Here is a 115,343-nt window from a genome sequence, read left to right on the forward strand (position 1 = left end):
CAAGTTGCTAAAAAAGGTGCAACACCATTGGTTGTCGCAAATCAACATCATGTATTAGGCGTGATTGAACTCTCTGATGTAATTAAACACGGCATTAAAGAACGTTTCGCACGTTTAAGAGAAATGGGCATCAAAACCGTTATGGTTACGGGTGATAACCCATTAACTGCGGCCGCGATTGCTGCTGAAGCTGGGGTAGATGATTATATTGCCGAAGCAAAACCAGAAGACAAATTGGCTTGTATTCGCACCGAACAACAACAAGGCCGTTTAGTTGCGATGGTCGGTGACGGAACCAACGATGCACCAGCACTAGCACAAGCTGATATTGGTCTAGCCATGAACTCGGGTACACAAGCTGCAAAAGAAGCTGGCAATATGGTTGATTTAGACTCAGATCCAACCAAACTTCTTGCTGTGGTTGAGATTGGGAAGCAGCAGCTGATTACGCGTGGTGCTTTAACAACATTTTCGTTAGCAAACGACGTCTCTAAATACTTTGCCATCTTGCCTGCATTGTTCGCTGCTGCAATTCCACAAATGCAAGTATTGAATGTAATGCACTTAGCAAGTCCAAGCAGCGCGATTTTATCTGCATTAATTTTTAACGCGATTATTATCCCGCTATTAATTCCAATCGCACTCCGAGGCGTGAAATTTAAACCGTCAACTGCAACTCAGTTACTACGTCGAAATATGTTGATTTATGGGGTGGGCGGTGTGGTTCTACCATTCATTGCCATTAAAGCGATTGATGTAGTGATTGTTCAATTATTTGGTTTGTAATCTGGAGTTTGAAATGAAAACTTATGTACAAAATTCAGAAGCAAATTTGGGTCAGACCTTAAGAGCATCTTTGGGATTATTAATTTTTACCTTAGTTGGCTGTGGTGCTGTTTATAGTGCGTTTGCTACAGGTGCGGGACAGGTGCTATTTAACAATCAAGCCAATGGCAGTTTGATTGAAATAGATCATAAAGTTTTAGGGTCAAAATTAGTCGCTCAGCCATTTGTGGGAGAGGCTTATTTTCATCCACGTCCTTCGGCAGTCGCTTATGACCCGATGGCTATGGCAGGTACAAACTTAGCTCGTACTAACCCTGAGCTAAAAAAGCAAATCGATGCTCAGATTCTTGAAGTGAAAAAACAAGATCATACGGGCAATACACCGATTCCAAGTGATTTGGTGACTAAATCTGGTAGTGGTATTGATCCGCATATTAGTCCTGAATCTGCTCAGTTACAGGTTGCTCGAGTGGCTCAAGCTCGTCATTTAGACCCTAAGGTTGTGGAAGAGCTTTTGCAAAAGCATATTGAACCGATGCAGTTTGGTGTATTGGGGCAAGCTCGTGTTAATGTATTAGAACTCAATATTGCTTTAGATCAATTACAATCTACACATTAACTTAAAAATAAAATTGTTAGTTTACCGGATGATATCAAGTGCAAAGCAATCGCGAAAATCAGGCTGAAGCCTTATTAAATCATGTCAACAGATATCAAGCCGGTCGACTAACGGTCTTTTTAGGGGCGGCACCGGGTGTTGGAAAAACCTATGCCATGCTCTCCCGCGCCAAAGAGTTATTTCAACAGGGTACAGATGTTGTTGTGGGTATTGTTGAAACTCATGGACGAATAGAAACCCTAAAAATCTTGGAAGGATTACCTGATATTGCTAGAAAGGAAATGCAATATCAGGGGCATACTTTAGAAGAAATGGACCTAGATGCTATTCTGCTTCGGCATCCAGAAATTGTTTTGGTTGATGAGTTGGCTCATCGCAATATACCAAATAGTCGCCATGAAAGACGGTGGCAAGATGTCAATGAATTGCTAGATGCAGGTATTGATGTATTTACGACCATAAATATTCAGCATTTAGAAAGCCTAAATGATGTGGTCTACCAGATTACGGGGATTCGAGTAAATGAAACGGTACCAGATCGGGTGTTTGATCGTATTCGAGACATTCGCTTAATTGATTTACCAGTGAGTGAACTCATTGAAAGGCTCCACCAAGGAAAAGTCTATGTGCCAGAGCAAGCAAATCTGGCATTACAAGGCTTTTTTAGCATTTCAAATTTAACAGCATTACGTGAACTCGCAATGCAATGCGTTGCTGAGCATGTTGATTCAGATTTAAAAGAGAGCTATGCCTCTAAAGGTTTAAAGTCTATCTCGCTGCAAAATGAATTAATGATTGCGATAGACGGACAAGGTTCTTCTGAATATTTAGTACGGGCAGGTTGCCGTTTAGCTGAGCGTAATGGTGCTACATGGACTGTAGTGAATGTTGCTAAAAGTCTGGACTTTGGACAGAGTTCGGAGAGTACTTATAAAAAAGAATATATCGAGGTTGATCGGGCGTTTGAGCTAGCTCGGCAACTCGGTGGTCGAACAGAAGTTTTATATGGACATCGAGTTGCATCTGTTTTAATGGATGCTGCTGTTGATCGAGGAATTTCCAATCTGGTCATTGGCAAAAGTATTTCGCCGTGGTGGTTAAAGTTATTTAAGAAAAATTTAGCTCAGCAATTATTAAATCAAGAAAACTCGATTGCTTTAACCATTTTGCACCCAGAACAGGGCACTAAAAAAACAACTCAAATTGAAAAGCCATCATTTTTATCATTAAAAGAAAGTATTTTTGTTCTAGCTGTTACATGTGCCAGTATTTTTATAGCTCACTTTGCTGAAGTTTTATTTGGTATTGAAGATTTTTCTGTCATTTTCATTATTTCAGTTTTAATTGTAGCAACCAAAACTAGAATGCTCGCTGCTGTAGTCGCAGCCTTAATCTGTTTCTTGGCCTATAACTTTTTCTTTATTGCACCACGTTTTACCTTACAAATTTCAGCACACCAAGGTGTAGTTACTGTTGTTGCTTTTTTTGCGGCAGCTTTAATTGCTGGGCGTTTGGCCTCTCAATTACGTCAGCAGGTTTTATCCTTAAAAGCAGCAAATGCCTACACTACGGTAATGCAAGACTTAGCGCGTAAACTTTCTAGTGCGGTAAACCTTGAAGAAGTCATGCAAACAGGTCGTATGACTTTAGAAACTCAACTTCAAACTAAGGTGTGGATTTCTATTCAAGATAGAGTCATTTCATCTGATATAGAGCTAAATGATAAAGAAAAAGTTGCGGCAGATTGGTGCTTGAAACATCAACAACCCTGTGGACGTTTTACCGATACACTCAGCCAGTCAAACTGGTGGTTTTTACCTCTGTTAGAACAGAAAAATAGCCTAGGTATTGTGGGAATTTACTTTAAAGATGAAGTAGTTTCTCTAAATTTTGAACAAAAAAAACTGACGGAAAGTGTAATTGAGTATATTGCACAAGCAGCTCTTCGCACCCAATTGGTCAATGAACTTGAACAAGCAAAAGTCACCAGTGAAACAGAGCGATTACGTTCGGCTTTATTATCTTCCGTATCGCACGATTTACGCTCACCACTTGCTTCTATTATTGGTGCAGCTGACACACTTGCCCATTTTAAAGCTGATATGTCAGAGCAAGACCAGCAAGATTTACTTGAAACTATTCATTTAGAAGGCGAACGCTTAGATCGTTATATTCAAAATCTACTTGATATGACACGTTTGGGGCATGAAGGCCTATCTTTAAAAAGAGACTGGATTGGTGTAGATGAATTAATTGGCTCTGCAACCCGCCGTTTAAAGCGCTATAAATCAGATACTCAAGTATCGGTTGAATTACCTGAACAAGCGATTAGTTTATATGTACACCCAGCACTGGTAGAGCAAGCCATTTTTAATATTTTAGAAAATGCGGCAAACTTTTCACCTCCAGATGAACCAGTCATGATTCGTGCTCATCTTTCATCAGAAGATGAAGTAAAAATAGAAATTGAAGATAGGGGCGCAGGAATTCCTGAAGATGAAAGAAACCGTATTTTTGATATGTTTTACACCATGGAGCGCGGAGACCGTGGAAAATTTGGTACAGGTTTAGGGCTTACGATCGTAAAAGCAATTATTGGTGCTCATATGGGTACAATAGAAGCATTTTCAGGACGCCAAAATAAAGGTACTTTAATTCAAATCAGATTACCCATTCATCCAGTAAAAGAATAAGTTGTAAAGTCATGATAACTTCAGAAACATCGCCTGTAGAAACACGTATTGTGATTATTGATGATGAGCCTCAAATCCGTAAATTTTTAGATATTGCCTTAAGAACACAAAAATATAAGACCACGCTCTGTGAGACAGGTTACAAAGGCCTTGAAACTTTGGCGACCCAAGGTGCCGATTTGGTTATTCTTGACTTAGGCTTACCCGATTTAGATGGGAAAGAAGTGCTTCAAGAGTTACGTAGCTGGTCGAATGTGCCTGTTATTGTGTTATCTGTACGTGCCGATGAATACGAAAAAGTTGCTTTGCTCGATGCTGGCGCAAATGATTACATGACCAAGCCTTTTAGTGTGCAAGAGCTTTTGGCGCGCATTCGTGTCATCTTAAGAAATCAACCGATTCAGCAAGAAGCACATGTGTATGACGATGGCTATCTTAAAGTCGATGTCACACAACGTTTAGTTTGGGTTGAGCAACAGCCAATTACTTTAACTCGAAAAGAATTTCAACTTTTGACGTTATTAATGCGCTATCAAGGACAGCTTTTAACACAGCCACAACTTTTAAAAGAACTTTGGGGACCAACTCATCAGGAAGATACTCATTATTTACGTATTTTAGTGGGGAAGTTACGTAGTAAGTTGGGGGATAACGCGATTCAACCACGCTATATTGCTACTGAACCTGGTGTTGGATTACGTTTTTTAGCTCAACAGAAAAATCATTAATTTGATATAAAAAAACCTTAGGGTATTTCTCCCTAAGGGTTTGCAAAGTGATTTATAGTTTTTTTGCTTTTTTTATTTATATATCCCAATGTTGTTCTGCTTCAGTCATTTGGCTGTAAATATTTTGATATTCAGCCTGTTTCACTGTGTACCAATGCTCTACAAAGTCGGCCCCTAAATATCCTTTTAAAATAAGACTTCCTTTAAATATTTTTAACGCTTCTGGTTGGTTGTTGGCTAATAAAATATGCTCATCTTGAAACTTTAAAAGATGTGCAGGTTTTTGCAGAGGTAACTTATGAGATAAGCCATAAAACACGCCAGCTAAAATAGTCGCTGTAACCAGATAGGGGTTACAGTCGGCTCCAGCAACGCGATATTCTAAGCGTTGATTTTTTACATCTGAGCATGGAATTCGGATTGCGACATTACGGTTATTGGTATCCCAATTGGCTTCTAATGGCACATGATGACCAATTTTAAAACGTCTATAAGAATTAATATTAGGCGCTAAAATTGCCATGGATGCAGGCATTAACTCAATGAGTCCGCTAATCGCATTTAATAATTTGACGGAAAGCTCATCTTTTTCTTCTTCTGAGCTAAATACATTTTTATGATACTGATTGAGTAGACTCATATGAAAATGCATGCCACTTCCGGCTTTTGCCAAGTTTGGTTTCGCCATGAAACAAGCGGTTAAGTCATGCTTTCTTGCGACTTGCTTTACAATTCTTTTTAAAGCATTAATTTGATCGCAGAGCTTTAAAATATCATGGCTGTGTTGGAGGTTTAATTCATATTGTCCAGGTGACGACTCCGCAACAATAGCGGTAATTTCAATAGATTGAAGTAGGGCTGCTTTCTCAACTTCATCTAGGACTTGCTGATAGTTATTCGGTGCATCTATATCGAAACATTGGTTTTCTATGCAGGTTTCAGACTGATGCTGAGGTGAGAAAAGATAAAACTCTAGTTCGGCAGCCATGACAGGAAAATAATTGGTAGCCTGTAACTGATTTAGTAATTTTTTTAATATATTGCGTGGTTCATAACGACAGTCTGAACCATCTTCTTCTTGCATGGATAGGTAAAGCTGAGCATTCAATTCAGGAGATAATGCACTGGGTTGTAAGCTGCCTAAAATGGGTAGGCAAAGCCTGTCTGGTTCACCAATATATTTTCCTAAACCTGTCTCTTCAATCACTTTTCCATCAAGGCTCATAGCGTAAACAGAAAGTGGAAAATAACATCCATTAGAGAGGTTCTTTAAACTTTTAACATCAATCCGTTTGCCACGAATATGTCCGTTTAAGTCGTGCAGACAAATATCAACGTGCTGTGTGTGAGGATATAAACTTAAATATTCATCAACCTCTTTTAAAAAAAGCTCGGAATTGAAAATGTGAGTTTGTGTTGGAGGAATAAAATCATCTGATATTTTAAATGCCTTAAAGTGAGGATTTTGTAAGTTTAAACTTGGGTAAATATGCGTACTCATTATAAAAACCTTGGTGGTTATTTAACTAAAATCCTACCGTAGCCTTTGAAGTTAATCCCGTAAAAAAAGAGTAAAAAGATTAAACAGTAATTTATGAGTAATTTTTGTTTTTTATTTTAATAATCAAATAATTGTAATCATTTTTTAAGGTAATTTTTTTAAGTAAAATTAGTGTATAAAGGTAGTTTAAGAGTGAGAAAATTTCAGTGAATTTGATTTTTTTAATTAAACAATATTAAGAATTATGACCTTTCAATTTGGTGAGATAGTCAAACTGATTTAAACTTAAGACTTATCCAGTGAATCACTTATTTTTGAAGTCTTGAATAGAGCAGGACCTTTTAGGGTGTTTACTGGAATTTTATTTTTGCGTTTTTTTTTAATTTATTTTTTGAGTTCTCTTAATATGAAAAATATCATTTTAGCCATTCTAGCAATAAGCCTTTCTAGTTGTGCTGCAATGAGCGTAGAAGAATGTAAGACTGCGAATTGGTCATTAGTGGGTGAGAAAGATGGTTCAAAAGGTTCGTCGCTACGTTTAGATCAATATTACAAAGCATGTGGAAAAGCCAATATTGTTCCAGATCAAAAGTCATATGAGCGTGGGTATAAAGAAGGTCTAGGGTATTATTGCCAGCCAACAAATATTTTTTATAGTGCTTTAGAGGGTAGTGGCAATATCAATGTGTGTCCAGTTGAGCAGCGTAATCGTTTAAGACCTTATTATCAAGCAGCTTCAGATTACTACAATGCAAAAAATGAATATGACCGTTATGACGAAAAGTTTAAGCAATATTCTGACAGTGCTTATAACGAAAAATTAAAGCCAGAAGACCGTGAACGTTATCATAAGCTTTTAAGAGAATTACAAAATGATCGTGACCGTATTAATCGAAACTATTGGAACTCAATTCGAGATATTGAACGTTTCAAATATGATCATGGCTTAAAATAATATTTTAAAAGGATTGATCCGAATGAGATCAATCCTTTGTTTTTTTAAAGATAATAACTCGTTTTTGTCATTAGCTTTGAAATAGCAGTCATCGTAATTTTTACTGCATATGGTAATTCAACACCACCTGCTTCGAGTGCAGTATGACGATGATGTAACTCATCTTCATTCATTTGCTCTAAAATTTTACGAGAACGATCATCTTGAGCGGGTAACTGATTTAGATGGTCTTGCAAGTGCATGCTTACTTGACGTTCGGTTTCTGCAACAAAACCTAAGCTATATTTGTCACCAGCAATGCCAGCAAGTGCGCCCATGCCATACGAAAGTCCATACCAAATTGGGTTTAATAAACTGGTATGACTATTTAGCTCTTTTAAACGAACTTCACACCACGCTAAATGATCTTGTTCTTCAATTGCCGCTTGCTGCATTTCTTTGCGTACATTTGGCAATTTCGCCGTTAATGCTTGTCCATGATAAAGAGCTTGTGCACACACTTCACCGCTATGGTTAACACGCATTAAGCCTGCGACATGGCGAGCATCTTCTACGCCTAGTTTTGCTTCAACTGATTCAGCTGGATTTTGGCGCTGTGCTGCGGTTGCACCCGGAACAAGACTACGTAATGCTTGATCAAAAGAGTTAATAAGCTGATCAATTCCAGTATAGTGGCGCATAAATTAGTCCTCCAAAGAAAGATGTGCTGTGGCAAGCATTGGTTTTAGACGAGCTAGAAGCCAAATACTAAAGATTGCACTAAGTACAGCTGTAATAATAAATAGTATTTTAATATCAATTTTTAAAACACTTAAGATTAAGATTGAAAAAATTGCAGATGAAACCATAAAAACGGCATTTAAAATATTGTTTGCTGCTACAACACGAGCACGATGTGAACGGGGTGAATAAGCCTGCATCATTGCATATAAAGGAACAATATAAAAACCGCCGCTAATCCCAAGTAAAGTCACCGCTAACATGACGTGATAGTAAACCCAACCTTGGGTAAAAATATCTTTTAATGTAAGTAATGCACCAGTTCTTTCGGGTACAAAAGCTAAACTCGCGGCAAGGTAGAGCGCAAAAACGGTAAGGCCAATCGCACCAATTGGTACCATTTTAATATTAATTTCTGAGCCACCAATTTTACGGCAAAGAAGAGAGCCGACACCAATACCGACTGAAAAGAAAGTAAGCAAAAGGCTAACGACATTTTCTGATGCATGAAGGTTTTGTTGGGTGAGCTGCGGAATTTGCGTTAAATAAGTCGCCCCATAAAACCAGTACCATGAGTTACCTAACAAAATGGTGAACACTAAAGGTAAGCTTTTGGCATATCTAATGGTTTGAAAACTTGTACGAATGAAATTCCAGTCAATCTTTAAATCGGGAGCAGCAACTTTCTGTGGCAAAATGAAGCGGCTACATACATAGCCAATGCAAGCAATAATTACAACAGTAAGACTAATCCACAATAAGTTCCCATGTGAGGATGCAATTACAGCACCACCTAAAATCATCCCGAATAAAATTGCCATTGACGTGCCCGACTGAAACAGAGCATTACCTGACATTAATTCTTGCGGTTTTAAAATTTCAGGCAAAATTGCGTACTTGATGGGACCAAAGAATGTTGAATGTGTCCCCATCAAAAATAAGGCAAAAAGAAGCAACCATAAGTGTCCCAACAGGAAACCAGCAGTACCGATGAGCATAATAATAATTTCTAAAATTTTTATGCCGCGGACGAGTTGTGAGCGCTCATATTTATCTGCAATTTGTCCGGCAGTTGCCGAAAAAAAGAAATAGGGCAAAATAAACAAGAGAGCTGCTAAATTATTGAGGGTACTTACTGGAGCAGATTGCTGCTGAATCAAACCATAAGTAATCACTAATAATAAAGCTTGCTTAAAAACGTTATCATTTAATGCGCCAAAAAACTGGGTAAAAAACATCGGTACGAACCGACGTGATGTCATCAGGTGCTCATCTTGTTTCATCATGTGCAAACTTCATTGTGTTTTATAAAAAAATGTGACCGAGTGTTAATTTGCATCTAAAACCATGTATGATATTTTTAACGCTTGATTAAATGAAAAATCAATGGTTTTGAGTGAGTTTTACACTCACCTTGGTGCGTTTTATTAAAAAATAAGTCTAGAGTTTTCTATGCCTTCTAAAATTAAGTTTAAACAGTCAACTCTCTCTCATTCTATGCATTTAATTTTAAAAATGCAGGGGATTCCTAAACTTATTTGTAGCAGCTTGTTGTTTACAGTTTGTGTAACGCCAAGTTTTGCTCAAACTTCTGTTGAAAGTAACTCTTCAACTTTAAATCAGACGGTGTCTGATGCGTCAACTGAACAATTAGTTCCAGTGAGTCAGCAAACTACTGCTCCAATAACAGATATTGCTACCCTTGTGACTCAAGCGCAGCAACAACAAGATAGCTTGGCTATATTGCAACAACAAGAACAATTTCCAAATCAAATTGACGAATTTAAGCCAATTACGCTTGATAATCTTGATGATTTACCCGACATGCCTGTTGATCAAAGCATGGCAAATGAAATTTATAAAGTCGCTGAAGAAGCTAAAAGTGAAGCGCAAAACTTCCAAAATGGCACTCAGAAGCTACCTGAAGTTACAGTCAGTGATGCAACTCAGTCTGAACTCAATCAGATTAATCAAGCACCTGTGAATATTGACCAGCTTATGCAAGAGATCAAATCTGATAGCCAGATTGTAGTCGAAGCTAATGAAACTGGGAAAACCTTACCTGAATTAACGCCAGAGGCCGAAGCTCCGCCTGAGCAGGCAGGTTTCTTTAAACGTATTTTAAATAAAGTGCGCCCACCACGTGTAATTCCGATGGAGCAAGTACCGCGTATTAGTGCAGATGTGGAAGGTGCTTCAGATGTGCTGGCTAAAAATATTAAAGGTAAGTTATCAACATTTACCCAAGAATCATTCGAAGATTTTAATGCAGCGTTACCTCAACTCAGAACGCTAAGTAATCAGGCTGCTCAAGCAGTTGGTTATTATAATGCTGAGTTTAAATTTGAAAAATTAAGTTCGAGCCGAGTTCGCGTTAAGGTTACCCCAAATGAACCAGTACGGATTAATGAACAAAATATCGAATTTACTGGTGCTGGTGAAAAACAACCCCAGTTTCAGGTTATTCGCTTAGTTCCTGATCAGGATGTAGGTGATATCTTTAACCATGGTTTATATGAAACCACGAAAACTCGAATAGTCAACGCAGCCACTGATAACGGTTATTTTGATGCTTTTTGGCGACTACACGATGTGAAAGTGAGTCAGCCAGAAAACAAGGCTGATATTAATTTACGCTATGAAACAGGTGAGCGTTATAAATTAGATAAGGTTGAGTTTCGTATGAGTGATCCATCGAAACCCTTGCCTTTGAACCAAAATATTTTAGAAAGTATGGCCCCTTGGAAAGAAGGTGATGACTATGCATTTTGGCGAGTAAATACTTTAGCAAATAACCTAACCAACTCGCGTTATTTTAATTACACCTTAGTTGATAGCATCAAACCTGATCCAATTGAAAAACCACTTGAGCTACCGCCAGATTTGCAAGCTTTAGTCGATGAGCAAAATATTGATGTTGATGAGTCTAATTTACTTTCACCTGAACAACGCCAACTTGCTCAAGCACGTCAATTAGCCACGTCTAATAAAGAAGTTACTCAAAACGTAGTAGACGAAAAACAGTTTGCAGGAACACAAAAGACAAAAGAGGCAGAACCTCAAACAGCAATGTTGCAAAGTGCGTCAGTTCAGCAGGCTGAACAAGAAACTGAACAAGATCGTTTACAGGCTCAAGCACGTGAAACGAAAAGAATTCCAGTGATTGTGACTTTAAATGCAGATAAGCTAAATAGTTTAGAAACGGGTGTGGGTTACGGGACAGATACAGGCGCACGTTTACGTAGTCAGTATCGCCGTTCTATTGTTAACAAATACGGTCATTCTTTTGATGCCAACTTAGAAGTCTCACAAATTCGTCAATCTATTGATGGACGATATAGTATTCCCTACAAACACCCATTAAATGACTATTTTAACATTGTGGGCGGATATGAGCGTGAAACTCGTGATGATATTGGTCCAGATGTAAGTTTACTTACTGAATCTGCTGTTGTTGGTGGTGAGCGAATAATTAAACGTCCACTAGGAAACTGGCAACATACTTTTGGTGTCCGCTATCGTTTAGACCGTTTGACCCAACAGGGTAATGTTGATATTTCTGAGTTGCCAGATGCTTTTAAAACTGCGGCATCACAGCAAGAAGCATTATTATTTAGTTATGAAACCTCTAAAACTTCAAGTAATACACGTTTAAACCCAACGAAAGCTTTTAAACAAACCTATAAACTAGAATTAGGTAGCGAGAGTTTACTGTCCGATGCCAATATGGCCATTGCAAGTGCAGGTTGGAGATTTATTTATTCTCTTGGTGAAAATGATGATCATCAATTCGTTGGAAGATCTGACCTGAGCTACATTTTTACCGATGATTTTGACAAAGTTCCCTACAATCTTCGATTCTTTACTGGTGGTGACCAAACAATTCGTGGTTTTGACTATAAGAGTCTTTCCCCAGAAGTAGATGGATATAAAATTGGGGGACAAGCTTTGGCTGTAGGTTCTTTAGAATATAACTATCAGTTTAAGGATGGTTGGCGAGCCGCTGTTTTCTCGGACTTTGGTAATGCCTATGATAAAGACTTTAATAATCCGGCAGCTTATAGCGTTGGGGTTGGAATTCGCTGGAAGTCTCCAATCGGACCAATCCGTTTAGATGTCGCATCGGGTATTTCAGATGAAAACCATCCGATTCGTTTACATTTCTTTATAGGCCCACAACTTTAAAAATAAAATTTTATTAGGTTTATTTTATGGCGGATGTAGAACAGCAGCCAACTTCGGCACCTCGCTCACCTAAGAAGCGGCGCATTTTGCGTAGTTTCCTGCTGACGATATTGATCATATTTTTATTATTAGCGTCTTCGTTAGTCATCATGATGTCAACAGATCGCGGAAGTCGTTTTTTATTAGATCGGGTTTTAGAAGCTCAGAAAATAATTAAATATGAATACGAAGGCGGAAATTTACTGCGCGGAATTATTCTTAAGAATGTTTTGGTGCAATTAACAGACGTTGAAGTTTCATTAGACAGAGCTGACGTAGGTTTAGGATGGCGCTCTTTATTATTAGAAAAAGAAGTGCATTTGAGCCATGCGGATGTGCGTAATTTACGTATTATTAATAAAACCCCGCCGTCTGGTAAAGCATTCGAATTTAAGCCTATTAAGTTGCCATTTGTTCTGCGTGTTGATGAAGCGGATGTTGATCATTTAGAAATTAAGCTAGCGACCTCAGATGTAAATTTTCATGACGTCCATTTGCAAGATGCACTTTGGTCAGAGACTAAACTAGAATTTGAAAAATCCAGTATGGATATGGGCTATCTTTCAGTCCACAATGCCACAGGAAAAATGGATTTCAGTGGTAAATATCCATTAGATGCTACAGCAGATTTAAGAATCCCATCTTTAAAAAGTTTAAATATTCAAAATATTAAAGTCGTAGCACGTGGAAGTTTAGATACTTTAAAAGCTGGCGTTGCCACAACAACTCCCGATTTGTTAACGGGTTGGGTGGTGTTGCATCCTGTTCGTGATGAAGTTCCAATGCAAGGTGAGTTACTACTAAAAAATTATCACTTACCTTTATTGGTTGAACAAAAATTATTTGCAAAAAATGGTGTGGTCAAGTTTCAAGGCGATATTAAACAACTTAATTTGGCAGTTGATACAGATTTAAAAGGTGAGAATTTACCTGAAGGCCAATATAACGCTTTAATGAATACTGACTTGGTTCATCAGTTGAATATCACTGATTTTAATGGTCAAGTCATGAAAGGCGCTGTTAACCTGAAAGGTTTAGTCAGCTGGAAAGATCATGTGACTTGGGATATTAAAGGCCGTTTAGACCATATTAATCCGAAAGACAAAGCCATTCCTCAAGTTGTACAAGACTTTTTACCGCCAAGTTTAGATGCTGCTGTTGCTTCAACTGGTTCTTTGGAAAAAGGTACTGAGGTCTTTGCTAATGTTGATTTCGACCGTTACGAGTCTTGGAAGCTTAAGTTTAATCAGGCTCCTGAAAAAAATAATAAATCTCAACCAATGCTCATGAATGTAGCTTGGACGAAAATAGATCGTGCAATGCCTTATATTGGGTGGTTAAGCAGTGACAATGGTCAGGTTGATTTAACGTTACGTGATGGTCAGCAAGATATTAAAGTTGCTACAAAAGTATATCAGCATGAAAAAACTTTATTACCGGCAGGACAATATCTAGCCAATTTGAATGTTAAAGATAATGTTTTAAATGTTCCCAATTTTAGTTTTGCTGCTGAAAAAGGTAGCTTAACTGGCCAGGCTAAAGTGTTACTTCCGACTGAAAAACGTCAGTTGGTTTGGAATGCATTATTAAATGCAAAAGATTTTAATCCACAAAGTATTCATGCGGCAGCACCTGTTAATCTTTTAAATGGTTCGATTAAAGCGAATGGTTTTGCTAAACCAAATCAGCAAATCATTCAATTTGAGAAAATTGATTTAACGGGTCGACTGGCTCAAGCTGGGCAAGAAACTGTAAGTTTGGGTGGGAAAAGTACCGCAGCATTATTATTCCATGATGTAAAAGCTGGTGGTGGCTTTAAAGGTTTTGCCGTTAATTATGATGGATCTTTAAAAGCCCTAAAACAGGCAAATGGTTTATTGAAGTTTTCTATAGCGGGTACACCAGATTTTATTCGAATTAACCAGTTACAACATGATGGTGTCGCTGGGAAAATCTATGCAACAGGTTCTGTAAATCTCAAAGATCGCATTGCATGGGATATTAATAGTTCGTTGGTACGCTTTAAACCTCAATATTTTACCTCAGCGGTAAAAGGTGAAATTTCAGGTAATCTGAAAACCCAAGGGGTTTGGTCAGATCATTTGAAACGAATTAATATTCAACAACTGAATCTTGCTGGCTTTATAAATAATAAACCTGTTCGGGGTAAGGGTAATCTATCTTTATTGATGGACTCTAACCAAAACGGCTTTTTACCTCAGCAATTTGAAGCAAATAATTTATTTTTAGTCTATGGGCAGAATCAGCTACAAGCGACAGGTAATGCTCAAAGTCTAAAAATCAAGCTCAATGCACCAGCACTCTACGAGTTATATCCGGGTTTACGTGGTCGAGCTTACGGTAACCTGAATGTACAATCACAGCCACGTTTAAAAGCCACAGCAAATATTGCCGTAGATGATTTTGCTTTTAATACTTTAGTGAGCGTGAAGAGATTGAGTATTCAGGGTGAACTTCCAACATCGGAAACAACACCAACTCAATTAACGGCAAAATTAGATAATTTGCGCAGTGGAAATAGACAAATTCAGTCTGCTGAAGTGAATTTGACAGGAACAAGAAAAGCGCATTTATTGAAAATACTCGGCAATAATAGTGTTTCTAAGTTCTATGTTCAGTTGGCAGGCGGGTTTAACCAGAACAATGATTGGTTAGGTCAAATTCAAAAAGGAAGTTTTGATTCAAGACGTATTCGTCTTGCACAAAATCAAAATGCTCCAGTGATTTATTCTTCTGCAAGATCTGAGCTATATGTAGGCCAACATTGTTGGCAAAGTGCGAATAGCCAGCTCTGTTTTGATCAGCCAGTACGCGTAAGTAAAGCACGCGGTAATATTTCGTTTGTAACTCAAAATATGGATTTAAGTGACTTCGCGGCATTTATGCCAGAAGGCTTAGCGATGACTGGGCAACTAAATGGTTATGCCAAGGCAGCGTGGGTAAATGGTGGACATCCAAAACTTGATGCACGTTTAATTACGCGTAAAGGTGAAATTGGTTTAGCTGCTGAAGATCCACAAGACCCTCCAACCACTCTGGCTTATGATGAGCTGGGTGTTATTGCAAAAAGTGTATCTGAAGGGCTGTTATTCCGTGTTGATGTGAAAACACCTGATATTGGTACGGGTTATGCGAACGTCATTATCAATCCATTCCAGCCATCAATGCCAATGCATGGGGAAGTCGCTTTTAATGATGTTCAATTAAAAGTCTTAAAACCATTTATTCAAGATGTGCGTAAACTGAGTGGGACCTTAGCCTTGGCTGGTAAAGTCAATGGTACATTAACTCAGCCACAATTTACTGGTGAAATGCGTTTGAAAAATGGCGCAATCAGTATGATTTCGCTGCCAGTTAATTTAACCAATGTTCAGGTTTACTCATCAATTCGTCAGGATATGGCAACAATTGATGGCGCGTTTAACAGCGGTCAAGGTGTAGGGCTTTTAAAAGGTAGTTTTGAATGGAAAGATTCGCCGCGTCTTCAATTAAACCTCAAAGGTGATAATTTACTTGTGCGTCAGGCTCCATTAATTACTGCAATTGCCAATCCAAACCTTACACTTGATATGTATCCTTTCGATAAGCGTTTAAGCTTAAAAGGATCGGTAGATGTTCCTCGTGCACGTATTTCAATGCCAGAAACAACTGCTCCAGTCATTAACACCTCATCAGATGTCCGTATAGTTCGACAAGGCCAAGATCCGCTTGCAATTTTACGAGCTGCTAAACCTTGGGATATACGAGCTGATATTGCTGTTAATATTGGAAACCAAGTGATATTCCAAGGTTTCAACAGTAATATTCCATTAGTTGGTCGTTTAAATTTAAGTCAACGTGGCTACGAGACTGCAATGCGAGCTAACGGAGCAATTGGTGTCAGTCAAAAAGTGAAAATTGAAGCCTACGGACAAAGTCTAGATTTGAATCGAGCAATTGCGCGTTTTAATGGTCCATTGGCTAATCCAACTTTAGATATCGATGCAAACAAAAATGTTCAGGGTAGTATGGTTGGGGTCCGTGTTACAGGTACTGCAACATCGCCAAACATTCAGGTTTACAATGATGCCGGATTATCAGAGCAAGAAGCACTGAACGCACTCGTTACAGGACGTATTAATGAAGGTTCAAGTGGTTTAAGCAATGCAGAAGGATTTAAGTCCGATGTAAATAATACCATTGCTGCCGCAGGGATTAGTATGGGCTTGGGTGGTACACGTGCTTTAACGAATCAGATTGGACGTACTTTCGGTTTGAGTGGCTTAGCTCTAGATGCACAAGGTACGGGTGAAGATACGCAGGTGAGCTTAACGGGCTATATCACACCTGATCTATTTATTCGTTATGGTGTTGGCGTATTTACTCCAGTGAACAAGCTGACTTTACGTTATCAAATGAATCGACGTTTATATCTAGAAGCAAGTCAGTCTTTAGAAAGAGCGATCGATTTATTTTATAACTGGCGCTTCTAGTAGATGGAAATTAAACATTAGAAAAGTAGCCTAGTACCTATAATGACTTGATTAGTATCAAGTAATAACGAAATAAAAGCCCACTTCATTAGTGGGCTTTTATTTTAAGCACTTCTATAGAATTTAAAAAAGTTGAATATTTATTATATAAAACATCGATTCTCTTAAAGGGAACTAAAGCTTGAACAGGCTTTTAATTAAAGAAAACTCACTTGAAAATTACTATTTTATAAATTAGTTTTCAGAATCATTAAATGAAACTAAATTGCTAATACCTTGTTGATAAGTGCAAATAAGGTGGTTTTTTCCAAGGATATACCAGTGAAAATAGATACTTCTGTTGAAATTAAATATGACAAGGAAAACGATAAAAATATTAAATATCGTGGGTTAATTCAAAAGTTAACAGCAACATTGTCGATGACGCTTTTGTCGTTTGGATGGGGCTCTACCGTAAATGCCGCACAACAACAAATTGCTTTAGTAGGAACATGGACATCGGTCCCTAATGCATCACTTGCGCAAAAACCAAAACAAGCCAGTGAAGGTTTGTACCAGCTTAAAGTGAACAGCGATGGAACCTTAACTCCTGTTAAAGTCTTGAAAATGAAAAGTCCTTCTTGGATTGTGAAATCGAAAGATGGCCGTTTTGCCTATACCACTAATGAAGAAAATGAAGGAGCGGTGACTGCATTATCAATTCAAAATGGAAATGTGGATGTGTTGAACACAGTGGATAGTCATGGTGGACATCCAACACACGCATCAATCAGTTTAGATGGCAAATTCCTATTTGTGTCAAACTATTCGGCATTTGATAAAGGTCGTGGTGGGGTAGCTGTTTTCCCAATTTTGCCAAACGGCCATTTAGGTGAAAAAGTACAAAATATTGTTTTTAGCGAAGGTTCTGGTCACGTCAAAGGTCGGCAGGACAGTGGTCATGCGCATTCGACCACATTTAGCCCAGATGGTAAGTATCTATATGCAAGCGATCTTGGAAATGACAAAGTCTATACTTTTCGTTATAACCCAAATAAGCCTCAACCACTTGAAGCGGACAGCAGCCGAGATGTGACTTTTAGGCATGGTTCTGGCCCGCGTCATATGGTCTTTTCATTAAATGGCAAACATGCGTACGTTACCGCAGAAATGCGAAGCAAAATTGTGACATTTAATGTGCAAGATGGTCATTTGAAAAAAGTGGCTGAGCTAAAACTAATTCACGAAGACAAAACACCTGAATTTAAGAGTGCGAGTGGAATTATCCTCAGTCCAAATGGCAAATATGTGATTGCTGCCAATCGGGGTGCAGACAACAAAATTTTAGTATTTAAAATTCAACAAAATGGATTGCTGGGTAAACCAGTAGTTTATAAAGCCAATGGAATTGAACCACGCGCTTTCTCATTCGATGCATCGGGTAAATATCTGTATGTAACCAATGTTTATAGTAATAACATTAGTTTGTTTCGCTTCGATGATAACAAAGGCACCTTAAAACCCGCTGGCGATGCGGCAAAAATATCAACACCGACTGATATTAAATTTTTTAACTAACCCAAATGAAGAAACTAGCATTACTAATGCTTAATATAAAAAGACCGAGAGGGAAACTATCTCGGTTTTTTTCTAGCTGTTTTTGCAAAAATGATGATTTTCCGTATGATATGAGCAGCAATAATTAGTGTAGTGAAATGATGAAAAAGATTTTATTGATTGCAGTGAGTTTGTTCTTTGTCGGTTGTTCAGAAAAGAAACCATTAACACCAGAAGAGCAGTGGCATGGTTTTTGTACTAGCGTAGGAAATGCGGCTAGAAGCATTGTTTTTGATCGTCAGCAAGCAATTGAAAAAGCTCAGGCCGTTGAGCATGCTAATAAAATTGAAGATGACATTACCAAAAAGTTCATTCTTAATATTATTGAAAAAGTTTATGCAATTCCAAAAGAAGAACTGAGTAAAGATTCTCAAGCACTCCAAGAAAAAGTTAGAAAGCAAGCGATGGACGAATGTTTGGCAACACCTCATGACAAAATGCCAAAATATAAATCGTTCTAATTGAGTACGGTTATTGAATTTCCTCTCATCTGAGGCTTTTTTGCTTAAAAATAGCCCAGATTTGGCTGATTTACTCATTATTTGAACATGGGTATTTAGATACAAAATAATGGGCATCACGGAGAAACACCCCGTTTTCATTAACTTTTACCTTGAACTCTAGTAAACTTTTATAGTCCATATTACTTGTGAAGCTTTTTAAGAAAGCTGGAATTTGCAAGTAATTTTTCAAAAAAAGAGGAATGAACACCGTGCTAGAAGCTTACCGCCAACACGTTGAAGAACGTGCCGCACTCGGAGTCCCACCGAAGCCACTTGATGATGCTCAAACAGCTCAGCTTGTTGAACTATTAAAAAATCCACCAGCAGGCGAAGAAGCGTTTTTGGTTGATTTGCTTGAAAACCGTGTTCCTGCAGGTGTTGACCAAGCAGCTTATGTAAAGGCAGCGTTCTTGGCAGCGATTGCAAAAGGCGAAGCAACTTCACCACTCGTTTCTAAAGAACGTGCAGTTTACTTACTTGGCACGATGCTTGGTGGTTATAACGTAGCACCACTTGTTGAGCTTCTTGATAATGCTGAACTTGCAAGCTTAGCTGCTGAAGCGTTAAAGAAAACACTTCTTGTATTTGATGCATTCCATGACGTAGCAGATAAAGCAAAAGCGGGTAATGCCAATGCTAAAGCTGTTTTACAATCTTGGGCAGACGCAGAATGGTTCACAAGCCGTCCTGATGTTCCAGAAGAAATCAAAATCACTGTGTTCAAAGTAACTGGTGAAACAAATACTGATGACTTGTCTCCAGCGCAAGATGCTTGGAGCCGTCCAGATATCCCATTACACGCGAATGCAATGTTGAAAAACGAGCGTGATGGTATCAACCCTGAAAAACCAGGTGAAGTTGGTCCATTAAACCAAATCAAAGAACTCATCGCAAAAGGCAACCAAGTTGCTTATGTAGGTGACGTTGTTGGTACAGGTTCAAGCCGTAAATCTGCAACTAACTCTGTACTTTGGTTCTTCGGTGACGAACTTCCACACATTCCAAACAAAAAAGATGGTGGTGTGTGCTTAGGTACTAAAATCGCGCCAATTTTCTTCAATACGATGGAAGACGCAGGTGCATTACCTGTAGAAATCGACGTTGCCAACATGAACATGGGCGACGAAGTAGTATTGAAAATTGACCATGCTGCTGCAAAAGTTACTGCTTTTAAAGATGGCGTACAAATTTCAGAAGCAGAACTTAAAACTCCAGTACTTTTAGACGAAGTACGTGCTGGTGGTCGTATTAACTTGATCATTGGTCGTGGTTTGACAACTAAAGCACGTGAAGAATTAGGTCTTGCACCTTCTACATTGTTCCGTACACCTGTACAACCTGCTGACACTGGCAAAGGCTTCACGCAAGCTCAGAAAATGGTTGGTCGTGCATGTGGTTTAGCTGAAGGTCAAGGTATCCGTCCGGGTACTTACTGTGAACCTAAGATGACTACAGTTGGTTCTCAAGATACAACTGGTCCAATGACTCGTGACGAGTTAAAAGACTTAGCTTGCTTGGGCTTCTCTGCTGACTTGGTAATGCAGTCTTTCTGTCACACTGCTGCATATCCAAAACCAGTTGACGTAACAACTCACCATACATTACCTGACTTCATCATGAACCGTGGTGGTGTATCTTTACGTCCAGGTGACGGTATTATCCACTCTTGGTTAAACCGTATGTTACTTCCAGATACAGTAGGTACTGGTGGTGATTCACATACTCGTTTCCCAATCGGTATTTCATTCCCAGCGGGTTCTGGTCTTGTTGCGTTCGCAGCTGCAACTGGTGTTATGCCACTTGATATGCCTGAGTCTGTACTTGTTAAGTTCAAAGGTAAAATGCAACCTGGTATCACTTTACGTGACCTTGTACATGCAATTCCTTACTACGCGATTCAAGCGGGTGACTTAACTGTAGAGAAGAAAGGTAAGAAAAACATCTTCTCTGGTAACATTCTTGAGATTGATTTATCAGAAATGGAAAATGACTTGACTGTTGAACAAGCATTCGAACTTTCTGATGCATCTGCTGAACGTTCTGCTGCTGGCTGTTCAATCACACTTTCTGAAGAGAAAGTTGCTGAATACTTACGTTCTAACATCACCATGTTGAAGTGGATGATCGCAGAAGGTTACGGCGATGCTCGTACTATGGCGCGCCGTGCTGAAAACATGCAGAAGTGGTTAGACAACCCAAGCTTGTTAAAAGCTGATGCTGATGCAGAATATTTAAAAGTTTACGAAATCGATCTTGCTGACATCAAAGAACCAATTCTTTGCTGCCCGAACGATCCAGATGATGCGAAACTTCTTTCTGATGTTCAAGGCGACAAAATTGATGAAGTATTCATCGGTTCTTGTATGACGAACATTGGTCACTTCCGTGCAGCGGGTCAGTTACTTGACAAAGTACCTAGTGGTTCATTGTCTACTCGTTTATGGTTGGCTCCACCAACTCGTATGGACGAGCACCAATTAATGGAAGAAGGCTTGTATAACATCTATGGTCGTGCTGGTGCGCGTACAGAGATGCCAGGCTGTTCATTATGTATGGGTAACCAAGCACGTGTAGCGCCAAACACAACATGTGTATCGACTTCTACTCGTAACTTCCCGAACCGTTTAGGTCAAGGTGCAAATGTTTACTTAGCGTCTGCTGAGCTTGCATCTGTAGCTGCGGTTCTTGGTAAATTACCAAGTCCAGAAGAATATCAACAGTACGCGTCGCAAATCGACAGCGCTTCTGCTGAGATCTACAAATACTTAAACTTCGACAAGATGAGCGAATATACTAAAGAAGCTGATCAAGTTGATACTAAGAAAATTCAAGCTGCTCAATTGACTTAATGAGCTAGGATCAAGAAAAGCCGAAAGGCTTTTCTCTAGCGCAAGAGCAAATTTATGATTTGCTTGAGCAAAAAGCTAAAAATAAGGGCTGATTAATCAGCCCTTATTTTTTTGAAATAATTTCTAATTAATCTAAATTTTAAATCAAAAAAATTGTAGTAAGTTCTGTGCTATGCCTATCTAATAATTTTAATTAATATTGTCCAATAATTTTGGCTTTACAATTCAATCAATTCATCATTTAATCATTGAAAATAAGTGATTTAAAAAGTTGATTTAACTAAATGACGAAACAATCTCGCTTCTTATGTATTGGTGGATTTCTTAACGGTTCTGCTGTTAAAGATCAAGGTGATAGTTTTATCTGTGTCGAAAATAACAAACAAGTAGCCTATCATAAAAAGGAAATTTTCCATCCAGACTCGTGGGATCAAGATTACTATGTCTGCGAAACTACAACAGATCAACAGGCACGAAATTGGGTTTATGATATTAAGCCCGATTAATTTACTTGATATCATTTTATTCGGTGAATAGGCAATTTAGTATTTTTTAAATGCCTACATGAAAAAGCCCCTTTGAAAGGGGCTTTTTAAAAACTAAAACAATTCTACCAATAACCCAACACTTTCCACCAAAGTCCGCCAATCACTACAAAGATAATGATATTAACAACACTCATGACAAAGCCAGCTTTCCACCATTCACCGAGTGTGGTGTAGCCCGAACCGAACACAACTGGGGATGTACCAGTCGCATAATGGGTTAATGTCATCATAATACTTGAAGCTGCTGCCATCATTAAAGCAAAGAGCATTGGCGGCGCACCGAGAGCAAGTCCTGCCGTATAAAAGGCTGCAAACATTGCCGTAATATGTGCCGTGGTGCTAGCAAACATATAATGTGCATACAAATAGGCAAGCATTAACAATAAACAAGCAGGCATCCAGCTTAGACCTAAATGACCAATACTGGTTTCTAAAACACCCGAGAACCACGTAATTAAACCGAGCTTATTTAAATAAGTCGCCATCATGACTAATGCTGCGAACCAAGTAATCGTATCCCACGCATTTTTCTGCGTCAGAATATCATCCCAAGTTAAAACACCTGAAAGTAGCAATAATCCTAAACCAATAAAAGCAGTCGTAGTTGGATCAACAGCCCAAGCGGAGCCAAAAATCATGGCAGGAATACCCGCCCATAGCATCAATAAAATACCGAATACACCAAGCATGATGATTTCATTTTTACTGACTGGACCCATTTCTTTTAATTTAGTTTTAGCAAACTGCGCTGCATTAGGTGTTTCTTTAATTTCGGGTGGATACATCCAATACATAATCAAAGGCATAATAATTAATGCAATCAAACCCGGCACTAACATTGCCAGTGCCCAAGTACTCCAACTTAAAGAAATTTCACTATTGGTCGCCTTTGCCACTAAATCAACTACTAATGGGTTAGGGGCAGTTGCCGTAATAAACATTGCAGAGGTAATCGGGTTGGCTTGGTAGTTAACCAACGATAGGTATTTTCCCATCCGACCTTCAGTGCCTTTGGCAGGATCAGAATCATAACTAGTAGAAATTGCCAATACAATCGGATGAATAATTCCACCACCACGTGCCGTGTTGCTGGGTGTTACAGGGGCGAGAATGAGTTCGGAAAGCACCATGCTATAGCCGATACCAATGGTTTTTTTGCCCCAAACTGCGATAAATAAATAGCCTAACCGTGCGCCCAATCCAGTTTTTTGCAAACCTTTAGAGATCATGATGGAGATACCAATCAGCCAGATTAGTGGGTTAGCAAAGCTACTAAGGGCATCTTGAATTGCACCGCTTGGGCTCGTGTTAGTCACGCCAGTAATAGCGACCAAAGTTATTGCAATAATGGCAATGGCACCAATTGGCATCGCTTTACCGATGATTGCGGCAATTACACCGACAAACATGGCTAATAAATGCCATGCATCAGGGTCAACACCTACGGGTACAGGAATTACGAACCAGATTAACAATGTAATAAATAAAGAAATAAGTGTAGGGAGGGCTTTAAATCCCATGTAATTTCCCCTTGTTTTCATATGATTAAAAAATTAAAGTTCTTTATGAGTAAATCGCTAAAGAAATAAGTATTAAAGTTCTATTATCGATTAAATGATTCGAAAATTCAAAAAAACACAACCGATAAGTACTAGATTTTATTTCAATGAAAATGACAAATCTTTTATGGTTAAGTATTTCTTAATTTAAACTATAACTATTAAGTTTTTTTGAAATTATGGTGGTGAAATAGATGCCAAAATTATAAATTTCCTATAGAGGTATCAGCCTAATAAATACTACTGATTATTGTTAATTCTAGAAAAATCCATAAAGATATTTACTCAAATTGAAATATTCTAATGTTAATTTTTAGAAAATTTTAAAGATCAAGAAACAAATTATATATCTAGATAAAGATATAAATGATACAAAAAATTATTAAATAAAATAACTTATATATAATTTTGGGTAAAAAGTAAGCTCTTTGAATTATTATTTTTATTAAAAGTGTGAATTGTGTCATGAGTTTATTTAAAAACAGTAAATATATCATTCTTAAATTTAATATATATAAAATTAAATATAGTAGTAGAAATTAACTGGTTTTTTGTTTTAAAATAATTAAACGAACTTAAAAATAATTAAAAAAAATATGGGTATTTTATATAGGGAATTTGAGAATGCTAAAGACGATAGTTGAATTTAAATTTGATGATTATCAACTATATGAACAAAAAACACACTTCAACGGAGAAGGTATTTTAGTTCAAAAGACTGAAGATATTGCACAATATATTTTTAGTATATTGAGAAATAGGTATCATTTAAATGTAGAACTGTATAGTGAAAACTGGGGATGGCAAATAGAAATTCCATTGCCTGAAATAACGATGTATCTTGGAATAAGTGTTTATGAAGAACATAGTAATGGATTCGCAATTTTCATTTCGCCAAACACACCTATTTTAAGAAAGTTTTTATTTAGAAAAATTGATATTACCCATCATATTATGGTGCTGCAAAATTATATAAATATTATCTTGAAATCACATCCTGGCATCTATGATGTGTTGTGGTGGAAAGAAAATGAATTCCGATGTGTAGCAGCGAGCTGAAGTAGGAAAAGTGAAAATTTTAAGTACCGAAGTGAGTTAAGGAAAATTTATTAAAGACTATATTGGTGAATAGAGAGCGAAAGCTTACTATATCTTCAATATCACGTGGTCAGATCAATATGCAAAATTCAGCTTTGAAGGGATTGCGTAAGTTTTTCTATAATAATCTTCATAATCATGACTATGAAACTACGGTAAGTAGATGTATTAATTATTTTTTAGTTGTTTTAATTGTTGGCAACGTCGCTGCCGTTTTATTAGAAACAGTAAATGATTTGTACACAAGTTATCGTGTGTGGTTTGACTATTTTGAAGTTACTTCAATTGCAATTTTTAGTATTGAATATTTATTAAGATTGTGGAGTGTTGCAGATCGAGATACGACACAATCTGCGTGGAAAATCCGCTTGAACTGGATGAAAAGCGGAGAAGCAATTATTGATTTAATGGCAATCTTACCTGCCTATCTCAATTTCTTTGTACGAATTGATCTTCGTATGCTTAGAATCTTACGGTTACTTCGCCTATTAAAATTAACACGGTATTTTATCTCACTTCAGATATTGTTATGCGTGATTAAACGTGAGAAGGGGTCTTTTCAGGCAGTTATCTTTATTTTAATTATTATGATTATTATGACTGCTTCGGGAATTTATGTGGTTGAAAACAAGGCTCAGCCAGAAGCTTTTAGTTCAATACCTAAATCTATGTGGTGGGCTGTGGTTACTTTAACTACAGTGGGTTATGGCGATGTAACACCAGTGACCAGTTTAGGAAAGTTATTGGGGGCACTCATTACTATTTTGGGAGTTGGCATTGCGGCATTACCGGCAGGTATTTTGGCATCGGGGCTTGCAAATGAACTTAACCAGCGTAATCAAAGGTTAGAGCAAGAGTTTCGTGAATTACTTCAAGTACGTGGTATTGATATTTTACATGATGAAGTTGAAATAGAACGAATACGTCAAAAAGTAGGCCTGCCAAAAGAGCAGGCGCATAACCTGATTGTACAAATTATGCGGGAAAAAGTATTAGAGCAAGAAGAGTCGGTTAGAGAGAAAAAATGTTATTGCCCACACTGTGGAGGAAAGCTAACTGATTAGAAATAATAAGTTAGCGTTTTCTCTGATTAAGTTTATTTACTGGCTTTTTCTACAGCAAATGCAATAAGTAAAATGATAAGACCACCGAGACTCAAAACAAAACCTACCCAGATTGGCGCGATCCAACCCATTTGGTGACTGAGTACCCATCCACCTAAAAATGCACCTAATGCATTGGCCATATTAAATGCAGAATGGTTGAGTGATGCTGCTAATGTTTGAGCATCGCCTGCAACATCCATTAGGCGGGTTTGCAAAGCTCCGCCTAAGCCCATTACGGTGAGACCAATCAAAAATAATGAGGCAATAGCAGTATAGATATTGCTCATTAAAAAACTGGCAACAACAAAGGCGATAGCTGAACTAATTAATACACCTACAATCGTTTTGTTTAGGTTTTTATCTGCAAGCCATCCTGCGGCTAAGCCACCAATAACCATACCAGTACCCCAGATAGCTAAAGCGATAGGGACAATTTGGATATTAACTTTAGTATATTCAGTCAAAATTGGTGAGACATAACTATAAACAGAAAACATGCCTCCAAAACCGATAGCACCTACCGCTAGTGTTAACCACATATTGATATTTTTAAGACCGGCTAACTCTGTTTTTATACTGGCAGTAGCTGGGACTGGAATATTGGGTACAAAAAAGCCAACAGCAATTAAAGTGACGAAAGCAAAGGTTGCTGAAAATTCAAAACCAGCTCTCCAGCCAAAATTTTGGCCTAACCACGTCGCGAGAGGAACGCCAATTACAGTTGCGACTGTAAGACCCATCATCATTTGGGCAACCGCAGAGGCTCTTCTTGATGGGCCAGCGAGTTCTGCTGCAACTAATGCACCAACTCCAAAATATGCTCCGTGTGGTAAACCTGCAATGAAACGTGAGATTAAAACAGTTTCAGGTGTATGAGCTAAAGCGGTAAAGGCATTAGCTACACCATAAAAAAGCATTAAGCCGAGTAATAAAGTTTTTCTCGGAACTTTGGCTCCAAGAATAGCAATGATAGGAGCGCCAATAACTACACCTAATGCGTAGGCACTAATAAAGTGGCCAGCTTCAGGTACGGTAATATTTAAGTTATTTGCAATTTCTTGAATCAGTCCCATTGCGACGAATTCAGTGGTTCCAATACAAAAACCACCTACAGCGAGTGAAAAAATTGCTAAAAAGAGTGAATAGTGTTGATGTGTAGAAAGAGGAGATTGCGGGGACGCCATAATAAGTTAAGGGGAAACTCAAAAAAGAGAAGTATAAGGGAAAAGAGAACCGAATAATAAAAAACTAAAATATTGAGGTAAGGATTACATATTCAAATGGAGTAAATTTAAATTTTTTGGTTTTGATCTATAAATAATAAAAAATAACGAATGATAATAAGAATTATTTTTATTTGTGTATACTGTGTTCGCTTATATTTTGTCTGATTTTTTAACTTTGCATACAACAGGATTTTGTAATAATGAATAGATTTTTAGTGCTTTCTCTTACATTGGCATGTAGTTATAGTTTTGCTCACGAACCTTATGTAGCGCCTGTAGCTTATAAAACTGAACAGACTCAAGTACCTGTAATTGCTGGTTATGCTGAAGAAGCATTAAATAGTGAATATGCTTTAAAGGATGCCAAGCTTACTGTAATTACACCTAAAAATGAGCTTAAAACCGTCAACTCAGAAGTTGTACATAAGTCTGTAACTGTTTTTGATGTAGATCTACCTGAAGAAGGCACATACATTGTTCAAACTCAGGCGAGTTATCCTTTAAAATATGTATATGACCAAAAAGCATGGCATCTATTTTTTGATATGCCAGCTGATAAAGCTCCACCGAAAGCAGAACGTGAATATTTAATTCCGGCTGACCTTAAAACAAAAACAATCAAAACAGAACAAGTAACACGTGAGTGGATATTGCAGAGTTATCTTTCTAAAGGGAAAGTTTCAGATATTCAACTTCCCAATACACCGATTAAAGTTAGTTTTTCTGTGCACCCAAACCAGATTAAAGCTGCTCAGCCTGTTAAATTAGCTATAACTGAAAAAGGGCAACCTTTAGCTTATGCTGAAGTTAATTTGAGAGAAAAAGGTGCAACTGATAAACAAGTACAACCATTTAAGGCGGATAATAATGGGCAAGTTGAGCTTAAATTTCCAAAAGTTGGCGAGTATCTAGTAGAAGTAACTGCACCACTAAATTTGAAGTTAAAACCTAAAAATCAAAGCTATACAATTGTTAGCTTAAATGTGGTTACACAGTAACTTTTAGCCTTACATAAAATTAGATCCAATTCGGGTCTAATTTTAATTATAGGGGGCAAAACAAGTTCAATATCTAGTTAGCTATTTCAATTTTAAAATTATAAAAATTCATCACATAAAAGAATAATAAAATAAAATTCATGTTGAAGTTAGCTAACTAATTTTGTGATAAGATGAATAGTATTCATTAGCAAGAATTTATCTAAAGTTGCTCGATTTTTTGAAAAAACAAATATGAGATTAAAACATCTATAGATAAATCTACTTTTCAAGCGTGGACCCATGTTAGAAATTCGACACCTTAAAACCTTAGTTGCCTTACGTGAACACGGTTCATTGGTTTCGGCAGCAAATGATCTTTGCTTAACACCTTCGGCTATTTCTCATCAGTTAAAAGAATTAGACCATTGGTATGGGGTAGAGGTTGTTAATCGCCGCAGCAGGCCTGTTAGTTTTTCTAATGTCGGGCAGCGCTTACTCAAGTTAGCCGATGATGTTTTGCCACAAATTCAGATTACACATAGTGATATCACGCGTATTGTCCATGGACAGACTGGCAGAATTATTTTTTCATCGGAATGCCACAGTTGTTTTGATTGGCTAATGCCTTTATTAAATCAGTATCGCCATCAATATCCAGATGTTGATTTAGACTTTGCTTCAGGTTTTGAGGCTAATCCGCATGAACTTTTACAAAATGCTGAATTTGATTTGCTAATTACAGCAGATCCAATTGCTTTAAAAGGAATTGAGTATTTTCCGATTTTTGAATATGAATCACGTTTGGTCTTATCCAACACTCATCCTTTAGTTCGGGCTGAAAATATTACAGTTCAAGAGTTAGCGGAAGAGGTTTTAATTACTTATCCTGTCGATAAGCACCGTTTAGATATTATGTCGAAACTTTTCATTCCTGCGAATATTCAGCCTAAACAAATACGAACAACAGATTTAACTCAAATGCTTATTCAGCTTGTAGCAAGTGGACGAGGTATTGCTGCTTTACCTGATTGGGTGGTAAATGAATATGAACAAAAGGGTTGGGTCACAAGCCGCCGTTTAGATTGTGTTTCACCTACAGGCTTAAGACGAACGTTGTACGCTGGCTATCGAACTGAAGAAAAAGAGAAAAGTTATTTTGAAGGTTTCTTAAAGCAGTTAGAAAAATTCTCTTTAAAACGAAACGCTTATTATTCTGGCTAAAACAAATAATTTAGCCTAAGTGTTAAAAAGGTGCTTAATTGCACCTTTTTTATATCGACATCTTTATTTACCAATAAATAAAGAGAGTAAGCCTGCTGCAATAAGAGGACCGACTGGTACACCACGAAGTAAGGCAACCCCAGCAACCGTACCAATGAGTAAGCCTGCAACCACATCAGGTTGGCTCGACATTAGTTTGACGCCGCGACCACCCAACCAAGCGACTAATAGGCCAATTGCGATAGCTAAAAGCGACTTAAAACTAACAAATGACTTTAAAATAGTTTCTCCACTGAGCTTTCCACTGGCAATTGGTGTGAGTACGCCAATCGTTAAAATAAGAATTCCTAAATTAAGACCATGCGCTTGAATGTAAGGAAAGAACTCACTTAAAGGAGTGATTTTAACGACAATAAGTACCCCCGCTGCAATGGTTACAGCCGCATTTTGACTTAATAAACCGCAGACAAGCAGGACGAGTAAAACAACTAAATTAACATCAAATTGGGCAAGCATGGGGAGTGCAGGGAAAGTAAATAAATGGAATTGTATAATATTTAAGAGTCGCAATGTGAAAGCTTAGAAAGATACAGCCGATTTCAGATCTTATTTTTAATAAAAATTCACTGTATATCGCTCAATGATAAAGAGTTTTAATTTTTGTTTACGCTTAGAAACAATGTTATATAAATTAACAAGTTAAAAATTTTAGTTTTTTAAAGTTGTGATATAAAAATAGTCATTACTCATGAGTACAGGATAATTGTATGGATATTATAGATATCAAAATCAAAGATCAGTTTGACCAGATTCATGATGCAAAAGCGCAACTAAAGAAAAATTTAGTGGAACATGAAAATGAATCGTTAAAGCTGAGCCAACGTATTGAACATATTATTGTTGATAATGAAATAATTTTGCCTACTACTGAATTATTATTTGAAAGTGAACAAAACGAAAATATTTATCGGGTAGTTGAAGAATAGAGTGTGAGTTAAATGAAGTAAATGCAAAGAGCTGCTCGTAGTGTTTAGTAAAAAGTGGAAACTACGTTAAAATAACAGCTTAGTTCTAATGAGAAAACTTCATGCTGCTGGAAAAAATTTTACAATCACAAGGGTTTGGTTCTCGTAAATATTGTCAGCAGTTAATAAAAAACGGATCTGTAAGTATTGATGGAGAGATTACAGATGAGCTCAAGAAGCAATTCTCTCCTGAAAATTTAGAGTTTTCTCTTTTTGGGCAGACCTATCAATATCGAGAAAAAGTTTATATTGCTTTAAAAAAGCCAAAAGGTTTTGAATGTTCCCATCAGCCTCACCATCATCAAAGTGTTTTTAGTCTCTTACCTGAAATCTTGATTCAACGTGGTGTGCAAGCCATTGGCCGTTTAGATCAAGATACAACGGGCTTACTTTTACTTACTGATGACGGTAAATATCTTCAAGCTTTAACTCATCCCCGTAAACATGTCCCAAAGGTTTATCATGTTACGACCATCGATCCTGTCACGCCTGAGCAAATTGAAATGTTGAGTCAAGGTGTGAGCTTGCATCAGGAAAAAGGTGTCTTTGCTGCAACGGATGTAGAGATATTAGAAACGCATCAATTAACTATGACGATTCATCAAGGTGTCTATCATCAAGTAAAAAGAATGATTGCAGCTGTAGGAAATAAAGTAGAAGCCTTGCATCGCCATCAAGTAGGGCAATTGGTTTTACCTGAAATTGTTGAGGGAGAATGGATTTATTTATCTGAAGAGCAAAAACATCTCGCTCAAAATCTTACTTAAGAAAGCAATGGAAAGTTTGGAACTCACTATCTCGAATGAATCCCATTTTTTCATATAAGCGATGAGATTCATAGTTGTTGCCTTGAGTTTCCAAACTAATCCGCAAAGCATTCTCTTGTTTTGCAAATAAGATTGCTGTATCGATTAGCTGTTTAGCCGAACCCTGACGACGGAAAACGGGCGTAACATATACATCATCTAAGATATAGTAGGTTGAGCAAGCAACTGAAGAAAAACCTAAATAAAGTAAAATAAAGCCCGTGATTTTATCGTCTTTAATATGAATGAAGAACACACTTTCTCTATTCTCAAAACGCTGTTTAAGAAAGTGAAATGATTCATTAAAATTAGAAGAGGCCCCATAAAATTGGCGGTATTCATCAAATAAAACGGCGAGTTGCTCTAAATCTTCAAAAGTCGCTCGTCTAACGATCATTTGGCGCTCCTTGTAATTTATCATTATGTTTTTACAAAAAGAGCATAACGAAAAAAAGAGCTTTTTGACGTTAAAACTTGTTTATAAATGCAACAGTGTTAAATTTTGTCGCTTTCACCAAGAAGAGCATTAAGTTCTTCAAACAAATCTTCATGGTCATCATCTTCAGCTAAAGTTGATGGATTTTGATTTAATGAAGATGCTTTGGCTTTTCTCAGCTTTAATAATTGTTCCATATTGATCGTCTGATTTTCGATCGCAAACGGAATAGATTTAGTTAATACGACCTGTTTAAAAAAAAGTCGTACCGCTTGGGCAGGGGTAATTCCCAATTGTTTAAAAACAGCGAAAGCCTGCTTTTTCTCTTGGGAGTCAAGTCGAACCTGATAAACTTCTGTTTTTCGCATGAATAATAAAACCAAATGATTTTAATTTTTAGGAATTTATTTTAAACCATCGCAATGTAATTTCAATGCTTTTTGGCATAAAAAATAATCTTTTTGTAATTACGGTTACATTACAATGTCAATTCAAACTTAGATTTAAAAGACATTCCCTCTTTTGTTAGTGGATCTATAAATGAAATATGCTTAGCCAGAAGCTGCAATGGTTCCGAGAAATCATCCTCAGTCTTGTGCTGAACTACCGGATAAAACGGATCATTTTTAATCGGAATTTCTAAATAACTAAGATGTACACGAAGTTGATGCTGCTTACCTGTTGTCGGTGTTAAACGATATTTTGCCCAAGTCTGGTTGTGTTCGATAAGCTCAATATAGGTTTGGGTATTTGCTTTAGCATTTGCTACAACTTGCATGGTGTAAAAAGGAGTACCTTTATCTAAATGCAAATGTAATGTTTGGGGAAGTTTTAATTCTTTTTTATACGGTGCGATAGCATGATAAATTTTATTGACTTGGCGCTCTGCAAATAACTGTTGGTAAGCACCACGCGACTCAACCCGTTTGCAAAATAGAACAACGCCAGCAGTTTCACGGTCTAATCGATGTATGGGCGTTAAAAATTCATTGTGTGTTTGCTTTTTTAGTCGGACTAAAAGAGTTTCTTGAACATATTGTCCAGTCGGGCTGATTGTTAAAAAATGTGGTTTATCGACCACTAGTAAGTCATCATTTTCAAATAAAATCCGATGTTCAAATGGAACGTGGGCTTCATAAGCAAGAAATCGATAATAAAAAATATGCGTATTACTTTGATAGGGACTGTCTAATGTTAGTTTTTGTCCATTTGCCCCATAAATAAGTCCATCTTGAAAGCGTTGTTGCCACTCTTGCACTTTAATATGTTGGAAATGTTGGCATAGATACTCATAAATAGTTTGAGTATTTGTGTGTGCAGGAAGATAGACCTGACTTGCGCTCACACCATCAATCATGGGTGGCAAAAATTCGTTCGGACTAGACATAAAAAAGTGTAAATATGTAAGAGAATTGATATAAAAAAAGCCAACTTCTAGGGCTTGAGTAGGCTTTTAAGGCAGGGCAATGTTATCATATCGATTATTTCGAATCATGTTATGTGTGCTATGTCGTATTCATTGAAATTGGTCTTAAATCATGAAGAAGATACTGAGCGTTTAGCTCAAGCTTTGGCGCAGCATGTTCAGTCGGGTGTGATTTATTTAATTGGAGATTTAGGTGCGGGTAAAACCACACTTACGCGCTATTTCTTACATGCTTTGGGTCACAAAGGCTCTGTTAAAAGCCCAACCTATACACTCGTTGAGCCATATAAAATCAATGATAAAGAAATTTTTCATTTTGACTTATATCGTTTGAATGATCCATACGAACTTGAATTAATGGGAATCCGTGATTATTTAGATATCACCGACGCATTATTTTTATTTGAATGGCCTTCAAAAGGTGGTGATGAAATTCCAGAAGCCGATATCATTATTGATATTCAAAAGTCAGATGATGAGTTGAGTCGTTTGGTAACCCTAACTTTACCTACAGAACATTTGTATCAGACTTTGCAGGAACAGCTTCATGACTGATGAAAAGCTAACACAACGTCGTATCCATACATTAGACGCAGCGTTAGCCAACCAGATTGCTGCTGGTGAGGTGATTGAGCGTCCTTCATCTGTTGTTAAAGAATTATTAGAAAATTCTATTGATGCAGGTGCAACTGAACTCATTGTGCGGATTGCTCAAGGTGGTTCGACCCTTATAGAAATTATTGATAATGGGCATGGTATTCATTCTGAGGATTTGGCATTAGCGGTCATGCGTCATGCCACGAGTAAAATTAAAACTGCAGAAGATTTACACGCTATTGTAAGTCTAGGATTTCGCGGGGAGGCACTTGCTTCGATTGCCGCTGTTTCACGATTGACTTTAACCAGTAGCCAAGATGAAAGTGGTATTGGCCATCAGGTTGAAGTAAACGGTACAGCATTTGATCATCAAGAGGTGCAAGCTGTTGCTGCTCAAAAGGGAACCCATATACGTGTTCAGGACTTATTTTTTAATGTTCCTGCACGCCGTAAATTCTTAAAAAAACCAACCACTGAATTTGGTCATATCGAAGAGATTGTTCGCCGTCTAGCTTTAACACATTTTGATATACGTTTTGTGCTTGAACATAATGATAATATTAGAATTAATTTACCTATAGCGGATAGCGGAGAACTACGTTTTCAGCGAGTTCAACAATTATTAGGATCTCAATTCGTACAAAATGCATATTGGATGGATGCTGAAAGTATTAGCATGCGTTTATCAGGTTGGCTTGGTCATCCTTCAGATGCACGTGCACAGGCTGATATGCAATACGTCTATGTAAATGGTCGTATTGTCAAAGATAAAACGATTTCGCATGCGTTACGCATGGCATATGACGGTATTTTACATGGTCATCAACATTCATCTTATTTACTTTTCTTAGAAGTCGATCCTGAAAATATTGATGTCAATGTTCATCCTACAAAACATGAAATTCGTTTTTTAAATCAGAGAGAAGTGCATGAGTTTGTAAGACATTATGCAAAAGAAACTCTGGCACAATTTCAGACAGCAAGCGCTGATTTAGCTCAAGCGATGAAAGTGGATGAAACCTCAGATTATTCAGTACAGCCACAGCCTAAATATCAGGAACAATTTTCATTGCACAGAGCAAATGAAACTTTAAATGCAGATAGTGAGCCACAGACTCAGCACACACCAACAGAGTTATTAACCGATTTTAATGCTAGTCGTCCGCAAGCTGTTCACTATGCAGATCAAACACCAAAATATAATGGTTCACCTCAGTTAAATAATGCGTTAAAGACATACTTAGCGCCACTGCGTGACCAGCCTGCTAGTTTTTCAGTAAATGAAGATATTGAACCAGTAACAAAAGTCGATGAATTTCCATTAGGTATCGCAATTGCTCAACTTCATGGAATTTATATTTTATCGCAAAATACTGAAGGTCTTATTATTGTTGATATGCATGCAGCGCATGAGCGTATTTTATTACAGCAAATGAAAAATGCTTGGGATAAGCCAGAATTTTGGACGTCTCAGCAGTTACTTATTCCTAAAGTCATTTCTATTAGCCGTATGCAGGCCGTTAGGGTAGAGGAGTTAAAACCTCAACTTGAGCGCCTAGGTCTGGAAATTGATTTATATGGCGATGAGCAAGTTATTGTTCGCGGTGTGCCTGCCATATTACAAAAAGCTGATTTTGAAAATCTTATTCCTGAACTTTTAAATGATTTAGACCCGAATGATGAAGCACAAGGGTTACTTCAAAAAAGAGATGAGTTATTAGCTGGAATGGCATGCCATGGGGCAGTGCGTGCACATCGACAACTCAGTCTTTCTGAAATGAATGCTTTACTTCGTCAGATGGAACAAACCGAATTTGCGAGCCAATGTAACCATGGAAGGCCAACTTGGCGTGCATTTCCATTATCTCAATTAGATAAATTATTTGCTCGAGGAGAGTAGTTTTACATGTCAAATCAATTGCCCGTCATCAATTTAATGGGACCAACTGCGAGCGGAAAAACCGCTTTGGCATGTGAATTATACGAACGAGGAAATTTTGAGCTAATTTCTGTTGATTCTGCACTCGTCTATAAAGATATGGATATTGGTACTGCTAAGCCAACGCGTGAAGAGCAAGCACTCTATCCTCATTATTTAATTGATATTATTACTCCTCTTGAAGTTTATTCAGCTGCTCAATTTGTTGAAGATGCCTCTAAGTTAATTGATGACATGCATTCACGTGGAAAGACTCCTATTCTGGTAGGAGGCACAATGTTGTACTTTAAGGCATTATTAGAAGGTCTATCGAGTAATTTGCCGAGTGCTGATGCTCAAGTTCGCGCAGCAATTGAAGAAAAAGGTTTAAATGAAGGTTGGCAGGCTGTTTATGATGAATTAGTGTCTGTCGATCCTGCCGCGGCAATAAAATTTAATGTGACTGATAAGCAAAGGATTATTCGAGCATTAGAAGTTTATAAGCTTACAGGTGAGCCAATTACTAAATTGCAGGCAGAACAACCAAAAAACGTACCATATCGATACATATTTCATAATTATGCTTTACTTCCAGATCGGGTAGAATTACATCAACGCATTGAGCAACGATTATGCAAAATGTGGGATATCGGTTTTTTGAGTGAAGTTGAAACTCTAATTGAAAAATACGATTTAGATGAAAATTTACCCTCAATGCGTTCAGTGGGTTATCGACAAGCACTAGAATTTCTATTAAAAAGTGACTTAAGTCTCAAAAGTAAACGTGAAATGGAGGATAAAGCTTTATTTGCAACACGACAACTTGCCAAACGTCAATATACGTGGTTACGTTCTTTGCAAGAAATACACGATTTTAAAACTTACTTGACGATAAAGCAGGCGAAAGAAGACTTGCGAAACTCTTATGGATAAAGCAAAATTTGCACACTGTCTTTTTATAATTTTTAGTTGAAAAATAAAGATAGTTTTTTTGCGCTGATTTAAAATTTTTTTTGGAGTTAAAAATGTCTAAAGGTCAAACTTTACAAGATCCGTTCTTAAATTCTCTCCGTAAAGAACGTATCCCTGTTTCTATTTTCCTTGTTAACGGTATTAAATTACAGGGTCATATTGAATCATTTGACCAATATGTTGTTTTATTAAAAAATACTGTAAGTCAAATGGTTTACAAACACGCGATTTCAACTGTTGTTCCAGCACGTAACCCACGCCCAGCAGGCGCACAAGGTACAGGCTTCCCAGCACAAGGTGGCACACAAGGCGGTTTTGGTGGTCAACCTACTGGTGGCTTCGGTGGCGCTCAAGGCGGCTTCGGTGGCGGTGCTCAAGGTGGCTTCGGTGGCGCTCAAGGCGGCTTCGGTGGTCAAGGCGGCTTCGGCGGCGGTCAAGGTGGCGGCTTCGGCGGTCAAGGTGGCTTCGGTGGTCAAGGTGGTGGTTTCGGTGGTCAAGGCGGCTTCGGTGGTCATCAAGGTGGTTTTGACAACGACACTAAATTTGAAGATGGTCAAGAAGACGAAAATAATCGTTAATTGAAATCTAAAAAAAACCAGTCAGATAATGACTGGTTTTTTTTGCTTATTTAAAAGTTAATTCAAAATATTAAACTCATCAAAAGTCATGATTTGACCATGATGACTCATATATTTAAATAAATAGAGTTTTAATCGATGATATTAATATTGGCTGCTGCTTTAAGCAGTGTTTTGGTGTCCATCCTATTAAAAAACTTCAAGAAAAAAGGTTATCAACCCCTACAAATGATTGCATGGAACTATGCAAGTGCAAGTCTTCTTTGCTTTTGGTGGTTTCAGCCTGATATTCAACATATTTCAATAGAAAAAACGCCTTGGTGGTTAATTGTTGCATTAGGATTGATTTTGCCCAGTATTTTTCTATGTTTAGCTAAATCATTAGAATATGCAGGAATTGTTAAAACTGAGGTTGCACAACGACTTTCAGTCGTACTTTCTTTACTCGCCGCGTATTTCTTCTTTAATGAACAATTTAATGCATTAAAACTATGGGGAATAGGTTTAGGAATTTTTGCTGTTTTACTTGTTCTTTTTGGACAAATGAGTAGTTCTTCAAATCCTCAATCTCGAAAAGCAATTTTTGCTCTATTAAGTGTTTGGTGTGGATATGCTGCAGTAGATATTCTCTTAAAATATACGAGTAGTTTAGGTCTTCAATTTACACTGACTTTAAACCTTATTTTTATTACAGCTTTTATATTATCAATTGCATATTTATTGGTGCAGAAAACCCAAAAATGGCAGCTTAAAAGCGCTATAGCTGGATTGATATTGGGTGTACTTAATTTTTTAAATATTGCTTTATATGTGAAAGCTCATATTCTTTTAAAAGATTCACCTGCAATTGTTTTTGCAAGTATGAATATTCTTGTTGTGTTATTAGGAATTGCAAGCGGCGTTATTTTATATAAAGAAAAATTAAAATGGCCTACCATTTTTGGTATTTTATTTGGGATAAGTGGCGTACTTTGTTTAGCTCGGGCAATGAGTTTGTAGTTCAAGAGAGTTGAATCTCTTGAACTATTCGAATTTTATAAATAGGTAAAAATAACTTCATCTGGTAGGCGTGATTTAGGTAGTTTGGCATTGAAATCGTTTTCACTACGATAACCTAGAGAAACAATGACTGAACTACGCAGGCCTTTTTCAGTTAAACCTAACTCAGTATTTAAAATTTCTTCATCAAAACCGCCCATTGGTGTTGCATCAATTCCGTCTAAACCCGCAGCAAAAAGTAGTTGCCCCAGAGCAATGAATGTTTGATTTTCCATCCATCCAAATAAATTTTTCTGTTCATTTCGATAGAACTCAACATAGCCATGGCGAGTATCTTTTTGGCCTAATTTAGCTTTTTCATCTTTAAAACGACCGCTCACATCATCTTGTTCAAGTAGTTGGTTTAAGTATTCAGCTGAAATATCTGTTCTTGTGCAAAATACCAGTGTGTGTGATGACTCAAGCACTTTAGGAGCATTGTAGGCATATTTTCCTGTTAAGGCTTTTGCAATTCGTTCTTTGGCTGCAAGATTGTCTGCAACTACGAAATGCCAAGGCTGTATATTCACTGAAGAAGGAGAAAAACGTAAAATCTCTAATAGTTTATTAATTTTTTCTTGAGGAATTTTCTTTTCAGAATCATACGCTTTTGTTGTATAGCGACTTTTAACAGAATTCAATAGGTCCATAGGTGTGCTCCATATCAATCTTATGGCAATTGAGAGAATTTAATCTTTGTTATCATACGCTATTTTATTCAAAAACATTTCCTATGTAATTTGATAAAGAAATATAATACTCTTATGTAAAGTTTTAGTAATATATTGAAAATGATTGATTTAATGCCAACAGATGCAAAGAGTAAGCTGAGAGAAATTAGAATTGTTAAAGCCTTTATCATTCTTGTATTTGTATTGAGTCTTCTTATTTTATACATTGAATATCACGATCATGCACATATAAGCTGGAAATTTATATTTATTGCCAGCATGTGTGTGATTTACGATTCTGATTTAAATAAAAAAATTAAAGAATTGAAAGTTGAAATAAAAAGTGACTAATTACTAGCTAATAATTCCATACAATCAATTCGAGCTGTTGCGTATTTGAGGATGGATCAATTTCCAAAATATAAGCCTGATCTTCACGCCAATCGCCAAGAACAATTCGTTGTTTAGCTTGCACTTGATGAATTGAAGGGCGGTGAGTATGTCCATGAATCAATATGTCTACATTTGCTAAAGCAGAAATAACAGCTTGCTCATTCACATCCATGATTTCATAGCTTTTTTGCTGTTTATCAGCGGAGCTTCTTTTGCGAAAGCCATTCACTAATTTAGTGCGAAAACTGAGTGGGGTTCGGCGTAAAAGAGCGACTAAGAGCGGATTTCGAATAATTTTTTTAAATCTTTGATAGGAAACATCATCTGTACATAATGCATCGCCATGTTCTAGGCGATATTGATGTCCTGCGATATTGAGGGAATAAATGTCAGGGAGTAAGACGCCATTAAATTTATTGAGGAAAACCTGATTAAGCGCAAAATCACGGTTACCGACTTGAAAGTAAACCTGATTCCCTTTTTGGTTAAAGTCTTTTAAGGCCTCAACAATTTCATCAAGCCATGGCGCTGAATAATCATCTCCAATCCAAGCATTAAACCAGTCGCCTAAGATGTAGAGTTGAGTATTTTTATTTTGGTAATGCACCAATAAGTCTAAAAACCCTCGAACGAGTCGAGGGTGTTCAGGTGACAAATGTAAATCTGAGATAAACAGATAAGTCACAGCTTTATCCTAAAATTATTCAGAAATAATTTTAGCAGATTCGATTACAACATTTTCTAAAGGAACGTCAGCGTGATAACCGCGGTTGCCAGTGCGAACACCTTTGATCGCTTCAACAATGTCTAAACCTTCAACAACTTTACCAAATACAGCATAACCCCAACCTTGAGCAGTTTTAGAGGTATGGTTCAAGAAAGAGTTATTCTTCACGTTGATAAAGAATTGAGCAGACGCTGAGTGAGGAGCTTGAGTACGTGCCATTGCAACCGTACCTTCGTCGTTGCTTAAACCGTTATCAGCTTCGTTTTCAATTGAATCACGTGTCGCTTTTTCTTTGAAGTTTTCATCCATACCGCCACCTTGGATCATGAAACCATCAATGACGCGGTGGAAAATAACGCCGTCATAAAAACCGTCACGTACATATTCTAAAAAGTTTGCTACTGTTTTAGGTGCTTTTTCAGCATTCAGTTCAAGAACAATACGACCTTTATTGGTGTTTAATTCGACTTGAGGAAAACTCATTACATTAATCTCCTAAACATGGGCTTATGACCATGGGTTTTTGGTTGAGAGAAGCATAAGCAAACTGTAAACTACAAGGCAAGTAAAAAACGTTAAAATCTTTGTTAAAAATGAAGATAGCGTTTAAATTTTTCGAAATTTTATCTACAAAGAAGTGATTGATACACTATGAAGCCTAATGATGTTGTCTCGAGCCTGCCAAATAACCCGACACCGAATACTCATGCCTCTGTCGATTCTGCGCAGCAAGAACAACAGGCTGGCTTAGATTTTGTTCGCCAAGTTATTACTGAAGACTTAGCTGCCGGTCGTGCAAAGCAGATCGTAACGCGTTTTCCACCAGAACCAAATGGCTATTTACATATTGGCCATGTAAAAGCGATTTGCTTAAACTTTGGTGTGGCTGAAGAGTTTGATGGTTTATGTAATTTACGTTTTGACGATACAAACCCTGATGCTGAAGAACAAGAGTATGTTGACGGTATCGCTAACGATGTGAAATGGCTTGGTTTTAACTGGAATGGTGAGCCACGCTATGCATCGGGTTATTTTGATCAATTATATGCATGGGCTGTTCAATTAATTGAGCAAGGCGATGCTTATGTAGATTTACAATCTCCAGAAGAAATTAAGTTAAACCGCGGTAATTTTGTTGAACCTGGTAAAAATTCACCATACCGTGATTCATCTGTTGAAGAGAACCTCGCGCGTTTTGAAAAAATGCGTAGTGGCGAATTTAAAGAGGGTGGAGCTGTTTTACGTGCCAAAATTGATATGGCAAGCCCAAATGTACACATGCGTGACCCAATTTTATATCGCGTATTGCATTCAGAACATCACCAGACAGGTGATAAATGGAAAATCTATCCAATGTATGACTATGCTCATCCATTGTCTGATGCGATCGAGGGGATTACTCATTCGCTTTGTACATTAGAGTTCCAAGATCACCGTCCGTTTTATGACTGGATTGTAGAAAAAGTAAAATCTCAAGCAGTTCCACATCAGTATGAATCTTCACGTTTAAACGTGGATTACACCATTACATCAAAACGTAAATTACGTAAATTGGTGGAAGGTGGTCATGTGAATGGTTGGGATGACCCTCGTATGCCAACAGTAGTGGGGATGCGTCGTCGAGGGTTTACGCCAGAAGGTTTACGCGATTTCTGTAAGCGTGTGGGCGTGTCAAAAACTGATGGTATTGTAGATGTTGCAATGCTTGAGTTTTGTATTCGTCAATCTTTAGAAAATACAGCTGCGCGTGGTATGGCTGTTTTAAGTCCACTTAAAGTGACTTTAACCAATTTGCCAGAAGATATGGATCTTAACCACGCTCGCCATCCAAACGTGGATATGGGTGACCGTGTGATTCCTTTAACTAAGGAAATCTATATTGACCGTAAAGACTTTGAAGAAGTACCACCAAAAGGCTTTAAACGTTTAATTCCTGATGGTGAAGTGCGTTTACGCCATGCTTACGTCATTAAATGTGATGAAGTTATTAAGGATGCTAATGGTGAAGTCATTGAGCTGAAATGTTCGATTGATCCTGAAACCTTAGGTAAAAACCCAGAAGGCCGTAAAGTGAAAGGCGTAATTCACTGGGTATCTGCGACTAAAGGTATTCCTGCTGAAGTACGTATTTATGATCGTTTGTTCACAGAAGCAGATCCTGAAACAGGTGATGATTTCTTGGCAAACTTAAATCCAGATTCGATGAAAGTATTAGAAGCTGTCATTGAACCTGCTTTGGCACAAGCGAGTCCTGAAGATCGTTTCCAGTTTGAACGTGAGGGTTATTTTGTTGCTGATCAACATGATCATTCACCTGAAAAACCAGTGTTTAACCGCATTCTCGATTTGAAAGATAGCTTCAAACCTGAGAAAAAGTAAAACCCTTAAAATGTTTTTGAGCAAATAGCAGATATAAAAAAGCCCAATTCAGTTGGGCTTTTTTATATCTATTTTCTTACATATATTATGCTTTATGGTGCTTTGGCAAATAAGCTAAGCTGGATTAACCACATAGAAATAAAGAACAATGATGATAAGAAGAATAAATGCTAGCGATAAATAGGTATTCACCGTATTAAAGCTTTTAATAAATTTCAGGATTTCCATAATGATTTAACTATTTATATTTGTGAGTAAAAGTATAGTGAAACAGTAGACTTAATTTAATATAAAATGTTCCAAAAGATAGGTTATTAAGCTATCTTTTGGTTAATAAAAAAGCATTTAAACTTATTTGTAGTAATAAAAAGCCATTAACCACTATATCCAATTCGTTTAAGAAATTTTTGAATAACGTCAAAAGCAGCATGTTCGAGGCTTTGAGCATACTGCTGATTTTCTTCGCGAAGTTTTGGAATTGAAATATTTGCATGGCGAAGTTCACATGTATGACCAATGAGCCATTTTTCAAAATGTTCTTCAGTACTTTCAATATGAAATTGCAAAGCAAGAATATTATTACCGACTTCAAATGCCTGATTGGTATAAATATCTGAGCTTGCTAAGAGCACCGCATTTTCAGGTAGATCGAAAGTATCGCCGTGCCAATGTAGAACATGAACATTATTAAGCAAACCAGATAAAACCTGATTAGCACGTAAGCTTAAGCTCAGTGGACCCCAACCAATTTCTTTTTGATGCCCTGCATATACTTTTGCGCCAAGTGCATGAGCAATAAGCTGTGCACCTAGGCAAATGCCAAGAGTAGGCTTATCAGCTGCCAGACGTTGTTTAAGTAAAGCGATTTCATCTTTTAAGAATGGATAATCGTCAGTTTCATAAACTCCGATTGGACCACCTAAAATAATAGTTAAACCTTCATGTGCAAAAGCAGGGGTTAAATCATCTACACCCGCTTCAAAATAACGGACGCGAAATCCGAGTTGATAAAAGACATCTTCTAATGAACCTAAGTCTTCGAAAGCAAGATGCTGAATGGCATAAATAGTTTTTGGGAAGGCGTTTGTTGTGCTCATACAAATGATTCATAGAAGATCAATACGTGGAGTATAGCGATAAATATAAAGAAGAAAATATCTGTATAAATCGTCAATACCTGAAAATTGATATTTTTCGTTAAAATGATGTTGTTATGCAAAGGATTATCTATTTATGGATAAATCCCTAAACATATTCTACTGTTTAAAATAATAGCTTTTGAGTTCCCTCAAGACCTATATCTGAAAGTTGATGCTCATCTTTTAAATTAACTCCTGAAAAGCCGAGCTGTTTTGATTTTTTCATTAATGTCATTAAACGTTGTACCGCAACTGGAATACTTAAACCTGCTGAACGGACGTTGGAAATACAATTACGTTTGGCATCGAGGCAGCCTGAATATGCATTCCACGTGTAGTAAATTCCCATACTGTCAGGAGAGCTTAAACCTGGGCGTTCACCAATGAGCATCACTAGCATGGGTGCCTTAAAGATCTCAGCAACTTGATCACCTAAAGCAACCCGACTGCCTGTTGCCAGTGCAATGGGCGCAAGAGCCCAGTTTTCTTGCTGAACTTGCTCACTTAGCGCGGTAATGAATGGGATAGCATTCGCTTCAATTGCTCTTGCAGAGAGTCCATCACCGACCACAATACAAACATCGTATTGTTGAGGGCCTTCTGCATACTTCTTAATTAAGACATCTTTTGATTGATCTGAAAGCTGACGTCCTAAATCAGGACGTTTAAGATAGACTTCCTTATTAGGAGCATTACTTTGTACATGAAGACTTTGCAGCTGTCTTTGCGCTAATTGTTCAGATAAATAGGTAACATCCATGTCTTGATAAACCGCATCTTTTGCTTGTGCATGCGACAACTGAAATTCAAGTAAGGCTCGTGTTGGGATACTACAACCCGCACGGCCTAGAGCAATACGAGCATCAGTAAACTGTTTAAGTTTTTCCCACTGATCTTGATGGGTAGAAGATGGATATTGAATATCACGGTTCAGTTTCATAATTTTCTCCCTAGTTCATGAGCAGACGAGAGAATTGGTCAGGCATGTGGTCTGCCCAACAGATTTGAGAGTTTTGCTGTTTAAAAATACCTTGCTGTTCAAGCCAAGCTGAAAACTCAGGAGCGGGTTTTAAACCTAGGAGTTGTCTTAAGTAGAGGGCATCATGAAACGAGGTCGTTTGATAATTGAGCATGACATCGTCTGAACCCGGAATTCCCATAATAAAATTAATGCCCGCGGCACCAAATAGAGTAAGGAGAACATCCATATCATTTTGGTCAGCATCGGCATGGTTGGTATAGCAGATGTCGCAGCCCATGGGTACTCCGAGTAACTTACCGCAAAAGTGATCTTCTAAACCTGCACGTATAATTTGTTTGCCGTTAAAAAGATATTCAGGACCAATAAAACCAACGACTGTATTCACTAAAAGCGGATTGTATTTACGGGCTACTGCATAAGCGCGAGTTTCTAATGTTTGCTGATCAACGCCGTGATGTGCATTGCTGGATAAGGCACTGCCTTGACCCGTTTCAAAGTACATGACGTTTTGTCCAATAGTTCCGCGCTTGAGTGCAAGCGTGGCTTCATATCCTTCTTGTAGTAAATCAAGTGATATTCCAAAACCTTCGTTTGCCATTTGGGTGCCAGCGATTGATTGAAACATTAAATCAATTGGCACATTTTTTTCAGCCAGTTGAATACCTGAGCTGATATGTGTGAGTACACAAGATTGTGTCGGAATCTGATATTCCTGAATGACATGATCAAGTAATTTTAGTAGCTCTGACAAATTATGTATGTTATCTGTCGCGGGATTAATGCCAATTACGGCATCGCCATTGCCATACATCAAACCATCTAAAATACTGGCAGAAATACCGAGCACATCATCAGTAGGATGGTTCGGTTGTAAACGGGTAGAAAGATGGCCTTTTAAACCAATCGTGTTGCGAAATTGGGTTATCACCTCACATTTGCTGGCGACATAAATCAAATCTTGATTGCGCATAATTTTGCTGACGGCAGCTACCATTTCGGGGGTTAAACCAGCTGCTAATGCTTTTAAGCTTTGTGCGGTTGCTTCTTCTCCCAGTAACCAATTTCGAAAATCGCCTACTGTAAAGTGTGCAATAGGGGCAAAGGCTGCCAGATCATGTTCATCAATAATTAAACGGGTAATCTCATCAGTTTCATAATCGACCACAACCTCATTTAAAAAAGTTTTAAGCGGTACATCGGCCAAAGTCATTTGTGCCGCAACATGTTCGGTTGCATCTCTGGCCGCTACACCTGCTAGTTCATCGCCTGAACGTAATGGCGTTGCTTTTGCCATCAAGGTCTTCAAGTCAGCAAAGTGATAATGTTGATTGGCGACAATATTGCGATAACTCATAGTTGCATCCTTTTTATAGTTCTTGTTCTGCGGCTTTAATATTTGCAAACTCTTCTTCTGGTGTACCTTTCACTAAATGATAACGGCTATAGAATAAAAAGTAAGCAATAAATACGACATAAATAGCGGCAGCAATAAACCAAACTTTTGGATTAACAACAAAGCCCGCAACTACAGCAGCGACTGCTAGAACCAAGGCAATACTTGAAGTAACGATACCTCCAGGAGTTTTATAAGGACGAGGCATGTCGGGTTTAGAGAGGCGTAGTTTGATGTGGGATAAAAGAATCAACACATAAGAAATGGTGGCACCAAAAACCGCGATTAAAATCAGTGAATCGCCTTCTTTGGTGAGTGAAAGCAAGAACCCAATAATGCCCGGAATAATAATCGCAAGATAAGGTGCTTTATTTTTATTGGTTAAAGAGAGTGAAGTCGGTAAGTAACCAGCACGAGAGAGTGCAAAAATTTGACGTGAATAGGCATAGATAATTGAAAAGAAACTCGCGATTAAACCAGCTAACCCAACAAAGTTAACAAAAGTCGCAAGCCAAGTGTTGGTGCCATAAACTTTAACCAGAGCATCGACGAGGGGAGCGCCTGAGTTTTGCAAAGTACTTGCACCTGCTGCGCCCGCACCCAAGAATAAAATGAGCATGGCAAACGCCGTTAATATGAGCATTGCACCGATTAAACCGCGTGGGAGAGATTTAGCTGGATCTTTTGCTTCTTCGGCGGCTAATGGCACACCTTCAACTGCAAGAAAAAACCAGATTGCAAAAGGAACAGCGGCCCAGATGCCTAAATAGCCATGAGGTAGAAAACGACTTGCACCAGCTGCTGTGCCAACAGGAATATCTAATAAATTTTGTGTATTAAAATGTGGAACCATTGCCACAATAAAGACAACCAGAGCAACAGCTGCGACAAGTGTAATCGCAAACATAATTTTTAAGGCTTCGCCGGCACCTTTCAGATGTATGCCCATAAAAATGGCATAGCAGGCGAGGTAAATCATCCAGCCATTAATACCAAATAAAGATTCGCAATAACCACCAATAAATACAGCAATCGCCGCAGGGGCAATTGCGTATTCAATTAAAATAGCTGTTCCTGTTAAATAGCCCCCAAAAGGACCAAAAGCAGCACGCGCAAAACTATAACCGCCGCCTGCTGTTGGCATCATGGTGGACATTTCTGACATAGAAAGACATAGGCATAGGTACATAATTGCAGCGAGTGCAGTGGCAATAAACATACCACCCCAGCCACCTTGGGCTATGCCAAAGTTCCAGCCGGCAAAATCACCAGATATCACATAAGCTACGCCTAAACCAATCAGGAGTAACCAACCAACCGTACCTTGTTTGAGTTGACGCTGAGCAAAATATTCTGCTGATGAGACTTCTGTGCCTGAAGAAATGACGGAAGCTGTTTCTGGTTGATTCATACAATACTCCTGCGAGTGGGTTTGTATGAATCAATGCAAAAGCAATGCCTAAATGAAGCACTTCAGAGAGTAGATAGAGCTTTTTTATTCTAAATGATAAAAATTCAAGCTTAACAATCATAAATGAAGAAGCCAGCAATCTAAATTACTGGCTTCTTATATAATTAGGCATCTTATTTCTTTCTAGTGTTGATAGCTTGGTATCAACTTGGTGCGAAACTTAGAAGAAGCCCATTGGTTTAGTTGAATAACTCACCAGCAAGTTTTTAGTTTGTTGATAGTGATCTAGCATCATCTTATGGTTTTCGCGGCCAATACCAGACTTCTTGTAACCACCAAATGCAGCATGTGCAGGGTAGATGTTGTAGCAGTTTGTCCAGACACGACCCGCTTCAATAGCACGACCAGCACGGTAAGAAATGTGAGCTGAACGTGACCATACACCTGCACCTAAACCATACATGGTGTCATTGGCAATTTTAATTGCATCGTCAAAGTCTTTGAACGTTGTCACAGCAAGTACAGGTCCAAAAATTTCTTCTTGGAAAACTTGCATGCCATTGTGACCTTTAAAAATAGTCGGATCAACATAGTAACCATCGCCTACTTCTTTACGGCCGCTACCGCCAAGTAAGAGCTCTGCACCTTCTTCACGACCAGTGTTAATACAACGTAAGATTTTCTCTTGTTGTTGTAGAGATGCTTGAGCACCAATCATCGTTTCAGTATCAAGTGGATGACCAGTTTTAATACGTTTTACACGCTCGACGGCCATTTCCAAGAACTGATCAGCAATACTTTCTTGTACTAAAGCACGAGAAGGGCAAGTACATACTTCACCTTGGTTCAAGGCAAACATCGCAAAACCTTCAAGTGTTTTTTCTAAGAAGTCATCTTCTTTATCCATGATATCTTCAAAGAAAAGGTTTGGTGACTTACCGCCAAGTTCTAAGGTGACTGGAATAATATTTTCAGTCGCATATTGCATCACCATTTGTCCAGTTTGAGTTGAACCTGTGAACGCAATTTTTGCAATACGTGGGTTTGTCGCTAAAGGACGGCCGACTTCTGAACCGAAACCATTGACAATATTGAGTACACCCGGCGGTAAGATATCTTGGATGAGTTCAGCAACCAGTAAAATACCTACTGGTGTTTGCTCTGCTGGTTTAATTACAACGCAGTTACCAGCCGCTAGAGCAGGAGCAAGTTTCCATGCTGCCATTAAAATTGGGAAGTTCCATGGAATGATTTGGCCAACTACACCAAGTGGTTCATGAAAATGGTAGGCAATGGTATCTTCATCAATTTCAGAGATGCCACCTTCTTGAGCACGAATACAACCTGCGAAATAACGGAAATGGTCAATCGCAAGTGGAAGGTCTGCTGCTAAAGTTTCACGAACCGCTTTACCGTTATCCCAAGTTTCTGCAACAGCAAGCATTTCAAGATTTGCTTCTAAACGATCAGCAATTTTTAAAAGTATATTAGAGCGTACCGTTGGTGAGGCTTTATTCCATGTTGCTTTCGCTTTATGTGCTGCATCTAGAGCGAGTTCAATATCTTCGGCACTAGAGCGTGGAATACGGGTGAAAGCTTTTCCATCAACAGGAGATACATTATCAAAATATACACCCTTTACAGGTGCAACCCATTCACCGCCAATAAAATTTTCATATTGTGATTTAAATTGAACTTTTGAGCCTGGTTGATTTGGATCGATATAGCGCATATAAATATTCCTTTGCTTTTTAGGACTAAAGACTAACAAGAACCCTGTCAGTAGGTACTTTCGTACTTTGTATAATTAGGATATAAAGAAGAAGGTTGGAGAAAGGTTGGAATAGAAATGTGGATATATAAGGAATTTACAAATGTTCACAAAAAAGGATTTATTGCAGCAACGGACGTTGATTGATCAACTGCGTACGCAAAATAGTCTCTCTCCTCAAAATGCTGCCAAACTGGGTCAAAGTATTGCAAGCTCATGGGAACGGTCAGCCTCTGCTGCGATTCCTAAAGAGCGTTTTGCGGCTCCATTAGTCGAGAAAAAATCTGCTTCACAAAATGCTTTAGATATGGCTTTAAGTCAGTGTGCCGATGATTTACGTCATATTGCAGAGCAATCCTCAATGGTAATTGCCGTTGGTGACATTGGTAGTACGATCATTTGGACGGCAACAAGTGCTCAAATGCAAAGTGCAGCTGAGCGTGTTCACTTTGTGCAGGGTGGGCAATGGCGTGAAGAATTTGTTGGCACCAATGCATTGGCTTTGTCTTTAAAAACTCAGCAATCAAGTTGTGTTTTTTCTAATGAACATTATATGGAATCGATTCATGATTGGGTGTGCTATGCCGCGCCAATTATCGATCCATACTCAAAACAAACTCTAGGTGTCGTTGATTTATCGACTACTTGGAAGAACCATAATAGTTTAGGAATATTGGCTGCCGAACGTTGTGCATCAATTATTCAATCTGCCTTGCTAGAGCAGCAGCGTCAGCAATTACATATTCGTGCATTTTCGACGCCACAAGTTAAATTTAATGGCAAAAGTTTATTATTAACACCACGTCAAATTGAAATTTTGACGATATTGGCGTTATGTCCACATGGCTTAACTTTAGAGCATCTTTATCAGGCGCTGTATGGCGAACGTAAAGTAAGTATGGGCACACTTAAAGCTGAAATGTCTCAACTTCGAGATATTTTGGGTGGTTTACTCGGATCTCGGCCATATCGTTTGCTTGTACATGTTGAAGCAGATTTTTTACAAGCTGAACAGGCACTGGATGCTGGATATGCGGCTTCTGCTTTGCAGCTTTACACAGGTGTTTTTCTGGCAAAAACGGAAAGCCCGTTTTTATGTGCATGGCGTGACTGCCTTGAATCGCGCTTGAGCGATGCAATTTTTAAAACGCAAGAAACAGATTTATTACTTAAGCATTTAGCTCATTTCCCCGAAGCAATTGATGCGGTAGAACGTCTTATGGAGTTAGTACCGAGTGAACATCCCGCGCATCAATTGCTGATGAAATACCTTGATTCACCTAAGCTCAGTTAAGTGATTTTTTGATCCAGCCACTGGAACAACTGTTGATAAACTTGTTCTCGTACTGGCTGGACCGAAAGGACTAAATCATGCAAGCCATTGTGAATAGAGACAACAGAGACATCTCCTTTAATTTTTTTACCGTGTTTTTCAATGTCTTTAACATCTAAAATCACATCACTTTGAGTCGCATCAACTCCCCATTTTTTAGGGTTTTTAGTCTGATGAGAATGCATAATTAGTGCGGGAACATTGAGTTTAACCCCGCGATGTATTTCTTTTTGTGCCGTATGAATCGCATGTACAAAGCTGAGTTGAACAGTAGGGGCAGACGTTGGTTTCCAGTCCAGATTAAAGTCCCATTCGCCTTTAAGTTCTTTGTGAAGGCTTGCGGTGTACCATTTGTTCAGTTGGCTTGGGAATTTAACTTTAGGTAGATATTTTCCTACTCGGCTGAGCATTGGAATACCAAATTTCTTTTCGACCAAACTTAAATTAAAGTCGTAAAACGGACTATTTGCCCAAAGTGCTTTAATCAGAGGGTGGTTTGGGTGATGGGCAGCATAAAGCGTTGCTGTCAGACCACCTGTTGAATGACCTGCAAGCAATACTTGTGTGTGCTGTTCTTTAGCAATGATATCTAATGCTTGAGTAATTTCGGCATCGTATTCACTTAAATCAAGCACATTATAGAAGATTTGATGGGGTAGCTTGGAACGACCATATTTTCTTAAATCCAAGGCATAGAAGTCGTAACCATGCGCATTGAATTGTTCAGCCATTTCAGTTTGAAAGAAATAATCTAAAAAACCATGAATATACAGCACAGCTTTTTGAGTAGATTGAGCGGCCTTTTTACGAACCAGTGTGGCAACAACTTTACCTTCATAATCATCAGGAAAGTTTAGTGTGAGCTGTTCGTAGCCAGTACCTAAAATATCTGGAACATAATTTTGAGTAGCTGAGGATGTATTCATTTTTATCGAGCTATTGTATTTAAGACATGCTGAGTATCCTTCAATGAAATGGGAGAATTGTCAATCAGGTTTAGAGGTTGGATTGGAATAGAGGTTTAAAAAAAGGGAATACCGCTGGAGCTAAGTATTCCCCAAAAAGTAAGTCAACGGTCGGAGGGTTTGACTTACTAGAGGGATGTGCCATTACATCAAGATTAAAGTGCTGCTTTGAAAATCTCCACAACTTGTGCATGATTTGCTTTACGTGGATTGGTCAGCATACATGCATCTTTTTGAGCGTTATCGGCCATAACCGCAAGGTCTTCAGTTTTTACCCCTAGCTCTGTTAATCCAGATGGAATACCAATCGATGCCGACAATTTACGAATGGCATCAATTGCAGCATATGCAGCTTCCATCACCGTCAGTCCATGAGTTTTTACACCCATTAAATCTGCGATTTTTGCGTAACGATCTGGACAGGCAATTAAGTTAAATTCGCACACGTGTGGTAACAAGATTGCATTACATACGCCGTGAGGTAGGTTATAGAAACCGCCTAACTGGTGCGCCATTGCATGAACATAACCTAAAGATGCGTTGTTGAATGCCATACCAGCTAAGTATTGTGCATAGCTCATTGCATCACGCGCTTCGATATTTTCACCATTTGCGACAGCAGGTTGTAACCACTGGCTAATCATGGTGATGGCTTTTTCTGCACAGGCATCGGTAATTGGGTTTGCCGCCGTAGACACATATGCTTCAACAGCATGAGTTAAAGCATCCATACCCGTTGCAGCTGTTAGACCAGCCGGTTTTGCAATCATGAGTTTCGGGTCATCAATTGCAATGAGTGGGGTACAACGCCAGTCGACAATTGCCATTTTTACGTGAGTGTCTGTATTGGTAATAATACAGAAACGAGTCATTTCAGATGCAGTACCAGCCGTTGTGTTGATTGCAATCAGTGGTGTCATTGGGACTTTGCTTTTATCAATACCTTCGTAGTCACGAATATGGCCACCGCCAGCAGTGACTAGGCCAATCCCTTTTGCACAGTCATGAGATGAACCGCCACCTAGAGAGACAATAAAGTCACAGCCATTTTCGTTATAGGCATTTACACCGTTATGAACATTAATATCTGTTGGGTTAGGTTCTGCACCCGGGAAAATATGGCTCGCAACGCCTGCTTCAGTTAAATAGTTTGCAATAAGATCTGCGACACCAAATTTAAATAAGCCTGCATCGGTCACAATTAATGCTTTTTTTGCGCCGAGGTTTTGTGCCTTTGTACCAATTTCTTTGGCACATCCTGGTCCAAAGAGTGATACACAGGGAATATAAAAACCGTTTGTTTGATCTGCAATATTTTTAAAAGCCATGGAGTGATTCCTTCTTCCATAAATCCATTGTTTGTTATTACAGGTGAGCCTCACCATGGGCTTAGTATTGTGATGTGACGCTAATTTTCCTACCTACCAAAAACCTACCAAATATCATTTTATTATTAATTATTGATTTATATGGTTTTTACAGAAATTCTGGCACATTCATTTAATTTTTTCGGGAAAGTCGTTAAGCTATGGGCTGTTGAAGATGTACTTATGAGATTATGAAACAGGAAACTGCGCTTAAACTGCTTAAAGCAGGTGAAAATGTCTTTTTAACCGGCTCGGCTGGTGCAGGGAAAACCTATACACTTAATCAGTACATCCAATACCTAAAAGCACGTAAAGTGCCAGTAGCAATTACGGCATCTACAGGTATTGCTGCAACGCATATGAACGGCATGACGATTCATACATGGGCAGGCATCGGGATTAAAGATCAGTTAACTGATGATGACCTAAAACGTATGAAAGAGCGTAAATATCTCAAGGAACACCTTGAAAATGCGCAAGTTCTCGTCATCGATGAAATTTCGATGTTACATGCAAAACAGCTTAATCTGGTGAATCAGGTTTTAAAATATTTTAAAGAAAGCGATGAGGCATTTGGCGGTATCCAAGTCATTGTTGCCGGAGATTTCTTTCAGTTGCCACCAGTTGGACGTAATAGTGAAGCCAACCGTGACAAGTTCTGTTTTATGTCTGATGCATGGGTCGAAGCTAAATTTCGCGTATGTTATTTAACAGAACAACATCGCCAAGATGATGAAATTCTAAATCAGATTTTAAATGCTATTCGTGCGCAAAATATTCAATCAGATCATTTACACGCATTACGTCAATCACGCTCCCATGATATTGGTGAGACCTTTACTCGCCTCTATACGCACAATATGGATGTCGACAATATCAATTATCAGCACTTAAATGAAATTGATAATGAAGGGCATCAATTCAATGCGGTTTTAGATGGTAATGAAAAACTGGTAGAAACTTTAAAATCTTCGGTACGTGCACCAGAAGAACTCACCTTAAAGAAACATGCAAAAGTCATGTTTGTAAAAAACAACTTTGATATGGGATATATCAACGGGAGTTTAGGTGAAGTCATTGGTTTTGAAGAAGATGATGAAAATGGTTTGCTACCAAAGGTGAAATTGACCGATGGCACGACATTGCTGGTTGCGCCTGAAACTTGGTCAGTTGAAAATGATGCAGGTAAAGTGATTGCCAGTTTCCAGCAAATTCCACTTCGTTTGGCATGGGCGATTACCATTCATAAAAGCCAAGGGATGACCTTAGAAGCTGCTGAAATTAACCTCATGAACACCTTTGAAAAAGGTCAGGGTTATGTTGCGCTTTCACGTTTGAAATCTTTAACTGGATTAAAGTTATTAGGGATTAACGAGCAAGCTCTAGAGCTAGATAGTTTGGCTGTGAAAGCCGATCGTCGTTTCCAAGAGTTGTCTAAAGAAGCAGAAGACAACTTTGCAGATGTAGATTTAACTGCTCAGCACAAAGCATTTATTCGTCATTGTGGCGGAACTTTAAATGAAACTGAGATTTCTCGTAATGAGAAAAAACTTTCAAAAGGTGCGAAACAAAATTATGCCTCGGCAACGCTAGACGAAACACGTGCGTTGTTTGAAGAAGGCTATGAGATTGAAGATATTGCACATGAACGTGGCCTTACCCCAGCGACAATCATTAACCATTTGGCTCGACTGCATAAAGAACAAAAACTGGATATTTCGGTTGCCCATCCTGGGGAAGAAGTGGTGGAAGAAATCCGAAAAATTTATAAGAAACTGAAAAAACGCCAAAATCCAGATCATTTTTCTGATGATGGTTCGATCAAACTAAGACCAATCGTTGAAGCAACCAGTCCTCGAATGGGATATGATCAGGTTCGATTAGCTTTATTATTTATTGAGTAAAGTTTAATTAGCTTAATTACTTATTACATAAATTGAGGTGGCTATGCCGCACATTGTAGTTGATTATTCAGATAACTTAACTGGATTAAACGCAAAACAATTACTTGAAGAAATTAATACAACGCTCATTGAAACAGAGTTGTTTAGTCCAGAAGACATTAAAAGCCGTGCGCGTAAAGATGATGTTTTCCTAATTGGTTTGGGACTAGAACAGGCTTATATTCATGTAAAAGTTTATATTTTGTCGGGAAGAAATGCAGAGCAAAAACAGCTGATGGGTGATCAGTTGTTAGCGGCACTCAGCAATAAAAATTATCTACAACAAGAGTTTAATAAAGAAATTCAATTGTGTGTTGAACTTGTTGATATGCCAAAAGAAGATTATTTTAAGCAAGTTGTATAATTTTAAAAAGCGCAATTTCGATCAAGAATAGAGATCAGCACTATGTAAAAGTAGTGCTATCGAATGAACAGACATAAATGTATGGCTGTATATACACAAAAGCTGCAACTGGTTTGCGATTATATTCAAAGACATTTAGATGAAGATTTAGATGTTGATAGATTGAGCCAGATTGCAGCCTTATCCAAATTTCATTTTCATCGTATTTTTGCCGTTCATATTGGTTTAAATGTGATGAAGTTTATTCAACTTTCTCGTTTAAAGCGGGCCTCTTTTCAATTGGCTTTTGAACCCGATCTCAAAATTATTGAGATTGCATTACAAGCAGGGTTTGATAGTCCAGAGGCATTTACTCGTGCATTTAAGCGTTCATTTGATCAAACTCCTCGGGCTTTTAGAGATAAACCGGACTGGGAATCTTGGCGCCAGAAGTTTGTTTTTACGATTCCAAAAAGTGAGCTAAAAATGAATGTAAATATTGTTGAGCGTCCTGCTGAAAAGATTGCCTATCTATCGCATTTAGGTAGTCCTGATAAAGTCTTTGAAACGGCTGCGCGTTTTATTGCTTGGCGTAAAGAAACAGGTTTATCGCCTGTGACCAAGTCTAGAACTTACGGGATTCCGTTTGCTGACCCTGAGCAGACTCCGTCTGACGAGTTTCGATTTGATATTGCTGGTTCAATTGAAAAGGCTATACCCGAAAATAGTTACGGTGTACAAACAGGTGAAATTCCTGCGGGTCGTTATGCAACCGTAAGACATTTGGGTAGCCATGACCAGATTAAAGATAGTGTTTATTACATCTTTAGAAACTGGTTACCTGAGCAACCCGAAGAAGCAGGGGAATATCCAGTTTTCTTTCACTATCATAACTTTGTGCATGATGTGAAAGAATGTGACCTTATTACAGATATCTACTTACTTTTAAAATGAGAGTAGGGTGATAAAGGCATAACTTGCAGTTATGCCTTTAAGCCAAACAGCTTTATATTTGCATATTGCTCAATCAGGTTGGCATCTAACATATGGATATAATCCATAAAGATGTTACTAAAACTTCCCATGGTTTGTGCCTGATTGGCAGCAAGTTTACCCGCAATTGAAAAATGTACATGGGCTGAAAGCGCTGCAATGGTTGGCGTCGTTACCGCACTATAGGCAGCGATTAACGCACCTAAAGCACAACCAGTTGCTGTAATTTTGGGTTGTAAGGGGCTACCACCGTTAACTTGGATAACGACATCTAGTTCTTTAGATAAAATGTAATCGGACTCACCTGAAATTGCGATACAGCCTGTATGTACTAATAGCGCGTAAGCTTGTCGATAGGCATCATCACTACTTAGGGTACTATCAACACCTTTAGATTGAACTTGATTACCTGCAAGTGTACTGATTTCTGATGCATTACCACGAATAACGCTAGGCTTAAACTGTAAAAGTTCATCTGTCATTTGACTACGCCAAGCTAAAACTGGCCCATAGCCCACCGGATCAAGCACCCATGGAATGTTATTAAGCTGTGCTGTTTTTGCAGAGATTTGCATGGCCTGCATTTGCTCTGAAGTCGGGGTGCCTAAATTAATGCTTAAAGCCGATGAAATTTTGGTAAAACTTTCTGCTTCATAAGGATTATCAATCATCGCAGGTGAAGCACCAGAAGCGAGTAACACATTGGCTGTATAGTTAGCCGCAACGCTATTGGTAATACATTGCACAAGAGGCGTTTTTGCCTGCATGTTCTGCCAAGCTTCAATGACCTGTTCAATCAAACTAGATGTCGATGTCATATTATGATCCCTAGTAAGCTAAAGTGATGATAGGTTTAGTGGGTAAAATAGTGGTCTTGATGCTTACATTTTTGGCAAATCAAAGAAACATAATCTGCTGCATCATAATCAACAGTTAAATCATTTGAACCACAATGCATACAACGTTTGACAGAATAAAAATTTAAACGTGGTTCAATTTTGCGCCATGCTTTCCATACAGGTTGTACAAATATTTGTTCGTCATAACCTAAGAAACGGTTAAGCAAAATATAACTCATTTTACTATATGGAATATTATGAGGACGAGGCAGCATAGAGGTTTCCCACTTTTCAGTTAAGGCTCTCTCACGGTATTGCTCTAACGTTTTCTTTAACAAATTGGTGTTAATAAATTTCTCATTGCGAGGCTGCAAAGCTTTTTGTTTATAAAGATATTCGAGTGCCGTTTGAATCAAATAATAGATCTGTCCAATCGCCAATGATTCCATTAAGCGATAGCAAAAGCTTTGGAAATTTGAATTCCCTGCAATCTGGATGCCCCAAGTTCGGCAATAAAATTGCATGAACTGGATAATTTCCTGATAGAGCACCTGAAAAAGTACATCTTTAACTTCATCGGCACTACGAAAGGGAACGCCGAAACTTAAATTTTCATAAAACCAATTACGTAGTTGTTGAGCCACACTAAATAAACTTGGATCACTGTAGCCATCTAAACGAATATTTAAATAAAAACACTGCGGATCTTCAGTTTGATCATTTGCATTCAAAATGCCATCTTTATGCAACTGTTTAATTAAATAGCTCTGAAACATCCAGTTAGGGGTGATCTGATGATACTTAATTTTGTCCCAATGAATATATTCATCATGAGTGATTTCTTCACGCGCATATTCATCTAAAAGACTCAGCAAGAAAAGTTTATGCAAAAAACTGAGTTGTTCTAGACTGCGTTGTGGCTGTTCTTTTGATTTAAATTGGCGTTGTTCTTGTAAGCGTGTTTGCTGTAAAAGCTTTTTACGCTGTTTGGTACACGTTTCACAGTGGCAAGTCATTTTTTCGTCTTTAAATATGCGGTGCTGACAATGACTGCATTCATGAAATTGAATGTCTTGTTCAAATTGCTCGGCATCTACCCAGTACATTGAAGCTTGGCAGAGAGGACAATGGCTACTTTCATCCAGTTGTTTCTGTAGAATTTGTAAGGCCATTTTGCTCCGAACATAAAATAAAAAATGATGTGGCTATTATACACAGCCGTGCTGTATATGGCTGAGATTGCTAGTTCCGTTTGTTGTTAAAATAAAAAGACCTAAAATTTATGTTGGGATTTTAGGTCTTTATTGCGAGTTAAATTATTGATTAAACAGGGCACGGCAAGTTCTCATCATTCTGTCCAAGTTTTTTGGCATGAATAAGTGCCTGTACTTTTTTACTTGGTAATTTTACTTTGCCCAGTGCATCGTAAGTATTCACAATGGAGCTAACCTCCTGAGTCGTTATAGAAATACCTTCCGCAGATAAGAACACTGCAATCACATGATGATCGAGTCCTGCAGCATGTAAATCATGAATCGCTTTAATATTTTCTAAACGATGAAAATGTGCTTTTAATTCCATATTGACACCTCTTGCTCTTATTGAAATACCCATATTGGTCTATTTAATTAGGCAAGAACCATGCCCAAAATGTAAGCTGACTCTAAAAAATGTTAAAAGCTAAAGGTGTTTTATTTTTATTGTATAGATTGCTTATATAAACAACGATTATCGTAAATTTGGTCTAATCTGTGCTAATAAAACCAGATTCTAATTTGAAATGTATCAATGAAGTCCCATTAATTTTATAAAGGTAAGCAAATACAGTATGTATGACTTGGCGTATGATATTTCATGGCGACTCATACTGCCGTTTTAGACGAGTATATAAGGAATAAAGATGAATATTGCGGCGCAGCCTCCAGTTCAGGCAGATCAAACAGTTTATTTAAAAGATTATCAAAAACCTGCGTTCTTGGTTGAATCAATTAATCTTGATATTCAAGTATATGATGATAAAACGATTGTTGATTCAACACTTGTTATGAAGCGCCAAACTGAGGGCGATTTGGTTTTGCTAGGTCGTGATCTTGAGTTGCAATCTGTTCAGTTAAATGGACAAATTCTTACTTCTGCACAATATTTGCTCGATAGTGAGCAATTGGTGATCGCTAACGCACCAGCTGAAGTCATTTTACAAACACAAGTGACTATTCATCCTGAAACGAATACTCAATTAGAAGGCTTATATAAAGCCGATGACTTATTTGTAACGCAAAATGAACCTGAAGGTTTCCGCAAAATTACGTTCTATCCAGACCGTCCAGATGTACTTTCAGTCTTTACTACACGTGTAGAAGCAGACAAAAAATATCCAGTTTTACTTGCTAATGGTAATTTGCTTGAAACAGGTGAGGTTGGTGAAAATCGCCACTTTGCAATTTGGCAAGACCCGACTAAAAAACCAAGCTATTTGTTTGCTTGTGTCATTGGTGATTTAGCTGTACTTAAAGATCGTTATACGACATCTGAAGGGCGTGATGTTGCTTTAGAAATTTATGCCATTGAGAAAGATATTCCAAAATGCCATATCGCGATGGAAGCATTAAAGCATTCTATGAGTTGGGATGAAGAACACTATGGTCGTGCCTATGACCTCGACAACTATATGATTGTTGCGGTAAGCCAGTTCAACATGGGCGCAATGGAAAATAAAGGTTTAAATATCTTTAATACGTCATGCGTGCTTGCTGATGAAGAATACACAACTGACGCAGCGATTATGCGTGTACAGTCTGTGATTGCCCATGAATATTTCCATAACTGGACAGGTAACCGTATTACTTGCCGTGACTGGTTCCAACTTTGCTTAAAAGAAGGCTTAACGGTATTCCGTGATCAATCTTTCTCTGAAGATTTACAATCTGCTGCGGTTCAACGTATTGATGATGTCGCTGTGCTTAAATCACACCAGTTCCCTGAAGATGCAGGTCCTCTGTCACATCCGCCACGTCCAGACCACTTTGTAGAAATTAATAACTTCTATACAGCAACTGTTTATGAGAAAGGTGCGGAAATTAACCGCATGATGTCGACTTTACTTGGTAAGGAAAAATACCGTCAAGGAACCGACGAATATTTCCGCCGTCATGATGGACAAGCTGTAACTGTAGAAGATTGGGTTGCTGCTTTAACTGCGGGTTCTGGTGTAGATTTATCTGCATTCTTAACTTGGTATAACCAGCCGGGAACGCCAAAGCTTGAAGCAAAAGGTGAATATGATGCAGCAGCACAAACTTACCGTTTAAGCTTTAAACAAAGCCTAAAAGCACATCCTAAGTACCCAAATTTAAAAGCTGTTCCGATTCCTGTAGCTTTGGCACTCTTTAATGCGAAAACAGGTGAGCAATATACATTGCATAGTGAAAGCCTATTCGCAAATGATGTTAAAGATGGCGTGTACTTGTTCGACCAAGATGAAGCAATCATTGAATTTACTGGCGTGACTGAGCAACCAGTGGTGTCGCTACTTCGTAATTTTTCGGCACCTGTAAATCTTGTGTTTGATTATACCGATGAAGAATTAGCATTCTTAATTCAGCATGAAAAGAATGGTTTTAATCAGTGGCAAGCAACCCAAACCTTGCTTGAACGTATTTTGCTAGAAGACCATTCTGCTGATGCGTACATTCAAGCTATTCAAAGCACTTTACCTGAACTAGTTGGCCGTGACCCGCTTTTAGCATCGCGTTTATTTGATGTACCAAGTGAAGGTTATTTGGGTAGTCGTATCGATCAGAACTATGCACCAGCTGATATTCATGTAAAACGTGAAGCTTTACTTAATCGTTTAGCACAAGAGTTAGGCGCATTCTGGAAAGATACTTACCTTACGCTTGACCCAGACCTGCAAAAAGAATTTTCTTTAGCTATGGGTGTACGTGCGTTAAAGAACATTATGCTGATGATGATGGCTCGTCAGGGTGATCAAACTGCATTTGAACTTGCACACGTGCAATACCAAAACACCGGAAATATGTCTGAACGCTTAGGGGCGTTACGTGTATTGGTTTGGCAAAATGCACCTCAAGCTCAAGATGCGCTTGCTGATTTTTATGACCGTTTCAAAGATGAAGCTTTATCTTTAGATCAATGGTTCATGATTCAGGCAGCAAACCCAAATGCGACAGCAGAAACAATCGAGTACCTAACTCATCATCCTGACTATGATTTAACAACTCCAAACCGTATTCGTGCGGTGAGTGGAGGGGTATCAAATAACCCTGAAAACACGTGGGGCTTTGGTGTAGCTCACTTTATTAATCTTGCACAATATCTTGATGAAAAGAACCCAATTTTAGGTTCACGCCTGTTACAGGTATTGTCACGTTGGTACACACTTGCGGAACCTCAGCGAACTCAAGTGCAACAAGCTTTACAAGCATTGCAGCCTAAAGTGAAATCGAAAAACGTCTCTGAAACTTTAAATAGTATGTTAAGCGTTTAATTAGATTTAAATAAACTAAATAAAGGTCTCGTAAGAGGCCTTTATTTTTTTATATTTTTACAGGGGCTAACACTTAAAAGAAATAATGTTTTCCTTATGGAGAGGTATCTTTAGCTCTACTGCTCATTATTTTATATTTTTTTAATTTATAATTTATTTTAAATATATCTTTAAGTAATAGTTTAAAATTTAAAATTAGATAGACTTGATAATATTAGAATTAAATTAAGTAATTCTTTAATTGTTAGCATTTGATCTCATAAAATTATCTCAATTTTTGACATATTTATTTAAATTTTACTTATTAAATTTTATTAAGTTTTTATTAAATTGTTTTAAATCAAATATTTGTATTTTAATAATGTTGGTGAATCGTGTTTTAATTGTTAATATTTGTATCTATGTGTTATTTATTGAAATAAAAATAATAATGCTCGCATGATTTTTAATTGTTTTTATGTATGATGTCTAAAATAGGGTAAAAAATAAACTTTAAAAAGGAGCAGTCAAATAAAAAATGATTGTAAAAATAAATGTTAAATTTTTATATCTATTAGTTTTTATAACTTAATTTAAAAGGTTTTGACTATGAAAAAGACTTTTTTTCATTTATCACTGATTGCTGTAGGATTATTTTCTCTCAATACAGCAAATGCAGCAACAGCAACAGGTACATTAACTGTTAAAGCAACAGTAACGAACAGTTGTGTATTAAACACTTCCGCTACAGGCACGACAGCAAATGCCGTTTTAGACTTTGGTACCCTAAGCTCTCTTACTAGTAATGTCGATGCAGACACCACAACAACAGGTGGTACTTCAATCAAAGTTCTATGTAACAACACTGTGCCATGGACCTTGGCTTTCGATGCTGGGCAACATGCTCAAACGACTCAACGTCGTATGATTGGTGGTGCAACAAGCAACGAATATATTCCTTATAACCTTTTCTCAGATACTGCACATGCTACAGCAATTGGCATTGCAACGACTGCCTATAGTGGAACCGGAACCGGTAATGTTCAAACCGTTAACGTATATGGCCGTATTCCAGCTGGTTCTATACTGCCGAGTGCGGGTAGCTATCTTGATACAGTAACAATAACAGTAACTTATTAATTTTTATAAATTAGAAATATTGTTAGCCCTTTTTGAAAGGGCTAACACATTAAAAAAAGTTATATTTGAGTAAATCATGAAAAAAAATATCTTTATTATTACGGGATTATTCTTAACTTTATCTAGCACTATTAACGCCGCTACAATCCGTCTTTCGCCTGTGAATGTAGAAATATTAAGTCATCAAAATGCGTCTTCAATTAGTTTATTTAATCAGTCAAATGAAAGTACTGATTTGCAGATTCGAGTATTTGAATGGACTCAAAAAAATGGACAAGATCAGTTAACACCTACAGATGAGATTGCAATTAGCCCACCATTTTTAAAATTACAGTCTAATGATTCTTATAACTTACGTGTAGTTAGAATTAATCCAACACCTATTTCTGGTGAAAAAACTTATCGTATTATTATTGATGAACTACCAAAACCCATTGATAGCCGTAAAGCTGCTCAAGGCGTAAATGTATTACTTCGCTCATCATTACCCGTATTTGTGGTAAATAAAGACGCGATCACTAAACTGACTTGGAAAATTGATACAAATCAGGAAGCGCCTTCCTTAAATATAAGCAATATTGGAAATCGGCATGCGCTTTTAAATAATCTAATGCTTGTTGATACAACAGCGAATAAAAGTTATCCCATTAAAGTAAATACTGTGAATGGTTATATTCTTGCGGAGCAGGCACGAAGCTATTCTCTTAATAATTTTACATATCAGCCAAATCATAAATACAGCGTATCTCTGACAGTTAATGGTAAGAAAACCACACTTTAAGAGGCTTATATGAAATATATTATAGGTGTCTTATGTGTGGCATATCTTCCTGCGTATTCTTTTGCCGAGCAACTACAAGATAATACGAATACTATAATGCCTAGTGTTCCTGAATCTGTAGATAGTAATAAGAAATATGCACAGGGGAATGCAAATGGAGATGGGCAAAATATTAATTTTACTCAGCTTTTTTTAGTTGTTTCTATTAATTCCAATGCTGCGGAAGACTTGGTTGCTGTGAAGCAATCTAAGGATGGAAAGTTATATATCCGCTCTAGTACCTTAAAAACTTTAAGGGTGAAAATGGATGAGCAGATTCCTGATAGCCAATGGGTGTGTATTAACGAGTTAAAAGGAATCCAGTTTAAATATTTAGAGAATGAACAGGCTCTAAATTTACAAGTTCCGTCGAACATGTTGACGGATTATTCAGTTGACTTAAATGGCCAGCAGGTCACCAGCCCTCATTTACTCAAAATGAAGCCCTTAAACGCAGCTATTCTGAACTATAGTTTGTATAACACCATAACCAATGACGAGAATGTTTTCTCAGGTTCAGCAGAAGGAATCTTTAACAGCGCAATCGGTAATTTTTCTTCAGGTGTTTTATACAGCGGCAGTAATGAAACTAGTTATAGCCATGAAAAATGGGTGCGCTTGGAGAGTAAGTGGCAGTACGTAGACCCTGAAAAAGTCAGGATATATACCTTAGGGGACTTTATTTCTAATAGTTCGGACTGGGGGAATAGTGTACGCCTTGCTGGTTTCCAGTGGTCAAGTGCTTATACTCAACGAGGTGATATTGTTACCTCCGCACTCCCACAATTTTCAGGCTCGGCTGCACTTCCTTCAACTTTAGATTTATACGTTAACCAGCAAAAGATTTATTCAGGACTGGTGCCTTCAGGCCCATTTGACATTAAACAGCTTCCGTTTATTTCGGGAAATGAAGTTACCCTTGTAACCACCGATGCAACGGGTCAACAGAGTGTGACCAAACAGGCTTATTATTTTTCGTCTAAAATTCTGGCAAAAGGCATTAATGAATTTTCAGTAGATGTTGGGGTTCCACGCTATAACTATGGACTTTATTCAAACGATTACGACGATGCCACTTTTGCTTCGGGTGCGATTCGCTATGGCTACAGCAACTCGCTGACCTTAAGCGGTGGTGCAGAGGCCTCTACAGATGGTCTCTCAAATCTGGGCACTGGTTTTGCCAAGAACTTGTTTGGTTTTGGAGTGATTAATGCTGACATCGCAGCGAGTCAGTATAAAGATGAAAACGGTTATTCTGCTTTGCTTGGCTTAGAAGGGCGTATTAGCAAGAATATTTCGTTTAATACCAGTTACCGCAAAGTATTTGATAATTACTTTGACCTTGCCCGTGTATCTCAAATTCGATATTTAAAAGATAACCAGATGACTTCTGAGCCGCAGAACTACCTGAGCTACAGTGCACTGGCAGATGAGATTTTTAGGGCAGGGATGAGCTATAACTTTTACGAAGGGTATAGCGCCTATCTGGGCTATAACCAGATCAAATATAGCGACAACTCCTATAAGTTGTTATCTGCCAATTTAAGTGGAAGTTTAAACAAGAACTGGGGCTTTTATACCTCGGCATATAAAGATTATGAAAACCAAAAAGACTATGGCATTTACTTTGCGTTGCGCTATACACCATCTAGCCGAGTCAATGCGATTACGAGTGTATCTAATGATGGTGGCAGACTGAGTTATCGACAAGAAATATTCGGCTTATCAGAACCACAAATAGGTTCATTTGGATGGGGCGGTTATATTGAACGTGATCAGGATGCGAATCAAAACAATGCTTCAATTTATGGCTCTTACCGTGCTCGCGCGGCTTATCTGACAGGTCGATACAACCGAATTGGGGATAACGACCAAGTTGCACTTTCAGCGACAGGATCATTGGTTGCGGCAGCAGGACGAGTGTTTGCAGCCAATGAAATTGGTGATGGCTATGCAGTTGTGACCAATGCTGGACCACAAAGCCAAATTATAAATGGCGGAATCAACTTGGGTGTAACTGATAATTCTGGAAGATTTCTGATTCCTAGTCTCATGCCATATAAAGAGAATCATATCTATCTAGATCCATCGTATCTTCCTTTGAATTGGAGTGTTAAATCTACAGATCAAAAAACAGTGGTGGGTTATCGCCAAGGTGGCCTTATTGATTTTGGCGCTCATCAGGTCATTTCAGGATTAGTGAAACTTGTTGACTCGAGTAACTCACCTTTATTACCAGGTTATACGGTTCGAATTAATGGTCAGCAAGATGGTGTAGTTGGCTACGACGGTGAAGTATTTATTCCAAACCTGTTAAAACAAAACAAACTTGAAGTGGATCTTCTAGATCATGGCTCATGTCAAGTTGGCTTCACATATAACAGTAATCAGTACTCAACTAAAAAATTGGGACCTTATGTATGTCATTAAATATTATGAATAAGGCTCAAATAGAGAGCTATAAGAAATTTTCATTGTCTTTAAAATACTTCATAGGTATTTGCTTGTTTTATCTCGTTTATGCGGTTTTTAGTCCGGCACATGCTGCTTGTACGGTAGCTGGAACCACAAATAATACGTTTACCTACACGGCAGCAAATATTAATAGTGATGCAACTGTAAACCTTTCAGGAACAATTACTTGCACGAATGGAGGACTAATACCTCAGATCTCTCCGTTTATGTGCATGAAGACTGTATTTACAGGAGCGACCAACGCGAATAATAGCGTATCGTTACCATATACAGTCACGGCAACTGTGGGTGGTGCTGGGTCTTCTACCACAAATCAAACTTCGAATGTTTGGTATGGTCCAGTGGTAACAATCGCTTCAAATAATATTCTTAATTACTCAGTAAATGTGAAAGTACCAGCTCGAACGGGGTCGCTCATTGCATACCCTCAAGGAACCTATACAGCTACGGTTCAACTATTTTGGGATATGGATCTTCTAGCGGTGTTATGTTTGGGTGATTTACTCAGCTGGAACTCTGGAAATGTAACTTTAACAGCGAACTTTGTGGTACCAAGTTTGTGCCAATTAAACTCAACCTCAACTGTAGATTTCGGAAATATTAATGATATTGGTACGACTAGTCGTGATTACACAGCGCAAGGGGCTGTAAATTCGACCTGTAATTATGGAACGCCATATAGCATTTATTTAGGCGATGGAAACAACCGTATTGCTGGGGGCTTTAGGCGTATGAAACATGATAGTAATGATTATATTCCCTATCAGTTATATAAAGATTCTAACTATAGTACGGTGTGGGATGCCACAGGAGGCGTGACCAATATCGGGGGAGCAGGTGGAGTGTCTGGTACAGGTACAGGTAGCGCTCAAACTACTCCAGTGTATGGAAAAATTCCACAAGGTACCTCTATTTCAACCAAACCAGGAAATTATTCTGATAGTGTTGTTGTTACAGTGACTTATTAATTTATCAAATATACGCGGTTCTATTTTAGTCGCACGGTTCCGCGTAATTTCAATCATATTCATTAAAAATGGCTGAACATAAAAAGATATAAATCAAATAATTTTGGCTTTTGAAACTTGTTCGTCATCAAAAACAGTTTGACTTAAAAATCCATACTGTATATTTATTGATTGGTTCTAAAAAAGAACTAGAGAAAAAGGCAATTAAAATAAAGGTGAACAAATGTCGGACATTATTTTGCATCAATGGGAAATTTCCCCATTTTGTCAGAAAGTTTCAAGAATTTTGAAATTCAAAGGAATCTCATTTGACACAGTTAACTATAACGGCATTTTGGGAGCTAAAGTTCCTTTGCTCAGTAAAGTGGGTAAATTACCTGTAATTGACCATAATGGACAGCGAATACAAGACAGTACCAGCATTGCTCGCTACCTAGAAGAAACTTATCCAGATACACCACGGCTTTATCCAGAAGATCCAAATCAAAAAGCACTTGCAGAGCTGTGGGAAGACTGGGCAGATGAAGCTCTCTATTTTTATGAAGTCTATTTCCGCGTAAATGACCCAGATGCGTTAGACGAGGCAATTCGCATTAGCAGTATTGGGCGCCCAGCGTATGAAAGACCAATGGTAAAAGGATTTATCTTAGCTGAATTGAAAACACAGCTTTTCTTTCAAGGTCTAGGTCGAATGAAAGCTGAAAATGTTGAAGCAGAGTTTAGAAGGCACCTCGACCGTATCGAACAAGTTTTATCGCAAAGTGAATGGTTAGTTGGAGATTCTCAGACAATTGCCGACATTGCTGTGGTCGCTCAACTTGGTGAAGTGGTCCGCACAAGCAAAAAATTTAGTAAAGAAATTTTGGATCGCCCGTTTCTTGCTTTATGGTATAAAAAACAAACAGGGTAAAAAACCATGACATTAGCAACACCTGATAAAAAAATAGATTGTGTAGTTGTCATTGGCGTTGGTGCATTACAAGGTATTGGCGCAGCCGTGTGCCATCGTTTTGCGAAAGAAGGTTTAAAAGTTTATGTCGCTGGGCGCACTTTCCAGAAAATTGAAGCAGTGGCTGCCGAAATTCATTCGAAAGGTGGGGACGCTGTCGCATTTCGCCTAGATGCAGAAGATGTAAAGCAAGTACAAGCTTTATTTGACACCATCACCAGTCAAAATGAGCGTATTACTGCTGTCATTCATAATGTGGGAGGAAATATTCCCTCAATCTTTTTACGAAGTCCGCTGTCGTTTTTTACTCAAATGTGGCAATCCACTTTTTTATCGGCTTATTTAGTTTCTCAAAGCTGTCTAAAAATCTTTAAAGATCAAAACTACGGCACGCTTATTTTTACAGGTGCGAGCGCTTCTTTGCGGGGGAAACCTTTTTTCGCAGCTTTTACCATGGGTAAATCTGCTTTGCGTGCTTATGCACTCAATCTAGCTCAAATCTATAAATCACAAGGGATACATATTGCTCATGTGATTATTGATGGAATGGTCGATGGCGATAGAGTAAATAAAGCCTTATTTGGTCTGGGGCGGTTAGCCCGTCTTACACGTGGTACAGGTGGTCTCAATATTGATGCAATTGCAGAAAACTATTGGATGCTTTACCAACAAACATCGAAGCTTTGGACACATGAACTCGATTTACGCCCTTACCAAGAAAAATTTTGAGAGAGACTAAAATGCTAAAAAAAATATGTCAGAGATTTCAAAAAAAACAGGGTTGTGTTGTTGTTGCTGGTCATGATTTACACCTAATCGAGCGGGATTTTGTAGTTCTAGATAAAAACGCACAATTTCCATTACATCTTTATCAAGTTGTACATGATTCAGCTGTGCAAAAAATCCAAGTTCACTCAATCAACGATGGCGTGACAGCAGTTCATTTAAACTTAGTAAATGCAGATCATTTAAAAAGCTTGGTGCGTTATATTTCCACTCAAAGACACACAATTGAACTCTGTGTGTTTCAACCGAATTTTTCATCTTCGCCAAATATTGAGGCTTTATCTTTAGAAGAGATTGAACACAATTGGCAGACCACAGGTTTAAGTGCGGTGAGTGTGGCGCAAGCTGTGATTAAGCCGATGTTAAAGCAGCAGCGGGGCACTGTTATTTTTCTTGGTGCACCATTTAACAACTCGACCCATTACGATGTGTTAAGCCAAAGCATGTTTGCGGGTATTCGTGCTTTAGCGCAGTCATTAGCAAGAGAGTTTCATCCTAAAGGCATCCATATTAGCTATTGCATGGTTGAAAAATGGGATGGACAGAACCAACACTTTATTTCATCTGTTAAGCAAGTGTGCCAACACATCTATCAGCAGTCTGATTCGGCATGGAGTCAAGAACTCAGCCTATCTTGAAATTTTACTTTCGCATGTTCTTAAAATACAGTACTGATCTGGAATGACGACAGAACAATAATTTCGATAGGTATTTACATGGCAAAGATTAAGAGTGCTCAGCAAGCTGTTAAAGTGGTTTGTACGTTGGCAGCTTTCACGTGTGTTTCTTCATTAGCGCAAGCATATCAATATGATCAAACTGCTCGTTTAATTAACGAGCGTTTATCTTATATGAAAGATGTCGCAGGTTATAAAGCAGAACAGCATTTGCCGATTGAAGATTTAACTCAAGAAAAGAAAGTTCTTGATCAATCACTTTCTGAGGCCGATTCTTTGGGCCTAAATCGTGAAACAGTGAAGCCATTTATTTTGACTCAAATGAATGTTGCGAAGGCAATTCAGTACCGATATCGCGCAGATTGGTTGTCGAGTCCAGAAACGAATTGGAAACTGCAAGATTTAGCAGAAGTACGTTTAAAAATTAGTACGCTAAATACTGAGCTTTTAAAAAATATTGCCTATGAACTAAAGAAAAATAATAACAAAGCGCCTCATAGCTGTAGCTACATGTGGTCTGTACAGCATCCTCAAATTAAAGAGGCTGATAAAAAGGCTTTATGTATGACACTAAATAAAATTAAGTTAAAACAATAGATTTTATAAAGCAGGGCATATAAATTGCTGATTCAATCCAAATTAAATCAGCAATCTCTTCAAGCTTAAATTTGTAGAACAAAAGTCGGATGAGTGAGGAAATACTTTAAGGGATAAACGCTTTTAGCTTAAAAGCGTTTACAACTGTTTTTTCATTTATTGAGTAATCAGCAAAACAGCGAGAATAAAAAAGATACAACCACTGATTTTATTTAATCTGGCAAAGTTATTTCCAGACAGCATTTTTTCTTTAAAAATTGAAGAAAAATTAGCGTATACCAAATGAATTAAGAAACCAATTAGGCAAAAAGTTAAAGAAAGTATTAAAAATTGGTTTATTATTTTTTCTTTTATATCAATAAATTGTGGAAATAAGGCAATAAAGAAAACAATCGTTTTTGGGTTGAGAAGTGACGCAAATAATCCTTGATAGAATAATTTAGATTTGCTTACCGCTTTTTCACTTGTTTCAGTGTCTAATAAATCTTGAGAAGGTGATGTTTTTACAAAGTTTTTATAGCCTAGATACATTAAATAAAATGCACCAACAAATTTCAATACAGTAAAAATAGTAGGATTACTGGTAATGATTAAACCCACTCCACTCGCCGAAATGACTGCAATGACAAACATGCCAATAATTAACCCAATAATTCCAAATAGGGCTGTACGGACGCCGTAATTGATTGAGTTTGTAACTGTAAATAAAACACCAGGGCCTGGACTAGATAGCGTAAGAAAAGCAATTGTTATGAAAACTAGTAAACCACTCACTTAATATATCCTTTTAAAAATGAATTATTTAAATTAAAAAAGCCTTCTGATGTTCCTCAGAAGGCTTTTAGTTTTATGCGCTTGCTAATTCTTTAACTGAATCTAAAGTAGTTTTGTCTCTCACCTCAAAGGCAACAAGACCTTTCCAATTGTGGCGGTTAATTGTTTCGATAAAGTCAGAATAATTTACAGTGCCGCGACCAATACTAAAGTGTTGATCTTGTTCACCATTATTATTACTAAAAGAAATACCTTTAATTTTGTCATGGTATTTATCTACCACAGCAATTGGGTCACCTTCGCCCACATTTGCATGTCCTGCATCTAAGAAGAAATAGACATTTTTGTTGTCAATTTTATTAAAAACATAATCATATTCTTCCATGTGGGTAAACACATAATGGAAAGGACGGTAGTTTTTATAATTCGATAAATTTTCTAAATAAATATCAACTGATTTTTCAGCAGCATATTCAGCTAATTCTTTAACAGATAAAATATAGTTATCGAGAGCTTTTTGTTTAGCCAATACAATTTTCTTTGGTTCTACAATACCACCACCATGAATAACTAAAGGTGCCCCAATTTTTGCGGCAATATCAATTTCTTTTTTAACATATACAACCGCTGCTTCTCGTAAATAATCAACATCGCTACCTAATGGTGCTTTGAAGTTACCATGGAAAATAGGTTGTACATTATATTTTTTGATTAAACTATTTAGATTTTCGATTCGTTCATCAGACCAGTCTGGAACCATTTCCCCATGTAAACTTCCATCCACATACCAGTGGGTGCATCCATCGTTATAAGCCCTAAGGATACCTTCTTCGGCTGGCAAGTATTGCTGATGGGCAATTCCAGAAGCAAAGTTTAGGTAATTATTCATTAAAGGCGAAGTCATTGTTATGTTCCTGATTTATTAAAGGTATTTTGGGTTAATTATTTATTCACTCGTTACCCAGCCGACATCTTATTTTTATTTAGACACAAAAACATTAGACTAAAGTATAATATATTTAAGTGAGTTATGTGTTTATACAGACAGATCTGTATATGCATAATTTATCAAAATATTGAGGCTGTATTTTTAAAAGATTGTTCTTGTATTCGTTAGATATACTCAATAAATATTAATTTTTAATATATATAGTTGCTAATTATAATTTTTTGAAATTTATAGTTTTTATTAGTATTAGCATTATATTACAATTTTCACCCTGTATATTTAATAGGCTAATAAAAATTTTAATAGTTTGTTGGTTCGAATTATAATCATTATATAAATAATAATATTGTTTAATAAATTGAATTATTGAATAGTAGTTTGAATTATAATTGCCGTTTACTATTTTTACGGGGATAAAATGAAAATTATTTTTTTATCAATATTAGTTTTATTACAAATTATCTTTTTAACTCAGGCTGAGGCACGAGGAGGCCGTGGGGGAGGAAAATCTTTTAGTGGTCATAGTTACTTTTCAAAGAGTAAACCATCACATGCACCAAGTAGCTATAGAGGTTTTGGTAGTGGTTCGTCTAGTAGTAGTTCTTCGGAATGTCCTTGTAGTGGAAACAAAAAATGTGTGGGGCCGCGTGAAGACAAATATTGCACTACTTCGGATGGTAACAAACGCTATCGCTAATCAGCAAATTTAGATTTAGACGCAATATAACTCAAAAAGCTCTTGTTATTTAAAGAGCTTTTTTATATCAAATGTTTTTATTCTTTCTTTTTGAACATTGACACCCAAAATCTCTCCGATTATCCTTTGCCTGCTGGCCACATTGCCAGTCGGTTTTAGCAGACCGTTTTCATCTAGGACATCAAAAAAGTAATTTTTTGGTGTCGAACTCGTTCGTCTCCCTTTGTAGCGGTAGGACGGAGGAGGGACGCCCTCGGGCGTGCCGGTTCCTAGATGACTGGTCTGCTAACCCTTCTTCGTTCTGCCACCATAATCATTTAGCAGTGATCTGGTAGAACTTCTATTTCATCTAGGAGTCCGCTATGCGTACTAATTCATCTCTCTCATTGGCAGTCCTTGCCAAAGTCTTTACATCCATATTATCCAACTGGCATTTAAAACGGTTTAATCGACTATAGGTTTTAACCTTTAGATCATTACGACTAAAAAATCATATCAACAATAAAGCCTGAGATATGTAAGGCAGAATTTGTGCTGCCTTGATGTGCCTTTTTTTAGCACTCAATTTAAGAGTGAAGGCATTTTATCTCATTTATATACAACAAAAAATTATTTTAAACGGTATGTCTATGCCAACTTTAGAAGCATCATTTAAAGCACTGCGAGTGCTGCACGCGGCAAGAAATTTATTTAATCAATATGGCTTTAATAATGTCGGTGTAGACCGAATTGTTAGCGATGCCAAAATTCCCAAAGCCACCTTTTATAACTGCTTTTCATCTAAAGAAAAACTTATTGAGATGTGTCTGACTTTTCAAAAAGATGCGTTAAAAGACGAGGTGTTTTCGATTATCCATTCGTACCGTGAACTTATGGTGTTCGATAAACTAAAGAAAATTTTCTTTTTACACGCTGACTTAGAAGGGTTTTACCATTTGCAGTTTAAAGCTATTTTTGAAATTGAAAAGCTTTATCCCGCAGCCTACAAGATCGTTAGTGATTATCGAAGTTGGTTCATTAAAGAAATCTATAAGCTGATTTTAACTATAAAAGTTACCGCTACACTTGAAGATGCCTACATGTTTTTATTTGTGATTGATGGAGCAATGGTTCAGCTTTTAAGTGCAAATAAGATCGATGAAAGAGATAAGTTATTAGAATATTTTATGTCGATGCTTACTTAAATTGGCGAAGACTTTAATGCTTAAAGAAAAGCCCTCTGGTGAGGGCTTCTAATTTATCTATAAGAAGGTTGATATAAGATTTTGGTGACCTTTTCTTTATATACATCATTTGAAATCACACCTTTATCTCGCTGTTGTTTTAGCGATCTAAACTGCTGACCATTCATTTCTCTTTGAATGCCAACATTATCATGATTTCTAAGGTAGTAAAGACTACGGTCATGATCACTCATATTTACTGTTTCTTCAGTAGAGTAGGTCGGTGTAGTTTCTTTTTCTTGATATTGTTTTGCAATTTCAAAAAAATCTACATTTTGATGATTGGTGCCAGAATTAGAAAACTCTTTTGGTTGCCCATTAAATTTATGTTCTTGAGAACTCGCGTTTACTGCAAGCATGCTTTTATGCTGATTAAAGTTAGGGTGATTATATTCTTGCTTCATTTGAAATGTGGTTGTTTCAGAAAAAGCTACAGGAGAAAAAAGACTAATATTTAAAGATAAAAAAAGTAATAACAATCTATTCATTTCTTTTGAAGTCCAATTGAAATTGAGTAAATAACTGTATTGTAACATTAAAGTTGAGTTTTTTGTAGGTTGAATTTTGAGTGAATTTGAACATCTAGTAAATAATAAGATTTATAGGTGAGTGTAAAAGCCTAGTTGAGAAGGTTTTTTACACTCATTTTTTTAATGTTGTTTTGAGTATTCTTCTTTCAATTTATCCAGAAAAATAAAGAGGTTTTGATTCATTTCTTGGTAATCGTGATTTCGTAATTCTTCACGACTATTCACGAATTTATAATGGTGAGCCTGATTTAACTCGGCTTCTGAATGTTGAATCAGTAATTCAACAACTTCTGAAGTTAATTCCATGTGACATTGCAGTCCATACACTAATTTTGAATATTCAATAATTTGTCTTGGACAACCTGCGCTAAAAGCAATGATTTTTGCGTTGGGAGTTAAACCCGGCATATCATTATGCCAATGCCCAACTTCGGCCATTTTTCCTAAGTGTGAAAACTTAGAGTCTGTTATGCCATATTCTGTAAGCATAATTGGAAATTTGCCAATTTCTCTTTCTGGACTATGTTCAAATTTGGCACCTAAAGCTTGGCCTATCAATTGAGATCCTAAACATACCCCGATAACTACTTTATTTGCTTCAATCGCTTTTTTAATGATTGATTGTTCAGCCAATGAATTAAAGTGAGGGCACATCTCTGGTGTGGTATCCGGATCTTGTGGACCACCCATCACAATAAGAAAATCTATATCTTCAGCAGAAGATGGCAAAGCTTCATTTAAATATACTCTTGAATATGTAATTTTGAAGTCATTATTTTGAGCCCATATTTCATATGCACCGGGTGCCTCAAAATCTTCATGAACAATAAAATGTAGGCGCATGTTAGTCCTCAAAATCTAAGCGTTAATTAATAGATCATTCGTTATAAATCGAGAATAGATTAAGAGCTGTAGGCTTTATCTAATACATCCAGTTTTTAAAAGTTATATGGTCCAGATGTAGGGGTTTTTATATGATTTAAATAGAGTTACTCATTTTATTAATACGGGTCTTATAAACTTATTGTTAAGTATTACTAAATAGTTTCGGTGTGACAATAGCTGTTCAATTTGTTAAGTTGTGTGGCTTTTATAACGGTAGTCAAAATTTATGAAGACATTTCTACTTATATCTTTATTGGGTTTTGGGCTGATTGGCTGTGCTTCATCTCCATATAATTCTCAAGAAAACTATTTAAATAACGCTCCAACTGTTCCAGTCAATAAAGCATTTAATAGTTTTAAAACACCTGAACACGGAGTTTTTACTGATCAAGATGTCTATAATGTGCCAGAAAATTCAAATATGAATTTTCGTTACGAAGTCCCTTTTTAAAGAAGAATAAAGCATTAATTTAAACAAAGGTAGATAAGGATGGCTTACTACCTACCTTTGCTGGCTAGGGATAATCAATGATTAATACCGCCTTCGGGTGGTTTTTTAAAATTTAAACTGTTAAATTTTAATTATTGAAAAAAGGTACTTTAAATGAAAAATTTCACTATTATTGCTTCTTTATTTTTATTAGTTGGGTGTACGACTGGCCACAAACAAGTTCCTCCTGTTCAAGTGACTGATAATAAGATTGCTTCAGAGGCTGAAAAATATAAAAAGCAGTATCAAAAGAAAATTTATAAAATATGGGATATTCCAAAGTCTTCTACAGGTATGAGTGCGAGCGTTAAAGTATTTTTAACTGACACTGGGGAAATTGAACAAATCATCTTTTTAGATAAAGAAGAACAAAAATTTAAAACAAGTATTGAAAAAGCGATCTGGCGTGCAAGTCCATTTGCTTTGCCTTCAAATCCTGAAGTAAGAAAGCAAGCAAGAAAATTCAATATGAAATTTCAGGCTAAATAAGTAAGTTCTTCTTCAGCATGGGGAGCAAATTTAAAACTGTTAATGTATATAAATTTGCTCTCTTACCTTATGAAACAGTGAATATAGTTCGTTTAATGGGTATATAGATTTCTTTCAAAAGTAAAAGCAACGTATTATTTTAAATTGAAAATAAGACAGTTGATGGATAGGTAAACAAAATATAAAAATTACTTACATTGCTATCAAAACATAACATAAACAAGACTTTAAATAGGCATTAAATTAATATAAAAAACTGATATGAGCCCTAAAATGTGACAAGAAAAAGTATGAGTGAAGCAAACAAATCCCATAGTGAAAGTAAGGCAACCTCATTTGTCGCGTGGGGTGTGATTCTATTTGGAGTTGTTTTAGGAGTAGCCTTTATTTTGTCATATGGGCAAGTTGAAACAAGAAATGATAATTTAGACATTATTCAAGTCTGGTCTAAAGAAATGGTTACAGTCGGCCTTTTCATTATATTTAATGGGCTACTGTTTGGTTACTTACTTTTAAAAATTAGTAGTATTTTGAACCATCTTGAAAATAACAAAAACTAAAACGTATCTGAAAGTGTCAGTTACACAAATGATGATGGTTTAGTGTTGAATGTAGCCGTTAATTATTTAAGCATGGAATGACACAGGTTAAGTAAAGGATGAATCTCATGATAGATGAAGAAAAACCCTTAAATTTTGACGATGATGAAGAGCCTCTAGATTTTGCCGATGAAGAATTTATCGATGATAAAAAAGAGGATGAGTTGTATAACAGCATTACCAAAGATGGCTCGAGTGTAGATCCGGCCGATGATGGTGAGCGACACATTCGCCCTGAAGATGGCGATCCTATCGAAATTGAAGAATAAATTAAAGCCCAATTCAATATTGGGCATTTTTAATATTTTGGACTTTCTAGTTGAACAGTACGGTACGTTCGAGGTTATTTAATCATTATCATTAATGACTCAAAAAATTGAGAACTAAGCAATGAGTGTAGAGAGGAGTAAATATATATTTATTGAATGATTAACTCTCAAACAGAAGTAAAACTATGAGTAACTATATTTCTGCATTTACCAACAAAATCAAAAATAAAGCAGTTCCACCAGTCAATGATGTTCTGCTCGCGTTTAAGACTTTGAAAAATGTACCAGGCGGATTAACGCTCTTATCAAAGATTGTTAGTCGAGTGGCTCCATATTTTCAGACTGTAAATCCAATTATCCAAAAATTAGATTTAAACCTGTGCGAAGCCTCAATCAAAAAAAATAAATCAATTGAAAATCATATCGGGACTGTACACGTTATTGCCATATGTAATGGGCTAGAATTTGTCATGGGTGTGTTAGCTGAAGCATCAGTACCTCAACATTTAAGATGGTTACCTAAAGGCATGAGCGTAAATTATGTAGCTAAGGCAGATTCTGATATTAAATTAGTAGCAACCATTGATGACGAGTGGAAAGTTGGAGATATGCAAGTAAAAGTTAACGCTTATAGAGCTGATGGGCAGCCTGTAGTACAAGGGTATATTACGCTTTGGGTTACAGAGAAAAAGTAAATAACAGGGCATTAAATGCAAAAAATATTGGATTATCTCCGCAAATTTTTTACTGCTAAGTCTCAGCAAGATGGAGCAGCAGATCTTATTGCTACAGCAACTGATCATGGCGATGAATTAATAGGTGTCGCTGTTGATGAGATGTCTCTTAGTTTAGACGGTGTAAATCTAATCTGTAATTTTGAAGGGTTAAAACTCAGTGCTTATGATGACAGTACTGGTGTCTGGACTATTGGTTATGGCACGACACGGTATCCTAATGGCCAGCGTGTAAGTGAAGGAGACCGATGCTCGCTTGAACAAGCTAAAGCCTATATGCAGCATGATTTAAAGATATTTGAGCGCGCAGTAAATAGTGCCGTAAAAGTACCTTTAAAACAGAATCAATTCGATGCATTAGTCTCTTTAGCTTATAACATTGGAGTAGGGGCTTTTAAAAACTCGACCTTACTCAAAAAGTTAAACTTAGGTGATTACAAAGAGGCTGCCAACCAGTTTGATGTTTGGGTCAATGCAGGCGGTAAGCGTTTGCAAGGGCTGGTGAATCGTCGTGCAATCGAAAAGAAATTATTTCTATCATGAAAATAGTGCTTTCAATTTTTATTAAACTTTCTCAAAAAATCATTAAAAGCCCCGAATGGTCAGGGCTTTTTTATATAGAAATTCAATGAATTAACTTTTATCACCTACAGTGATTCTGAGCCGGTTTAATGCTCCCATAAGCGAAATGCTAGTCGTTAACTCTACAATCTCTCTTTCACTAAAATATTCGGCTAAATGAGCTTTTACAGTTTCAATTTTGTCAGATAGAAAAGTGACTGCCTCCGCAAGTTCAAGAGCAAGTTGTTGCTTCTTTGAAAAGGCATTCGAATGTTTATAGCCCGGAATTTTATCAATCACTTCTTGGCTTAGTCCCATATCTCTTAATTCATGAGCATGAAAAGCGCAGCAGTAGGCACAGCCGTTGATTTGTGACACATATAACTCAGCTAAAGCAATGATTTGAGGGTCGATGCCTGAGGTACGAATAGATGCATGTGCTGAGTACAAATGATTAATCGTTTTTTTAGCAACTTCTTTATATTCCATAATATAGGCCAGTCTTTTCGTGATGAAAAACTATTATTTACTACTAGGTATAGATTGTAAATTAGGCACTATTTTGTTATATAGGTATATTTTTTATACCTTATTAAACAATGAAAGATAATATTTCTGGCTGTTCTGTAGAAGAGGCAATGACCGTATTGGGTGGTCGCTGGAGAATGTTAATTATTTCATTTCTCATCGAAAGACCTATGCGCTTTAATGAGCTAAGACGGGCAATACCTAATATTTCTCAAAGAATGTTAACTTTAGAATTACGTTTTCTTGAAGAAGAAGGTTTTATTAACAGAGAAATTTTTGCGGAGGTTCCTGTTAAAGTTGAATACTCATTAACGGAAGATGGTAAGAAATTAAACAGTTTAGTTGATGTACTAAAAGAAGTAGGTTCTTGGCTAAAAGTAAGATAATGCAAGTTTATTTTATAGTTTGATTTACTGTGTTTTAGATCGCGCCGAGATCGTATGTGATCATTTTGGCAAGATCATTTATACAAATTTTAGGCGTAAAAAAGCCTGATGCTACGAATCAGGCTTCAGTATTCATCAACAATAGGAGTTGGTGAACAAGACCAATCTAACAGACCTGCGCTATAAAGGCAAACCAATGGTCGACCGAACAGTTCATATGAGCATAATTTTTCACAAATTATAGGCATTAAAAAAGCCCTTGCTCGAAAGCGAAGGGCTTAGTCGTTCATTGATCTAGCAATGAACTATATAAGGCTCATCTCATACTAAGTTCAGTATATCTGAAATTGGGGCAACAAAGAAGAAAACATTCTAAATATCTTCCTCATTCTATTTAAACTCAATTTATGTGCTCCTATAGCAACTTACATCTTTGATAAATCAATACACAAAATTTGCACTTTGCATTTTTTAGGGTGTGCTATTTGTGTGTAGCTCCAATTGGATTGGCTTAGAAAGTAAGACAATAGCCGTCTATAAATTATTCAAAAGAAAGTTTCATACGAATCTATTGAATAATAAGGGCGCTATAGGAAAGCAAGGAAGTAGAGATGAATTTGATTAGATTAGAAGAACTTTCATGGGTGAGTAATGCTGTTTTGACCCCCCAATTGAACAATTGGCCGTGTGCACGGTCTGGAAATATGGGCGACACTTCTTGTAGCGAGCACAAAGAAAATTTTTCGGAACAATCTGATAAAAAATTTTATAAAGAATGGCTGAAACAACAAAAGAAAATACTTAAAAGTATTCCCAGTAATGCTGTTTTACTCAGCGTGAAAGATCCTATTTAGATTGGATATAAGATACGTTTATAAAAATATGCATTACAAGGATGAGCATTTAGCTAAATAACTTTACGTAGGTGTGCTTGTTCGTCATAACTTGTTCTAGAGATACTGAAATTATAAATAGCAAAACAATAAAAAAGCACTTCTGTAGAGGTAAATTTTTATGGCTAATCTTCATCAAAAAACACTTTTTGATATTCTGACTCAACATCAGGCCTATCTATATCGAGCATCATCAAGATCGGTCAATGAACTTCTTAATTTATTTAGTTCTGAAACGGTTACCATGCTTGCTAAGTTAACTAATTTGTTAGATGAGCTAAATGAAAAGGAAAGAGCCGCATTGTCTGGTGGAATTTATTCAACAGCTAATTTAAGAGAGATACGTGCACTAATTTCTCAGTGGTTTAATTTGATTAATGAAACTCTCACAGACACTTTTACAATCTCTGCTGTGGCATTGGCTGTTTATGAAGCCAGATATATGTCAAAAATTTTTGGTGGCAAACATAAAGAGTTAAAAGGCGAGCAACTCTATAAAGCTGCTAAACGCGTTCCTTTAGCGGGTGGAGCATTAGTAGATGAACTACTCTCTAAAATTGCTGAACTAGCTCGTCAAAGAGTTGAATATGCAATTCGGGATGGTCTTAACAATGGCGCCACAACTTTGCAGATTGTTCAGCGAATTCATGGAACCAAACGCCTTAAATATGAAGATGGGCTACTCAATAGTACTAAAACAGATATTGAGCGAACTGTACGTACAATTCGAAGTCATATATCCAATCAGGCATATTTAAATAGTTATAAGCTATTAAAATTTGAATATGTCAGATTTGTAAGTGTTCTTGATGGAAGGACATCGAAAACATGCGCTTCACTTGATGGAACGGTATGGCAGATTAATGATCCGACAAAAAAAGTTCCGCCTTTGCATCCGCATTGCCGCAGCATCCTAGTTCCAACTCTTGAGGATGGTCAGCTCGTTGGCAGCCGAGCATTCATTATGGATGAAAGAAAATTGAAGGATATTCCTAAAGATGAGCGTGAACAATTAACTGGTCAGCTAGATGCAAATACTTCTTTTAAAGAGTTTTTTAAACTGACAGATGATTTCTTTCAAAAAGAATGGTTAGGGCCTAAAAGATATCAATTATATAAAGAAGGGCAATTCGATTTTGATAAGTTCTTTGATCCGGAAGGACGGTTATATACGCTTGAAGAGCTTAAAGAACTTGATGAGCGTGCTTTTAAAATGCTGGGATTGTGAGTTATAGCAGAAGCATTTGAAATAGGATTTTATCTTGAATAACTTTTTGAGTTTTAACCAAATATACACACTTAAACAATTAGTTAAAAAAGTTTCAATAATCTAGCCAGATAGCATGTTAAGTTTTTCTCAATCATAAAAATTTAGAAAGGATTAAAACATGAAATTTTCCTACCAAGATCTTGCTGGAAATAACGTTGAAGTGGCGTGTGAAAGTTATATTCATATACCGTCAGGAACAGCAGTGAAATCTACAGAAGCGGGTAATTATCACCCTACTGAAAACTTCAGATTCTTTAAGAAAACTGAAGCTGATTCTATGCCTATCTATCGATTTGCTATTGATCAAAATTCTAATGTTTTTAATAGTGATGAACTTCCAGCATTAGCTCAAATTGGGACAGACTGGAAAAATTTAGATTAAATTTTTACTCAAAATAAGACCCTCATTCGAGGGTTTATATATTTTTTTTATGAGTTACTTCTTTTTAAATACAAGCATTAAGCCCAGTAAAATCGCGATCATTCCAATTAAGCCCGCCAGAGGTAACGTATTTTTTAAAATTAGAAAATCTAAGAGTGCAGTAACAATGGGAACCAAATAGAACAGGCTTGTCACATTTACAATATTGCCCTGACTTAAAAGCCGATAAAGTAAAAGCTGAGCAACTACAGAAATTAAAATTCCTAGAAATAAGACTGAAATAATCAGTTGCGAATTCCACGTTATTTCAAAATGTTCAAAGGGAACCATAAACAGGCAGACCACAAGACTGACTATATATTGTAGCGGTAAGACATCTGTAGGAGCTTGTTGAATGTTCTTTTGCATGATAGCCCCAAAGGTTATACAGATGAGGGCAGCTAAGGCAAAGAATATCCCGATTGGTGCTATAAACGACATCGTCAGGCTTTTCCAGACTAAAAGAATGAGACCTGCTAAAGCAATGAATAAACCGAAAAGCCTTTCTTTTTGTAAGCTCTTTTCTAGAAGGCAGAGCGTTAAAATGGGTTGTATTCCCATGATTGTAGCCATTAAGCCTGGAGTGACCCCGTGAGCCATAGCCTTAAAATAGCAAATTGAATAACCTGCGATCATGAGTAATCCAGTAAGCAGAACTTGCTTTCGAGTTCCATGTTTAGGTAAGAGTCTTTTTCTAAAAATAGCCAGTAGCGACAGAACAATTAAAGCAGTAGAAAAGCGCAGAATTAATAATGCTATGGGTGAGGCATTATCTAGTCCCCATCGAGTAAAAATTGCGGCACTACCCCAGAGCAAAACAAAAGCGGATGTTGCACTTTGTGATGCAAGCATCTGTTTATTTGGGCACATAAAACCTCCTCCTAGTGCGTAATACCTAAGAAATACGAAATGATGAAATTATGAGTAAGAGTCGCTATTAACGTGTTATTCGGACATTAATCAATTCACGGATAATTTCATTTTAGAAAAATGAATTGTTTTAACTTTTTCTAAATTCAGTATGGAAGAGAGAATAGATAAAGAAAAGCGCATAATTCTTTTATATACTATTTGAAAATCGAATAGATAAATCGTAATGAATATAAAAAATTTACAGATTGATTGGTTAAAGTGTTTTGTCACAGTCGTTGATACAGGCTCATTGTCGAATGCAGCACCTGAGTTATACCGCTCTCAGTCTGCGGTGAGTATGCAACTGAAAAAATTAGAAGAAGCGCTACATTGCCAACTTTTAATACGAACACATCGACAAATTGAATTAACGTCGCAAGGACAGCTACTCTTAGGTTATGCACGTCGTATTCTCGACTTACATACTGAAGCGCAAATGGCATTTCATGGAGATGAATTAACGGGCCGTATACGCCTTGGGGTACCCGATGACTATGCCGCTAAATATTTAACACCCGTACTCAAACGTTTTGCACCACGGTACGGAGGGGTTGAAATTGAATTGATTTGTGAACAGTCGACTTCTTTAATTCCACGAGTAGAAAGTGGTGATATAGACTTGGCATTAATTTCAAGAGATAACGCTCGTCAAGGAACACTTTTGTTTCATGAACCGATGGTATGGGTAGGCTCTCCACAGTTTGAACTCTGGCGAGAAGACCCGCTTCCAATTGCAGTTTACGAAAGTACCAGTCAAGCTAAAAAGAGTGCTATTCATTCTTTAGCATTACAAGGGCGCCGTTACCGTGTGGTATACAATAGTTCAAGTTTGGCCGGTCAAATTGCAGCAGTTGAAAGCGGTTTAGCAATCGCTGTGTTCACGCAGTGCAGTGCACCTGAGCATTTAACCATTTTAGGTGCAGATCATGGACTTGGACCATTAGAGCCGATGGAGGCTGCGGTTTATCGGAGTAGGTCATCTTTAGAATCGAAGGCTGTAGACCACCTATATGAATTACTCATTAAAACGCTCAGACACTCTGTAAATGTTTAATGATCAAATCTTAAATTGATATTTAAAGGTTAAACCAAAGAGCTTTACATTTTTGCGTTAAATCTACAAAAAAGCCTAGAAACTTATGCTGATCGTAAAACTAATAAAAAGTATTTATTAACTCACTATCTGAATAATTCATGAGGTGAAATATGACAAAAATTATGGCTACCTTGGGTCTAGCTGCCATTATTTCTTTAAGTGTGAGCGCTTGCCAAGGTGAAAATGACACAAAGCAGCAAGATAAAACGACCACCCCTCACTCAATGGACAAAGATTCATAATCCAGATGAATTTTGAAGCCCATCGTAAGATGGGTTTTTTTATATCTTTTTATTTTTATCTTAAAATGTGATTTGTAACTCACAATATTTATTTTTAATGGAGCTGTTCAAAATATGTTGACTAATATGCTAGGTTTTAAATATATTTAAATGCAACCTGAATCATTTTAAATATAACTCTATATTTGAAGAAAATTGATTCAAGTGCCACCAGATCAGAAATTTAACCTTTAAATTTGATTATAAAAATATTAATTAATCAAGGAGGTAAGTATGGACGCTAAATTTCATTCTGAAAATGAATATGGTTTTATTCTAGATATTTTGAACACTTACATGGTGATAAAGAAGACATTAAAAAATGATCATTATCCTTATGATTCATTTGGTTATCTTCTTGCTCTTTATCAACCGCTCAAAGTTTATATCCCTCAGCTTCCTCATCCAAAAATTTATATTGAGATTGGTGGAATTTCATATGACAGAATGATTGTTGGGCAAACAGAGGATGAGACAGAAGCCATAAATCTTTTATTGAATTTAGGACAACTTGTTGCTTAACAATTAAGTGATATTTTAATGCTGAGTTTAATTTACTTAAGAAACACACTTTCTTAAGTAAATTTATGACAAAACTAAAGGCTATAAAATGGCTGTTGGAAAAGAGAACTTAAAGAAATTTTTTGGTGTTTCTAGATGACATGATTAAAGAAACTCTCTTATAAGATACAAAAAACCACAAAAGCTAAATCTATAACTTTAAAAGAATTTGTTTATATAACTAAGAACATTAAAAGTAGGTCATCGTAATGAAAAAAATATTCTTAATAGCACTCACTGGATTTACTTTATTGGGTAGTAATGCGGTATTGGCTAAACCCGATGCTACATTAATAAAAGAAGCGACAAAAAATGTAGTCACAGTTTCTAAAGCAAAAACTTTGGCTGATGAATCTGGAGTAACTTTGACGGGTACGATCGTAAAGCATATTGCTGGTGATCATTTTGAGTTTAAAGATGCTACGGGTTCGATTGTAATTGATGTTGATGATGACTTGTGGAAGCCTCTACAACTGAAAGCTGGCGATAAAGTGCGTGTAGTAGGAGAGGTAGATACACATCGAGTTAAGCCTACCGACATTGAAGTTTTTAAGATCGAACGTGTTAAATAAAACTAGATTATTTATATCAATATTGTTCAAAGCAAACAAAAAAGAAAACTCCTGTTTTAGGAGTTTTCTTTTGAAAGACGATAACTTTTTATTATTGCGTTGCGTTAAATGCCTTTCGATATATGCTTAGGGCTATTAAATCAAGACGTTTCAGCTTTATTAGCATCACGTATGAAATCAACAAACGCACGTAGTTTTCCTGGCATGTGTTTGCGATGCGGATAGTAGAGATGAAAAGCGTCATCTAATCCACTGTGCTGCTTCAGTATCTGCTGCAGTATGCCGCTTGCTAACTCTTGCTTAGCAAAATCTTCGAAGACGAAACCGATACCTTGGCCTTGTATTGCTGCATCAAGAGTAGATCTCATTTCGTCAAAAATAAAGCGCCCTTGAACATCGATTTGTACCATTTGACCTTGATCTTCGAATTTCCATTCAAAGAATCTGCCACCTACGGAATAGCGCTGTCGAATGCAGTTGTGTTTTAACAGGTCCTCAAGAGTCTTGGGCTCACTTCGCTTGCGGAAGTAATCAGGGGCAGCCACTACAATTCTTTTTTGTCTTGTTCCCAACTGCACAGCGACCATGTCGTTTTGCACCCTCTTACCCATGCGTATGCCAATATCGAAACCAGCGTTGACGATATCACTCAGTTGATTATCCAGTGAGACCTCGATATTAATCAGCGGGAATTTTTCAAAGAAAGAAGCCAGATGCGGTTCAATAAAGATACGGTATGCGACATACGAAGAATTGAGGCGAACTGTACCAGATGGCTGATCGGTCGCCAGCAAGACTTGTGACAAGGAGTCTCTAATCAGAGCAAGCGCTGGTGCTAATGCTGCGTTCAATGACGTACCAGCCTCGGTCAAACTTACACTGCGTGTAGTGCGGTTGAATAGCCGAACATTCAGTTGCGTTTCCACACTTTTGATAGTGCGTGATACCGCAGTTGGCGTGACGCCGATTTCTGCAGCAGCGCGAGCGAAGTTCAAATGTCTGGCTGCAGCCTCGAAGGTTAAAAGACCTGGAAGATGCACTGGTGGTGAAGAGAGTAAATCTTCTACACCTTCAGCACGAGTTGGACTCTGCATTATGACTTTTTTGTTCATACTGTATCTTCACTTATGATTATTTACGTCATTATCTCCTATCTTCATAATGCTTACATCAATTAATTACATCACGCAAATCAGTTATCAATAGGAGTCACAATGAAGCTTAATCGCTCATCGACGGATCTTTTTTCACCACTCAAAATAGGTGCGTTATCCCTTGCTAACCGAATCGTCATGGCCCCGTTAACTCGTAGTCGTATGGGACTAGATGGTGTACCAAATGAATTGCATGCTCGCTACTATGCGCAACGTGCCAGTGCTGGTCTGATTATTAGTGAAGCGACTAATATTTCCGCTCAGGCGCGGGGATATGCATTGACGCCGGGTATCTGGACTGAAGAGCAAGTAGCAGGCTGGAAATTAGTCACAGATGCAGTACATGCAGTTGGTGGCCTTATTGTTTGCCAATTGTGGCACGTGGGTCGCTTCTCTCATGTGGATCTGCAGCCAGATGGCGCAGCACCAGTAGCACCTTCGGCGATTCGAGCAGAAGGCCAAACCTATACTGAAAATGGAATGATGGATGTCTCTATGCCACGAGCACTCGAGACATCCGAAATTCCTGGCATCATCGAACAATATCGACACGCCGCCTCATGCGCAAAACGTGCTGGCTTTGACGGTGTTGAAGTACATTCTGCTAATAGCTACTTGCTGGATCAGTTCCTCCGCGATTCGACCAATCATCGTAGTGACGAATATGGCGGTTCCATCGAAAATCGCTGCCGACTCACGTTGGAAGTAACTGCAGCCGTGGTCGAAGTCTGGGGCCATGATCGCGTAGGTATTCGCCTTTCTCCAGTGACACCAGATGCAGGTAACACGCCATTAGATAGTCAAGTCATGCAGACATATGGTTACTTGATTGAGCAACTGAATCGCTTTCAACTCGCATACATGCATTTTGTCGAGGGAGCGACAGCTACTTCACGCGTCGTCCCTGAGAACGTAGATCTCGATGCTTTACGCGCGCTTTTCAAAGGACCATACATAGGCAATAACAATTACGACCTAGAACTGGCCATGACCCGTCGCACTGAAGGCAAGGTCGATGCTGTGGCTTTTGGTCGTCCATTTATTGCAAATCCAGATTTAGTACGTCGTTTGAAAGAGGGAGCTGAACTCGCTATTGCACCACGTGAAACCTATTACGGCAACGGCGCAAAGGGTTACACCGATTGGCCTACATTAGCTGGATAAGCTAAAGGGCAACTAATCTATGCTGGACAAAGCGACCAGCTTTTTATAACGACTCGAATTAATAATCAGGAGTAAAGCATGAACAAACCTACGTACGTACAAGATTATCAAGCCATCGTTGAGGTACTGAACAAGTACAACGAAGGTTGCAAACAGGCTAAGAGCAGCATCATGAAGCCTGCTTTCAATGAGCAAGCTACGATCTTCGGTGTTGATGGCGGCAAGCTGACTGGCGGCCCGATTCAAAAATTGTTCGATGGCATCGACAGCGCATTCCATCCATCTGCTGAAGCTCAAGGAGTGATTGTCAGAGTCGACATCGTAGGCACGGCTGCTAGCGCGCGCATCGACACCAACGACGTCTCGGGCTTTTGCTTTACAGATTTTTTCAATCTGCTGAAAGTCGATGGCAAGTGGACTGTGGTCAGTAAGATCTATCACACTCACGTAGCGCCTTGAACACACGTGGCTGATTAGGCTTTTCCCACGATGTCTTGCGCCTTTCTTTGCAGCCGGACGACCAGCTTACTTGTCTGAAAAATGCTGCCTTCCTACTTCGGCTACCGCACTTCGGACAAAAACATCTTGGGAGCAGCCTTGACGCGTGCACTCACTACAAAGGAAATATCATGAAAACTCTCACCTCTGCTTTGGCCCTTTCGGTTGCGACCCTGTCGGGTAGTAATACTTTTGCAACCAGTCTGCCCGGCGTTGAACACAACACGGCAAAATTCTTGCAATCACTTGAAGGCGGCAAGCCGCTTGAGACCATGACGCCAGCCGAGGCCCGTGCAGTGTTGGTGGGCGCTCAAGCTGGCCCCAAAGTGGCCTTGCCTGCGGCTGAAGTCAGTGAGAAGACGATCCACGTCAATGGCAGCGACTTGAAGCTAACCATCGTGCGTCCAGTAGGCAGCAAACAGAAGACCCTACCTGCGTTCATGTACTTCCATGGTGGCGGCTGGGTACTGGGCGATTTTCCAACCCACGAACGGTTGGTGCGTGACCTTGTGGTTGGTTCGGGTGCAGTGGCGGTCTTCGTCAATTACTCCCTGTCACCTGAGGCGGGATTTGGTGTTGCCATCGAGCAAGCTTATGCCGCGACCAAATGGGTGGCCGAACATGGTAAAGAGATCAACATCGATGGCAAGCGCCTTGCCGTAGCTGGTAATAGTGCGGGCGGCAACATAGCCGCTGTGGTTACCTTGATGGCGAATGAGAAGGGCACGCCTGCACTGCGTTCGCAAGTATTGCTGAGTCCGGTGACGGATGCAAATTTCGACACGCCGTCGTACAAGCAGTTTGCCAACGGCTACTTCCTGACGAAGGACTTGATGGTATGGTTCTGGGACAATTACACGAGCGATGCCAAGGCACGCAAGCAGATCTACGCTTCACCGTTGCAGGCTACGACTGAACAACTCAAGGGCTTGCCGCCGACGCTGATCCTGACCGCTGAATTCGATATCCTGCGCGATGAAGCTGAAGCTTATGGCCGCAAACTCGACGCTGCAGGAGTGCAAGTGAATACAGTACGTTACAACGGCATGATTCACGATTTTGGACTGTTGAATGTATTCAGCCATCTGCCAGCATCCCGCAGTGCGATGGCACAAGCGTCACAAGAGCTCAAGGCTAATCTGAGTAAGTAATCTTAAAGGCAGGGAACCTACAGCTCATGGCTGAGCTGTGGTAATTCATGACTGAAAACACGTCGTTCACTGGATTGCCTAGCTACATCAGCGAGGTTTCTCACAATGTTTGCTGTGTTTCTGCAGCTACACATCAATGAGTAATTCTAACTCTTATTAAGAGCAACTAAATGAAAATAAATTTTATCAAGACTTTATTTTTCGCGGCAATCATTATTGGCTTGGGTACGACTGCTCAAGCAGAAGATCTGCCACGCGGCCAACAAGTTAACAGTGGTAAAACCGTGAGTAAACCTACGTACGTGCAAGAATACCAAGCCATCACCGAGGTGCTGAATAAGTATATTGAGGGTTGCAAGCAGGCCAAGAGCAGCATCATGAAGCCCGCGTTCAACCAATATGCGACGATGTACAGCGTGGGTGCTGATGATAAGCTGGCTGGCGGTGCGATTCCAATTCTGTTCGAAGGTATCGACAAAAATTTCCATCCATCTCCTGATGCACAGGCCGCTATAGCCCGCATAGAGATAGTTGGTACGGCGGCCAGCGCTCGCATCGACGCCAATGATATGTCAGGCATCTCTTTCACCGACTTTTTTCATCTGCTGAAGGTCGAAGGTAAGTGGACTGTAGTTAACAAGATTTTCTACACGTATCCAAACCACTAAATCCTGAATTAGTAGGCTAAATTCTCTAGCAAAATCTTTCTTTCGCTTTTCCTACTTGTACAAGATGTGGGATGGAAAAGCGATGCTTATTGTTTAGGATTTGACGCTAATTACTTCATTTAATCGTAATTGTTATGAAGGTGTAATTATGAATATTCTTGTTGTTGGTGCAAATGGAAGAGTGGGTTCTCATTTGGTAAATACATTGGCAGAAATGGGGCATTCAGTTTTTGCGGGAGCTCGCAAAGATTCATTGAGTTTTACGAATCCTTCTATCCACTTTTTTGAATTGGATTTACTAGCTGATTTGCAAAAAATCATTCAACGTTTTGAATCTGTAAATATAGATGTAATTTACTTCACTGCAGGCTCTAGAGGAAAAAATCTTCTTCAAGTTGATGCTTTTGGTGCAGTGAAAGTGATGCAAGCCGCGAAAGCTGTGGGTATTCGTCGATTTATAATGTTGAGCTCAGTTTTTGCACTACAACCTGAACGCTGGGGTGAGTCATTCTTACAGAATATCACTGATTATAACATTGCAAAATTTTTCGCAGATCATTGGTTAGTTCATCAAAGTACTTTGGATTTTACTATCCTACAACCAGGTGCATTGCAAGAAAATTTAGGTAGTGGCCGAATCAAGATTAATGTCTCAGAGCCTCTTAGTAACAGTATTGATAATGTCGTAGAAACACTTGCAAGTATTTTAAGTGCTCCCAATACGATCGGTCAGGTAATTACGATGGCTGATGGTGACATTCCAATTACAGATGCGCTCAATCAAGTCTCCTCGTAAAGTTTTACGTTTCTGTTTAATGCTTTTAAAGCAAAGATTAAGTTCAAAGATTTTTTAAATTGAAGATGAAAATGATGAATCCTAAATACTCTCCCTTATTCCAACCCTATACTTTAAATAATGGGGTAACGATTAAAAATAGATTAGTCGTTGCTCCAATGACACATTTTGCTTCTAATGATGACGGTAGTTTGAGCCAAGAAGAGCGTGCTTTTATTCAAGGACGTGCAGAAAACTTTGGCTTATTCATTAGTGCCGCGACTTTAGTTTCACCTGAGGGTAAAGCATTTGTAGGTCAGCCTGAGGCTATTAGTGATAAAGACTTACCTAGCTTGAAAGCAGTTGCTAATTTGATTAAATCTCAAGGTGCAAAAGCAATTTTACAAATTCATCATGGAGGTAAGCTCATCATGAATGAATTGTTGAATGGTGCAGAAATGGTTGCACCATCTGAAGATCTTCAATCTGGATCACGTGAACTCACACATTCTGAAATCAATAATTTAATCCAAGCATTTGCAAATGCTGCTGATTTAGCTATTCAAGCGGGTTTCGATGGTGTTGAGATTCATGGTGCTAATGGTTTTTTAATTCAGCAATTTAACTCAGCACAATCAAACCATCGCACGGATGAGTGGGGTGGCAGTATTGAAAAACGTATGCGTTTTTCATTGTCGATTGTAGATGCTATACATGCTGTCAAAATGAAACATGGGTTAAATGATTTCATAATTGGTTATCGGTTTTCACCAGAAGAACCAGGAGAGCAAGGCTTAACAATGGCAGATACATTTGCCCTAATTGATGCATTAGTAGATAAACCGATTCAGTATTTGCATGTATCTCTTTGGGATTTTTATAAAAAAGCACGTAGGGGAGCAGATACAAACTTAACTCGTATGCAACTTTTACATGAGAGAATTGCAGGCAAGCTTCCATTAATTGGTATCGGAAGTTTATTTAGTGCAGATCAGATTTTAGATGCATACGAAACTAAATGGGCTGAATTTATTGCGGTTGGAAAAGCAGTGATGATGAATCCCGATCTTGCAACATTAATTGCGAATGGGCGCGAGAGCGAAATTGTTTTAGCAATAGATCCTCATAAAGCTGATCGTTATCGTATTCCTAATAATCTGTGGCAACAAAATATGAGCCGTCTATCCTATTTACCTCCACTTAAAGATGACTCTGAGTGGAAAACAGTTGATATTTAAATATTGAGCATAATATGGCAATTCAATCTGTACCTTTAGAAAAAGCCTATCGTTTATTGAATCATGGACCAACTGTGTTGGTCTCTGCAAAACATCAATCTACTGAAAATGTGATGGCTGCTTCATGGGCTTGTGCGTTGGAGTTTTCTCCAGCAAAAGTCACTGTGGTTTTAGATAAAATGGCATTTACACGTTTTTTAGTTGAACAAAGTGGATGGTTTGCATTACAAGTTCCTGTTGCACGACAGGCTCAAATGGTTGTAGATGTTGGAAGTGAAAGTCTAAAAGACCACCCAAATAAATTGAATGAATTTGGTGTAAAGCTATTTTACCAAGATGGTTCTCAAACTCCTTTAGTCGAAGGTTGTGTAGCTTGGCTACTCTGTAAACTAATTCCAGAGCCACACAATCAAGAAGCTCATGATCTTTTCATTGGAGAGGTGGTTAGTGCTTGGGCTGATGACCGTGTCTTTAAAGATGGTCACTGGCAATTTGATGACGTACCGATAGAACTGAAAACTTTACATTATATTGCTGGTGGACAATTTTATGTTATAGGCCAAGGACTTAAAGTGAATAAAGGACCTTAGTCTAGCTTTAATTTTACTGTATTGGCATTTTCAAAGAACCAATACAGTAAATATTTTAATCATGTTAACGATAGAGATATTAGTGATATTGAAAATAAAATAAAAAAAGTACCAATAATTTTGTTAAATAAATAAAAGAATTTTGGTTTTTTTATTAATACTTTAATCTTTTCACCACCCCAAATATAGATTAGCATCCAAGAAAATTCGCAAACAACAAAAGTAAAAATCAGTATTGAATACTGAGAGAGGATAGATGAATTAGGGTTAATAAATTGAGGGAAAAATGAAATAATAAAAAGTAATGTTTTAGGATTGCTAATAGCTATAAAAAAACCATTAATAAAGAAATTTTCACGTGTTTTATATTCGGATGAGTTGTCATGGTTTATTTGTTTTGATTTATATTTTAAGTGTTTTATGCCCATTATAAATAAGTAAATAATTCCAAATAAATTAACTAATTTAATAAAGATGGTTTGTAAATTACTTAAAAATAAAAGAGTAATACAACATACTGTAATTGACATTAATACTCCAAGTAAACACCCTGAAGCTGAAATTAATGTTTCTTTTAAATTTTGGCTTAGTCTTGTGTTTAATACGAATACCATATTGGGGCCTGGTATTGCTGATAGTGCAGAAATAGTAGATAGAAATAAGAGCCAAGTATATAAGGTCATAGCAGTTTATTAAATGTTAAATTATAGTTTTAAAGTAAAAATATAATAAACAATATTTTTTTATTAGATAGATAAAAAAATATTATATGCATACATGATTTTGATAATCATTTTTATTTAATTAAATTTGTTTTATTTCAATGGTTTGAGTTGTGTATAGGAATAATTTGTTAATTTAAAAAAATATTTTTGTTTCTATGCATACTTTTTTTTATATAGCATGAATTTGTTTAAAGGATATAAGAAAATAAGGTCAAACAGATTCTTATTATCTTGAATTCCTATTAGGTATAAAGGATTATACGAGTAAAGAAAGAATCTAAATTTTAGATTTTAACTCGAAAAACCTTTCTATTTTAAATTTTTATTTAAGTCAAAAGTCAATTTAATAGAGGTTCCTATGAGTTTAGCACCATTCCATTTAGCTATCCCTGTTTATGATTTGCCCGCTGCAAGAAATTTTTATGGTGAAGTCTTTGGCTTAGAAGAAGGAAGATCTAGTGATCACTGGGTTGATTTTAATTTCTTTGGACATCAGTTAGTTATTCATGAACATCCTAAAATGGATTATCAAGAAAAAGTAGTTTCTAATTCTGTGGATGGTCATGATGTGCCTGCTCCGCATTTCGGAATCATTCTAAGTTGGGAAGATTGGGAAACTTTAGCTGAAAGATTAAAGTCTTTAGGTACAAAGTTTGTGATTGAACCCTATGTACGTTTCAAAGGTAAAGTTGGCGAACAAGGAACTATGTTTTTATTTGATCCGTGTGGTAATGCCCTTGAATTTAAAGCATTTAAAGATATGACTCAGCTTTTTGCGAAATAAAGTAATAAGGGATACGAATATTATTTGTATCCCTTTTTTGAGGACATGAAGAAACAAGGATGATTTATGAAAAGTATTTCTTTGGTATGGCAAATATTAATTGGTCTTCTTTTAGGTATTTTAGTCGGATGGTATTTTAATGTAAATCCAACTCATCAAGTTTGGGTAAGCACTGAAATATTAAAACCGTTAGGCGATATTTTTATTAATATGATGAAAATGGTCGTTGTACCTATTGTATTGTGTTGCATGATCTTAGGCATCGCAGGAGGAGGTGATAATAAGTCTTTTGGAAAAATGGGTGCAGGTTCTCTCCTTTATTTCTTTACAATAACAAGCCTTGCGATTGTTTGGGGTTTATTATTAGCCAATTTTTTTCAACCTGGGGTTGGAACAGATATATCTGGGATGGCACACTCAGCTGTAGTACTACATACTGACACGAACAAAGGCGCTCTACAGATTATAAAAAATATCGTGCCGGAAAATATTGTGGTAGCCCTATATGAAGGCAAACTACTATCAATTCTATTTTTTGCGATTCTTTTTGGTTTAGCATTAAACAAAATTCCTGAAGAAAAAAGTAAACCTGTAATAACAGTTTTACAGGGAATATCTGATGCATTGTTTAAGCTTGTAAGTTTAGTCATGGCTTATGCACCGATTGGTGTGTTTGGTATGATCGGAGCGACAGTTGCGACTTTTGGCTTCAGTTCTTTATTGCCATTACTGAAATTAATTGGAGTCGTTTATCTAGCTTTAGCGTTATTTGCTATTTTTGTTCTAGGTACTGTGTGTTTGTATATAAGAGAAAACTTATTTCACCTTATTAAATATTTTAAAGATGAACTCATTCTAGCTTTCTCAACTGGTGCGTCTGCTGCTGTCATGCCGCAATTAATGCAGAAACTCGAAAAGTATGGTGTTCCACGCCGTATTGTAAGTTTTGTAGTACCTATGGGATATGCATTTAATTTAGATGGAGCATCAATTTTCCTAGGTGTGGCTACAATTTTTGTCGCTCAATTATATGGAATAGATTTGACTATCTCTCAACAAGCATTATTGGTTGTGACTATGGTCTTAACATCTAAAGGGGCAGCGGGAGTTCCAGGTTTTGCAATTCTAATTTTATCTGCAACTTTAGCTACAGCTGGTTTACCGCTAGAGGGTGTTGCGTTAATTGCTGGTATTTTTAGAATTATTGAAAGTGGTACTACAACATTAAATGTTCTTGGAAATGCTATTGCACCACTTGTTGTAGCAAAGTGGAAAACGAAACGGTTAGAGTCTTTTAATACTGTAACTGAAAATTAAAACCAAAGATAAGTATCGCACTAAGAGATACTTATCTATATAAATTTAAGAAGTGTATAATTTCTACAAGGATTGGTTTTATCATTTAATGGAATGCAGATAGTATGTTTCATGAGCTCAAAACCCTGATAGCAATTAAAAAATATGGTTCATTTAGTGCTACAGGTAACAATGTGGGGCTTACTCAAGCAGCTGTCAGCGCACAAATCAAATCTTTAGAATCTTATTTGGGGATTAAGCTCTTTGAAAGAAATGGAAAAACTGTTCAATTTAATAGTGAGGGTTTACGCGTACTTGCATTAGCTGAACAACTTTTTGAACTCGTTGATAAAATGAAACAACCCGAATGTATGGCAGATTTTACGGGTGAGATTAGAATAGGGGCAATTGCTTCGATCCAATCCAATATTTTGCCAGAAATACTTGAAGAACTATTCAAATATTTTCCTAAAGCAAAAATTAAGCTTATACCTGGAGTGTCATTCAATTTGTTCCATCAGCTTGGGAAAAATGAGATAGATCTAGCAATTATCATTAAACCTAATTTTGAAATTTCCGATGACTATTGTTATTACACCTTAAAAAAAGAGCCTATTCTTCTTATTACCCCAATTGATATTCACGAAAAACACCCTGTTGAAATTTTGAAAAATAATCCATTTATACGTTATGACTACTCCTCATTTGGTGGGAAAGTTGTTGCAAACTACTTAAATAGGAATCAAATTAAAACAAATGACATTATTGAAGTTGATGAAATTGAAGCAATTATTAGAATGGTAGAAAAAAAATTAGGTGTAGCTTTAATTCCAGATATTGGAATGAGTAAATTGAAAGAAAAAAATATTAATATTATTGATCTAAAACAACCAGATCTTTATCGTGAAATTATTATTATTCATAAAAAGAATACTGAAGATTCAATTATATCAACTATTGTTTCTAAAATAGTTGAAGGTGTTGCTATTCGTGAAAAGTAATTAAGTCTATTCATTTCTCAACAACAAAGCATATGTGCTATTGATAGGAAAAGACAAACATCCGACATTCAGTCGTATTTTTTATTGCGTAAACTTAATTGATATAGATTGTAATAATCTCGAAATATGTGTCAAAAATCTCACATCAAATGTCATTCAGCGATCAAAGCTGGCGAATATTAAAATTAGACTATTTTACCTTTAAATTATTTTACCAATCGTTAAATTATTGTTAGTTTTATTTTTGCCGTTCGTCAGAAAAATTAGATAACTATTTCATGTAATTAATGAGATAAATTGATAGATTTATCTAAATTAATTTTGTTTAAAAATTATACTGATTGATAAAAACGGCAACTTAGCTATATTCCATATCTATATTGCAAAATCAGCAATATATTTCTAGGATGGAATAAAAATGAAAAAAATAGTAATAAAAATAGCAATATTAAGTTCATTATCTGTAATCACAAGCATTAGTTATGCTCAGGAATTTAAAAGATTCTCTGTCTCTGCTGGTTGGCTACATGTAATGCCACAGGGTAAAGCTAATCCATTTAATATTAATACCGCTGTTAAAAATGGAACTGCTACTAAAGTCGGTACTATTTCAACAACAAGCTTTTTAAATTCGGTTGATCCTAATGCCACTGAAGTAGACTTAGGAGGAGAAGTTTTTAATCAAAAGGAGTTTCTAGAGCTAGCGTTAAAAGATGAGTATATGCGAGAGATTATGCTTGATGAGAACGGAAATATTAAATCTGAAGTTTCCGGTATTGCGACGGTTCAAGGAATAGAAAACTGGCAACAAAATGATGCAGGCCTTGAGGTCGATGATGCAGATACGCTGGGATTAACCTTCAATTATTATCTAAATGATCATGTGTCTTTACAATTTATTGGCGGAATTCCACCTAAAGTTGATATTAAAGGGAAAGGCGAAATCTTAGCGCCGTTAAGTGGAGTCGCAATGTCTCCTAATGATTTGGTGAAGTATCTTTTTCCAAATGGAATTACCTTAGGTCAAGCAATCCCGATTACTAACTTAGGCAATAAATCTAAAGCTGCATCTATTCGCGCATGGACGCCAACCATAGAAGCACAATATCAGTTTGGTAAAAGTGGGGTAAATAAGTTTAGACCCTATATTGGGGCAGGTTTAATGTATGCCCATTTTAATGATATTAAACTCAATGGTGGAATTCGTTCTGATTTAGTGTCCGCAGGCCATATGATCCAAAACGTGTTGGATGGCAAAGCTGGAGCAGCTTTAGACCGAAAAGAATCAAGCGGAAAAATGGTCGTTAATGTTGATGCAGATGATGCGATAGCGCCTATTTTTACCGCTGGTTTTACTTATGATTTTAATGATTCATGGTATACGGTCGCTTCTGTGTCTTATGCAAAGTTAAGCAATAATGCCCAAATTGATGTTGTCAATCAGAATACGGGAACTCGCTTAATACATGCCACAACAAAAGTTGATATTGACCCACTGATTACCTATTTAGGGGTAGGTTATCGATTCTAATATTTTTTAAAAAGGGTATCTCAAAGTTAGATAATATTTAAATCTTTGAGATACTTTATTTGTTACTGGTTATAAAAAACCATTACTACTTATCAAAATCATACATAAAGTAAAATTTTATAAAATTTATTTTAATATAATAATCTTAAATAAATTTTGAGGATAGGAAATTGAAAAAAATCATTAAAACTTTATTATTATCTACACTAATTTCAACTGCATCATTCACAGTTTTAGCTAAAAATGTTGAGCAAAAAGTTAATTTTTTACAGGGTTCCACTCATACTACATTAACTGGAAAATTTCAGGGTTATGATGATGTGAGATATAGATTTTATGCAAAGAATGGACAAATATTAAAATTTAATATTAATAGTCTTGGTAATTTAGCCTATGTTAATATTTTTGCACCAGGTAAAAAGCCAGGTAAAGATAATGCATTATTAATTGGTTCAACTGTAGGATCTAAAGGAGAACTTACTTTACCAGTTGAGGGTGATTATATTGTTCAGGTTTATCAAATGCGTAATAGTGCTCGTAAAAATAAAACTGTGAAATATAATTTAGACATCGAAATATTAAATAAAGTAAAAAAATAATGATGGATAGAATTTACTAGCTCTCAAAAGAGAACTAGTAAATTTGAAGAAAAAGACATCAATAATGATTAATCGGCTAAAGCAAAGGACTCATGAATAGCACAACTTTCAACAAAAGTTTGATCATGTGAAATGAGCAATACAGCGCCTTCATAGCTTTGAATAGCGGTAGCTAATAGTTCTCTAGATTCAATATCTAAATGATTTTCTGGTTCATCTAATAACAGCAGTTCAGGGGTAGGATGTTTCTGGCTAAGCGCCAATAAGGCTACTTTGAGTTTTTCACCACCACTGAGCTGAGACAAAAGTTGTGTACCTTTATCACCTCGAATTCGAAGTTGACCTAATAGATTTCGCCATTCTAGTTCTGAAAGCTCACTATTCATGTGGGTTAGATTTTCAATCACCGTCATTTCATCACATAAAAAGCTAAAGTTTTGGTCCAGATAAAAGCACTCTACAAATAAGTGAATGCTGTCACATGACTGTTTGTTTTGAGCATGAATTGCTTTGAGTAGTGTGGATTTACCAATACCATTTTGGCCAGTTATGTGAATTTTTTCGGCTGCCTGTACCGCTAAATCTATGGATCTTTGCGTTCCATATTTCAGTTTAAGCCCTTTAATTCGAAGAATTTCTCCAGATTTCTTGTGAAAAGTAGGGAAGACAAACTGTTGTGACTTGACGGTTTCAAGACGCATTTTTTTGTCTGTTAAATCATTCTGACTGTTCGAAATCTGTCGTTGGTGTTGAGACTGTATGGCAGCAATACTTTGGCCTGCTTGTTCCTTTTTAAAATCAAGCAGAATTTTGGCTTGAGAATTTGATTCGCGTAATTTATTTCCAGCACGTTCACGTTTTTGAGCTTTCATTAATACTTCATGCTGCTTTTGCTTCATGTGTTTAACGTCGCGTTGGCTTTGTTGAACAGATTGCTCTAAAGCTGCAACATGAGTTTGATATTGGTCATAAAATTTTTCATAGTTTCCCGTTGTGTGATGTAAACCATGTTCATTCAAATGATAAATATGGTCTACTTCATTCAATAAACTACGATCATGACTAATGATAAGCGCACCTGTTGGGTGTTTCCTCAAATGATCAATTAACCATTTTCTAGATTCCTGATCTAGATGATTACTAGGTTCATCAAGTAGTAAATAATGATCTGATTTTAAAAATAAGCAGCTCAATGCCAATTTAGTTTTTTGACCTTCGCTTAGGTTTTTCACTGGAAAGTCTAGATCTGTGGGTAAACCCGCGGACTCCAATAAATTATTCCATAAGGTGGGGAGGTCCCATTTGCCTTCTAACAAATCATAATCATCGAAGTTGGCAACACCTTGTTCAACTCTTTTAAAAGCGAGATAAAGATCTAAGATATCTAATGCGTCAGCAATAGTCAGTGCTGTCAAACGATGTAACTGAGGTAAATATGCATGCTTTACATGCCAAAATATTTCCCCAGATGTAAGAATTGAATCTGATTTAAGCGTCTGATTTAACATTTGCATAAGCAAAGATTTGCCTTGACCATTACGGCCAATTAAAGCAGAGACTTGATTCGATTCAAGGCTAAAATTTAGTTGTTGGAACATGACTTTAGATGAAAATTCTAAAGTGAGTTGTGCTATTACACATGCCTGCTGAGTCATAAAAAACCTCATAAATACAGGATGTACAAAATAGGAAAAGTAGTTTTAAGCAGAGACGTTAAATCACAAAAAATAGTCTATTTTGCACATCAAAAAAAAGAAAAATTGATGAGAAAACAAGACTTACTTCATTGGCGTGACTCGCGAAATTGGAAGAATAAGAAACTATTCTAGCTGGGTTTTTGATGAGTGTAAAATTGATGCAATCTATTTTATTAAAAAACCCAATCCTTGGATTGGGTTTTTTATATTTAAAACGGTTTATTCTTTTACAACCAATACCTGAATTTTAGTGCTGTTTAAAACATCTTGAGCAAAACTACCCAAAATAAGTTTTTGGAAGCCTTTACGACCATGAGAACCAATCACAATCAAATCAGAACCTAAGCCTTCGACAGCTTTTAAAATGCCATCTGAAGAAATTTCACCTTGGATGATTTGAGTCTCGGCATCAACACCTTCTTCGGCACATAAAGCTTTTACAGTTGCGAGTGTTTTTTCTGCATTTGCTCGTGCTTCAACAAAATAATCTTTTACAACAGGTGAGATGTAATAAAAATCTACACCGCTAAAAGGATCTACCGCAACTAAGCTAATAGCGGTCAATTTGCTCCCAAATGCCTTGGCAATATGAGCTGCTTGTCTTGCTGCCGCTAAAGAAATTTCCGAACCATCGACTGGTACAATAATATGTTGGTAATTCATAATGTTATTCCTCTTATTTACAGTTGTTATATGTATGAAGCATTTATTAATTAAAGATTAACATATTTCATTCTCGGTAAACATCTATTCGGCTACAGGAGAGAGAAATTAAATAAAATTATTTTATATCAAATACTTATGTTTATTTTTATGTCGATTTTGATGGTAGTTAAGCATTATTGATAAATAACCGATAATTTTTACATGAAAATTACAAAAAATTACCGTTCATATTTCTGTCATATAGAAAACGTATAACAAAATAATAAATTAAGGGGAGAGTGAGGAAGATGGCTGATTTAACAGCAAAGAAAGTCAATAAACTCATTGAAGAGTTTAGCCAAACAGGTAAAGAACCCGAAAAGTTAGTTATTGGTTATAAAACCTATGCCAGACTGATGACCGAAGATAAATTTGCAGAAAAAGTTGTCCCTTCACTTGAGGACTCAAAAGAACGCTTATATAAAAATCTAAAAATTAAACTTGTCACTGAAAAACATTACTTTGAAATTAAATAAAAATATGTGAACTACATCACTTGTTATTAAAGCAAAGTAACACTAAATAAGTTTAATAACATTAATATTGTATGATGATACAAATTAATAGTGTAGTCAACATTTGAAAACAGCAATCGTTTATAAACTCGATAGAATAAATTGCTTTTATTTTAAGTAGTGGAATAAATTGAAATGCCGACATTCAGTGTAATTATATTTTATGTTTTAGTTATATTAGGCAGTGTAGCTATTGTTTATGGATTGGTCAGTTTAAGTGTTTTTTTAATTGTTATTGGATTAGCTCTATTATTTGCAGCATTATTATTAAAAAAAGAGTTTAAATTAGATATTTTATTTTGGAAATAAATGTAATATGAGTTCATATTTTAATTTACTATAAACTGTTTGAATAGAACTGAAACGGAAAATTCAGTTCTAAAAATATTAGTTTTTATGATGAATATTGATGGAATAACGTTTTTTTGATCAAAATTATTACAATAAAATATAAAAGTAGAATATTTTAAATTTATTTAAGTGTTTAAAAATAAAAAAGTTTCATTTAGGATAAAAGTATAATTGTAAAAGCGTTTTTAGCTATTAAACAAGAACAAAGCGAGGTGAGCATGACTTATAAGTATGAGTATGCAGGGTTCTGGTTAAGATTTGGTGCAATGATCATTGATACTCTTATTCTTTTTTTGGCCGTTATTCCTGCGGCATGGATTTTTTATCAGGGGGATTATGACTTAGTCTTTGCCACAGGTTTAAGTACTAAGCCACAAAATTATTGGTTCGATTTGATCGTGAACTATGCATTTCCTTTATTGTATTCAGTTTTATGTTGGCTGTATTTTGCAGGTACTCCGGGTAAACGATTGATGCGATTAAAAGTTCTAGATGAAAAAACCGGCAATAAGCTAACAGTCACGCAGAGTATTATTCGATATGTTGGCTATATTCCGTCAATTTTAGTATTTGGTATTGGTCTTTTTTGGGTCGCATTTGATGCTAAAAAACAAGGTTGGCATGACAAAATGGCAAAATCAGTGGTAGTAAGAGAGCTGTAAAAATAAGACTAAAAAGCGTTCATAGCATTGGAAAAGGGGCTATGAACGCTTTTTTTATTAACTTTTTTTGACTTTAAATTTAAGTACTACAAATACAATAAGACCGACAATGAGTCCCCAAAAGGCTGAGCCAATACCGAAAAATTGAATGCCTGAAGCACTGCATAAAAAGGTAAATAATGCAGCTTCGCGGTCTTCAACTGGTCCAAAGGCAAGTGCAATGTTGTGGCTGATCGTACCAAATAATGCAATACCAGCTAAAGCTACAATAAAGATATGTGGAAAAGACATCAGTAAACTTGTTAGGGTTGCCGCAAACAAACCCATTAAAATGTAGAAAAAGCCACAGCTCATGCCCGCGATATAGCGTTTACTTGGATCTGGGTGGACTTGATCATCTAAGCTTACAGCAGCACTAATCGCAGCAATATTGACGCTATAACAGCCAAAAGGTGCAAGCACAACTTGAGTTAAACCTGTCCAGCCAATTAACTGATTGACGTTTGGTTTGTAGCCATAACTTTTGATCATGGCAATTCCGGGTAAATATTGCGAAGCCATGCTAATCACAAAAAGAGGCAGAGCTAATCCTAAAAGTGCTGACCAGCTAAATTCTGGACTAATCCAAACGGGTTTAGCCAAAGACCACTGAAGTGTAGGTATATGAAACTCTAAAAAAACAGGACATAGAGCAATACCAGCAAGGGCCGTAAATACAATGCTATAACGCGGCCATAATTTTTTTGTAATTACATAAATGATAAGTAAAGATAAAACGAATTCCCAATCATTTTGCAAACTGGCGAATAAGGAAATACCAAATTTGAGTAAAACACCTGCCAGCATGGCACTGGTTAAGCTTTGCGGAATATATGAAAGCGCTTTTTGAAATACGCCGGAAAAGCCTAATATAGCAGTCAGTAAACCACCAATTAAAAAAGCACCAATCGCTTCATTTAAGCTATAGCCACTGCCGGTTGCCATAATTAAAGCAAGGCCTGCGGTTGACCATGCTGTTGCTACAGGATATTTAAATTTCCAAGAAAGGATAAGTCCGGATAGGCCAATTCCTAGACCTAAAGCCCAAAACCAAGAAGTAATTTGTTCGGGTGAAGCACCTAAAGCTTGTGCAGCCTGAATGACTAAAATGGCCGAAACACTAATACCTATTAAAAAAGTAATAAAGCCCGCAAATACTGCTGGAATCGAAAAATCTTGAAGAATCTTTTGCATAGCTAAATGTTCTAAATCCCTGAAAAATTAATATGTTTCTGCCTTTGCTTTCAGCTCGCTAAATCTAACAATTTTTTTAAAGAAGGTGCTTTCTATTTTTTATTTAAAATCGAAATAATATTTTTATTATATCTAATAATGATATTATTTCTTCCATAATTAACACAAAATTTGGGATATTGTTTTATGGAAGAGCAGGCTGAAAATTTGACAGCGCTTGAACTTAAAATTATGCGTGCTTTACAAGAAAATGGACGTTTAAGTAATGCGGAGCTGGCCAAACTTGTGGGTATCAGTACTTCATCTTGTTGGAATCACACACAGCGTCTTTTTAAAATTGGTGCAATTCTAGATGTGCGTGCTCGGATTAATCCAAGCATGGTACAGCGTGATACGGTAGTACTCATTGGTGTGGTTTTAGACCGCTCGACGCCTGACAGCTTTCAGGCATTTGAACAAGCATCAGGTGATTTGGAAAATGTTTTAGAGTGCTATCTGGTGGCGGGAGAGGTCGATTATTTCCTAAAAATTCGAGTCAAAGATTTAGCGGCCTTTAACCGATTCCATAGTGAAAAAATTATTGCCTTACCTGGGGTAAGACAAGTAAGAACATTTTTTGTACTCAATGAAGTTAAAACTGATGGCATGTTGGCATTTTAACAGCTCATCATGTTTTAACTTTATAGTGTAAAAACGCATAGTGTAAAGATGATTAGATCGTTGAAGTTGCTAGTTTTAGACCGAATCCAAAGAATAGAATTCCTACTAGAAAAATACTACTGGCTGCAATTTTATGGTTTTGTTTAAAAAATGCTGAAAGTTTAATTCCAGAGAAGATTAATGCAGTTAAATAGCTAAAACTAATTACCTGTAAAATAACCGCTAAAATTAAAAAGCTTAGAGCGGGGTAGGCATAGTCAGGTTCAACAAATTGAACAAAGAAAGATAGGAAAAATAAAATCGCTTTAGGGTTGAGTAAACTAATACTTAATGCTGTTTTATAAGGGTGAATTTTATCTAAAGTGGGTAAATCAGCCATTTCAGGTTGAGGCTGATTACGTTGTTTCCAGCGTTGAATACTACCTTGTAAGAGTTTAAAGCCTAAATAAGATAGGTAAAGTGCCCCTGTTAATTTAAGAATAACAAATACCCATGGAAATGCTTTAAGTAAAGAAGCAGCTCCAAGTACGGTACACAGCATTAAAATGAGATCGCCGGTAAAAATACCTAATGCACCCATATATCCGGTTTTAATGCCGTAACGTGAAGCAATTGACATCACATAAAGAGAGTTGGGCCCTGGCAATAACACAATTAGGAATGTACCAATAATATATGTTGTTAGATCTGTTATGCCGAACACGAGAAACCCAATAAAAAACCGATTTTTGCCATAATAACAAAAATCGGTGATTTTGTATGAAAAGTGCAGTTTTTTAAGGTTTAATTTCCGCATCAATTCCAAAAGATTGGCGTAATAAGAAACTTAATTGGTCACGGGCTTTAATAAAGCCATCAACACCACCTTGTAAAAGTTGAAATGCCATTAAGTCATGATTAAGTTCATCTTTAAAAGTTTGTTCATCTTGAGCGGGTCTAACAATAGCATCTGCTTGCTTTGATTTAGTCGCATCAAGAGCTGCATCAACTGTACGTGTATCTTGCTCAAGCTGGGAAAGTAGACCAGGAGAGATCGTTAGCAAATCACATCCTGCAAGTCCAAGAACTTGATCGATGCTACGGAAGCTCGCACCCATCACTTGAGTCGGAATATTTTGCTGTTTGTAGTAGGTATAGATTTTTTTAACTGAAACCACACCTGGGTCTTTTTCGATTGGGTAAGCATCTACACCTTCAGCTTTTTTGTACCAGTCTAAAATACGACCCACGAATGGCGAAATTAAAGTTACTTTTGCATCTGCACAAGCTTGAGCTTGATGTAAACCGAAAAGGAGAGTGAGGTTACAAGCAATCCCTTCAGCTTCGAGTACTTTAGCAGCTTGAATACCTTCCCAAGTTGACGCAATTTTAATGAGAATACGTGACTGATCAATACCATAACCTTTGTAAAGTTCACATAGTTCATGTGCTTTTTGAATGGTTGCTTCAGTGTTATATGAAAGTGCAGCATCAACCTCTGTAGAAACACGGCCTTCAATGAGTTTTAAAATTTCTACGCCAAATTTTACAGTCAAAATATCAATGGTTCTTTCGATTAACTCATCGTTGCGATAGCCTTCTTCTTTGGCTTGATAATAAGCATCTTCAATGAGTTCTTTACTTTCTGGTTGTTCTGCTGCTGCCGTAATCAATGAAGGGTTTGTCGTTGCGTCTAATGGACGGAATTTATGAATTGCATCAAGGTCGCTACTGTCGGCAACAACGGTCGTTAATGTTTTTAATTGGTCAAGTGCTGTATGAGTCATTGATATTCAACATCTTCAGTAATAAATCTTATGTTTTCTTTATAGCACAAAGTCTATTCATGCTGTCGATATATCAATTGTTATATTTCAAAGAAAAACGTTTAGGTTCTGCATCTCAATTGAAATAATTTTAAGGTGTCTGTTGCATCCGTTGTTTACGGATATATTCAATCAGAAATCTAGCGGCAGCGCCGAGCTCACTTTCACGACTCCAGACTAAATCGACGTAGTATTCAAATCTTGGAGTGAAATCTAATAAATCCAATACTTTAAGCTTATTTTTTAGTTCAGGGTTTTCTTTAAACATTTCTTGAGGAAGAACGCCCCAACCTAGATTGCGTAAAATCATTAAACAAGCAGAGTGATGATTATCTGTACGCCAGTAATGTTTCGAAAATAGCAATTCAGGTTTTAAAGTCTCATCTCGACTTGCAACTACAATTTGTCGTGTAGTAAGGATTTGTTCATAAGAAACCTGATTTTGGTTTGCGAGGGGATGGCCATTTGAAATAACAGGAATTAATGCCTCACGTTTGAGTTCTACAAATTGTTCTCTGTTATCTAGGTGTTCGCGTTCAAACATCAGCGCAAGTTGGGCAGAGCCATCTAATAACATTTGAAGAGCATCTTCTTGAGGGGCAGACACAATATTAATTTGTAAGTCAGGGAAACGACTTTCTAAAAGACAAATGTAGTCGGTCCAATTGGTGTGTAAAAGTTCAGAGACAATCACAAGGGTTAAATTAGCTTCTAACCCTGTACTTAGCGCGTGAGCATGTTGTTTCCATTGATTCATCTCAATTAAAAGTTGAGATGTCTTTTCGTATAACACCCGTGCTTCGTCAGTAGGGACGGGTTCACGGCCCTTACGGTCAAATAAGATTAAATCCAGATCAATTTCTAAGTTGGCAATAGACATGCTTACAGCCGAAGGAACTTTTCCAAGTTTACGTGCTGCTGCTGAAAAAGAGCCGGTTTCAATCACGGCCTGAAACATGAGTAGTTGTTCTTGATTAATATTCATCTGTCAAAAAAACTGAAAGAACCTGATTGGATTAATCAATATTATAAAAATAAAATGCACATTATCCAAGTTATTATTGAGTATTTAAAAATGTTGATTTCCAAGAGAAGGCTCATTCATGCAATCAGTTATGAAGGAATTTTATTGGTCATCATTGCGATTGCATTAAGTTTTATTTTTGATATGCCAATGGATGTAACCGGAACACTCGGTGTGTTTATGGCTGTCGTTTCAGTTTTCTGGAATATGATTTTTAACCACTATTTTGAAAAAGTAGAGCATAAATATAATTGGGAAAGAACGATCCCTGTGCGGATTTTACATGCGGTTGGTTTTGAAGGTGGTTTGCTGATTGCAACAGTACCGATGATTGCATATATGCTTCAGATGAGTGTCATTGATGCACTTATTTTAGATATTGGTTTAACCTTATGTATTTTGGTCTATACCTTCATTTTCCAATGGTGTTATGACCATATCGAAGACAAATTTTTCCCAGATGCAAAAGCTGCATCACTTCATTAAAATTTTAGATGCCGAAATGAAATAAGCACCCAAATGGGTGCTTATTTTTTAGGTCGATATAGAAATTATTTTTCTACAATCGCAACCACACCTTCACCACCTGCTGTACAGATAGAGATTAATGCACGGCCTGAACCTTTTTGATTAATCAATTTAGCAGCAGTTGCCAAGATACGGCCACCAGTAGCAGCAAATGGATGACCTGCACCTAAAGATGAACCATTTACGTTCAGTTTAGAGCGGTCAATCGAACCTAAAGGCGCGTCTAAACCAATACGTTCTTTACAGAATTTTTCGTCTTCCCAAGCTTTCAATGTAGACAATACTTGAGATGCAAATGCTTCATGAATTTCGTAGAAATCAAAATCTTGAAGTTTAAGATTAGCGCGCTTAAGCATACGAGGTACTGCATAAGCAGGAGCCATCAATAAGCCTTCTTTAGGGCCATTTTTACCAATGAAGTCAACAGCAGCTGTTTCTGAGAAAGAAAGATAAGCTAAAACTTCATGACCGTTTTCTTTTGCCCATTCTTCAGAAGCAAGCAATACAACAGATGCACCGTCAGTCAATGGAGTTGAGTTACCTGCTGTCATTGTTGCAGCTTCGCCTTTACCGAAAACTGGCTTTAATTTAGCAAGTTTTTCAACTGTACTGTCTGCACGTAAGTTGTTGTCACGGTTAAGGCCTAAGAATGGAGTGATTAAGTCATCAAAGAAACCACGCTCATAAGCAGCAGCAAGTTTTTGATGGCTGCTTGCAGCTAACTCGTCTTGAGCTTCGCGAGTAATACCCCATTCTAATGCAGTGATTGCTTGGTGCTCACCCATTGAAAGGCCAGTACGTGGTTCGCCATTACTTGGCGCATCAAGTAGCTTTTTAAAATCAATTTTTGTTAAAGCTTTAAGACGGTCTTTACCAGTCTTAGCAACATTGAGCTCAAGTAAAACTTTACGTAAGCCATCACCTACAGCGATCGGGGCGTCAGAAGTTGTATCTACACCACCTGCAATACCTACATCGATTTGACCAAGTGCAATTTTGTTTGCAACAACAAAAGCAGCTTGTAAACCTGTACCACAAGCAATTTGAATGTCATAAGCAGGAGTTTCAGGAGCAAGATCTGTACTTAATACAACTTCACGAGTCATGTTGAAGTCACGGCTATGTTTTAAAACAGCACCCGCAACGACTTCACCAATACGCTTACCTTGTAAATTAAAGCGCTCAACCAAACCGTTTAATGCTGCTGTCAGCATGTCAGAATTCGATGCTTTAAAATAAGCAGTATTTGAACGTGCAAATGGAATGCGGTTGCCACCAATAATTGCAACGCGGCGAACAGTGTTTTGGCTCATGGTTTTATCCTGTTGAACAGAAGTTTTGGTTTTTGTTGCTTTTGGTGCTGCAGCTACATTATTAGAAGATGTAGATGGGGTTGCTGTAGCAGCGCTCTTATTACGAGGGCTACGTGCAGGTGCAGTCGTTGAACGAGTACGTGTCGTTTTTGGAGTATTAGTTGCTGCTTTAGGAGTTGTGCTGTTACGCTTAGCCGTGTTAGAAGCCGGCTTTGATGTATTTGACACTTTTTCCTGAGCAGAATTCTCGACTGCTGGATTTTCTTGAGTTGTCTTGCTCATAAGGCTTTTCCAAGCATATTAACGATATTCTTATAAGCTACATTAACACAATTCAAATAGACCTGTATTGACTAGAATGACATTGTAGATAGCATTCAGGTCAAGACATCCAAAGATGAACTCAAGTATGATTTGGAGTAACTCTAATGAACGACCGATTTCATATTGTTTCTGTCCATCTCATAACATAATGAAGCCTGTCGTAGAAAATTCATTTCTTTGAGAGATAATAATCATGACTGATCAATACCAAGCATTTACACAATCTCCTATTGGTAAATTCGTTGTTAAAAATTTGGGTTTACCATCACCTGTAGCATTAGAGCGTTTTGAAAATGCTCAGCCAGTGGTGAATGGTGCAGTATTGGTTGGAGCAGCACCGTCAAGTGTATTGTCTGGAGCTATTGCACAGGTACTTAGCAATATTCACGCGGACAGCTATGTAGGCAATAATGTTGCATTACAGCAAGAAGCTGCAAAAGTTGGTTTAAATTTACGTCCATTCAATGCTGGCGATAAAGAATCAAAATTCAAAGCAGTGATATTTGATGCCTCTGGTATTCAAAACTCAGAACAGTTAAATGAACTTTATAAATTCTTTAACCCGATTGCACGCCAAGTTGCTACTTCTGGTCGCGTTATTGTGATTGGTACAACGCCTGAAACTGCAAAAACTGTCAAACAAGCAATTGCTCAACGTGCACTTGAAGGTTTCATTAAATCTGTAGGTAAAGAGTTTAAAAAAGGCATTACCGCTCAAGTTGTCTATGTTGATGAAGGCGCTGCTGCAAACCTTGAATCATCTTTACGTTTCTTGCTTTCTCCACGCTCAGCTTATGTGTCTGGCCAAGTTGTTCGCGTTTCTAAAGCAGATGTCGTTGATGTCGATTGGGCAAAACCGCTTGCTGGTAAAACTGCATTGGTAACTGGTGCAAGCCGTGGTATTGGTGAAGCAATTGCACATGTATTGGCACGCGACGGCGCTCATGTCATTTGTCTAGATGTACCTCAGCAGCAAGCTGACCTTGACCGTGTAGCTGCTGATATTGGCGGTTCTACATTGGCAATTGATATTACAGCAGCTGATGCTGGTGAAAAAATTAAAACTGCTGCTGCAAAACAAGGCGGTTTAGATATTATTGTTCATAACGCGGGTATTACTCGTGACAAAACTTTGGCAAACATGAAGCCAGAGCTTTGGGATCTAGTGATTAACATTAACTTGTCTGCTGCTGAGCGTGTAAACGACTACTTGTTAGAAAACGATGGTCTAAATGCAAATGGCCGTATTGTTTGCGTATCATCAATTAGTGGTATTGCAGGTAATCTTGGTCAAACGAACTATGCTGCTTCTAAAGCTGGTGTGATTGGTCTAGTGAAATTTACTGCGCCTATCTTAAAAAATGGTATTACCATTAACGCAGTAGCACCTGGCTTTATCGAAACTCAAATGACGGCGGCAATTCCGTTTGCAATTCGTGAAGCTGGTCGCCGTATGAACTCAATGCAACAAGGTGGTTTACCTGTTGATGTAGCAGAAACGATTGCATGGTTTGCTTCAACTGCTTCTACAGGCGTAAATGGCAATGTTGTACGTGTCTGTGGTCAAAGCTTGTTGGGCGCTTAAGCACTTTTAACTAAAAAGGGGTGCTTGTGCATCCCTTTTTTATTCAAGAATCTATAAATTATAAAAGGTTAGGTATGAATACTCGTCATTTTAGCCAGCTACCGAAAGCGGCATTGGCTTACCCAAAAGTGGTGCAAGGTTTAATCTTTAAAAAGCCTAAAGGTCCAAAAATCTTGCCGCAAGTTGAATATGTGGTAGATACTCTAGAAATTGATCAAAGTCATCTCAAAGCTTATAACGAAGTATGTGGCTTTCAAAATAATGGCTTTGTACCAGCAATTTATTTGGCTGTGCTCTCTCAAAGTTTGCAAATGCACATGATGACAGCAGAAGCATTTCCATTTCCAATTTTAGGTTTGGTCCATATTCGTAACCAGATTAAACAAGCCAGACCAATTGGGGTAACTGAAAAACTAACTTTGTCTTGCAAATTTGGGGAACTAAAACCGCATGATAAAGGTGTTCAGTTTGACTTTATTACAACTGCAAAAGTGGGTAACGAAGTAGTTATGGAAGGCTTAACGACTTATTTATCTCGCCAAAAAGTTGAGAAAAGAGTAGGTGAGAAAGCCAAAGAAGATCAAGTACCAGCGTATGTTCCAAAGGCAGAGTGGGATATTTTAGAAAACACAGGTCGTCGTTATGCGAAAGTATCTGGTGATTTTAACTTAATTCATATTCATGCCATTACTGCGAAAGCATTTGGCTTTAAACAAGCAATTGCGCATGGCATGTGGAGCAAGGCTAAAGCACTAGCGAACCTTGAATTACCAAATGCTTATGAAGCGGATGTGTGGTTTAAGCTACCAATTTTCTTACCATCAAAAGTAGAGTTTTTAACTGCTAATGCAGATAAAAAGACAGATTTCTTGATTCGTAATTTAAAATCACAGAAACCTCATGTTGCAGGAACTGTAAAAGCATTATAAAAATATCAGCAGCCTGAACAGAAGTTTGGGCTGTTTTTGAGCAAAATAACAAAAAATGCAAGGAACTCCGTGTGATTAAAGATATTTTACTGGCCGATACCCATAACTATCACGGTATTTTAGATGAACGTTTTATTGATTTAGCCCACCAATTTAGCCGTCTTCAAGATGCTAGAACAGGACAAGGTGGAGCTGCATTAACGGTTTATTTTAGAGGCCAGAAAGTTGTAGATATCTACACCGGTCTAAAATCACAAACTGAAGCTTGGCAACCAGATACCTTGGCAGTTTGCTACTCTACAGGTAAGGGTGTACTTGCAACTTTAGCGCATATTTTAGTAAGTGAAGGTTTTTTAAAATACGACAAACCGATTGCGACTTATTGGCCTGAGTTTGCTCAAAATGGAAAAGAGCAAATAACATTGCGTCATGTCCTAAGTCATCAAAGCGGCATGTTTGATGTCCGAAATATCATCGAAAGTGCGAGAGAAATGCTCGACTGGTCACATATGTTAAATGTGATTGCAGCGACTAAGCCTAGATTCCTTGCAGGAGAAGGTAATGCTTACCAAGCTTTAACATTTGGTTGGCTGTTGGGTGGCATACTTGAAAAAGCAACTGGTCAATCTTTAGATCAGCTCATGCAAAAATATCTCGTTGAACCATTGCAGTTAGACGGAGCTTATTTTGGTACGCCTGCAAGTGAGCTAGACCGTGTAGCACGTTTAATTATTCAACCCAAACTTGAAAAACCAGCGGCTCCCCAAGTTGAAAAACCTAAAAAGCCTCAAGCGCGCAAGAGTTCATTCTCTGAAAAAATGATTACGTGGACTGGACAAGACCCGCAAGATTTTCAGGATGCCATGATTCCAAAAGGAATGAAGCATTTTAGTTTCTTTAGTGATCAAGGGTTACAAGCAGTCATTCCAGCAGCGAACGGCACGTTTACTGCAAATAGTCTTGCTAAAATTTATGCGATGCTGGCAAATCAAGGTGAATGGGATGGACAGCAACTTATTCGCCCAGAAATATTTAAAGAACTCAGTACCATTCAAAGTTATGCACGTGATCGTGTCATGCCAATTCCGATGAATTGGCGTTTAGGATATCACCGCATTATTACCATGGGTAAACGCGCTAAAAATGGCTTTGGACATATTGGTTACAATGGTTCAGGAGCGTGGTGCGATCCTGAGCGCGACCTGAGTTTTGTCTATGCTCATAACTTTCAAATTGGTTCAATCACTGGTGATTACCGTTTGTGGGGACTGACTCAGGAAACCTTACGTTGCACTGACCAAATTTTAAAAGGCCGTAAAGGCTGGTTCTAATCTTAGTGTTTTAAAGCTGGTATTCTAATTAATGCCAGCTTCTATATTTATAATAATTCTAGGCGAATAATTGCTTCAGTATGACGCTTAAAGTCTTCTTCAGCTAAACCTTGTAAACCAAGTTGATAAATACCTTCTAATCCGCATACAAAAGCAATGAGTCGCCAAGCTATGTCTGTTGAATTAGATATATTTTTAAATTCACCTTCTTTTTTACCGCATTCAATGGCTTGCACAATTGTTTGATGCCAATTCTGCATGGCAAGGTTATACGCTTTTCGTATTTCAACATCTTGTTCAATTAAGAGTTCTGCTTCATTCCATAAGCGTAAATAGGGCTGAAGTCTATCTATGTTTTCTGCACCTAATAAGATGAAGAGTCTTTGAAATTGGCTGGTCGTTTTTAGGGTTTGTTCAATTTCATCAAGCTGTTCCATGAGCTTTAAAAAAGCTTCAGCTTTTAAATGAGAGGCCGAAGAAAAGTGGTGGTGAACTTGTCCGGTTGATGTTTGTGCTTCTGTTGCGATTCGGCGTACAGTCATGGCTGTAAAACCTTCAGCCAAAGCAACTTGCATGGCTGCTTGCAGAATCATTTCTCTGCGTTGATCGCGATTAAGATAGGCCATGTTTCTTTCACCTGACTGAATTCGACACAAATTACATTAAAACTAAAAGTTGGACAAGTGTCCAATTGTGTATATAATAACCATGATTTGAACACATGTCCAAGTTTTGGATATTGAAGAGCGTTATGCAAAAAAAATGGTTAATCCTGACAATTATCGTGCTTATATATTTACCAGTTACGATTGATGCAACGGTGATGCATGTTGCAACACCATCTTTAAGTGCAGCATTGAATTTAACTGCCAATCAGCTTTTATGGGTCATTGATATTTATTCACTGATTATGGCGGGTTTGATTTTGCCGATGGGTGCACTTGGTGATCGTATTGGCTTTAAAAAATTATTATTTATTGGAACTGCAATTTTTGGAGTCGGTTCCTTAGCTGCGGCTTTTTCTCCAACAGCTTACGCCTTAATTGCTTCCCGTGCTGTTTTAGGTCTAGGGGCAGCGATGCTTATTCCAGCCACTTTATCAGGCATCCGTAATGCCTTTACCGAAGAAAAGCAGAGAAATTTTGCACTTGGTCTGTGGTCTACAGTGGGTGGTGGCGGAGCCGCTTTTGGCCCATTAGTTGGTGGATTTGTACTAGAACATTTCCATTGGGGAGCTGTATTCCTCATTAATATCCCGATTATTTTAGTCGTTCTGGTTATGATTGCGATGATCATTCCTAAACAACAAGAGAAAACGGATCAGCCAATTAATTTAGGGCAAGCTTTAATTTTGGTTGTAGCCATTTTAAGCCTGATCTATTCAATCAAATCGGCGATGTACAACTTCTCAGTACTTACAGTCGTGATGTTTGTGGTTGGTGTAAGTACTTTAATTCGCTTCATTCGAAGCCAAAAAAGAACTACCACGCCAATGATTGATCTGGAGTTATTTAAACATCCGGTGATTTCTACCAGCATTGTCATGGCTGTGGTTTCCATGATTGCTTTGGTTGGGTTCGAATTACTCTTGTCTCAAGAGTTGCAGTTTGTGCATGGATTTTCTCCATTACAGGCCGCCATGTTTATTATTCCATTCATGATTGCGATTAGTTTAGGTGGTCCATTAGCCGGAATCTGTTTAAATAAATGGGGACTTAGACTTGTTTCTACTGTTGGTATTTTAATCAGTGGATTTAGTCTATGGGGGCTTGCCCAGCTTAACTTCTCGACCGATCACTTCTTAGCGTGGGCGTGTATGGTCTTTTTAGGCTTCAGCATTGAAATTGCCTTACTGGCTTCAACTGCTGCGATTATGTCATCTGTACCGCCTCAGAAGGCAAGTGCAGCAGGTGCGATTGAAGGTATGGCCTATGAGCTTGGAGCTGGTTTAGGCGTCGCTATTTTTGGTTTAATGTTGTCTTGGTTTTATAGTCGTTCAATTATTTTGCCCGAAGGGCTTCCGACTAACTTAATTGAAAAAGCGAGTATTTCGATCGGTGAAACTATGCAATTAGCCTCTAATCTTGAAAATCCTTTAGGAGGACAGTTGGTTGCAGTTGCTCAGCAAGCTTTTAGCTATGCGCATAGTTGGGTGCTTACCATCTCAGCTATTTGTTTTTTCCTTTTAACTGTATTTGTCTGGTTTAGTTTTCCGAAGAAAGTGAATTAAAACGTTTTAGGGTATTTAAAGCTTCGGTCAAAATGTTCTTTATCTGAAGCTTTAAAATAACTGATAGTGCAGACAAATGGGGCAGTTCGCAGTTTATCTGTACGGATATGAGCTTTATACGTTCACACTCTTTTAAAAACAAAGTATGCTTATGCCTGTAAAAAGGAGCATACATGTATCAAGTACTTGCTAGAAAATACCGTCCACGTAATTTCAATGAGTTAGTGGGGCAAAATCATGTTTCTCGTGCATTAAGTAGTGCATTGGAACGCGGTCGTCTACACCATGCTTATTTATTTACAGGAACGCGTGGTGTAGGTAAAACTACAATTGCACGTATTTTAGCCAAGTGTTTAAACTGTGAAACGGGTGTGACTTCTACGCCATGTGAAGTTTGTGCAACCTGTAA

Annotated in this window: 113 protein-coding genes and 2 pseudogenes (2 of these 115 only partly in view); 76 read left to right on the forward strand and 39 right to left on the reverse strand. The window is 37.4% G+C overall.

The annotated features are described in order from the left end of the window. The 4 genes in view from kdpB to F935_RS03990 are tightly spaced (at most 38 nt apart) and all read left to right on the forward strand, a layout consistent with a single transcriptional unit that may run on beyond the window. Positions 1-786: the end of a potassium-transporting ATPase subunit KdpB gene (gene kdpB, locus F935_RS03975; RefSeq protein ID WP_080645527.1), read on the forward strand. 1,254 nt of this gene lie to the left of the window's left edge; 786 of the gene's 2,040 nt are visible here — the last part of the coding sequence; its start codon lies beyond the left edge, outside the window; it ends in the stop codon at positions 784-786. 13 nt (positions 787-799) lie between these two features. Beyond that, a complete protein-coding gene (gene kdpC / locus F935_RS03980; protein WP_016137722.1) occupies positions 800-1,405 on the forward strand; it encodes a potassium-transporting ATPase subunit KdpC in 606 nt (201 codons plus the stop codon). A gap of 38 nt (positions 1,406-1,443) precedes the next feature. Continuing rightward, on the forward strand, positions 1,444-4,098 hold the full coding sequence (locus tag F935_RS03985; RefSeq protein ID WP_016137723.1) for a sensor histidine kinase: 2,655 nt from the start codon (positions 1,444-1,446) through the stop codon (positions 4,096-4,098). A gap of 11 nt (positions 4,099-4,109) precedes the next feature. After that, positions 4,110-4,826: a response regulator gene (locus F935_RS03990; protein WP_004791511.1), complete on the forward strand. Its 717-nt coding sequence runs from the start codon at positions 4,110-4,112 to the stop codon at positions 4,824-4,826. A gap of 76 nt (positions 4,827-4,902) precedes the next feature. Here the strand turns inward: F935_RS03990 and F935_RS03995 are convergent, their stop codons facing one another. Beyond that, the gene (locus F935_RS03995; RefSeq protein WP_016137724.1) at positions 4,903-6,327 is read right to left on the reverse strand and encodes a glutamine synthetase family protein; all 1,425 of its coding nucleotides are present in this window, start codon (positions 6,325-6,327) and stop codon (positions 4,903-4,905) included. A gap of 406 nt (positions 6,328-6,733) precedes the next feature. Here F935_RS03995 and F935_RS04000 point away from each other — a divergent pair, with 406 nt between their 5' ends. Continuing rightward, positions 6,734-7,282, forward strand: coding sequence for a DUF2799 domain-containing protein (locus F935_RS04000; protein WP_016137725.1), 549 nt, complete (start codon positions 6,734-6,736; stop codon positions 7,280-7,282). A gap of 44 nt (positions 7,283-7,326) precedes the next feature. On the opposite strand, the gene coq7 is transcribed toward F935_RS04000, so the two are convergent. Both coq7 and F935_RS04010 read right to left on the reverse strand, forming a co-directional pair. Then, on the reverse strand, positions 7,327-7,962 hold the full coding sequence (gene coq7 / locus F935_RS04005; protein WP_009391838.1) for a 2-polyprenyl-3-methyl-6-methoxy-1,4-benzoquinone monooxygenase: 636 nt from the start codon (positions 7,960-7,962) through the stop codon (positions 7,327-7,329). 3 nt (positions 7,963-7,965) lie between these two features. Beyond that, positions 7,966-9,288, reverse strand: a complete 1,323-nt coding sequence (locus F935_RS04010) for an MFS transporter (protein ID WP_080645528.1) — start codon at positions 9,286-9,288, stop codon at positions 7,966-7,968. A gap of 391 nt (positions 9,289-9,679) precedes the next feature. Here F935_RS04010 and F935_RS04015 point away from each other — a divergent pair. From F935_RS04015 to F935_RS04040, 6 genes and pseudogenes are all read left to right on the forward strand, one after another. Next, a pseudogene (locus F935_RS04015) lies at positions 9,680-12,187 on the forward strand (autotransporter assembly complex protein TamA); the annotation flags it as partial. Positions 12,188-12,213: 26 nt separating this feature from the next. Beyond that, entirely contained in the window at positions 12,214-16,719 is a 4,506-nt protein-coding gene (locus tag F935_RS04020; protein ID WP_016137728.1) for a translocation/assembly module TamB domain-containing protein, read from the forward strand. Between the two features lie 321 nt (positions 16,720-17,040). Continuing rightward, positions 17,041-18,276, forward strand: coding sequence for a lactonase family protein (locus F935_RS04025; protein WP_016137729.1), 1,236 nt, complete (start codon positions 17,041-17,043; stop codon positions 18,274-18,276). A gap of 137 nt (positions 18,277-18,413) precedes the next feature. After that, complete coding sequence (locus F935_RS04030) at positions 18,414-18,776, forward strand: hypothetical protein (protein ID WP_016137730.1); 363 nt, start codon at positions 18,414-18,416, stop codon at positions 18,774-18,776. Positions 18,777-19,027: 251 nt separating this feature from the next. After that, positions 19,028-21,667, forward strand: a complete 2,640-nt coding sequence (locus F935_RS04035) for a bifunctional aconitate hydratase 2/2-methylisocitrate dehydratase (RefSeq protein ID WP_016137731.1) — start codon at positions 19,028-19,030, stop codon at positions 21,665-21,667. Between the two features lie 284 nt (positions 21,668-21,951). Further along, a complete protein-coding gene (locus tag F935_RS04040; RefSeq protein ID WP_016137732.1) occupies positions 21,952-22,173 on the forward strand; it encodes a hypothetical protein in 222 nt (73 codons plus the stop codon). A gap of 104 nt (positions 22,174-22,277) precedes the next feature. On the opposite strand, the gene F935_RS04045 is transcribed toward F935_RS04040, so the two are convergent. Further along, positions 22,278-23,735: a DASS family sodium-coupled anion symporter gene (locus F935_RS04045; protein ID WP_016137733.1), complete on the reverse strand. Its 1,458-nt coding sequence runs from the start codon at positions 23,733-23,735 to the stop codon at positions 22,278-22,280. A gap of 663 nt (positions 23,736-24,398) precedes the next feature. Between F935_RS04045 and F935_RS04050 the strand changes: the two genes are divergently transcribed. Both F935_RS04050 and F935_RS04055 read left to right on the forward strand, forming a co-directional pair. Beyond that, a complete protein-coding gene (locus F935_RS04050; RefSeq protein ID WP_016137734.1) occupies positions 24,399-24,833 on the forward strand; it encodes a hypothetical protein in 435 nt (144 codons plus the stop codon). A 119-nt stretch (positions 24,834-24,952) separates the two neighbouring features. After that, positions 24,953-25,936, forward strand: a complete 984-nt coding sequence (locus tag F935_RS04055; protein ID WP_016137735.1) for an ion transporter — start codon at positions 24,953-24,955, stop codon at positions 25,934-25,936. A gap of 32 nt (positions 25,937-25,968) precedes the next feature. Here F935_RS04055 and F935_RS04060 read toward each other — a convergent pair whose 3' ends face one another. Then, a complete protein-coding gene (locus tag F935_RS04060) occupies positions 25,969-27,162 on the reverse strand; it encodes an MFS transporter (RefSeq protein WP_016137736.1) in 1,194 nt (397 codons plus the stop codon). Between the two features lie 242 nt (positions 27,163-27,404). On the opposite strand from F935_RS04060, the gene F935_RS04065 reads away from it, so the two are divergent. Both F935_RS04065 and F935_RS04070 read left to right on the forward strand, forming a co-directional pair. Then, positions 27,405-28,202: a DUF4198 domain-containing protein gene (locus F935_RS04065; protein WP_016137737.1), complete on the forward strand. Its 798-nt coding sequence runs from the start codon at positions 27,405-27,407 to the stop codon at positions 28,200-28,202. A 282-nt stretch (positions 28,203-28,484) separates the two neighbouring features. After that, positions 28,485-29,405, forward strand: coding sequence for a LysR family transcriptional regulator (locus F935_RS04070; RefSeq protein WP_016137738.1), 921 nt, complete (start codon positions 28,485-28,487; stop codon positions 29,403-29,405). Between the two features lie 63 nt (positions 29,406-29,468). On the opposite strand, the gene F935_RS04075 is transcribed toward F935_RS04070, so the two are convergent. Then, positions 29,469-29,921: a DUF441 domain-containing protein gene (locus F935_RS04075; protein WP_016137739.1), complete on the reverse strand. Its 453-nt coding sequence runs from the start codon at positions 29,919-29,921 to the stop codon at positions 29,469-29,471. Positions 29,922-30,172: 251 nt separating this feature from the next. Here F935_RS04075 and F935_RS04080 point away from each other — a divergent pair, with 251 nt between their 5' ends. Next, positions 30,173-30,391 carry a hypothetical protein gene (locus F935_RS04080; RefSeq protein ID WP_004791556.1) on the forward strand — a complete coding sequence of 73 codons (219 nt, stop codon included), beginning with the start codon at positions 30,173-30,175 and terminating at the stop codon, positions 30,389-30,391. Positions 30,392-30,492: 101 nt separating this feature from the next. Beyond that, positions 30,493-31,197, forward strand: a complete 705-nt coding sequence (locus tag F935_RS04085; protein ID WP_016137740.1) for a pseudouridine synthase — start codon at positions 30,493-30,495, stop codon at positions 31,195-31,197. Here F935_RS04085 and F935_RS04090 read toward each other — a convergent pair. The 3 genes from F935_RS04090 to F935_RS04100 all read right to left on the reverse strand — a co-directional run bounded on the left by F935_RS04090 (position 31,190) and on the right by F935_RS04100 (position 33,059). Continuing rightward, positions 31,190-31,633, reverse strand: a complete 444-nt coding sequence (locus F935_RS04090; RefSeq protein ID WP_016137741.1) for a GNAT family N-acetyltransferase — start codon at positions 31,631-31,633, stop codon at positions 31,190-31,192. The genes F935_RS04085 and F935_RS04090 overlap by 8 nt on opposite strands. 98 nt (positions 31,634-31,731) lie before the next feature. Beyond that, entirely contained in the window at positions 31,732-32,040 is a 309-nt protein-coding gene (locus F935_RS04095) for a type II toxin-antitoxin system RelB/DinJ family antitoxin (protein WP_016137742.1), read from the reverse strand. A 110-nt stretch (positions 32,041-32,150) separates the two neighbouring features. Next, positions 32,151-33,059, reverse strand: a complete 909-nt coding sequence (locus F935_RS04100) for a pseudouridine synthase (RefSeq protein ID WP_016137743.1) — start codon at positions 33,057-33,059, stop codon at positions 32,151-32,153. Positions 33,060-33,179: 120 nt separating this feature from the next. Here F935_RS04100 and tsaE point away from each other — a divergent pair, with 120 nt between their 5' ends. From tsaE to F935_RS04125, 5 genes are all read left to right on the forward strand, one after another. Continuing rightward, positions 33,180-33,653 carry a tRNA (adenosine(37)-N6)-threonylcarbamoyltransferase complex ATPase subunit type 1 TsaE gene (tsaE, locus tag F935_RS04105; RefSeq protein WP_035366038.1) on the forward strand — a complete coding sequence of 158 codons (474 nt, stop codon included), beginning with the start codon at positions 33,180-33,182 and terminating at the stop codon, positions 33,651-33,653. Next, positions 33,646-35,595: a DNA mismatch repair endonuclease MutL gene (gene mutL / locus F935_RS04110; protein ID WP_016137745.1), complete on the forward strand. Its 1,950-nt coding sequence runs from the start codon at positions 33,646-33,648 to the stop codon at positions 35,593-35,595. Before tsaE ends, mutL begins: the two co-directional genes overlap by 8 nt. A 6-nt stretch (positions 35,596-35,601) precedes the next feature. Further along, entirely contained in the window at positions 35,602-36,546 is a 945-nt protein-coding gene (gene miaA / locus F935_RS04115) for a tRNA (adenosine(37)-N6)-dimethylallyltransferase MiaA (RefSeq protein ID WP_016137746.1), read from the forward strand. A gap of 92 nt (positions 36,547-36,638) precedes the next feature. Continuing rightward, positions 36,639-37,163: an RNA chaperone Hfq gene (gene hfq / locus F935_RS04120; RefSeq protein WP_016137747.1), complete on the forward strand. Its 525-nt coding sequence runs from the start codon at positions 36,639-36,641 to the stop codon at positions 37,161-37,163. A 138-nt stretch (positions 37,164-37,301) separates the two neighbouring features. After that, positions 37,302-38,162, forward strand: a complete 861-nt coding sequence (locus F935_RS04125; protein WP_016137748.1) for a DMT family transporter — start codon at positions 37,302-37,304, stop codon at positions 38,160-38,162. A 35-nt stretch (positions 38,163-38,197) separates the two neighbouring features. Here the strand turns inward: F935_RS04125 and nfsB are convergent, their stop codons facing one another. Further along, positions 38,198-38,851, reverse strand: coding sequence for an oxygen-insensitive NAD(P)H nitroreductase (nfsB, locus tag F935_RS04130; RefSeq protein WP_016137749.1), 654 nt, complete (start codon positions 38,849-38,851; stop codon positions 38,198-38,200). Positions 38,852-38,992: 141 nt separating this feature from the next. Here nfsB and F935_RS04135 point away from each other — a divergent pair, with 141 nt between their 5' ends. Beyond that, a complete protein-coding gene (locus F935_RS04135; RefSeq protein WP_016137750.1) occupies positions 38,993-39,223 on the forward strand; it encodes a hypothetical protein in 231 nt (76 codons plus the stop codon). A 7-nt stretch (positions 39,224-39,230) separates the two neighbouring features. Here F935_RS04135 and F935_RS04140 read toward each other — a convergent pair whose 3' ends face one another. Next, entirely contained in the window at positions 39,231-39,950 is a 720-nt protein-coding gene (locus F935_RS04140; RefSeq protein ID WP_016137751.1) for a UDP-2,3-diacylglucosamine diphosphatase, read from the reverse strand. Between the two features lie 15 nt (positions 39,951-39,965). Beyond that, on the reverse strand, positions 39,966-40,475 hold the full coding sequence (locus tag F935_RS04145; RefSeq protein ID WP_016137752.1) for a peptidylprolyl isomerase: 510 nt from the start codon (positions 40,473-40,475) through the stop codon (positions 39,966-39,968). Between the two features lie 168 nt (positions 40,476-40,643). Between F935_RS04145 and F935_RS04150 the strand changes: the two genes are divergently transcribed. After that, on the forward strand, positions 40,644-42,371 hold the full coding sequence (locus F935_RS04150) for a glutamine--tRNA ligase/YqeY domain fusion protein (protein ID WP_016137753.1): 1,728 nt from the start codon (positions 40,644-40,646) through the stop codon (positions 42,369-42,371). Between the two features lie 114 nt (positions 42,372-42,485). On the opposite strand, the gene F935_RS18975 is transcribed toward F935_RS04150, so the two are convergent. The 6 genes from F935_RS18975 to F935_RS04175 form a co-directional block, all read right to left on the reverse strand. Continuing rightward, positions 42,486-42,599: a hypothetical protein gene (locus tag F935_RS18975; RefSeq protein WP_080592263.1), complete on the reverse strand. Its 114-nt coding sequence runs from the start codon at positions 42,597-42,599 to the stop codon at positions 42,486-42,488. Between the two features lie 146 nt (positions 42,600-42,745). Continuing rightward, on the reverse strand, positions 42,746-43,468 hold the full coding sequence (locus F935_RS04155; protein WP_016137754.1) for a glutamine amidotransferase: 723 nt from the start codon (positions 43,466-43,468) through the stop codon (positions 42,746-42,748). 166 nt (positions 43,469-43,634) lie between these two features. Further along, complete coding sequence (eutC, locus tag F935_RS04160) at positions 43,635-44,450, reverse strand: ethanolamine ammonia-lyase subunit EutC (RefSeq protein ID WP_016137755.1); 816 nt, start codon at positions 44,448-44,450, stop codon at positions 43,635-43,637. A 10-nt stretch (positions 44,451-44,460) separates the two neighbouring features. Beyond that, positions 44,461-45,846: an ethanolamine ammonia-lyase subunit EutB gene (locus F935_RS04165; RefSeq protein ID WP_016137756.1), complete on the reverse strand. Its 1,386-nt coding sequence runs from the start codon at positions 45,844-45,846 to the stop codon at positions 44,461-44,463. Positions 45,847-45,859: 13 nt separating this feature from the next. Next, positions 45,860-47,296, reverse strand: a complete 1,437-nt coding sequence (eat, locus tag F935_RS04170) for an ethanolamine permease (protein ID WP_016137757.1) — start codon at positions 47,294-47,296, stop codon at positions 45,860-45,862. Between the two features lie 220 nt (positions 47,297-47,516). Beyond that, positions 47,517-49,028: an acetaldehyde dehydrogenase ExaC gene (locus tag F935_RS04175; protein WP_016137758.1), complete on the reverse strand. Its 1,512-nt coding sequence runs from the start codon at positions 49,026-49,028 to the stop codon at positions 47,517-47,519. A gap of 142 nt (positions 49,029-49,170) precedes the next feature. Between F935_RS04175 and F935_RS04180 the strand changes: the two genes are divergently transcribed. Then, a complete protein-coding gene (locus F935_RS04180; RefSeq protein ID WP_003652386.1) occupies positions 49,171-50,361 on the forward strand; it encodes a helix-turn-helix domain-containing protein in 1,191 nt (396 codons plus the stop codon). Here the strand turns inward: F935_RS04180 and F935_RS04185 are convergent. Next, complete coding sequence (locus F935_RS04185; protein ID WP_016137759.1) at positions 50,358-51,326, reverse strand: alpha/beta hydrolase; 969 nt, start codon at positions 51,324-51,326, stop codon at positions 50,358-50,360. The two genes, F935_RS04180 and F935_RS04185, sit on opposite strands and share 4 nt — an antisense overlap. A 194-nt stretch (positions 51,327-51,520) precedes the next feature. Continuing rightward, the gene (mdh, locus tag F935_RS04190) at positions 51,521-52,693 is read right to left on the reverse strand and encodes an iron-dependent methanol dehydrogenase (RefSeq protein WP_016137760.1); all 1,173 of its coding nucleotides are present in this window, start codon (positions 52,691-52,693) and stop codon (positions 51,521-51,523) included. A gap of 230 nt (positions 52,694-52,923) precedes the next feature. On the opposite strand from mdh, the gene F935_RS04195 reads away from it, so the two are divergent. The 3 genes from F935_RS04195 (at position 52,924) to F935_RS04205 (ending at position 55,972) form a co-directional block, all read left to right on the forward strand. Beyond that, a complete protein-coding gene (locus tag F935_RS04195; protein WP_005039753.1) occupies positions 52,924-54,636 on the forward strand; it encodes an AAA family ATPase in 1,713 nt (570 codons plus the stop codon). Between the two features lie 43 nt (positions 54,637-54,679). Next, entirely contained in the window at positions 54,680-55,039 is a 360-nt protein-coding gene (locus F935_RS04200; RefSeq protein ID WP_005039756.1) for a 5-carboxymethyl-2-hydroxymuconate Delta-isomerase, read from the forward strand. Positions 55,040-55,120: 81 nt separating this feature from the next. Further along, complete coding sequence (locus tag F935_RS04205) at positions 55,121-55,972, forward strand: AraC family transcriptional regulator (protein ID WP_035366040.1); 852 nt, start codon at positions 55,121-55,123, stop codon at positions 55,970-55,972. Between the two features lie 29 nt (positions 55,973-56,001). Here F935_RS04205 and thiM read toward each other — a convergent pair whose 3' ends face one another. The 3 genes from thiM to F935_RS04220 all read right to left on the reverse strand — a co-directional run bounded on the left by thiM (position 56,002) and on the right by F935_RS04220 (position 58,431). Further along, positions 56,002-56,829, reverse strand: coding sequence for a hydroxyethylthiazole kinase (gene thiM / locus F935_RS04210; RefSeq protein ID WP_016137762.1), 828 nt, complete (start codon positions 56,827-56,829; stop codon positions 56,002-56,004). 35 nt (positions 56,830-56,864) lie between these two features. Then, on the reverse strand, positions 56,865-58,022 hold the full coding sequence (locus F935_RS04215) for a hypothetical protein (RefSeq protein WP_016137763.1): 1,158 nt from the start codon (positions 58,020-58,022) through the stop codon (positions 56,865-56,867). Positions 58,023-58,173: 151 nt separating this feature from the next. Continuing rightward, positions 58,174-58,431 (reverse strand): hypothetical protein, encoded by a 258-nt coding sequence (locus F935_RS04220; RefSeq protein ID WP_016137764.1) that lies wholly within the window; start codon positions 58,429-58,431, stop codon positions 58,174-58,176. Positions 58,432-58,750: 319 nt separating this feature from the next. Between F935_RS04220 and pepN the strand changes: the two genes are divergently transcribed. The 9 genes from pepN (at position 58,751) to F935_RS04265 (ending at position 69,748) form a co-directional block, all read left to right on the forward strand. After that, on the forward strand, positions 58,751-61,357 hold the full coding sequence (gene pepN, locus F935_RS04225; protein ID WP_016137765.1) for an aminopeptidase N: 2,607 nt from the start codon (positions 58,751-58,753) through the stop codon (positions 61,355-61,357). 582 nt (positions 61,358-61,939) lie between these two features. After that, on the forward strand, positions 61,940-62,476 hold the full coding sequence (locus F935_RS04230) for a Csu type fimbrial protein (protein ID WP_212749575.1): 537 nt from the start codon (positions 61,940-61,942) through the stop codon (positions 62,474-62,476). Positions 62,477-62,552: 76 nt separating this feature from the next. Beyond that, entirely contained in the window at positions 62,553-63,257 is a 705-nt protein-coding gene (locus F935_RS04235) for a fimbrial biogenesis chaperone (RefSeq protein ID WP_016137767.1), read from the forward strand. Between the two features lie 9 nt (positions 63,258-63,266). Further along, positions 63,267-65,726 carry a fimbria/pilus outer membrane usher protein gene (locus F935_RS04240; RefSeq protein WP_016137768.1) on the forward strand — a complete coding sequence of 820 codons (2,460 nt, stop codon included), beginning with the start codon at positions 63,267-63,269 and terminating at the stop codon, positions 65,724-65,726. Further along, entirely contained in the window at positions 65,717-66,739 is a 1,023-nt protein-coding gene (locus F935_RS04245; protein WP_016137769.1) for a Csu type fimbrial protein, read from the forward strand. The genes F935_RS04240 and F935_RS04245 overlap by 10 nt, the downstream gene beginning before the upstream one ends. Before the next feature lie 223 nt (positions 66,740-66,962). Beyond that, positions 66,963-67,649, forward strand: a complete 687-nt coding sequence (locus F935_RS04250; RefSeq protein WP_016137770.1) for a glutathione S-transferase family protein — start codon at positions 66,963-66,965, stop codon at positions 67,647-67,649. A gap of 6 nt (positions 67,650-67,655) precedes the next feature. Beyond that, on the forward strand, positions 67,656-68,417 hold the full coding sequence (locus F935_RS04255) for an SDR family NAD(P)-dependent oxidoreductase (RefSeq protein ID WP_016137771.1): 762 nt from the start codon (positions 67,656-67,658) through the stop codon (positions 68,415-68,417). An 11-nt stretch (positions 68,418-68,428) separates the two neighbouring features. After that, a complete protein-coding gene (locus tag F935_RS04260) occupies positions 68,429-69,112 on the forward strand; it encodes an SDR family NAD(P)-dependent oxidoreductase (protein WP_016137772.1) in 684 nt (227 codons plus the stop codon). A 78-nt stretch (positions 69,113-69,190) separates the two neighbouring features. After that, positions 69,191-69,748, forward strand: coding sequence for a chorismate mutase (locus tag F935_RS04265; RefSeq protein WP_016137773.1), 558 nt, complete (start codon positions 69,191-69,193; stop codon positions 69,746-69,748). 156 nt (positions 69,749-69,904) lie between these two features. Here the strand turns inward: F935_RS04265 and F935_RS04270 are convergent, their stop codons facing one another. Beyond that, the gene (locus tag F935_RS04270; RefSeq protein WP_016137774.1) at positions 69,905-70,522 is read right to left on the reverse strand and encodes a LysE family translocator; all 618 of its coding nucleotides are present in this window, start codon (positions 70,520-70,522) and stop codon (positions 69,905-69,907) included. A gap of 73 nt (positions 70,523-70,595) precedes the next feature. Beyond that, positions 70,596-71,426, reverse strand: a complete 831-nt coding sequence (locus F935_RS04275) for a sugar phosphate isomerase/epimerase family protein (RefSeq protein WP_016137775.1) — start codon at positions 71,424-71,426, stop codon at positions 70,596-70,598. Between the two features lie 463 nt (positions 71,427-71,889). On the opposite strand from F935_RS04275, the gene F935_RS04280 reads away from it, so the two are divergent. Together F935_RS04280 and F935_RS04285 are read left to right on the forward strand one after the other, a co-directional pair. Beyond that, complete coding sequence (locus tag F935_RS04280; protein ID WP_016137776.1) at positions 71,890-72,168, forward strand: hypothetical protein; 279 nt, start codon at positions 71,890-71,892, stop codon at positions 72,166-72,168. 629 nt (positions 72,169-72,797) lie between these two features. Then, complete coding sequence (locus F935_RS04285; RefSeq protein WP_035366448.1) at positions 72,798-73,352, forward strand: TetR/AcrR family transcriptional regulator; 555 nt, start codon at positions 72,798-72,800, stop codon at positions 73,350-73,352. Between the two features lie 53 nt (positions 73,353-73,405). Here the strand turns inward: F935_RS04285 and F935_RS04290 are convergent, their stop codons facing one another. Beyond that, positions 73,406-73,927, reverse strand: coding sequence for a hypothetical protein (locus F935_RS04290; protein ID WP_035366042.1), 522 nt, complete (start codon positions 73,925-73,927; stop codon positions 73,406-73,408). A gap of 114 nt (positions 73,928-74,041) precedes the next feature. Next, positions 74,042-74,764: a type 1 glutamine amidotransferase gene (locus tag F935_RS04295; protein WP_016137779.1), complete on the reverse strand. Its 723-nt coding sequence runs from the start codon at positions 74,762-74,764 to the stop codon at positions 74,042-74,044. A gap of 268 nt (positions 74,765-75,032) precedes the next feature. Here F935_RS04295 and F935_RS04300 point away from each other — a divergent pair, with 268 nt between their 5' ends. The 6 genes from F935_RS04300 to F935_RS04325 all read left to right on the forward strand — a co-directional run bounded on the left by F935_RS04300 (position 75,033) and on the right by F935_RS04325 (position 77,930). After that, a complete protein-coding gene (locus tag F935_RS04300; RefSeq protein WP_016137780.1) occupies positions 75,033-75,257 on the forward strand; it encodes a hypothetical protein in 225 nt (74 codons plus the stop codon). 153 nt (positions 75,258-75,410) lie between these two features. Further along, the gene (locus F935_RS04305; RefSeq protein WP_016137781.1) at positions 75,411-75,785 is read left to right on the forward strand and encodes a TonB C-terminal domain-containing protein; all 375 of its coding nucleotides are present in this window, start codon (positions 75,411-75,413) and stop codon (positions 75,783-75,785) included. Positions 75,786-76,075: 290 nt separating this feature from the next. Further along, entirely contained in the window at positions 76,076-76,345 is a 270-nt protein-coding gene (locus F935_RS04310; protein ID WP_035366043.1) for a hypothetical protein, read from the forward strand. Between the two features lie 107 nt (positions 76,346-76,452). Then, positions 76,453-76,653, forward strand: coding sequence for a hypothetical protein (locus F935_RS04315; RefSeq protein WP_004791647.1), 201 nt, complete (start codon positions 76,453-76,455; stop codon positions 76,651-76,653). 185 nt (positions 76,654-76,838) lie between these two features. After that, positions 76,839-77,348, forward strand: coding sequence for a hotdog fold domain-containing protein (locus F935_RS04320; RefSeq protein ID WP_016137783.1), 510 nt, complete (start codon positions 76,839-76,841; stop codon positions 77,346-77,348). 15 nt (positions 77,349-77,363) lie between these two features. Next, positions 77,364-77,930 carry a lysozyme gene (locus tag F935_RS04325; RefSeq protein ID WP_016137784.1) on the forward strand — a complete coding sequence of 189 codons (567 nt, stop codon included), beginning with the start codon at positions 77,364-77,366 and terminating at the stop codon, positions 77,928-77,930. Between the two features lie 90 nt (positions 77,931-78,020). On the opposite strand, the gene F935_RS04330 is transcribed toward F935_RS04325, so the two are convergent. After that, entirely contained in the window at positions 78,021-78,437 is a 417-nt protein-coding gene (locus F935_RS04330; RefSeq protein ID WP_016137785.1) for a carboxymuconolactone decarboxylase family protein, read from the reverse strand. Positions 78,438-78,547: 110 nt separating this feature from the next. Between F935_RS04330 and F935_RS04335 the strand changes: the two genes are divergently transcribed. The 4 genes from F935_RS04335 to F935_RS04350 all read left to right on the forward strand — a co-directional run bounded on the left by F935_RS04335 (position 78,548) and on the right by F935_RS04350 (position 81,407). After that, positions 78,548-78,862 (forward strand): winged helix-turn-helix transcriptional regulator, encoded by a 315-nt coding sequence (locus F935_RS04335; RefSeq protein ID WP_016137786.1) that lies wholly within the window; start codon positions 78,548-78,550, stop codon positions 78,860-78,862. Positions 78,863-79,473: 611 nt separating this feature from the next. Continuing rightward, positions 79,474-79,716: a hypothetical protein gene (locus F935_RS04340; protein WP_016137787.1), complete on the forward strand. Its 243-nt coding sequence runs from the start codon at positions 79,474-79,476 to the stop codon at positions 79,714-79,716. Positions 79,717-79,876: 160 nt separating this feature from the next. Continuing rightward, positions 79,877-80,983 carry a minor capsid protein gene (locus F935_RS04345; RefSeq protein ID WP_016137788.1) on the forward strand — a complete coding sequence of 369 codons (1,107 nt, stop codon included), beginning with the start codon at positions 79,877-79,879 and terminating at the stop codon, positions 80,981-80,983. A gap of 160 nt (positions 80,984-81,143) precedes the next feature. Next, positions 81,144-81,407 carry a hypothetical protein gene (locus tag F935_RS04350; RefSeq protein ID WP_016137789.1) on the forward strand — a complete coding sequence of 88 codons (264 nt, stop codon included), beginning with the start codon at positions 81,144-81,146 and terminating at the stop codon, positions 81,405-81,407. 54 nt (positions 81,408-81,461) lie between these two features. On the opposite strand, the gene F935_RS04355 is transcribed toward F935_RS04350, so the two are convergent. Continuing rightward, positions 81,462-82,316, reverse strand: coding sequence for a DMT family transporter (locus tag F935_RS04355; RefSeq protein ID WP_016137790.1), 855 nt, complete (start codon positions 82,314-82,316; stop codon positions 81,462-81,464). A 226-nt stretch (positions 82,317-82,542) separates the two neighbouring features. Here F935_RS04355 and F935_RS04360 point away from each other — a divergent pair, with 226 nt between their 5' ends. The 4 genes from F935_RS04360 (at position 82,543) to F935_RS04370 (ending at position 84,868) form a co-directional block, all read left to right on the forward strand. Then, complete coding sequence (locus F935_RS04360) at positions 82,543-83,412, forward strand: LysR family transcriptional regulator (protein ID WP_016137791.1); 870 nt, start codon at positions 82,543-82,545, stop codon at positions 83,410-83,412. Between the two features lie 152 nt (positions 83,413-83,564). After that, positions 83,565-83,696, forward strand: a complete 132-nt coding sequence (locus tag F935_RS18205) for a hypothetical protein (RefSeq protein ID WP_004643213.1) — start codon at positions 83,565-83,567, stop codon at positions 83,694-83,696. A gap of 273 nt (positions 83,697-83,969) precedes the next feature. Further along, positions 83,970-84,257, forward strand: a complete 288-nt coding sequence (locus F935_RS04365; protein ID WP_016137792.1) for a hypothetical protein — start codon at positions 83,970-83,972, stop codon at positions 84,255-84,257. 248 nt (positions 84,258-84,505) lie between these two features. Continuing rightward, complete coding sequence (locus tag F935_RS04370) at positions 84,506-84,868, forward strand: NirD/YgiW/YdeI family stress tolerance protein (RefSeq protein ID WP_016137793.1); 363 nt, start codon at positions 84,506-84,508, stop codon at positions 84,866-84,868. Between the two features lie 140 nt (positions 84,869-85,008). On the opposite strand, the gene F935_RS04375 is transcribed toward F935_RS04370, so the two are convergent. Continuing rightward, positions 85,009-85,980, reverse strand: a complete 972-nt coding sequence (locus tag F935_RS04375) for a LysR family transcriptional regulator (RefSeq protein WP_051110039.1) — start codon at positions 85,978-85,980, stop codon at positions 85,009-85,011. A 102-nt stretch (positions 85,981-86,082) separates the two neighbouring features. On the opposite strand from F935_RS04375, the gene F935_RS04380 reads away from it, so the two are divergent. The 7 genes from F935_RS04380 (at position 86,083) to F935_RS04410 (ending at position 92,106) form a co-directional block, all read left to right on the forward strand. Beyond that, positions 86,083-87,186: an alkene reductase gene (locus F935_RS04380; RefSeq protein WP_016137795.1), complete on the forward strand. Its 1,104-nt coding sequence runs from the start codon at positions 86,083-86,085 to the stop codon at positions 87,184-87,186. Between the two features lie 78 nt (positions 87,187-87,264). Next, entirely contained in the window at positions 87,265-87,645 is a 381-nt protein-coding gene (locus F935_RS04385; RefSeq protein WP_016137796.1) for a nuclear transport factor 2 family protein, read from the forward strand. Positions 87,646-87,815: 170 nt separating this feature from the next. Continuing rightward, entirely contained in the window at positions 87,816-88,835 is a 1,020-nt protein-coding gene (locus F935_RS04390; protein ID WP_016137797.1) for an alpha/beta hydrolase, read from the forward strand. 170 nt (positions 88,836-89,005) lie between these two features. Continuing rightward, positions 89,006-89,503 (forward strand): nuclear transport factor 2 family protein, encoded by a 498-nt coding sequence (locus F935_RS04395; RefSeq protein ID WP_016137798.1) that lies wholly within the window; start codon positions 89,006-89,008, stop codon positions 89,501-89,503. Between the two features lie 148 nt (positions 89,504-89,651). Then, the gene (locus F935_RS04400; protein ID WP_016137799.1) at positions 89,652-90,299 is read left to right on the forward strand and encodes an SDR family oxidoreductase; all 648 of its coding nucleotides are present in this window, start codon (positions 89,652-89,654) and stop codon (positions 90,297-90,299) included. Between the two features lie 71 nt (positions 90,300-90,370). Further along, complete coding sequence (locus tag F935_RS04405) at positions 90,371-91,516, forward strand: NADH-dependent flavin oxidoreductase (protein WP_016137800.1); 1,146 nt, start codon at positions 90,371-90,373, stop codon at positions 91,514-91,516. Between the two features lie 14 nt (positions 91,517-91,530). Then, positions 91,531-92,106, forward strand: a complete 576-nt coding sequence (locus F935_RS04410) for a flavin reductase family protein (protein ID WP_016137801.1) — start codon at positions 91,531-91,533, stop codon at positions 92,104-92,106. Between the two features lie 59 nt (positions 92,107-92,165). Here F935_RS04410 and F935_RS04415 read toward each other — a convergent pair whose 3' ends face one another. Beyond that, positions 92,166-92,789, reverse strand: coding sequence for a LysE family translocator (locus tag F935_RS04415; protein WP_035366044.1), 624 nt, complete (start codon positions 92,787-92,789; stop codon positions 92,166-92,168). Positions 92,790-93,189: 400 nt separating this feature from the next. Between F935_RS04415 and F935_RS04420 the strand changes: the two genes are divergently transcribed. From F935_RS04420 to F935_RS04440, 6 genes and pseudogenes are all read left to right on the forward strand, one after another. After that, positions 93,190-93,615: a VOC family protein gene (locus F935_RS04420; protein WP_003650523.1), complete on the forward strand. Its 426-nt coding sequence runs from the start codon at positions 93,190-93,192 to the stop codon at positions 93,613-93,615. Positions 93,616-93,681: 66 nt separating this feature from the next. Continuing rightward, the gene (locus F935_RS04425) at positions 93,682-94,932 is read left to right on the forward strand and encodes a cation:dicarboxylate symporter family transporter (RefSeq protein WP_016137803.1); all 1,251 of its coding nucleotides are present in this window, start codon (positions 93,682-93,684) and stop codon (positions 94,930-94,932) included. A gap of 104 nt (positions 94,933-95,036) precedes the next feature. Beyond that, positions 95,037-95,912 carry a LysR family transcriptional regulator gene (locus F935_RS04430; RefSeq protein ID WP_016137804.1) on the forward strand — a complete coding sequence of 292 codons (876 nt, stop codon included), beginning with the start codon at positions 95,037-95,039 and terminating at the stop codon, positions 95,910-95,912. A 418-nt stretch (positions 95,913-96,330) separates the two neighbouring features. Continuing rightward, entirely contained in the window at positions 96,331-97,443 is a 1,113-nt protein-coding gene (locus F935_RS04435) for an OmpW/AlkL family protein (RefSeq protein WP_016137805.1), read from the forward strand. 49 nt (positions 97,444-97,492) lie between these two features. Next, positions 97,493-97,603: pseudogene (locus tag F935_RS19190) on the forward strand (hypothetical protein); the annotation flags it as partial. Positions 97,604-97,613: 10 nt separating this feature from the next. Next, positions 97,614-98,042, forward strand: coding sequence for a hypothetical protein (locus F935_RS04440; RefSeq protein ID WP_016137806.1), 429 nt, complete (start codon positions 97,614-97,616; stop codon positions 98,040-98,042). A 68-nt stretch (positions 98,043-98,110) separates the two neighbouring features. On the opposite strand, the gene F935_RS04445 is transcribed toward F935_RS04440, so the two are convergent. Together F935_RS04445 and F935_RS04450 are read right to left on the reverse strand one after the other, a co-directional pair. Further along, positions 98,111-99,697, reverse strand: a complete 1,587-nt coding sequence (locus tag F935_RS04445) for an ATP-binding cassette domain-containing protein (protein WP_016137807.1) — start codon at positions 99,695-99,697, stop codon at positions 98,111-98,113. A 261-nt stretch (positions 99,698-99,958) separates the two neighbouring features. Continuing rightward, positions 99,959-100,402 carry a universal stress protein gene (locus tag F935_RS04450; protein ID WP_016137808.1) on the reverse strand — a complete coding sequence of 148 codons (444 nt, stop codon included), beginning with the start codon at positions 100,400-100,402 and terminating at the stop codon, positions 99,959-99,961. A gap of 290 nt (positions 100,403-100,692) precedes the next feature. On the opposite strand from F935_RS04450, the gene F935_RS04455 reads away from it, so the two are divergent. From F935_RS04455 to F935_RS04465, 3 genes are all read left to right on the forward strand, one after another. Further along, positions 100,693-100,920, forward strand: coding sequence for a hypothetical protein (locus tag F935_RS04455; protein WP_016137809.1), 228 nt, complete (start codon positions 100,693-100,695; stop codon positions 100,918-100,920). Between the two features lie 174 nt (positions 100,921-101,094). Continuing rightward, positions 101,095-101,268 carry a hypothetical protein gene (locus F935_RS18210; RefSeq protein WP_016137810.1) on the forward strand — a complete coding sequence of 58 codons (174 nt, stop codon included), beginning with the start codon at positions 101,095-101,097 and terminating at the stop codon, positions 101,266-101,268. Between the two features lie 260 nt (positions 101,269-101,528). Continuing rightward, the gene (locus tag F935_RS04465; RefSeq protein WP_005306468.1) at positions 101,529-101,972 is read left to right on the forward strand and encodes an RDD family protein; all 444 of its coding nucleotides are present in this window, start codon (positions 101,529-101,531) and stop codon (positions 101,970-101,972) included. Between the two features lie 57 nt (positions 101,973-102,029). On the opposite strand, the gene F935_RS04470 is transcribed toward F935_RS04465, so the two are convergent. After that, entirely contained in the window at positions 102,030-103,205 is a 1,176-nt protein-coding gene (locus F935_RS04470) for a benzoate/H(+) symporter BenE family transporter (protein WP_016137811.1), read from the reverse strand. 186 nt (positions 103,206-103,391) lie between these two features. Between F935_RS04470 and F935_RS04475 the strand changes: the two genes are divergently transcribed. Further along, positions 103,392-103,865 (forward strand): Lrp/AsnC family transcriptional regulator, encoded by a 474-nt coding sequence (locus tag F935_RS04475; protein WP_016137812.1) that lies wholly within the window; start codon positions 103,392-103,394, stop codon positions 103,863-103,865. 52 nt (positions 103,866-103,917) lie between these two features. Here F935_RS04475 and leuE read toward each other — a convergent pair whose 3' ends face one another. From leuE to F935_RS04490, 3 genes are all read right to left on the reverse strand, one after another. Further along, the gene (gene leuE, locus F935_RS04480) at positions 103,918-104,568 is read right to left on the reverse strand and encodes a leucine efflux protein LeuE (RefSeq protein WP_035366451.1); all 651 of its coding nucleotides are present in this window, start codon (positions 104,566-104,568) and stop codon (positions 103,918-103,920) included. 73 nt (positions 104,569-104,641) lie between these two features. Then, on the reverse strand, positions 104,642-105,631 hold the full coding sequence (gene tal, locus F935_RS04485) for a transaldolase (protein ID WP_016137814.1): 990 nt from the start codon (positions 105,629-105,631) through the stop codon (positions 104,642-104,644). Between the two features lie 130 nt (positions 105,632-105,761). Then, positions 105,762-106,655, reverse strand: a complete 894-nt coding sequence (locus F935_RS04490; RefSeq protein ID WP_016137815.1) for an HTH-type transcriptional regulator AceR — start codon at positions 106,653-106,655, stop codon at positions 105,762-105,764. Positions 106,656-106,745: 90 nt separating this feature from the next. On the opposite strand from F935_RS04490, the gene aceI reads away from it, so the two are divergent. Continuing rightward, the gene (gene aceI / locus F935_RS04495; protein ID WP_016137816.1) at positions 106,746-107,180 is read left to right on the forward strand and encodes a chlorhexidine efflux PACE transporter AceI; all 435 of its coding nucleotides are present in this window, start codon (positions 106,746-106,748) and stop codon (positions 107,178-107,180) included. A 65-nt stretch (positions 107,181-107,245) separates the two neighbouring features. On the opposite strand, the gene F935_RS04500 is transcribed toward aceI, so the two are convergent. Then, the gene (locus F935_RS04500; RefSeq protein ID WP_016137817.1) at positions 107,246-108,817 is read right to left on the reverse strand and encodes an acetyl-CoA C-acetyltransferase; all 1,572 of its coding nucleotides are present in this window, start codon (positions 108,815-108,817) and stop codon (positions 107,246-107,248) included. A gap of 235 nt (positions 108,818-109,052) precedes the next feature. On the opposite strand from F935_RS04500, the gene F935_RS04505 reads away from it, so the two are divergent. The 3 genes from F935_RS04505 (at position 109,053) to F935_RS04515 (ending at position 112,704) form a co-directional block, all read left to right on the forward strand. Then, complete coding sequence (locus tag F935_RS04505) at positions 109,053-110,444, forward strand: 3-oxoacyl-ACP reductase (RefSeq protein WP_016137818.1); 1,392 nt, start codon at positions 109,053-109,055, stop codon at positions 110,442-110,444. A gap of 74 nt (positions 110,445-110,518) precedes the next feature. Further along, positions 110,519-111,373, forward strand: coding sequence for a MaoC family dehydratase (locus tag F935_RS04510; protein ID WP_016137819.1), 855 nt, complete (start codon positions 110,519-110,521; stop codon positions 111,371-111,373). Between the two features lie 71 nt (positions 111,374-111,444). Continuing rightward, complete coding sequence (locus F935_RS04515; RefSeq protein WP_016137820.1) at positions 111,445-112,704, forward strand: serine hydrolase domain-containing protein; 1,260 nt, start codon at positions 111,445-111,447, stop codon at positions 112,702-112,704. 47 nt (positions 112,705-112,751) lie between these two features. Here F935_RS04515 and F935_RS04520 read toward each other — a convergent pair whose 3' ends face one another. Beyond that, on the reverse strand, positions 112,752-113,330 hold the full coding sequence (locus F935_RS04520) for a TetR family transcriptional regulator (protein ID WP_004791707.1): 579 nt from the start codon (positions 113,328-113,330) through the stop codon (positions 112,752-112,754). Between the two features lie 125 nt (positions 113,331-113,455). Here F935_RS04520 and amvA point away from each other — a divergent pair, with 125 nt between their 5' ends. Both amvA and dnaX read left to right on the forward strand, forming a co-directional pair. Then, positions 113,456-114,934, forward strand: coding sequence for a multidrug efflux MFS transporter AmvA (gene amvA / locus F935_RS04525; protein ID WP_016137821.1), 1,479 nt, complete (start codon positions 113,456-113,458; stop codon positions 114,932-114,934). A gap of 173 nt (positions 114,935-115,107) precedes the next feature. Then, positions 115,108-115,343, forward strand: part of the annotated coding region (gene dnaX / locus F935_RS18795) for a DNA polymerase III subunit gamma/tau (protein WP_016137822.1) (this coding region is incomplete at its 3' end). Its footprint extends 1,063 nt past the window's final position; 236 of its 1,299 annotated nt are in view.

The organism is Acinetobacter calcoaceticus ANC 3811 (genome assembly GCF_000399665.1).
GTDB lineage: Bacteria > Pseudomonadota > Gammaproteobacteria > Pseudomonadales > Moraxellaceae > Acinetobacter > Acinetobacter calcoaceticus_B.

Coding starts and splice junctions, on each gene's coding strand:
- kdpC (WP_016137722.1), top strand. CDS start 800: ATGAAAACTTATGTACAAAATTCAGAAGCAAATTTGGGTCAGACCTTA.
- F935_RS03990 (WP_004791511.1), top strand. CDS start 4,110: ATGATAACTTCAGAAACATCGCCTGTAGAAACACGTATTGTGATTATT.
- F935_RS03995 (WP_016137724.1), bottom strand. CDS start 6,327: ATGAGTACGCATATTTACCCAAGTTTAAACTTACAAAATCCTCACTTT.
- F935_RS04000 (WP_016137725.1), top strand. CDS start 6,734: ATGAAAAATATCATTTTAGCCATTCTAGCAATAAGCCTTTCTAGTTGT.
- coq7 (WP_009391838.1), bottom strand. CDS start 7,962: ATGCGCCACTATACTGGAATTGATCAGCTTATTAACTCTTTTGATCAA.
- F935_RS04010 (WP_080645528.1), bottom strand. CDS start 9,288: ATGATGAAACAAGATGAGCACCTGATGACATCACGTCGGTTCGTACCG.
- F935_RS04020 (WP_016137728.1), top strand. CDS start 12,214: ATGGCGGATGTAGAACAGCAGCCAACTTCGGCACCTCGCTCACCTAAG.
- F935_RS04030 (WP_016137730.1), top strand. CDS start 18,414: ATGATGAAAAAGATTTTATTGATTGCAGTGAGTTTGTTCTTTGTCGGT.
- F935_RS04040 (WP_016137732.1), top strand. CDS start 21,952: ATGACGAAACAATCTCGCTTCTTATGTATTGGTGGATTTCTTAACGGT.
- F935_RS04045 (WP_016137733.1), bottom strand. CDS start 23,735: ATGGGATTTAAAGCCCTCCCTACACTTATTTCTTTATTTATTACATTG.
- F935_RS04050 (WP_016137734.1), top strand. CDS start 24,399: ATGCTAAAGACGATAGTTGAATTTAAATTTGATGATTATCAACTATAT.
- F935_RS04055 (WP_016137735.1), top strand. CDS start 24,953: ATGCAAAATTCAGCTTTGAAGGGATTGCGTAAGTTTTTCTATAATAAT.
- F935_RS04060 (WP_016137736.1), bottom strand. CDS start 27,162: ATGGCGTCCCCGCAATCTCCTCTTTCTACACATCAACACTATTCACTC.
- F935_RS04065 (WP_016137737.1), top strand. CDS start 27,405: ATGAATAGATTTTTAGTGCTTTCTCTTACATTGGCATGTAGTTATAGT.
- F935_RS04070 (WP_016137738.1), top strand. CDS start 28,485: ATGTTAGAAATTCGACACCTTAAAACCTTAGTTGCCTTACGTGAACAC.
- F935_RS04075 (WP_016137739.1), bottom strand. CDS start 29,921: ATGCTTGCCCAATTTGATGTTAATTTAGTTGTTTTACTCGTCCTGCTT.
- F935_RS04080 (WP_004791556.1), top strand. CDS start 30,173: ATGGATATTATAGATATCAAAATCAAAGATCAGTTTGACCAGATTCAT.
- F935_RS04085 (WP_016137740.1), top strand. CDS start 30,493: ATGCTGCTGGAAAAAATTTTACAATCACAAGGGTTTGGTTCTCGTAAA.
- F935_RS04090 (WP_016137741.1), bottom strand. CDS start 31,633: ATGATCGTTAGACGAGCGACTTTTGAAGATTTAGAGCAACTCGCCGTT.
- F935_RS04095 (WP_016137742.1), bottom strand. CDS start 32,040: ATGCGAAAAACAGAAGTTTATCAGGTTCGACTTGACTCCCAAGAGAAA.
- F935_RS04100 (WP_016137743.1), bottom strand. CDS start 33,059: ATGTCTAGTCCGAACGAATTTTTGCCACCCATGATTGATGGTGTGAGC.
- tsaE (WP_035366038.1), top strand. CDS start 33,180: ATGTCGTATTCATTGAAATTGGTCTTAAATCATGAAGAAGATACTGAG.
- mutL (WP_016137745.1), top strand. CDS start 33,646: ATGACTGATGAAAAGCTAACACAACGTCGTATCCATACATTAGACGCA.
- miaA (WP_016137746.1), top strand. CDS start 35,602: ATGTCAAATCAATTGCCCGTCATCAATTTAATGGGACCAACTGCGAGC.
- hfq (WP_016137747.1), top strand. CDS start 36,639: ATGTCTAAAGGTCAAACTTTACAAGATCCGTTCTTAAATTCTCTCCGT.
- F935_RS04125 (WP_016137748.1), top strand. CDS start 37,302: ATGATATTAATATTGGCTGCTGCTTTAAGCAGTGTTTTGGTGTCCATC.
- nfsB (WP_016137749.1), bottom strand. CDS start 38,851: ATGGACCTATTGAATTCTGTTAAAAGTCGCTATACAACAAAAGCGTAT.
- F935_RS04135 (WP_016137750.1), top strand. CDS start 38,993: ATGATTGATTTAATGCCAACAGATGCAAAGAGTAAGCTGAGAGAAATT.
- F935_RS04145 (WP_016137752.1), bottom strand. CDS start 40,475: ATGAGTTTTCCTCAAGTCGAATTAAACACCAATAAAGGTCGTATTGTT.
- F935_RS04150 (WP_016137753.1), top strand. CDS start 40,644: ATGAAGCCTAATGATGTTGTCTCGAGCCTGCCAAATAACCCGACACCG.
- F935_RS18975 (WP_080592263.1), bottom strand. CDS start 42,599: ATGGAAATCCTGAAATTTATTAAAAGCTTTAATACGGTGAATACCTAT.
- F935_RS04155 (WP_016137754.1), bottom strand. CDS start 43,468: ATGAGCACAACAAACGCCTTCCCAAAAACTATTTATGCCATTCAGCAT.
- eutC (WP_016137755.1), bottom strand. CDS start 44,450: ATGAAACTGAACCGTGATATTCAATATCCATCTTCTACCCATCAAGAT.
- F935_RS04165 (WP_016137756.1), bottom strand. CDS start 45,846: ATGAGTTATCGCAATATTGTCGCCAATCAACATTATCACTTTGCTGAC.
- eat (WP_016137757.1), bottom strand. CDS start 47,296: ATGAATCAACCAGAAACAGCTTCCGTCATTTCTTCAGGCACAGAAGTC.
- F935_RS04175 (WP_016137758.1), bottom strand. CDS start 49,028: ATGCGCTATATCGATCCAAATCAACCAGGCTCAAAAGTTCAATTTAAA.
- F935_RS04180 (WP_003652386.1), top strand. CDS start 49,171: ATGTTCACAAAAAAGGATTTATTGCAGCAACGGACGTTGATTGATCAA.
- F935_RS04185 (WP_016137759.1), bottom strand. CDS start 51,326: ATGAATACATCCTCAGCTACTCAAAATTATGTTCCAGATATTTTAGGT.
- mdh (WP_016137760.1), bottom strand. CDS start 52,693: ATGGCTTTTAAAAATATTGCAGATCAAACAAACGGTTTTTATATTCCC.
- F935_RS04195 (WP_005039753.1), top strand. CDS start 52,924: ATGAAACAGGAAACTGCGCTTAAACTGCTTAAAGCAGGTGAAAATGTC.
- F935_RS04200 (WP_005039756.1), top strand. CDS start 54,680: ATGCCGCACATTGTAGTTGATTATTCAGATAACTTAACTGGATTAAAC.
- F935_RS04205 (WP_035366040.1), top strand. CDS start 55,121: ATGGCTGTATATACACAAAAGCTGCAACTGGTTTGCGATTATATTCAA.
- thiM (WP_016137762.1), bottom strand. CDS start 56,829: ATGACATCGACATCTAGTTTGATTGAACAGGTCATTGAAGCTTGGCAG.
- F935_RS04215 (WP_016137763.1), bottom strand. CDS start 58,022: ATGGCCTTACAAATTCTACAGAAACAACTGGATGAAAGTAGCCATTGT.
- F935_RS04220 (WP_016137764.1), bottom strand. CDS start 58,431: ATGGAATTAAAAGCACATTTTCATCGTTTAGAAAATATTAAAGCGATT.
- pepN (WP_016137765.1), top strand. CDS start 58,751: ATGAATATTGCGGCGCAGCCTCCAGTTCAGGCAGATCAAACAGTTTAT.
- F935_RS04235 (WP_016137767.1), top strand. CDS start 62,553: ATGAAAAAAAATATCTTTATTATTACGGGATTATTCTTAACTTTATCT.
- F935_RS04240 (WP_016137768.1), top strand. CDS start 63,267: ATGAAATATATTATAGGTGTCTTATGTGTGGCATATCTTCCTGCGTAT.
- F935_RS04245 (WP_016137769.1), top strand. CDS start 65,717: ATGTCATTAAATATTATGAATAAGGCTCAAATAGAGAGCTATAAGAAA.
- F935_RS04250 (WP_016137770.1), top strand. CDS start 66,963: ATGTCGGACATTATTTTGCATCAATGGGAAATTTCCCCATTTTGTCAG.
- F935_RS04255 (WP_016137771.1), top strand. CDS start 67,656: ATGACATTAGCAACACCTGATAAAAAAATAGATTGTGTAGTTGTCATT.
- F935_RS04260 (WP_016137772.1), top strand. CDS start 68,429: ATGCTAAAAAAAATATGTCAGAGATTTCAAAAAAAACAGGGTTGTGTT.
- F935_RS04265 (WP_016137773.1), top strand. CDS start 69,191: ATGGCAAAGATTAAGAGTGCTCAGCAAGCTGTTAAAGTGGTTTGTACG.
- F935_RS04275 (WP_016137775.1), bottom strand. CDS start 71,426: ATGACTTCGCCTTTAATGAATAATTACCTAAACTTTGCTTCTGGAATT.
- F935_RS04280 (WP_016137776.1), top strand. CDS start 71,890: ATGAAAATTATTTTTTTATCAATATTAGTTTTATTACAAATTATCTTT.
- F935_RS04285 (WP_035366448.1), top strand. CDS start 72,798: ATGCCAACTTTAGAAGCATCATTTAAAGCACTGCGAGTGCTGCACGCG.
- F935_RS04290 (WP_035366042.1), bottom strand. CDS start 73,927: ATGTTACAATACAGTTATTTACTCAATTTCAATTGGACTTCAAAAGAA.
- F935_RS04295 (WP_016137779.1), bottom strand. CDS start 74,764: ATGCGCCTACATTTTATTGTTCATGAAGATTTTGAGGCACCCGGTGCA.
- F935_RS04300 (WP_016137780.1), top strand. CDS start 75,033: ATGAAGACATTTCTACTTATATCTTTATTGGGTTTTGGGCTGATTGGC.
- F935_RS04305 (WP_016137781.1), top strand. CDS start 75,411: ATGAAAAATTTCACTATTATTGCTTCTTTATTTTTATTAGTTGGGTGT.
- F935_RS04310 (WP_035366043.1), top strand. CDS start 76,076: ATGAGTGAAGCAAACAAATCCCATAGTGAAAGTAAGGCAACCTCATTT.
- F935_RS04315 (WP_004791647.1), top strand. CDS start 76,453: ATGATAGATGAAGAAAAACCCTTAAATTTTGACGATGATGAAGAGCCT.
- F935_RS04320 (WP_016137783.1), top strand. CDS start 76,839: ATGAGTAACTATATTTCTGCATTTACCAACAAAATCAAAAATAAAGCA.
- F935_RS04325 (WP_016137784.1), top strand. CDS start 77,364: ATGCAAAAAATATTGGATTATCTCCGCAAATTTTTTACTGCTAAGTCT.
- F935_RS04330 (WP_016137785.1), bottom strand. CDS start 78,437: ATGGAATATAAAGAAGTTGCTAAAAAAACGATTAATCATTTGTACTCA.
- F935_RS04335 (WP_016137786.1), top strand. CDS start 78,548: ATGAAAGATAATATTTCTGGCTGTTCTGTAGAAGAGGCAATGACCGTA.
- F935_RS04340 (WP_016137787.1), top strand. CDS start 79,474: ATGAATTTGATTAGATTAGAAGAACTTTCATGGGTGAGTAATGCTGTT.
- F935_RS04345 (WP_016137788.1), top strand. CDS start 79,877: ATGGCTAATCTTCATCAAAAAACACTTTTTGATATTCTGACTCAACAT.
- F935_RS04350 (WP_016137789.1), top strand. CDS start 81,144: ATGAAATTTTCCTACCAAGATCTTGCTGGAAATAACGTTGAAGTGGCG.
- F935_RS04355 (WP_016137790.1), bottom strand. CDS start 82,316: ATGTGCCCAAATAAACAGATGCTTGCATCACAAAGTGCAACATCCGCT.
- F935_RS04360 (WP_016137791.1), top strand. CDS start 82,543: ATGAATATAAAAAATTTACAGATTGATTGGTTAAAGTGTTTTGTCACA.
- F935_RS18205 (WP_004643213.1), top strand. CDS start 83,565: ATGACAAAAATTATGGCTACCTTGGGTCTAGCTGCCATTATTTCTTTA.
- F935_RS04365 (WP_016137792.1), top strand. CDS start 83,970: ATGGACGCTAAATTTCATTCTGAAAATGAATATGGTTTTATTCTAGAT.
- F935_RS04370 (WP_016137793.1), top strand. CDS start 84,506: ATGAAAAAAATATTCTTAATAGCACTCACTGGATTTACTTTATTGGGT.
- F935_RS04375 (WP_051110039.1), bottom strand. CDS start 85,980: ATGAACAAAAAAGTCATAATGCAGAGTCCAACTCGTGCTGAAGGTGTA.
- F935_RS04380 (WP_016137795.1), top strand. CDS start 86,083: ATGAAGCTTAATCGCTCATCGACGGATCTTTTTTCACCACTCAAAATA.
- F935_RS04385 (WP_016137796.1), top strand. CDS start 87,265: ATGAACAAACCTACGTACGTACAAGATTATCAAGCCATCGTTGAGGTA.
- F935_RS04390 (WP_016137797.1), top strand. CDS start 87,816: ATGAAAACTCTCACCTCTGCTTTGGCCCTTTCGGTTGCGACCCTGTCG.
- F935_RS04395 (WP_016137798.1), top strand. CDS start 89,006: ATGAAAATAAATTTTATCAAGACTTTATTTTTCGCGGCAATCATTATT.
- F935_RS04400 (WP_016137799.1), top strand. CDS start 89,652: ATGAATATTCTTGTTGTTGGTGCAAATGGAAGAGTGGGTTCTCATTTG.
- F935_RS04405 (WP_016137800.1), top strand. CDS start 90,371: ATGATGAATCCTAAATACTCTCCCTTATTCCAACCCTATACTTTAAAT.
- F935_RS04410 (WP_016137801.1), top strand. CDS start 91,531: ATGGCAATTCAATCTGTACCTTTAGAAAAAGCCTATCGTTTATTGAAT.
- F935_RS04415 (WP_035366044.1), bottom strand. CDS start 92,789: ATGACCTTATATACTTGGCTCTTATTTCTATCTACTATTTCTGCACTA.
- F935_RS04420 (WP_003650523.1), top strand. CDS start 93,190: ATGAGTTTAGCACCATTCCATTTAGCTATCCCTGTTTATGATTTGCCC.
- F935_RS04425 (WP_016137803.1), top strand. CDS start 93,682: ATGAAAAGTATTTCTTTGGTATGGCAAATATTAATTGGTCTTCTTTTA.
- F935_RS04430 (WP_016137804.1), top strand. CDS start 95,037: ATGTTTCATGAGCTCAAAACCCTGATAGCAATTAAAAAATATGGTTCA.
- F935_RS04435 (WP_016137805.1), top strand. CDS start 96,331: ATGAAAAAAATAGTAATAAAAATAGCAATATTAAGTTCATTATCTGTA.
- F935_RS04445 (WP_016137807.1), bottom strand. CDS start 99,697: ATGACTCAGCAGGCATGTGTAATAGCACAACTCACTTTAGAATTTTCA.
- F935_RS04450 (WP_016137808.1), bottom strand. CDS start 100,402: ATGAATTACCAACATATTATTGTACCAGTCGATGGTTCGGAAATTTCT.
- F935_RS04455 (WP_016137809.1), top strand. CDS start 100,693: ATGGCTGATTTAACAGCAAAGAAAGTCAATAAACTCATTGAAGAGTTT.
- F935_RS18210 (WP_016137810.1), top strand. CDS start 101,095: ATGCCGACATTCAGTGTAATTATATTTTATGTTTTAGTTATATTAGGC.
- F935_RS04465 (WP_005306468.1), top strand. CDS start 101,529: ATGACTTATAAGTATGAGTATGCAGGGTTCTGGTTAAGATTTGGTGCA.
- F935_RS04470 (WP_016137811.1), bottom strand. CDS start 103,205: ATGCAAAAGATTCTTCAAGATTTTTCGATTCCAGCAGTATTTGCGGGC.
- F935_RS04475 (WP_016137812.1), top strand. CDS start 103,392: ATGGAAGAGCAGGCTGAAAATTTGACAGCGCTTGAACTTAAAATTATG.
- tal (WP_016137814.1), bottom strand. CDS start 105,631: ATGACTCATACAGCACTTGACCAATTAAAAACATTAACGACCGTTGTT.
- F935_RS04490 (WP_016137815.1), bottom strand. CDS start 106,655: ATGAATATTAATCAAGAACAACTACTCATGTTTCAGGCCGTGATTGAA.
- aceI (WP_016137816.1), top strand. CDS start 106,746: ATGTTGATTTCCAAGAGAAGGCTCATTCATGCAATCAGTTATGAAGGA.
- F935_RS04500 (WP_016137817.1), bottom strand. CDS start 108,817: ATGAGCAAGACAACTCAAGAAAATCCAGCAGTCGAGAATTCTGCTCAG.
- F935_RS04505 (WP_016137818.1), top strand. CDS start 109,053: ATGACTGATCAATACCAAGCATTTACACAATCTCCTATTGGTAAATTC.
- F935_RS04510 (WP_016137819.1), top strand. CDS start 110,519: ATGAATACTCGTCATTTTAGCCAGCTACCGAAAGCGGCATTGGCTTAC.
- F935_RS04520 (WP_004791707.1), bottom strand. CDS start 113,330: ATGGCCTATCTTAATCGCGATCAACGCAGAGAAATGATTCTGCAAGCA.
- amvA (WP_016137821.1), top strand. CDS start 113,456: ATGCAAAAAAAATGGTTAATCCTGACAATTATCGTGCTTATATATTTA.